Below are 115,343 nucleotides of genomic sequence, written 5' to 3'. Positions count from 1 at the left end.
GAACCGGCCCGACCTGGCCTCGCTGGTGTCACGCTGGAACGAGAAAAGCGCCAACGGCAAACACCTCATCAGTTTACTGCGTGGTTTCCGGATGAAATCTATCCTGAAATACATGCTTGATGAAAAAGAGTTTCTGAGCGATTATGGTATCCGCTCGCTTTCCAAATATCACCTGGATAATCCATTTCATGTAGCCGTAAATGGTGTTGATTTTGGAATTGGGTATATCCCCGCCGAAAGCGACAGTGGTTTATTTGGTGGCAACAGCAATTGGCGTGGCCCTATCTGGATACCCATCAACTATCTAATCATTGACAGCCTGCACCGTTTTTACGAATATTATGGCGATGATTTTAAAGTGGAATGCCCAACTGGTTCAGGTAATTATATGAGTCTTAAAGAAGTGGCTAACGAACTTTACCGCAGGGTATCCAAATTGTTTTTACGCGATGAGAACGGTAACCGTCCGGTATTTGGCCAGTATCATAAAATGCAAACCGATCCAAATTTTAAAGACTACATTCTCTTTTACGAATATTTTGATGGCGACAATGGCCGCGGAGCAGGAGCATCCCACCAAACCGGCTGGACGGGATTGATCGCTAATTGTCTGTATATGTAATCGTGGAGATTGATAGTCCGGCAAATTTTTCGTATATTTATATCAATAGCAGCCCGGTTCTCTTTTTAACAGAGAACCGGGCTGTTTAGTTAAGAGAAAAACAAGGCCCAAAACCGACCATTTAGTATGTGGTTATTTAATAATCAATGATTTAATACTTTTTAAACCTTTCAAAACCCATCAAAAATTTGTTAAAAAGTGTTAAAATGGCGTTAAAGTCTTGTTAAAATGGGTAATAACTAAGGCTTTTTATGCTGTTTTCGACTAAAAAAATGTTAAAATTTCAGGTTTAAAAAGTTTTTTGACCGGGCTAACGGATCAAAAATATCCCGTTTTTTGCCACAATCAATTTGCGATACCTGGTAGAAAAATGATCGTCCAATAATTATTGTGTTAAAAAGACACAATAAAGTTTAATTCGATATAAAATTTATTTAGTTTTACTGTACCACTTATTAAAAACTAAAAATTATCAGCATGAATTACAACAGGCGAAAGTTTATCCAAGGCGCTGGGGCACTGGCTCTTGGCACCATGGCGTTATCCAGCAAAGCAGGTTCACTATTCAATAATGTAAAAGGTGAACACGCTATTGGTTTACAGTTATTTACATTCTTTGGAGTTATTGACGAAGATGTAAAAGGAACGCTCACCAAGATAGCCGGTTTGGGCTATAAGGAGCTGGAATCGGCCTTTAGCAAAAAAGGTGGCTACTATGGCATGAGTCCAAAAGAGTTCAAAGCTATGGCTAAAGACCTGGGTATGGCCTGGACATCCCACCATGTGCTTGGAGCGCCGTTTAAGCTTCCTCCGGGAGCAAAAATGCCGGTAGGGGCTGATGGAAAGCCTTTGGTGATACCACCTATGAAAAACCTGCGCGACGACATGCAGCAACTGGTTGACGATGCTGCCGAAGGAGGAATCAAATACCTGGTTTGTGCCAATTCGCCTACAGGTACACCGGAGGAGATCAAATCGACCATCGAGGTGCTGAACAAAACAGGGGAGGCTGCTAAAAAAGTAGGTATACAATTTGCCTATCATAACCACGATATGGAATTCCATCCCGTTGACGGCAAAGTTCCTTATGATCTGCTACTTAGTGAAACCGACGTCAAAAACGTAAAAATGGAACTCGACCTGGCCTGGGCCATAAAGGGCGGTAAAAATCCGGTTGAAATGTTTAAACAGCATCCCGGCCGTTTCCCGCTATGGCATGTTAAGGATCTGGATGCCACCCGTCAAATCATATTGCCCGTAGGTAGCGGCACTATTGATTTTAAGCCCATTTTCGCCGCGGCATCGTCCGCCGGAATGAAACACTTCTTTGTAGAGCATGATATGCCCAAAGATCCGCTGGCAAGTATTACCAGCAGTATTGGCTATCTGAAAAATACCTTGAAGGTGTAATCGTTCATTAAGTCATTTGCTTCGCGTCATTAGGTCATTTAATAGATACAATGACCTAATGACTTCTATGACACGTTTGTCTTAACAATTCCATAATATGTCATCGTTTTGATTTAACAGCGGCTTTAAGTATCTTAAAGCCGCATTAAAACAAAAACATGGCAGCACCCCAGGCAGAACAGTTAAAGCGCGTATTAAAACCTGTTCATTTGTGGGCAATAGCCGTTGGCCTGGTTATATCCGGTGAGTATTTTGGCTGGAACTTGGGTTGGGCAGTATCCGGGACTATTGGTTTTTTGATAGCCACGCTGGTGGTTACTATAATGTATATCACCTTCATTTTTAGCTATACAGAGCTTACCACCTCTATTCCGCATGCAGGTGGGGCGTTTGCTTATGCTTATAGGGCTATGGGACCTATCGGGGGACTCGTAGCTGGTTATGCTACATTGATTGATTTTTTACTGGCATCGCCTGCTATAGCCATTTCATTGGGGAGTTATCTGCATTTTTTGTATCCGGCTATACCCATTATGCAGTCGGCTATGCTATTCAACGTAGCCTTTATTATATTGAATATATCAGGTGTAAAGGAATCGGCTACGTTCTCGGTCGTTATTACCATTCTTGCTGTGGCTGAGTTACTGCTATATATGGGAGTTGTATCGCCCCATTTTAAAATGGATAATTACTTGAGCAACCCAATGCCCTTTGGTTGGGCTGGTGTATTTGCTGCTTTGCCTTTCGCGGTTTGGTTTTACCTGGCTATCGAAGGAGTGGCCATGGTGGCTGAAGAGGTTAAGGAGCCTAAAAAAAATATCCCAAGAGGGTATATATCAGCATTGGCTACCTTAGTCGCATTAGCCTTGGGAGTCATGGTATTAACCGGTGGAATAACCGACTGGCGCAAACTCAGCAATCTGGATTACCCGCTACCGGAGGCAATAGGAATTGTTTTAGGCAAAGCGAGCGGCCTCACTAAAGTATTCGCCAGTATTGGCTTGTTTGGACTTATTGCTTCATTGCACGGCACTATACTGGCCTCATCAAGGCAGGTATTTGCCATGGCACGTAGCGGTTATCTTCCGCGGGGGCTGGCAGGTATCAATCATAAGTTTAAAACACCGCACTGGGCGCTTGTTGCTGGAGGTATGGTTAGCTTTATAGCCATTTATAGTGGCACTACAGCGCAAATCATCGTACTATCGGTACTTGGGGCCATTGTGATGTATTTGATGAGCATGCTGAGCTTATTTATTCTGCGAAAAAAGGAGCCAAAATTAGAAAGACCTTTTGCATCGCCCTTTTACCCGATATTCCCGGCTACAGCCCTCATTATATCAACAGTGTGCCTATTCGCCATCATCTGGTTTAATTTGCAGGTAAGCGGTATATTCTTTGCTGGTTTGGCTGTTGTAATTGCGATTTTTGTATGGATGGGAAAGCATAAAATAGCATTGACTGATGAAATGATGGCCGCACCAGAATATAATCATTAAGGCATTCGGTCATTCAGTCATTAAATTAAATGGCGAAACCAATGACCTAATGATAATTTAAAAAATAAATGTCCTACAAGCACACCATACGCAATAAAGTTTATAAGTTTCCAGATCTGAAAACTTTACTGGGCAAGGCTTCACCGTACCGATCTGGCGATGAACTGGCCGGTGTAGTTGCCGAAAGCTATGAGGAGCGCGTGGCTGCCCAGATAACCCTGGCTGATGTACCATTAAAAACCTTCCTAAACGAGGCCATAATACCTTATGAGCAGGATGAAATAACCAGACTGATTATTGACAGTCATGATATTACGAGCTTTAGCCTTATAAGTCATTTAACCGTTGGCGAGCTGCGCGACTGGCTGCTGAGTGATGAAACTGATACAGCTACTTTAACCCGGATTGCTGCTGGTATTACACCCGAAATGGCTGCGGCGGTATCTAAACTAATGGGTAATCAGGATTTGATAGCTATAGGTAAAAAATGCGAGGTGATCACCCGTTTTCGCAATACCATTGGTTTAAAAGGGCATTTTAGTACTCGTTTACAGCCCAATCATCCAACCGATGATCCCAAAGGCGTAGCAGCCAGTATTATTGATGGTTTATTGCACTGTAGCGGCGACGCTTGTATTGGAATTAACCCTGCTACAGACAGTCCATCTGCCGTAAATAACCTACTCAAACTGATGGATAATATTCGTTATCAGTTTGACATACCTACACAAACCTGTGTGTTAAGCCATATTACCACTACTTTAGAGCTCATTAACCAAGGTGCCCCCATTGATCTTTGTTTTCAATCTATAGCAGGAACAGAGCAAGCTAATAGTAGTTTTGGTGTTAACCTGAGTTTAATTGATGAGGCCTACCAAGCTACTTTGTCCTTAAATCGGGGAACTATAGGTCATAATGTGATGTATTTTGAAACAGGGCAGGGTAGTGCGTTATCAGCCAATGCCAATTTTGGGGTGGATCAGCAAACCTGCGAGGTGCGGGCATACGCTGTTGCCCGAAAATTTAAACCTCTACTGGTAAATACCGTAGTTGGCTTTATCGGACCTGAATATTTATATGATGGCAAGCAAATTATTCGGGCAGCTTTAGAGGATCATTTTTGCGGAAAGCTGCTTGGTTTACCAATGGGTGTTGATGTTTGCTATACCAATCATACCCAGGCAGACCAGGATGATATGGACAACCTACTTACTTTATTAGGGGTAGCGGGCTGCAATTTTATAATGGGTATCCCCGGAGCCGATGATATTATGCTTAATTATCAGTCAACCTCGTTTCATGATGCTTTGTACCTGCGCAAAGTATTGAACTTAAAGCCCGCTTCCGAGTTTGAAAAATGGCTCATTAAACAAGGAATAGTTGATAGCAGTGGAAATATGTTGCCAGTGAGTCAATCACATGGTTTATTGGATGCCATGATCAAATAGCATGAAAAGGAATATCCCCCAGGAAATATTGCCCTTAAAAGCGCTGCAGGAGTTTACACCCGCCCGGATAGGTTTGGGACGGGTAGGCACCAGCATCCCTTTAAAACAATCACTGGAGTTTAAACTGGCCCATGCACATGCTCGAGACGCGGTATATTCTGAATTGGATATCAATAGTTTAACTGATTTACTTAAATTATTCGGTTTGCCAGTTTTGCATCTGCAAAGCAGGGTTGGTTATCGCGAACAATACCTGCAAAGACCAGATATGGGCCGCAGATTAAACAAGGAGTCTATTGATCTTCTTCAGCAGGGATATTATGTCGAAACAGATATAGCGGTTATTATAGTCGATGGTTTATCGGCAACTGCCGTCAATAAAAACTCTCTGGAATTATTACAGGTACTTATCCCGCAATTAACTGCAGCAGGTTTTAAATTAACCCCCATCAGCCTGGTTGAACAGGGGCGTGTAGCTATCGGTGACGACATTGGGCACGGACTAAAGGCGAAACTTTCCCTGATATTGATAGGAGAGCGGCCAGGGCTAAGCTCGGCGGATAGCCTGGGCGTTTATCTTACTTATGGCCCTAAACCTGGTCTTACCGATGAGGCTCGTAATTGCGTATCCAACATCAGACCAGGCGGTTTATCGTACGCTGAAGCAACTAAGAAAATATTCTATCTTATCAGCGAGGCCTTTAAACGGAAATCATCCGGCGTCATGCTTAAGGATAACGCCGGATTACTGGAAAGTTGAGAAAACCAAAAGAAGACCCTAGGAGACAAAAAGTGGGTTTACATGGTTTACACTTTTTATGGTTTACATTTAATTATATAATTGATAATCTAATAGTTAAATTTATTTCTTGGTCATTTAGTGGATTTATGTGTAAACCCACTTTATACCTTAGAGTCGTCTGCGAAAAATTCAAAATTTATTACATTGTCTCTTCAGAGAAGACCCGGAGAAGACGGAAAAGTTTATTTCCCGCGCTTTTCGATAGTTCCATTAAAAGAGATCGGATCGCGGTTACTGCTGGTTACTTGCAATGACGCATAGCCATCTGCAGAAATATCAAGCCTTAAGGTTTGTACATCCCGCCAGTCGCTGATATTTTTGTCCTTACCGGTTGGCTTTATGGTAATGCTCCAACCACCCTTTTTACCAGCTTTTGAAGTATAAGTAAAGTGGGTATTGGTAAACTTAATACCGCCTTCGGTAGGGTTATAAGGAGCAGTATAGGCCCTGCCAAAATAAGGTAAAAACGCGGCAACGGTATCCTTAGATACGGTCAGATCATACTCAGAAGTTAACGACCGGCCTACGCCTCGCATTGGCATCACATAATTGGCATTAAATACATAGTTTTGAGCCTCTACCATGTTTTTTACAGCCAGGGCACGGGCTGCTTTTTTGTCATTACCAGCGCTTTGTGCATTAGCTATATTAATGCTGATAAAAATCAGGAAAAACAATGCTGATATATTCTTTAATAATTTCATAATTAAGTATTTATTGGTTAGACGATAAAGTGATACTTAGGTTTAATTACTACTAAAGTTAAGCATTATTTAAACAACAAAATCACTCGTTTTTTGCGAGTGATTGTATACAAATTCAATGAATTAAGCCGAATTAATTTTTCATCAAATTGACTTACTTTTCATATTGCCAAAACCTGCCTTTTCCTTCGGCTATCCATTCCAGTGATTGCTCCATTCTTTTTTGTCTTGTGGCTTCTGTTTTTGCATCTGTTATCCAAACTAAATAGTCTTTTCGAAAAGATGAGGATTTACTTTCAAAAACTTCTTTCGCTAAGGAGTTGGTCGCGAGCTTTTCAGTAAAATAATCAGGCACTTCTATTACTTTTGGTTTTTCAGATAAAGGCTTTGCTTTTTTTATACCATTTTCATTTAAAATCATAGCTTCTTTGATATAAGCTATCAATGTTTCCTTTGCCGGCAGATCTGATAACGATTTTAGTTTATCCATATATCCCATCTTTTGTCCCGCCTTTACGCTCTCTACTATTTTGCTATCGATCATATTTTCTGCTTTGTAAAGGCTAAATGAGCAATGGTGTTTATAGCTTGCAAGGATACACATCATGTCGCCTTTGTAATCAAAATGCGGAATGCTCCATTTAATGATTTCTTCAACTTCAGGGCATGTTTCATGAATTATTTGGCGTAAATACTCCATAATTGGCTTTGCAAAATCTGCAGATTTTTCGATATACTCATCAAATTGGGGATTGAACTTTGACATTTTAAGCGTGTTTCTTTTTTGCTGATTTATAACTGTTTACACCAAATCTAAAATAATTAAAAATAAAAAGCCATCCGTTTTATACGAATGGCTTATGTTTTAGTTGATTGAGTGAATGGTTAAATTAAGTTTTAAAAGAACATAACCTAATCTAAATCAATCAACTACTTATAAATTATATCAAATTTACACTGCGATTTACGAACTCGGTAAGCTCAGCACCGGTCAATAAACCTTGAGAAAGCAGGGCTAAATCAAAAGCTTGTTTTGATAACTGTGCCTGGGTATCCTCACTTTCTTCCTGTAATATACGGTTGATCAATTTATGGTTACCATTCACAATCACTTTATAATTGTCGGGCATATTGCCGTAAAAACTCATACCGCCACCCATAGCTGCCATATCTTTCATACGGCGCATAAACTCGTCCATAGTAACGGTTACAGGCAACTCATCCGGGTTAAGGCTTTCTATTTGAACATTATACGCAGGTTTATTAATAGCTTTATTAAAGATATCTTTTACCTTGGTAGATTGTTCTTCGGTTAAAACAATTTCAGGTGCATCATCTTTTTTGATCAGCTTATCGGCAACATCAGCATCAACGCGTTTCAGTGATGTTTTATCCAGTTTCTGCTCCAGCTGACTGATGAAATGATTGTCGATAGGAGAGTTCATGACCAGTACATCATAACCTTTTTTACCGGCCGATTGGATAAAGGCATCCTGTTTAGCCGGGTCATTGGTGTAAATGTAAACCAGCTGACCGTCCTTGTCGGTTTGTACCGCTTCTACCTTATCTTTATATTCGGGCAGGGTGAAGTTCTCGCTCTTGGTATTGGTCACCAAAACAAAGTCTTTGGCTTTGTCATAAAACTTGTCTTCGCTCACCATACCATATTTTACGAACAAACCAATGTCTGTCCATTTTTCTTCGTAAGCTTTACGGTCGGTTTTAAACAGTTCTGACAACTTATCAGCTACTTTTTTAGTGATATAGCTGTTGATCTTTTTAACGTTGCTGTCGGCCTGTAAAAAGCTGCGTGATACGTTAAGTGGGATATCTGGTGAATCAATAACACCATGAAGCAGCATCAGGAACTCAGGTACAATATCTTTTACCTCATCGGTAATAAATACCTGGCGACTAAATAGTTTGATCTTGTTTTTCTGAACCTCAAAGTCATTTTTCAGTTTAGGGAAGTACAATACGCCGGTCAGGTTGAATGGATAATCTACATTGAGGTGTATCCAGAACAACGGGTCCTCACTGAAGGGGTAAAGCGTTTTGTAGAAGTTAAGATAATCCTCATCTTTTAATTCTGAAGGTGCTTTTGTCCAGATAGGATTAGTTTCATTGATGATGTTATCATGCTGAACCTCAATGTATTTTGGTTTGCCTTCTTCATCCACGCCATCTTCTTCACGGTCGGTTTTGGTACCGAATTTAATAGGTACAGGTAAAAACTTACAGTATTTGTCCAGTATCTCCTGAAGCTTGTGTTCATTCAAAAACTCTTCCGATTCGCTGTTGATATACAGGGTGATCTCGGTACCGCGTTCTTCCAGTAAGCCTTCACCAATTTCAAACTCGGTACTGCCATCGCAAACCCAGTAAGCAGGTTCGGCGCCGTCCTGGTAGGAAAGTGTCTGAATTTCAACCTTGTCAGCTACCATGAAGGCCGAGTAGAAGCCTAAACCAAAACGACCGATGATTTCATTGGCGTCTTTAGCTTCTTTGAATTTCTCCATGAACTCAGTAGCGCCCGAAAACGCGATCTGGTTAATGTATTTCTTGATCTCTTCGGCGGTCATACCCAGGCCGTTATCTGATATGGTGATGGTTTTTTTGTCTGCATCAAAAGCTACTTCAACGCGCAGATCGCCCAGTTCGCCGGTGTATTGGCCCAGGGAGGCCAGGCGTTTGATCTTTTGGGTAGCATCTACCGCATTTGATACCAGCTCGCGTAAAAATATCTCATTATCAGAGTAAAGGAATTTTTTAATGATCGGAAAAATGTTCTCGGTGTGAATCGAAATACTGCCTTTTTCTTGCATAATATTTTATATGATTGATTTAATATGATTTTCGATCTGTAACCATCAATGCCTGTTCCAAAGATGGTGATGTTGTCAAATTGTCAGTAAAGAATTTTGAAGATATGTCGCCCTACAAAATGTTAAAATTTTGAATCAGGAACTTTTTAAACCTTAAATTTTAACACTTTTTTGGTCAAAAAATGATCAAAATCACTTAAAAACACCCCGGAATTTGACCCCAAACCATCGATTTTAACACTTTTTAACAAATTTTTGAAGCGTTTTGAAAGGTTTAAAAAGTATTAAAATATTGACTATTAAATAACTACATACCAAATGATCGGTTTTTAAGCCCTTTTGCCCTTTAACTAAACAGCCCGGCTCTCTGAATAAAAGAGAGTCGGGCTGCTAATGATATAAAGATACGAAAATTCCGGGGCATCATCAAATGCCCATTTGTATCGGTTAAAAGTTTAATTTGTACCTGCTGGCTTTGATGCCGGGGCAGGTTGGTTTAGGGCAAAACGTTTGCCGATAACAGCCAAATCAGCATCACTTAGTTTAGAGGTTGATTTTAACAGCTGAACAAAATAAGTTACCTCACTTTCACTGGCCGGGCAGCCCACATTATCGCCATAGGTATCCAGCGAAGCACCTTTTGGTCTTACCTGGCTATCGCCCAAGACCTTTCCTTTGTCATCCAGTATCAACCAAAATGGTAATCCCGCTTTTTCACCATGAAACTTTGCTAAAGCTTCTGTCGATCCCGGGTTTTCCAGGTTCTTCTTGGCCGGTTGTTCCAGTACGTCCAACGTAGTAATCACATAGTTGTTATCGATCATTTGTTTGCACGATGGATCATTCAGTGAAGCCTCCATTTTCTTACACCAACTGCACCAGGAAGCATGAAATATCAACATTACCTTTTTATGCTCTTTGGCAGCCTGTGTGTAAGCCTGTTTTAATACTTCATCGGCAGATGGATTAGTTGTTTGTGCGCGACTGTTAAGTCCAATCGCCAGTGCAAAGAATAACAAAATGATCTTTTTCATGGGCCTAAATTATTGAGGTGAATCTGTCACTAAAGTTAAAAAATTATGTAGTACTATTTTTAAGCTCTCCTCGGTTCCTTGATGGATAATATGCCCCTCCGCGTTTATTTTAGAACGTATAAAAGAAATAACCAGCGTAGCGCCGTCAATAACACTACTGTTTAGTGCACCCAGTGTAAGCAGGAGCGAAGCATGAGCATGTTCGCCGCCTAAGGAGGCGGTGATGAGTGCTACGGGTTTTTTGACCAACGAACTGCTGGATACCAGCCAATCCAACATATTTTTGAGCTGACCGGGTACACCAAAGGCATATTCTGGCGTGCAAATAATCACGCCATCAACAGCTGCTAAAAGCTCACGCAGGTTTGCCACGGGTTCTGGCGGACTATCATTATCCAAACCCGGATCAAAAGGTGGTATGAGAGCCAGTTCATCGTATATAGTAAAGTTAACATCGGCAGGAACCTGGGTGGCCAGGTATTTTAAAATGTGATGGTTTGATGAACCAAAGCGCAGACTACCAGAAATGGCAAGTATCCGTGTTCCTTTTAAAATGGGCGTATCATCTGTTTTAAATGGTTTGTTCATTATAATATTCTATATGTGCTCGACTCAAAGATAGTCGTTCTTTTTATAGCGGTCACTTGACCGGAACCCATATGTGTTTAGAAGAAATAAAAGATGGTCATTTACCTTCCGCTTCCTTAAAATCTTACTCTCTTATTTTTCCTCTTTAAAATTGCTTATAGCAATACCGGCAACAACAACGGCAACTATTCCAAATAACCTAAAGGTTTGATTCAGCCCGATATTTACAATCAGGCTAAAAACCAGGCTTCCCAAGCCATATCCCATGAAAAGGAAAAAGGCGAATAAACCAGTGGCTGCTCCCTTTTTGGGTGAAAGTGTGGTAATAATGGCAGCATATAAAGGTTGGGTTAAATCAAAGCCTAAGGATAAAGTCGCGATAGAAATACAGGATATAACCAGTGAATAGTTAATACTCAATGATAGTGCAGACAGAGCCCCCACTAAAATTCCGATGGGGATAATTTTATTGCGTCCAAATTTGTCGGCAAGCTTGCCCAGCACAGGCCCGAATAACAATCCGGGTATCCCATATCCCATTAACGCGAGGCCAATTTCCCGCTCATTAAGATGATAATTTTTGTAAAAGAAATAGCCAGTCCAGGCGAAAACCCCACTATGAAACATGCCGTTGAACAGTACAAAAAGATAAGTTCTCCAGCCTCGGGGCAGAAAAAAGATCTCTTTAAGCGATTGGTACATAACACGGAAGCCGCCGGCGTGTTTAGCATCTCTATATAAGAAATATTTTCCGTTAATAATCAACACTAATAAAACGCAAGCGCCTACAGCTGCTGCAACCCAAAACATCATTTGCCAGCCTAACTGAGCGGTAAGCAACGCGCCTGCGCTGGAGCCAAATGCCATTCCCCCAGCCATAAACCCGAAAAAAACACCTAAAGCGTGGCCACGCTTTTCATACGGGAAATTATCGCCAATCCATCCAATGGTAATTGGAGCCACACCTCCCGCACCAAAACCGGTCAATAATCGAAGTATAATCATCTGTGTGATGGAGTGGCAAAAGCCCGTGCAGGCAGTCAACACGATAAAACAACTCAATGAAAATAGTATAATTGGAAACCTGCCGTATTTATCAGATAATGGCGCGTAAACTAAGGTTACTAAACCATACCCCAATAAGTAAGCAGGTTCAATAAAACTTACGTGACGCACAGACACGTGAAACAACATGGCCAGACCAGGCAAAATGGGTGCGACCATAAATCCCTGAAAGAAAATAATGAAAGTTCCCAATGATAAAATAACTACCAGGAACATTGGTGGTGCAATAATATTTGTAATTGATGGGGGATTAGCGGTTAGCTGTTGATCTGATTTCATTTTTGATATATTTTGAGAAGGAGGTAGGCAAAAGCTTTCCATAAATATGGTTTTTCATTCCATAGGGATAAAAATCGCTTTGCTTTTACCGGTATAAAAGGCATGACGAAAGCTGCTGATCGTTTTTTAGGAGAGGAATTTTATCAGACAAACGGACTGTAGCGGGAGTTTGTCCAGTTTGGATTTTCCATCCTGTTTGGTAAAACCTTCCGATTCAAAAAGACTAATGAAGGGATTTTCTACATATTCATTGATCCAAATGGCTTCGTATGGTTTACAAACGGATAAACATTTATCAAATAATGATTGCCTGATAGCAGGATCGGTATATTCTTTAATGATACCAAAATCAGCAATCCGGATAACGCGCTTTTGCGCTATAACTTTTGGTCTTTCTCCTTTAGAAGTAATCCGGGCAAAACCTGCTGGTTTATCGTTTGCATAAACAACCAGCCACTGATTGGACATACTGTTAACTTCTACCATCAGCGCCTTTTCATTAAAGTTTCCAGAAAGATAATTTTCAACCTGTTCTTGTGGGAGCAGGGGCAAAAAAATTTCCCTGGCAATAGTTTGGGTGAGGTACAATAATGCATCCATGCCCTGCTGTGTAGCAATGGTAAATTTGGTTATGATTTTTGAATTCATTTTGACATTTTATGGTGCCAAAAGTAAACCCTATTACATAGTCGGTACAGATACAGATTATGTAAAAATAATCGGTACAGTTACTATGATACAGCTTCGCCCATGAGCTCGAGTGCTTTGATTTTTAACGAAGAATATTTATCTGCGAATACAATTCTGAAATTACTGGCAAACATGGCCGAAAAAGAAAAAATATAGCCAGGCGTAAATTTAACACCAATTCTTTCGCACTGATTGTAAAAATTATTCATATCTACATGACCGGGCATTTTTACCCATATGTTATAACCACCTGCAGGCGGTACAATGAAAGTACCTTGAGGAAAATGCGTTGATAAAAGATTGATGGTAAAATGCGCGTTTTTTGCCAGCTGCATCCTGAAAGCCCGGATATGCCGGTCATAACTATTGGTATCTAATAAACGATTAACCGTTTCCTGGTAAATGGGTGAAACTGTACTACCCATGGAAAATTTAATTTGTTCTGCCTGCTTCAGGAATTTGCCCGCAGCTAGCCAGCCCAAACGGATGCCTGGGGCAAGAGTTTTGGCGTATGATGAGTAGGTCATCACTAAACCACTATCGTCATAGCTTCGCAGCGTAGACGGGCGATTTCCGCTAAAGTTTAAATCGCCATAGATGTCATTTTCAATAACAGCGACATTGTGTTGCTGTATTACTTTAACCAACTCCCTTTTAACTTCATCAGAAAGTAATATGCCCGTAGGGTTATGAAAGTTTGGCGTAATGATAACCGCTTTTATTTTGTTTTTCTGACAGGCTTTTTTAAAAAAGTCAGCATCAAAGCCGTTCATCAAATCTACCGGGACTTCTATCACTTTGAGATGAAGTACCCTGATAACCTCCAATATAGAAAAAACACAAGGACTTTCTACAGCAACTACATCGCCTGCATCACATACCGCAGAGAGCGCGATATAAAGCGCCTGTAATGCGCCGTCGGTAATCAGTAATTCCTGTGGGTTGATCCGGGTCTGATACCCGGCAGCATGTTTTATAATATTGGTTTTTAAATCTTCGGATCCATTGGTAGGGTAGTATCTTAACAAACCTGCTCCTTTTTCTCTTATAATTTGCTGCATGGTTCTCAATAATAGCTTCTGAGAAATAATAAGATCGCCTGGCGTGGCCACATTAAACTCTATCAACTTTTTTCTGCCCCGGGACGAGGTTATTAGTTCAACATTCTTTTCAAAAATGGCATCCCTGACTACAGGCGTGTTTTGTAAAATGTTTTCTTTCTTTGGGTTTGATAGCGTTGCTACATAATAGCCTGATTTAGGAATACTAATGACTAGGCCCAATATAATTAAATGCTCATAGCCACTTTGAATAGTACTAATGCTGGTATGATATTGCTTTTTCAGATCCCGAACAGAGGGCAATTTATGACCAGGCTTATAAACTCCGTCGCGAATATTTTTCACAATGTCGGAAGTGAACGCCTCAAATTTATATACTCTCATATACTTACTGTACTACCTTTATTTACAAATAGCAACACTGTACCAAAGGTAATAATTGCTCTTTAAACAAGGTAGATTAAGACAGAATGGCTAATTTAACGTGAGTTTGATATAATAAAGCTCCATGTTATTTCGACAAACAACGATGGGCAAAATGGCGAGGTGAGGAGAAATCTTCTGCGAGATACAAGGCTCTGATTGCAAATCGTAGAAGATTTCTCCTCGTACCTTGTTCGAAATTACATTGCTTTTCCAAAGCTTTTATAACCTTGTAAATTACTGTCATGCTAATCAAAAATTCTCCCTTTGGGGGCACTACGGTATAAACTGCAAAATAAATGATGACCCCTTGCCTTCGGTTGATTGTACCTGTATGTTGCCCTTATGCAGCAACATGATTTGTTTACACAAGCTAAGACCTATACCGCTGCCTGTTTTACGGGTGCTGAAGAAAGGGATAAAAATTTTATCGAGCAATTCGGGTGGCATGCCTAATCCGTTATCAGTCACCTTTACCAGTGTTTTACTGTTGTTCTGCAATTCCCCAGATAATATTAGGCGGGGCTCTTCGCGGTCTTTTACAGCTTCTATGGCATTCACCAGCAGGTTGATCATCACCTGTTCAATGAGGTTAATATCGGCCTGTATAGCCAACGTAGGATCGCGCAGAATGATCTCCAGCTCGATGTGTTTTTTCTCCAGTGTTGGCCTCATCAGGCTGGCCAGGTTCTCGAACAGGTCGCGCACCAATATCTTATTCAGATCGAGCTTGGTAATCTTGTTAAGACTGCGGTAGCTTTCGGTAAACTTGAGTAAACCTTCACTTCGTCTTTTAATGGTATCGATGCCTAGTTCCAGGTCTTCCAGTTCGCTGCTTTGAATGGCTCCGGTTATTTCGGGGCTTTGCAGCCTGTTCTTCAAAGTGTCTGCCAATGACGATATAGGGGCAACCGAGTTCATGATCTCATGCGTCATTACATTGAGTAGTTTCGACCATGCTTTTGATTCTGTTTCATCCAGGGCTTCGCTTACGTTCTGGAAAGCTACCAATTTGTATAATACATTGTCGCTGCGCATCACACTTGCGGTGATCAGCATTTTAACCAGCTGCTGGTTGCGTGTAATGGTGATAATCTTGCTGTCGCCAGGTTTTACAATGGTTAACTCATGATACAGAGCCGGATCGCGTTTCTCGAGGGAATGTAAAGATTTAAGATAAGGTATGCCGATGAGATTTTTAAAGGCCTCATTGATCCAACTGATGTTACCGGTTTCTTCCTCGAACGACAGGATGCCGGTATCAACCAGTTCCAATATTTTCTGCAGGTAATGGTACTGCGTTTCGCGCTCGCGACTAATGAGTTTAAAGGTGGTATTGATATCGTTAAACCCTTTGCGTAACGGTTTTAGCTCATTGGGTGCACGGCGAACATCAAAATGCCGTGAAAAATCACGGTAATGTATCGACTCCACAAACTGGTTTACCTCGTCCTGCGCTTTTTTCTGAAAACGAATCATTTCAATAACCGCGTATACGATGAGCGGGATAAAAATAACCAGGTACAGCGGTTTACCGCTAACAATAACAAAAGCGGCGGCAACCAGGGCCAGGAACATCAGAAATACGCGCAGCAACAGCCGCCATTCATATCGGTTAAATATCATATTTGCTTAATCTGCGGTATAGGGCGGTGCGGGTTAATCCCAGTTCTTTGGCGGCCCGTGTTATGTTGCCATTGTGCTTTTCAATAACCCTAAGTATGGCATTCTTTTCCAGCGTACTCAGCTGAATGTTATCATCATCTGCAATGGTTTCGGGCGCTGTTTCCAGGATCGAGAAGATAAGGTCGTCTGGTCGCAGTATATTTTCGTCGGCCATAATCACGGCCCGTTCAATGGTATATTGCAGTTCGCGTACGTTACCGGGATAATTGTATGATTTTAATTTCTGTAAAGCCGCGGCATCAAAATCCATCGAAGGTTTAAGGTATTTGCTGGCATACAGCTTGGCAAAGTGCCGGGCCAGTATGGCAATATCTTCATTACGCCTGCGCAATGGGGGCATATTGATCTCGACCGTATTAATCCGGTATATTAAATCCTTACGGAACCGGTTTTCATTGGCCAGTTCATGCATGGGCACGTTGGTGGCGCAAATCAGCCTGATGTCGATATCAACGGCTTTGTTGGTGCCCAAACGGGTTACCTGCCGGTTTTGGAGTATGGTAAGAAGCTTAGCTTGCTGCTGCAGACTAATGTTGCCAATTTCATCGAGGAACAAAGTACCGCCCTGTGCATCTTCAAACCGGCCCGTACGATCTTCCCGGGCATCAGTAAATGCGCCTTTTTTGTGACCAAAAAGCTCACTTTCAAACAAAGTATCGGTAAGGGCACCCACATCCACTTTTATAAAAGGTTTATCGGCACGCAGGGAACGTTCATGTATAGCCTTGGCCATCAAGTCCTTGCCTGTGCCATTTTCGCCCAGAAGCAGGATATTAGCATCAGTAGGGGCAATTTTGTTCACCTTGTAAAAAATATCCTGCATCACTTCTGATTCACCCAGGATAGAAGTATCACCAGCCGTACTTTTAACAGCTGTTTTGGTAGTTTTTACACCCTCTTTTTTATCAAGGAGCTCTTTTATAGTGGCTATCAGCTTTTCATTATGCCATGGCTTTACTATAAAGTCATTAGCGCCTTCTTTTAAGGAACGTACGGCTAAATCAATATCGCCATAAGCGGTTATCATGATCACGCAAACGTTTGGTTTCCAGTCTTTTACCTTTCGTAACCAGTATAAACCCTCGTTACCGGTATTAATAGCGCTATTAAAATTCATATCCAGCAAAACCAGATCGACTTCATTGCGCTGCAATAACCAATTTAAATTCTCCGGGTTTTTCTCGGTGATCACTTCCTGAGCTTCTGTTTTCAGTAAAAGCTTAACGGCGGTTAGCACATCCGGGTCATCATCAACAATTAAAATAGTAGCTTTTTTTAATATCATGTTTTTATATGTAGTTCATTAGTTCAATTGTTCATCAGACCAATTGTTCATTGAGCCTCGTTTACTTGTATCGACAAATATAACAGACTATTGCTACCAATGAACTAATGAACTAATGAACAATTGAACTAAATTGCTTAAATTTCATACCAGTTATAATAATACAAGTATTAAACTGTAAATCAATAATGAACGGATATAACAAAATTACATCACTGTATCATAACCGAACACTTGCTGTAACAGAAGCGTACGCTTTAATTGCTTATTTGCTATTTAATGCATTGAAATACAGTAATTTAATTTGTGGCATGTCTTTTTGTTATGACTATTCAAAATATAATAAACTACAGTGGACAGAAAAATTGAAAAGAAGACCTGGAATAATAAACGGATACTAACAATTGCGGGCATAACAGGCATTATTTTATTAGTTGGCGGCAGTATTTATTTTACATCTGGTAAAAGCAAATTGGATGTTGACACCGAACGTATAACCATCAGCACTATCACTAAAGGCCCTTTCCAGGAGTTTATCCCGGTTAATGGTGTGGTAATGCCGCTGACCACTATTTATCTTGACGCATCAGAAGGTGGTGTGGTTGAAGATAAGTATGTAGAAGATGGGGCCAACCTGAAAAAAGGCGATCCGATTTTAAAACTGTCCAATACCGATCTGGAACTGAGCCTGGCCAATCAGGAAACTGCCGTATATGCCGAGCAAACCCAGATGCAGATATCGCATAACAACGCGCAGCAAAATACTATTACTAAGTTAAACACCATGGCCGATGTTGAGAACGCTTATAAGGAAGCCGAAAGGGTTTATAAACTGGATAAACATCTTTACGACCAAAAAGCTATTGGTTTACAACAATATCAATCTGATAAAAATATGTATGACTATCAGGTTAACCGTTATAAATTAGCCAAACAAATATTAGTGCAGGACACCTCACTGGTTAAACAACAGGCTTCGCAATCACAGGAACAATATGCACACATGAAAACTACACTGGAACTGATGCGTAAAAAGGTGGCCAGTTTGATCTTAAGAGCCCCTATTGATGGCCAGTTAACATCAATGGATGCAGAAGTTGGTCAAAACAAAAAACAAGGTGAGCATTTGGGCCAGATTGATGTTCAATCGGGTTATAAAGTACGGGTTGATATTGACGAGCATTATCTTTCACGTATATACACAGGCTTAAAAGGCGATTTTCAGTTTGCCGATAAAACTTATAATCTGGTGATCAAAAAGGTTTTCACCCAGGTAACTGCTGGTAGGTTCCAGGTTGATATGCAATTTGTAGGTGAAGTGCCTAAAGGTATCAGGAAAGGACAAACACTACAGGTGAGATTGGCTTTGAGCGACGAGACCACGGCTATATTGGTTCCTAAAGGTGGCTTTTACCAGCAAACCGGCGGCAACTGGATATTTAAAGTAAGCGAAGATGGTACCAAGGCTTATAAAGTAGATATACAATTGGGCAGACAAAGTCCGGATTACTTTGTGATAACCGATGGTTTGAAGCCGGGCGACAAGGTAATTACCTCAAGTTATGAAACTTATGGCGATATACAGGAACTGGTATTGAAAAAATAAATGAACAAAACTGCAACGAAAAGCAGCTGTAAAACATCATATATAAAACTAATTAACTTAACGAAACTTAAAAAAACAAATCTATCCGCCACATGGCGGGGATGATGCAGGAGGCACCAATGATAAAAATTACTAATCTCGAAAAATTCTACCGTACCGAAGAGGTAGAGACCATAGCTTTAAATAAGCTATCGATTGAAATTGCTACCGGCGAATTTGTGGCTATCATGGGTCCGTCAGGTTGCGGTAAATCAACATTGCTTAATATATTGGGGATGTTGGATGATCCGGATGCGGGCAGCTATGTTTTTAATGATATTGAGGTAGCCCATTTTACCGAGCGTAAACGTGCCGATCTGCGCAAGCATAATATTGGTTTTGTATTCCAGAGCTTTAACCTGATTGATGAGCTTACCGTGTTTGAAAATGTGGAGCTTCCATTGATATACACCGGTGTAGCATCAGCCGAAAGAGTAAAAAGGGTAGAAGAGGTTTTAGATAAAATGCAGATCATGCACCGTCGTAACCACTATCCGCAACAGTTATCAGGTGGTCAGCAGCAGCGTGTGGCTATTGCCCGTGCCGTAGTTAACAAACCCAAACTGATACTGGCGGATGAGCCCACTGGTAACCTGGACAGCAGTAACGGTAATGACGTAATGGAACTGCTGACCGATTTGAATGAGCAGGGAACTACCATTATTATGGTTACACACTCTGAGCATGATGCCCGTTATAGCCACCGTATTATCCGCTTGTTGGATGGTCAGAGCGTAATGGAAAATATTATGGTTTAAACCAAAACCTCTTCCCAAAAAGAAAATAGTTTATATAAGTTAGTAAGTGCCTCGCTATCCTCTCCGTATCTGGAGGGGTTAGCTTGAGTTTTATGCTTTAATTTCTATCAGGATAGTTCAAAACATCCTTTAACTTTTAAAATAGCATGTGATAGACCTTCGGTTTTAAAGAAGAGGAAGAATTGATGTTTTATAATAGTTAAATATTTAACGCTTACGTAAATGATTAAGAATTATATAAAAACAGCTTTCCGCGGTCTTCAAAAAAACAAAGGGTTTACCGCCATCAATATCCTGGGTCTGGCCTTAGGTCTGGCCACCTGCCTGCTCATCATTTTATATGTAGTTGATGAGTTAAGCTATGACCACTATAATACCAAGGCCAGCAGAATTTATAGGGTAAATGAAGATCTTAAACTTGGTGACAATAGCGTAAAATATGCAGTATGCATGCCCCCTCTCGCTAAAACCCTAAAAACAGAGTATCCTTACGTTGAAAATGCTGTCCGCTTAAAAAATGCCGGCAGCTGGCATGTTAAAAAAGGAAATTCCAACATACTGGAGAACAAATTGGTTTATGCCGATCCTTCGCTGTTTGATGTTTTCACCTTGCCGATGATAGAAGGAAGCCCGTCATCGGCCCTTGTAGAACCTAACAGTATTGTAATCACCGAAACTACAGCAAAAAAATATTTCAACAGCCTTAATGTTGTGGGTAAAACATTGGTGTTAAATGATAATACCCCAGTTAAAGTTACCGGCGTAATTCGTGATATACCCAGGCAGTCACATTTCAATTTTGATTTCTTCTTGTCAATGTCTACCTGGGCAGATAGCCGCTCCAATGAGTGGTTACGCAGTGATTATAATACCTATGTTTTATTAAAGGATCCGTCGGATGCTAAGAAACTCGCGGCCAGCTTTCCTGAATTATTAAGAAAATTCAGCGGGGCACAAATGCAGGCGGATATGAACATGAGCATTGAGGCCTTTGAAAAAAGCGGCAGCTTTTTCAGGATGAACCTGATCCCACTAACTGACATTCACCTAAAATCGAGCCTGAGTGGTGAGCTGGGCCCAAATGGTACCACGCAGTACATCTATATATTTTCGGCAATAGCTATTTTTATACTTTTAATAGCTTGCGTAAACTTCATGAACCTTTCTACAGCGCGTTCTTCAAACCGGGCACGTGAGGTTGGGGTACGCAAGGTTTTGGGTTCTGACCGTAAACATCTTATTGCCCAATTTTTAACCGAATCAATTCTGGTCACTTTTGTAGCTACCATATTAGCGTTTATAGCAGCCTTATTTTTATTACCGCTGTTTAATCAATTATCTGGTAAGGAATTAGCGATTAACAGCCAGTCGTTAGTATGGATAATTCCATCATTATTATTCATATCCCTATTTGTTGGTGCCATCGCGGGGGCATATCCGGCCTTTTACCTATCGGCATTTCAACCGGTTGATGTTTTGAAAGGTAAATTAGCTGCTGGGTTTAAAGGCGGCAGGCTTAGGAGTTTTCTGGTGATATTTCAATTCTCCATATCTATTTTCCTGATCATCGGTACTTTGGTGATATATAACCAGTTAAATTACATCCAGACAAAAAATTTAGGTTACAACCGCAACCAGGTACTTATCGTCCAAAACGTTTTTGAGCTTAACAAGCAAGCCAAGGTATTTAAACAAGAAGTAAAAGAAATTCCCGGAGTTATGAATGCTACCATGACGGGTTTCCTGCCTACTTCCAACTGGAAAAGTACCGCTATCTATTATAAAGATGCTACGCTTGACCAAAAAAAATCCCTATTTCCACAAAGCTGGGAAGTTGATGAAGATTATGTAAAAACGCTTGATATGAGGATGGTAGCAGGGCGTAGTTTCTCCAAGGATATGCCTACCGATTCTGCAGGTATTATACTAAATGAATCGGCAGCAAAATTCCTGGGCTTTAATGATGTTAATAAAATCTTGTACAGAGGCCTGGGAGGTAAAAATACGCTGGATAACGTAAAGCAATATCATGTAGTGGGCATAGTAAAAGACTTTAATTTTAATTCCCTGCGTGAAAGCATAGGTCCGGTGGTGATGACACTGGCAGAAAATACAGGTGCCCTAAGTATTAAGGTAGATACCAAAAACCTGCCGGCGTTACTATCTCAAATAAAAGATAGATGGAAAGAATTATCGCCAAATGTACAGATCAACTACTCGTTTATGGATCAGGAGTTTGATGCTTCCTACCGTACAGAACAACGTACCGGTCAAATATTTATAGTATTTACTTCACTGGCCATTGTAATTGCCTGTTTGGGTTTATTTGGTTTAGCTGCCTATGCTGCAGAACAACGCACTAAAGAAATAGGCATACGGAAGGTATTGGGGGCAAGTGTATCGGCCATTGCGGGTATGCTTTCTAAAGATTTTATTAAGCTGGTATTCATTTCTATTTTGATAGCCACGCCAGCGGCCTGGTACCTGATGAATAAATGGTTACAGGATTTTGCCTACCGGATCAATATCCAATGGTGGGTTTTGGTACTGGCTGGCGTGGCCGCGTTATTTATCGCGGTTATTACAGTAAGTTTTCAGGCTATTAAAGCTGCAATTGCTAATCCGGTTGATAGCCTCAAAAACGAATAGAATAGTAGACTTCAATTAAAGCTCATGTTCAGAAATCATTTAAAAACCGCCTGGCGAAACCTTATTAACAAGAAGTTTTATAGCGCCATTAACATTATTGGGCTTACCATTGGTTTGGCCGTTGGGATACTTATTTTATTATGGGTGCAAGACGAGCTGAGCTTTGATCGATTTAACTCTAAGGTTAGTCAGATATACAAAGTTAATGCCTCTATTGGCAGCGGGGTAAGTAAGCAGGTATGGGGTGGGGTACCGGCTCCTGTGGCCGTTTATGCCTTGAAAGAAGTTCCCGGTATTGTTAACGCTGTAAGGGTGATAACTTCTTATGATTACTCTGTTTTTAAATATAATGATAAAATACTAAAGGAAGATTATGGAAAACTATCCTATGTAGATGACTCTTTTTTTAAAGTATTTGATTATAAACTATTAAAGGGGAATATAAATATCCCTTTCCCGAATGATCAGTCGGTCATAATTACAGAAAGTACCGCAAAGAGATATTTTGGCGATGCCAACCCTATTGGCAAAACTATTACAGGCGATAGTAAAGATCCCTTCGTAGTTTCAGGTGTACTGGCCGATTTTCCGGCAAATTCAAGCATCAGCGGGAATATGCTATTTTCCATCAACCAAAAGAAAAAACAATATAACGGTAAAGGATACTGGAAAGCAATGGATGAAGATTGGGGGAATTATTATACCTCTACTTTTTTACAAGTACGTAACGATGCATCAACGCGGGCTATTGGTGATAAACTCACCAAAATTCATTTTGAACACCAAAAAGGTATAAAACCAACAGACGGAATATTCCAGTTACAACCATTAAAGGATATTCACCTCTATAATCCGGATGGATCATCAGCCGGTGTGCAGATAGTGAAGGTATTTTCAATTGTAGCCATATTGATCTTGTTGATTGCCTGTATCAATTATATCAACCTATCAACCGCACGTGCTATGTTACGCTCAAAAGAAGTAAGCGTACGTAAAATAATAGGCGCCGAACGAAAGCACTTGTTTATGCAGTTCATCATTGAAACGCTGCTTTGTTTTGCAGTAGCTCTGTTATTAGCCTTTGGACTTATATATGCCGTAATGCCATTTTATAATGGTATTGCCGGCAAGCAGATGCAATTTAATTTATTTGATGTAAAAGTTTGGCAGGTTATTGCTCTTACAGTAATAACTACACTCATAGCATCAAGTATATACCCTGCATTATTACTATCATCTTTTAAACCCATCAATGCACTAAAAGGAAAAATATCCGGTACGGGTAATGCCACTTTCAGAAAAGTATTGGTTGTTTGCCAGTTTGCATTTTCTATCGGTCTTATTGTAGGTACCATCATCATTAACCGGCAATTGAATTATATACAGCAAAAGCAGTTAGGATACGATCGGTCGTATGTTTTCAGTTTGCAGTTGCATGGGATGCAGGATCATTATGAGGCGATAAAAGCCGATCTGCTTAATCATCCGGAAATAACCGGAGTTACCACCGGCGATGGTAATATAGTAAGCAGCGGTAGCACCACCAGTGATACGGATTGGGATGGCAAGGACCCGAACATGAGTTTCCTTATTCACCCATATGGTGTTGATAAAGATTTTATTAATATGTTCAAAATAAAATTCACTAGTGGTAATAACTTTACCGGTTCAAAATCAGATACAGCTCACTGGATATTGAATGAAACCGCTGTAAGACTTGCAGGAATTAAAAATCCTGTCGGCAAGCGATTTAAGTTTCATGATACCAATGGCATCATCATTGGCGTAGTGAAAGACTTTCATTTTGCATCGCTAAAACAAGCTATTGAACCGGCTATTTTTAATTTCAGACCAACCACCTGGCAAATGTTTATTAAAACTACGGGTAAAGATTCTCCAATGGCCATTAAAACCGTTGAGAAATTATGGAAACAATACAACGCTACCTATCCCTTCGAATACAAATTTCTGGATGATGATTATAATGAGCTCTATCATTCTGAGCAAAATACAGCATCTCTTTTTGATGTTTTTGCGGGGATAGCCATTTTTATCTCCTGCCTGGGATTATTTGGGCTGGCCACTTATACTGCACAGGTTAAAATTAAAGAAATAGGTATCCGCAAAGTATTGGGCGCAAGCGTAGCTAATATCACGGCTATGCTTTCAAAAGATTTCCTGGTGCTGGTATTCATAGCCATATTGATCGCATCCCCAATAGCCTGGTACGCAATGAATAAATGGTTGCAAAATTACGTTTACCGCACAGAGCTAAGTTGGTGGACACTGGCTATTGCCGGGTTGGCGGCTGTACTTATCGCTTTTATAACTATCAGTTTTCAGGCTATTAAAGCTGCGATAGCAAACCCTGTGAAAAGTTTAAAGAATGAATAATCTCACCCCAGACCTCTCCAAGGGAGAGGGAGATATATTGGGAGGTAAATAAATTAACAGTAATTACAATTTCTCCCCTTGGGGAGGTTAGGAGGAGTTTATGATCAAAAACTTTATAAAAATAGCCTGGCGAAATTTATTACGCCACAAATCATTTTCGCTGATAAACATAGCCGGACTGGCTATTGGGATGGCCAGCGCTGCTCTTATTTTATTCTGGATACAGAATGAGGTGAGCTACGACCAGTTCCACAGCAATAAATCACGATTGTACCTGGCTTATAACCGGGCTGTTTTTGATGGTAAGCTATGGTGTTGGCCAACTACACCTAAAGTAATGGCTAAAACTTTAAAGCAGGAATATCCGGGTGTAGAAGAAACTGCACGTACTACATCGGCCAATTTCCTGTTTACTGTTGGCGAAAAACACCTGAACATTCCGGGTAATTTTACCGATCCGGGGTTCCTGACCATGTTTAGTTTTCCATTGATCAAAGGAAATTCTAAAACAGCATTAAATACCATCAGTTCCATAGTTATAACCGAACAACTTTCCAAAAAGCTGTTTGGTAATGATGACGCTATGGGCAAGGTTATTAGGATAGATAGCGTTGATAATTTTACTGTTACCGGGGTGTTAAAGGCATTGCCCAACAATACCCGGTTTGATTTTGAATACCTGGTGCCTTGGAGTTATTTAATAAAAACAGAAAAAGTTGACGAAAAATATTGGGGCAACAATTCGGTACAAACCTGGGTGTTGGCCAAACCCAATGTGTCTGAAGCTACCTTAAATAAACAGGTATTAAATATAACCAAATCACACTCCGACCAGAAGGATGAGGAAGTATTTATGCACCCTGCGAGTAAATGGCGGTTATACTCAAATTTCGAAAATGGTAAAATAATGGGCGGTCGCATCAACACCGTAAAGTTGTTTGGAATAATTGCCATGTTTATTTTACTCATTGCATGCATTAATTTCATGAACCTGAGCACTGCCCGTAGTGAACGACGCGCGCGGGAAGTAGGTATCCGTAAAGTAGTAGGGGCTCAAAGAGGTTCACTCATAAGCCAATTCCTGGGTGAATCTATACTACTGGCCCTTATTGCCGGGATATTAGCCCTCGTTATTGTACAAATCAGCCTTTCTGGTTTTAATCAATTAACCGATAAGCAGTTATTTATACCCTTTGGTAGTGTTGTTTTTTGGTTTGTATGCCTCTTGTTTGTGTTGTTAACCGGCGCTATAGCCGGTAGTTATCCTGCATTTTATTTATCCTCCTTTAAGCCGGTAAGCGTGTTAAAGGGAACGTTTAAGGCAGCAAATGCTTTAGTTACTCCGCGTAAGTTGCTGGTAGTTATACAGTTTACCTTTGCCATAGTACTCATCATTTGTACCATTATTGTTCGCAACCAGATGCAATATGCACAGGATCGCGAGCTGGGTTATAAAAAAGATAACCTGGTTTATACCATGATGATGGGAAACATTGAAAAGAATTATAAAATGATCAGGAGTGAGCTGATCAGCAGCGGGGCAGCAACGTCGGTAACTAAAACGAGCTCGCCCATTACGCAACGGTGGAGTGATAGCTGGGGCTTTGATTGGAAAGGGAAAGATCAAAGCCAGAAAATTGACTTTATTGTTTACAATACAGATGGGGATTTTGTAAGAACAATAGGATTGAAAGTTTTAGCCGGTCGGGATATCGACGTTGCCACTTATCCAACCGACTCAACAGCTATGCTACTGAACGAGGCCGCCGCCAAAGTTATGGGTTTTAAAAACCCAATAGGTCAGATCGTAAAAACTGGCGATAACCATGATTGGCATATTATAGGCCTGATCAAGGATTTTATTATCGAATCGCCTTATGAACCGGTTCGTCCGATGATTGTCCAAGGTCCAAAATCATGGTTTAGTGTAATACATTATAAACTGAACCCGGCTAACAGTACCACCGAGAACCTAAAACGGGCCGAAGATGTATTTAAAAAGTACAACCAGGAATATCCATTTGAATATCATTTCGCCGATGAAGAATATGCGCGGAAGTTTAATGATGAAAAACGGACAGGTACATTAGCAAGCTTGTTTGCGGGCTTAACCATATTTATATCATGCCTTGGCTTGTTTGGTTTGGCGGCTTATATGGCCCAAAATCGTCAAAAAGAGATCAGTGTACGTAAAGTATTAGGTGCATCGGTTTCCCATCTTACTACTTTATTATCTAAGGACTTTTTAATGTTGGTATTGATATCATTTTTGATAGCATCGCCCATAGCCTGGTATGGTATGCACGTTTGGTTGCAAAACTATACCTATCGTATCAATATCCAGGTGTGGGTATTTATAGCAGCCGGTTTGTTAACTATCATCATTGCTTTAGCAACGGTTAGTTTTCAATCTATAAAGGCCGCGCTTACCAACCCGATAAAAAGTTTAAAGAACGAGTAAGGGAGTAGTGAGCAAAAGGATAAATAATTTAAAGTTCGACAATTAGATTTTAGAATTTAAAATATCATGCTTAAAAACTTCATCAAAATAGCCTGGCGAAATCTTTATAAGAATAAAACATTTTCGCTTATACATATCCTCGGGCTCACCATGGGCATTACCGTTTGCCTGATGATATTCCTGTACATTACCAATGAGTTTAGTGTAGACAGTTTCCATAAACAAGGTAAAAATATTTATAGGGTGATGCGGGGCTTCGATCCGGCGAAACCTCGTACGGCTTATCTTTCAGGGCCTTACGCGCCTGCTTTATTGAATGATTATCCGCAGGATATCAAAATGGCAGTACGGGTAAGGCCACAAAACAATTTGGTTTCATTTGGTGAAAAAGCATTTAACGAACAGAAGGTATACGCAACAGACCCAGGCTTTTTTAAATTATTCTCGTTTCCGCTTATCAAGGGAGATGCAACTACAGCATTGGAAAACCCCAATAGTGTAGTACTTACCGAAACTACAGCCAAAAAATATTTTGGCAGCACAGAAAACGCCATGGGCAAGGTAATTCAAATAGATAAAACCCTGCAATTGAAGGTTACCGGCATTGCAAAAGACGTACCTTCAAATTCGCATCTTGACTTTGATATTGTTTTTCCTATAGCTAATTATACCAAAGACGCAGGCTTTAATGTCTGGATCAATAACGGATTGTTTGTTTATCTTTTGCTAAACGAGCATAGTACACAATCGGCGCTCGAAAGTCATTTCACCCAGTTTATGGATAAGTACATGAGCAAGGATATGCAGCGTTTTGGCGCTAAGTTCGATTTGAAACTCACCCCTTTAAAAGGTATTTATTTTGAAGATGCCTCATCATTTGATAATGTAAGACACGGTGATAAAACTGTGGTATTCATATTTATATCTATTGCCGTACTCATCATGCTTATTGCTTGCATCAATTTCATGAACCTATCAACTATACGCGCGGTGGAACGCTCAAAAGAAGTTGGTATGCGCAAAGTAATGGGTGCATTACGTAACCATTTAATTATACAGTTTATTGGAGAATCACTTTTATTGGCACTAATTTCATGCGCTATTTCTGTTGGTTTACTGCTCATGTTAATGCCATGGTATAATCAGTTATTAGGTTATAAACTGTCTGTTGCATGGAATGAGCCGCCTATTTATTTATTCCTGGTAGGGGTGATATTGATAGTCGGTCTTTTAGCAGGCAGTTATCCGGCGTTTTTTCTCTCTGCATTCTCACCAATCGAGGCGTTAAAAGGAAAATTAAGATTGGGCAAAGGGGGGACCTTGCTGAGGCAATCATTAGTGGTGTTACAGTTTAGCATCTCTGTTTTACTCATCATCGGTACCATTGTTATCATGAACCAGATGCATTATATCAAAAGTAAATCATTGGGTTATGATAAAGCACAAACCGTTATTGTAAGCATTGACAATAATGATATTTATGACCATCGGCGCCAGTTTAAAGACGAGCTTCAAAACTCAGGTGTTGTATCATCAGTATCTCTCATGTCAGGTCAGCCGGGAGGCTTTTTTGATACGCATACTTTCACTGCCGAAGGTCAGCATGATGTATTTAGGTCGAGAACTGAGTTTGCCGATTTTGAATATGTAAAAACCCTGGGCTTAAAGATCATAGCCGGTCGGGATTTTTCGACACAATTTGCTACGGATACCACTAATGCCGTGCTGCTTAACCGCACCGCGGCTAAAGAGTTGGGTTACACACCACAACAAGCTTTGGGCAAATGGATAAGGAATAATGGGCGCGACGATAAACCCCGTACCATAGTTGGTGTTGTAGAGGATTTTAACTTTTTATCACTTAAAGAAAATATGGATGCGTTGGTGATTGCACCCAACGATGATCGCAGGGTGGCAGTGATCAAATTAAAACCCGGAAATATACCAGCCGCACTGGCCAGCATTAAAGAAATATATGCCAAAGTAGCGCCGGTTTATCCTTTTGAATATAGCTTCCTGGATCAGCAATTTAATACCACTTATAAAAATGATATCAGGCAACAAGCCATGTTGAGTATATTCTCTGGCTTAGCCATTTTTATTGCCTGCCTGGGGTTATTTGGTTTAGCTTCATTTACGGCAGCCAAACGTACTAAAGAAATAGGTGTGCGCAAGGTGCTTGGATCATCTGTAACCAATATTTTGCTGCTGTTGTCAAAAGATATGTTGAAGCCTGTTTTGCTGGCCACGGTTATTGCTATGCCAATTGGATACTATTGTATGAATAAATGGCTGCAAAATTTTGCTTACCGTACCACATTACACTGGTGGATATTTGTTTTAGCGGCAGTTTTAACCTTTTTGATAGCCCTGTTTACTATCAGCTTTAAGTCTTTAAAAGCTGCTTTGGCAAATCCGGTAAAAAGTTTAAGAAGCGAATAGGGGTAGATGAATTCTGAGTTGTATGTGGTGTAGATGGTGAGTTTTAGAAGCGTGGGGTGAATTTTAGTATAGAGTATTCAAAAATTAAAAATCATGTTAAAAAATTACATCAAAACCGCTCTTCGCGGTCTGCGAAAAAACATAGGCTTCACGGCTATTAATATCCTGGGCCTGTCTGTTGGTTTAGCCACTTGCCTGCTGATTGTTTTTTATGTGATCGACGAACTGAGTTACGATCAGTTCAACAAAAAAGCCGACCGCATAGTACGTGTGAATTTTGAACTGAAATTTGGCGGCAATAATTCCATATATGCCCAAACCATGGCTCCTTTAGCACAGGTTTTAAAAGCTGAATTTCCGGATGTAGAGAATACGGTACGCATGCAAGCAAGAGGAGGGGTGCGCGTAAAAAAAGATAATGAAAACATCCAGGAAAATATGATGATCTATAGCGATCCTGGTTTGTTTGACATTTTTACCCTGCCTATGATTAACGGGAACCCGGCAACGGCCCTGGTAGAGCCCAATAGTGTGGTAATTACAGAGAGCACAGCTAAAAAATATTTTAACAGCACCAATGTAGTAGGTAAAACACTGTTATTTAACGATAAAGACAACTATAAAATTACCGGGGTTATTAAGGATATTCCTAAACAATCGCACTTCAATTATGATTTTTTCCTTTCCATGTCTTCATTTCCCGAAAGCAGGCAAACAACCTGGTTAAGCAATAATTTTAACACCTATGTATTATTAAAACCAGGTGCCGATTATAAAAAATTGAATGCTCAGCTTCCGGCTTTACTACGCAGGCATGTCAATACCGAGTTACAAAGCATGGTACATTTAACCATGGATGAATTTGAGAAAGCAGGTAATTATTTCAGACTGAATTTAACGCCGCTTAGCGATATTCATTTACACTCCGACCGGATAGGTGAGCTGGGGCGGAATGGCAGTATTCAGTATGTATATATACTTTCAGCAATTGCGCTATTTATCCTGCTTATAGCTTGTGTCAATTTTATGAACCTTTCTACAGCACGCTCCTCAAACCGGGCGCGTGAGGTTGGGGTGCGTAAAGTGTTAGGTTCTGCACGTAGCTCATTAGTGGCCCAGTTTTTAACCGAATCTGTTTTAGTAACATTTTTATCTACTCTTATAGCCGTGGTGTTAGCATGGCTTATGCTGCCTTTCTTTAATCAAATGGCTAATAAGGAGTTGGCTATAACTTCACAATCATTTATTTGGTTATTGCCGGTCATCGTCACCATATCGTTAGGTATAGGCTGTTTAGCTGGTTTCTATCCGGCATTTTTCCTATCGGCATTTCAACCTGTTGATGTTCTTAAAGGGAAGCTGGCAACGGGTTTTAAAGGAGGCAGGCTCCGTAGCTTCCTGGTAGTTTTCCAATTCTCCATATCTATTATCCTGATCATTGGCACCTTGGTTATTTATAATCAGCTTAACTATATTCAGCATAAAAACCTGGGGTATGATCGAAATCAGGTGCTCATTGTAAAAAACACGGGTGCGTTGGGTAATCAAGCAAAAATTTTCAAGCAGGAGATTAAACAACTTCCAGGAGTAGTTAACGCCACTATGAGCGGATATTTGCCAACTGCTGATGACCGGAATACCTCTGCCTTGTTCCAGGATCCCACCCTCGACCAAAAGAGAGGTATTTTACCACAAATATGGTCGGTCGATGAGGATTATATCAATACACTGGGTATCAAACTGATCAGCGGTCGCAATTTTTCAGAACAGCTGCTTACCGATTCTTCATCCATGATTATCAATGAAACCGCTGCCCGTTTATTGGGACTTACTTCACCCTTAAATAAGTCGATTTACCGTCCAATGGATAGTTCGGGTAAAAACATCAGGAAATTCAATATCATAGGCGTTATTAAGGACTTTAATTTCAGCTCGTTACGGGATAATATTTCACCTGTTACTTTGTTTCTTGAAGAAGACCGCGGAGCTTTAAGCATACGGGTGCATGCGCAAAATGTATCAACATTGCTGGCGCAGATAGAAAACAAATGGAAATCGCTGGTACCTAATCAACATTTCGTCTACTCCTTTATGGATCAGGACTTTGAAGCTACCTATCGTTCCGAAGAGCGTGTTGGAAAAATATTTGTGGTTTTTACTTCGCTCGCTATAGCCATTGCTTGCTTAGGCCTGTTTGGTTTAGCCGCTTATGCCGCCGAGCAACGTACTAAAGAGATTGGTATACGTAAAGTGTTGGGAGCTGATGTTGCCGTTATTGTAACCATGCTCACCAAAGATTTTATTAAACTGGTATTCATATCTATAATAATCTCATCTCCATTGGCCTGGTTCTTTATGCATAAATGGTTACAGGGTTTTGCTTACCGAGTTAACTTTCAATGGTGGATAGTATTATTGGCCGGTGCAGGAGCTATTTTGATAGCCTTTTTAACCATCAGTTTTCAATCTATCAAATCGGCATTGGCCAACCCGGTAAAAAGTTTAAAGAGCGAATAAGGTTAACAGGTTTTGAATTGTACTAAATTTGAAACCGGTTATTGAATTTGATATATTTTAGACTGGGTGCAACCAAAATCTATAAAAGTTGGTCTTATAGCTGAACTAAACAAAAAACCATGAAAAAATATTTACTGTTGTTATTTGTAGCCGGTCAAAGTTGTGTAGCCTTTGCTCAGCGTAGTGGGCAAACCCCTTATATGACTAAATCATTATCAGGCTCCGCAATCAGATCGGTTGTTGTCAAAACATCGGGTGGTAGCATTGCTGTTACCGGCGGAAGTGGCGAAGAGCCCCGGGTTGAGGTTTATATCAGCGGAACTAATGGTTATCATGATATCTCGAACGATGAAATAAAAAAGCTTTTAGAGAATTATACATTAGATGTATCCGTTAATAATGGCGAAGTACAAGCTATAGCAAAAGCTAAGAGTAAAGGCTTGTTTAACTGGAATAACTCTCTTAATATATCATTTAAAGTATTTGTGCCTAAACAGGTAACTACGGATTTGAATACCAGCGGCGGTAGTATTAATCTGGATAATTTAACCGGTAAACAAGATTTTCAGACCAGTGGAGGAAGCCTGCATATGGACAGATTAACCGGTACCATACATGGCAGAACTTCAGGTGGCAGTGTTCATGTAAGCAATTCTGGTCAGGATATTGATCTGTCAACAAGTGGCGGAAGCATCGCTGCGATTAATTGCATTGGACACATCAGGTTAGAAACATCCGGAGGTTCGTTACAATTAGAAGGATTACAGGGTAATATTGATGCAACAACAAGTGGCGGCAGCATTCATGGTAATAGTATTAATGGCGAGCTGATCACCGGTACCAGCGGTGGCAGTATCAACCTTACTCAATTGTCATGCGCACTCGAGGCCTCAACCAGCGCGGGTAGTTTTCATGCGCAGTTTAACAGCGTGGGTAAGTATGTTAAGATAGATGTAAGTTCCGGTCATATTGATTTGGATCTGCCATCAAAACAAGGTGTTGACTTGGACCTTCGGGGTGAAAAGGTAGAAACCAATTTTACGGGAAATTTTGATGGAACTAAAGAAAAAGATAGAGTAAGGGGCAAACTCAATGGCGGCGGTTCATTGGTGGAAGTAAGAGGGAATGGCCGGGTTAATCTGAATGTTAACTGATTAACTATTAATCATATGAAAAAGCCTGTTGGAAAATTAATCCAACAGGCTTTTTTGTTTTTCTTTACTGTATCATAACCGGACACCTACTGTTACGCCTGCGAACAGTTTAAATATTAAATTCTGCATAATCGCCTCTTTATTAGTAATTTATATAATTGGTACATGTTTTAATCACTTAAGCAGAGGGAGGTTGAGATGAGGACATCAAGTTTTATAATTTAAGATTTACAGGCATGTTAAAGAATTATTTAAGAAGCGCAGTACGCAATATCACACGACATAAATTTATTTCGTTCATCAATATTTTTGGCTTAACCATCGGCTTAACCTGTTGTATGCTTATCCTCATATATATTGTAAATGAACTGAGCTACGATAAATATAATACCAATGCCAGGGATGTTTACCGGGTAACCAGGAGCTTTAACACCGTAGATGGTGTTCAAACGCTTTTCCTGGGGTCAATAGCACCACCATTCGCCCCGTTATTAAAAAATGAATTTCCCGACATCAAGAAAATAACCCGGTTACGGGGGAACGGTGTCATTTCCATGCGTTATAAGGATAAATTACTTAATGAAAATGGATCTTACTTTGCTGATGAAAATTTTGTTGATGTTTTCACCGTAAAAACCATTGAGGGTGATCATAAAACCGCTCTTTCTGATCCTTTCACGGTAATGATGACCGAAGACATGGCCCGTAAATATTTTGGCAACGAGGACCCTATGAATAAGGAGATCAGACTGGGTAACCGGTTTAACTTTAAGGTAACTGGTATTTATAAGCCTTTCCCGGCTAATGCGCACCTTCACCCGGAAATGCTTTTATCGTTCATTACTTTAAAGGATAGTACGTTGTATGGCGATAAACAACTACATACCAATTGGGGCAACAATGATTTTTATACGTATATGCTTTTACCACCCAATTACAATGTAGAGCATATGGAATCATTATTTCCGGCCTTTTTAGATAAATATGTTCATTTCCCCGGACAACCAGGAAATTTTCGGGAGTCACAAAACAGTAAGTTGCATATTCAAAAGTTATTGGATATACATCTGCATTCGCACCTGGATTCTGAAATAGAAGCCAATGGCGATATTAAGCGGGTTTATATATTTTCGGCAATAGCCTTATTTATCCTGCTGATAGCCTGTATCAATTATATGAACCTGTCGACCGCGCGTTCGGCATTAAGGGCGCGAGAGATCGGTATCCGTAAAGTTATAGGGGCCCAGCGGAAAGAAATAATTACGCAGTTTTTAAGTGAGTCGGTATTGATCACTTTCTTTTCATTGATATTAGCATTAGTACTTACCTGGTTATTAATACCGTTTATTAATGGATTATCAAACCTGGGATTGAACTTCAGCAGTTTGTATCAGCCAGGTTTATTACTGACCATATTAATATTGCCATTCTTTATAGGTATCCTAAGTGGAATTTATCCTGCCCTGTTCATGTCGTCATTTAAACCTGTTAAAGTATTGAAAGGGATATTAAAAATAGGTACAGGTAGTATATCATTTCGTAAGGTTTTAGTGGTGGTGCAGTTTTCTGTTTCTATCGTGCTTATAGTTGCTACTACTATTGTATTTCAACAATTGAGTTATATCCAACAAAAGTCGCTGGGCTTTGATAAGGAGCATGTTATCACAATGAGTAACCCATTCAGCAATAGCCAATTCGAAACGTTTAAAAATGAAGTAACTAAAAATGCGGGTGTTAAAGAGATGGGCCGTTCATCACGCATTCCGTCTGGCAGATTATTGGATGATCGGGATATATCAGTTTTTGAAGGGAGTAAATCACAACCGGTTAAGGCAGATGTCAAATATGTAAATACAGATTATGGCTTTATTCCTACTTTTGGTATGAAGATGGCTGCTGGGCGCAATTTTTCGCGTGATTTTGGTACCGATAGCAATAACTATGTTATCAACACTGCTGCTGCAAAAGTTCTTGGCTGGAAAACCTCTGAAAATGCCGTAGGAAAAGATCTAGCATATGGCGGAGTAAGGGGTAAAGTGATTGGGGTAGTTAGCGATTTTCATTTTGAGTCGATGCATCAAAGTATAATTCCTTTGTTATTCCGTATGCCAGGCCACAATAATTCAGGCGGCGAAAATTATGACAGATTATCCATAAAAATTGCAGGCAATAATATAAACTCATCTATAAATACAATTCAGCAAGCCTGGCAGAAATTACAGCCAGAAACGCCATTTGAATATACGTTTCTGGACGAAAGGTTTCAAAAGCTATATGACAGCGAACAGCAACAAGGCCACTTGTTCACCATATTTTCTTTCATTGCCATATTTATAGCATGTCTCGGACTTTTTGGTCTTTCGGCGTTTACCATTAGCCAGCGCATTAAAGAGATAGGGGTACGTAAGGTGCTTGGAGCAAGTATCCCTCAGATTGTAACAGAACTATCTAAAGACTTTTTAAAACTGGTACTCATAGCTTCGGTGATTGCTTTACCAATCGCCTGGTATACCATGAGTAAATGGCTGCTCGATTTTGCTTTCCGTATCAGTATACAATGGTGGGTATTTGTAATGGCCGGTGTTATTGCGATAGTAATCGCTTTTGTAACTATTAGTTTTCAATCTATCAAAGCAGCTACAGCCAACCCGGTAAAGAGTTTACGCAGCGAATAAGAAGCTAAATACAGAAAGCTTAAGGCTGTTTAGAAATTAGATTTTTAAATATATATCATTATGATCAAAAATTATTTTAAGATTGCCTTGCGCAACTTTAGTAAGCATAAACTGTTTACGCTGATCAATATCATCGGGTTATCCATTGGTATAAGTTCGGCATTGGTCATTTATTTGATCGTACATTTTGATTTCACCTTTAATCAATCTTTTACAGATGGGGACAGGATATATCGTATAGTTTCTAATTACACATTTTCTGGCCAGGAGGCCCATAACAGGGGCGTTACCGGAGCTTTGCCCGAAGCAATGAAATCTGTAAGTGGAGTAGCTATTTCGGCACCTTTTTTCACCCTCAATCAACCCAATGTACTTATTCCCTCAAAATCGGGTGTCCCGGTTAAATTTAAGATTCAGGACAATGTAGTTCTTGCTGATAGCCATTATTTTAACTTGTTTAATTATAGTTGGAGAGCTGGTTCTGCTAAAACCGCATTAAATGAGCCTAACCAGGTTGTATTGACTACAGATCAAGCTAAAAAATACTTTCCCTCACTTTCTTATAATCAAATGTTGGGACGTACGGTTACTTATGATACTTTAACCACAACAGTTAGTGGTATTGTAGAACCCTTAAAAGGCAATAACGATTTTACTTTTCATGATTTTATATCTCATGCTTCCATAAATTCCAATAAGGCCCTTCTGAATGAAATAAGACCAAAAAACTGGGGAGGGACAACATCTGCTTCTCAACTTTTTATCAAGTTATCACCTAACATTACTGTTGCCCACATCGAAAAACAATTAAATGAGTTGTTAAAGAAAAACAATCCACCCAAACCATCAGATAAAGGCAATACCCGAAATTTCACACTACAGCCACTAAGCGATTTACACTTTAACGGAATATACGGAACTTTTGATACCGGTGCCAGTCGTAGTGCGAACAAAACTACATTGTATGGTTTACTGGTGATTGCCTTGTTCCTGTTGTTATTAGGCTGCATCAACTTTGTCAATTTAACCACCGCTCAGGCTACACAAAGAGCTAAAGAAATAGGTATCCGTAAAACAATGGGTAGTAGTCGCGTACAACTTATTATCCAGTTTTTAAGTGAAACATTTTTAATAACCTTAATTGCTGTAATTGTTTCCGTAGCTATGGCTCCTGTTATACTAAAGTTGTTTGCTGATTTTATTCCGGAAGGTATTAAGGTAGATATATTAGGACATCCGGATTTGATAATTTTTCTATTCTTATTAACAATTATGGTGAGCCTTTTATCTGGGTTTTATCCGGCTGTCTTATTATCAGGATATAAACCTGCATTGGTACTTAAAAATCAAACAGCTGCTAATAGTAATAAAACACGTAATGCGATGTTGCGTAAATCATTAACAGTTTTACAGTTTGTTATAGCCCAGTTTTTCATCATGGCGACGATACTGGTCAGCAAACAAATATATTACGCACTACATAAGGATCTGGGTTTTAAAAAAGATGCTATTATAGTAATTAACTCCCCCTGGAAAAACCGTACAGCTAGTCGTAACCAGGTATTTATGAACAAACTAAAAGCGATACCTCAGATTGAGATGATAGCCGTGGGTAAGGATGCCCCATCTTCTAGTTCAAGTAATTCAACAGAAGCTACTTATAAAGACGGGAAAAAGGATATCAAAATAAATCTGGAAGAAAAATATGGCGACGAAAATTACATTAATGTATATAAGATCAAACTACTTGCTGGCCGTAATCTACGATTAGCGGATACCTCCCGAGGTTTCTTAATTAATACTACTTGTGCAAAAATATTTGGATTTAAAAATCCTAAAGATGCAGTAGGTAAACTAATAGATAATTTCAATGGCGATACCAAAATGGAAATCATTGGAGTGGTTGCAGATTTTTATCATGAATCCCTGCATTCGCCGATTAGGCCTTTGGCTATTTTAACCAGTAAAGAGCGTTATAATAACGGCACATTTCATATCGCATTAAAACCACAATCGGCTGGTGGTAATGATTGGAAAAAAGCAATTTCGGCAATGGAATCGGCATGGAAAGAGATTTATCCTGAAGATGATTTTGAATATCATTTTTTTGATGAAAATATTGCCAAATTCTATGATGCGGAGCAACACACGTCAACTTTATTGACCTGGGCCACCGGATTGTCGGTATTCATCAGTTGCCTCGGTTTGCTTGGTTTAGCCATGTACACCACTAATTTGCGTACCAAAGAAATAGGGGTACGTAAAGTTCTGGGTGCCTCGGTAACTCAAATTGTTACTCTGCTATCAACTGAGCTGATCATACTTATTGTACTGGCTTTTGCTTTGGTTACGCCCCTGGCCTGGTATGCCATGCATAAATGGATGGAAAGCTTTGCCGATCGCACAACCATCAGTTGGTGGATATTTGTATTGAGCGGCGCCGGTATGCTGCTGGCTGCTTTGTGCACTTTGAGCTTCCAAACGGTTAAGGCAGCAATTACCAACCCGGTTAAAAGTTTGAGGAGCGAATAATGTGGCTTGAGTAGTTACGGACTAGGGCTGTTTTAAACTTTAACACTATTTAACTACTTAGTTAAGGCATTTTAGTTATCATCGTATAAACAATTTGGTATGATACGTAATTACTTTAAAATTGCCTGGCGTAACCTTCAGAAACATAAGTTTTATACCCTGATCAATATATTCGGCTTATCATTAGGGATAGGTTGTAGCCTTATTTTATTTCAGTTTATAACGTACCACCTGAGTTTTGATACTTATCATCACGATGCCAAACAGCTTTATAAGGTAGTTACAGAATTACATTTAGACGATGGCAGTGTTTTGTTTGAACAAGGTTCGCCTTTAGCTATGCTCAAGGCGAAGACAAACATCGCTCAAATTAAAGAGGCTGCTGCGGTTTTACGGATTCACAATACAACAGTCGCCCTAACCCAGCCGGGAAATACAATTGTCAAATTATTTGCCGAACATGAAAATGTGGCCATAACGGATAATCACTTTTTTGACCTATTTGATTATGAATGGGAACAGGGTAATAAAAATATAGCACTGAGTGAACCCAATACCGTTGTATTAAGTCATACCCTGGCTCAGAAATATTTTAACAATCAAGATGTCATCGGCAGGGTTATTAGGATCGATAATAAAAATAATTTTAAAGTAACCGGTGTAATAAAAGACCATCCGGCGAATACGGATATAAAAGCCGATATGTTTTTGTCGCTATCGACTTTGAAAAACATTTATCCGGATGTTGCCGAACCTTTACAGAATGATTGGGGATGGGTTAATACTACCACGGCCATGTATTTTCTATTACCTGATCATGTTTCGCCCAAAAGTGTGGAAACCATGATCAGAAAAATGACTGTGAATGACTTGGGCGACAGAGCCAAAGCTTTTCATTTTAAATTGCAGCCCTTAAGCGAGGTTCATTTTGATGGCCGTTACAGTGGAGTTATTGAACGGTCATTATTGGTTACACTTGCGCTGATAGGTTTGTTATTAATTGTAATTGCCTGCGTTAACTTTATAAATATGGCTACTGCCCAAAGTTTTAAACGGGCAAAAGAAATAGGCACACGCAAAGTTTTAGGTAGTACCCCATCGGCTATATTTTTCCAGTTTATGGCCGAAACTGCCAGTATTACCTTCTTTGGGGCCTTATTATCAGTGCTCTGGGTATGGGTAACATTGCCTGTAATTAATAACTGGTTAGCAACCTGTTTAACACTTAACCTTATTAATGACTTTAAGCTGGCTGTATTTGTGCTTGTGTTGTTGGTGTTTATTATCATGGCTGCTGGTTTTTATCCGGCTATGTTGTTAAGCCGTTTTAAACCGGTAAATGCCCTTAAAAACCAGCTTGGTCAAAATGCCAAATCAGCCGGGTTAGCACGTAAAGGTTTGATCGTGGTTCAAAATGTTATTGCACAGGTATTGATCATTAGTACCATACTGATCACTTTGCAGGTAAGATATTTAAAAACTGCAGATATTGGATTTAACAAAAGCGCGGTATTGATGTTGCCTGTTCCTGATAACGCCAAAAGTAAGACTGATTTTTTGCGTAACAGGTTATTAGCTTACCCAGGCATAAATAATGTAACGTTTTGCTATCAGGCACCTGCATCAACTGCCGATAAGGGCGGAAGTATAAAATATGATAGCCGGCCTTGGGAAAAGTTTGTAGGCAGAACAATTATGGGAGATGCAGGGTATGTGGAAACATTTGGATTACGATTAGTTGCCGGGCGAAATCTGGCGGAAGGTGATACCGCTAAAGAATACCTGGTAAATGAAAAACTTATTCAAAAATTAGGTATTAAGGATCTGCAACAAATTATCGGACATCGGTTGGCGGCTGGCGATCTTTCTGATAATCCAGGTATCATTGTTGGAGTGGTTAAGGATTTCAATTCTAAATCTTTGTACACGGCTGTTGAACCCGAATATATTACCACGTTCAGAAGTTCTTATCAAAACATAGGGGTTAAAATCAGCTCAAATGATCCGTCGGCAATTTTAGCCCATATAAAAAAAGAATGGCAGGCAGTTTACCCTGACAATGTTTTTGAATATCATTTTCTGGATGAACAGATAACAGATTTTTATAAAAAGGAAGACCTGCTCAATAAACTAATCAAATCGAGTGCGGCCATAGCCATTTTTATAAGCTGTTTAGGACTTTTGGGACTTATCTCTCTTTTAACCTTGCAACGTACCAAAGAGATAGGTATCCGTAAGGTTCTTGGCGCATCAGTTACACATGTCACAGCTTTACTTTCGGTTGATTTTTTGAAATTGGTATTTATTGCGGTGGTCATAGCTTCACCAGTAGCATGGCTCATGATGAGCAAATACCTGGAGAACTTTGCCTATCGCATTGATATGCAATGGTGGGTATTTGTAGTTACTGCCATACTTACCTTATTTATAGCATTTATCACAGTAAGTTTCCAATCCATAAAAGCAGCTATAGCAAATCCGATAAATAGTTTACGGGATGAGTAGGATATATTGAAAAGTGTTATGATAACTTACCTAAGTAACACTGTATCATAACCGTACACGTGTTGTTACACTTACGTACACTTTGTTCTTAAATCAATATTTAACTTACTAACAATCAGATATTTAGTATTTTGGTATATGTTTTAATCATTAATATAGATTAAACTACAAAAAATGCTGAAAAACTATTTTAAAATAGCCTGGAGAAACATAATTCGTCATAAAGGGTACTCGGCTATTAATATAGCGGGGTTAACTTTAGGCGTTTCTGCCTGTTTGCTGATATTCATTATCATCCGCTATGAGATGAGTTTTGATACGAGCCAACCCAATTTTAAAAACATTTACCATATTGTAATTAAACAAATTCACGAAGATGGATTTAGATACACTCCGGGATTGCCCGCTCCAGCCACAGATGCTTTACGGGTTGATTTTCCGCAGGCAAAGGTAGCTGCATTAAACACCAGCTATGGTAGCCAGATTACTGTACCAGATATAAGCTCAGGTAAACGTAGTGGAGATAAAAAATTCACAGAAAGCATTGGGGTAACGTTTATCGAGCCTCAGTTTTTTGATATTTTCAGTTTTAAATGGATTGCCGGCGCCCCCTCTGTTTTAACCGAACCCAATACGGTAGTTATCAGCAAAAGTACGGCTGTTAAATATTTTGGCAATTGGACTAACATCATAGGTAAAACCCTGAAATTGGACAATCTGATTGACCTTAAAATAGCAGGTGTTACCGAAGATCAACCGGATAATACAGATTTCCCATTTAAAATAATGGTGTCTTACATCACCTGGAAACAATATCCAAAAGATTATGGCTATGATAATGACTGGGGTTCTATCAGCAGTAACCACCAGGTATTTATGTTATTTCCTAATACCTCCCTAAATAACATAGACAACCAGCTCATATCTTTTACCAAAAAGCATTATGAAACTGGTACCAAACACAAGCTTATTTTCGCACAACCATTATCGATGTTACATTTTGATACGCGTTTTGGTAATACTACTGGCGATCATATCATGAGTATAGCCACCTTACGTACATTATCATTTATTGCAGTATTGATTATCATTATGGCCTCCATTAACTTTATAAATCTATCTACTGCACAATCAGTAGGTCGATCAAAAGAAGTAGGTATCCGTAAGGTATTGGGAAGCACCAGGAAACAACTAATTATACAAATTATAGGAGAAACCACTTTAATTGTAATTGGATCGGTCTTGTTGGCGCTCATTGTAGCAAAACTGGCTATGCCTTATCTAAAGCATATAGCCAGCGTACCTGAGAGTGTTGGATTGTTTACCATCGATAACATTGTATTTTCGGTAATAGTAATGATTGGTGTGATCCTGCTGTCAGGTATATACCCGGCTTTAATCGTATCAGGCTTTAAACCGGTGTTGGCTTTGAAAAACAAGATCACTGCGGCATCCATCGGTGGTATTCCTTTACGCAGGGCCCTGGTAGTAGGGCAGTTTGCCATTTCTCAATTGCTTATTATAGGCACCATTGTAGCGGTAAGCCAGATGGATTTTGTAAACAAAGCCGATCTTGGTTTTAATAAAAACGCTGTATTGGTTATACCAGGCTATACAGATAGTCTGAGCCTACGCAGGATGGATTCCTTTAAACAACAGTTATTGCAAAATGCACAAGTACAATCGGTAAGTTTTTCATCAGATGCTCCATCATCTGAAAATAATTCGGCCACTAATTTTTATTTTAATCATTCCATTAAAGACCCAGGCTTTAGCACATTTTTAAAATATGGCGATGCCGACTATTTCAAAACTTATGAATTACGTTTTGCTGCGGGTAAGGAATATGACGTAAGTGATACCGCAAGGCAGGTAGTAGTTAATGAAACCTTTATTCACAAGCTTGGTATTCAAAACGCCATGGAAGCTATAGGTAAAACTGTACGCTTAGGAAAAGGGCCTCTTTTGCCCATTAGCGGTGTGGTTAAAGATTTTAAAACTAATTCTCTTCGCGAAACCGTAAAACCTATTGTTATATCGGCCCAGAAAACTTATGAATCGCAGGTAGCCATTAAGATCAAAACAACAAATCTGAATAGAACAGTTGCGCAATTACAAAAAACGTGGGAGACAACTTATCCCGAATACGCATATAACGGATATTTCCTGGATCAAAATATTGCTGACTTTTATAAGCAGGAAAATCAGATGGCGCTGGTTTACAAAATATTTGCCGGTATAGCCATTTTTATATCTTGTCTGGGTTTATATGGCCTGGTATCATTTATGGCGGTACAGCGTACCAAAGAGGTTGGTATCCGTAAAGTATTGGGGGCATCGGTAAGCAGTATTATTTATTTGTTTTCCAAGGAATTTATGGTGCTGATAGCCATTTCATTTGTTATTGCTATGCCAACAGCCTGGTACCTGATGACCGGCTGGTTGCAAAACTTTGCTTACCGGATATCATTAAGTGTCTGGGTATTTGCACTGGCTATTATATCTTCGGTTCTTATCGCATGGATCACCGTAGGATACAAGGCATTAAAGGCGGCGTTGGTAAATCCTGTTAAAAGTTTAAGGAACGAATAATCATAAAACTTAAAACTATTACAATGATAGGTAACTATTTTAAAACCACCCTTCGTAGCCTGCTCAAAAACCGCGCTTACAGCTTTTTAAATATTGCCGGTTTAGCTACAGGTATAGCCTGCGCTTCGCTCATATTTTTATGGGTACAAGACGAATTGACCTTCAATCATAATTTTGAGAAGCGGGATAACCTGTATACCATTTATGAAAACCAAACATACGAAGGTAAAATGTCCACCTTTCATGCAACACCAGGCCCGATGGCCAAAGCAATCAAAGCCGAAATACCCGAGATAAAGAATATTGCCCGTACAGGTGGCACCAATAATTTATTGTTTTCATTGGGCGAAAAGACGATTAATGAAGAGGGGAGCTACGCGGATCCCGAAATATTTTCAATGCTGAAAATGCCATTTGTTCATGGAGATATCACCAACGCATTTACTGAATTACATTCGGTTGTTATTAATGCTACCATGGCCAGAAAGTTTTTTGGTGATTCAGATCCGGTAGGCAAAACGTTAAAAATAAATAACGAACAAGACTATACAGTAACCGGGGTTTTTACTGATCTGCCTAAGAATTCAACATTTAAGTTTCAGTGGCTGGCTCCATTAGCCAATATTGACCACAAAATGCCCTGGATGATGGAATGGAGTGCCAATTGGACACTTACCTATGTTGAATTGGTATCATCAGCTAATGTTAACGGGGTTAATAAAAAATTACAACATTATTTAGCCAGCAAAAATAACGGCACCAAAACAGAATGCTTTCTTTTTGGCATGAACGACTGGAACCTGCATGATAATTTTGTTAATGGAAAAATGGACGGCGGGCGCATTGAGTATGTACGTTTATTCTCCATCATCGCTTTTATAATTCTTATTATAGCCTGCATTAACTTCATGAACCTTTCAACCGCCCGGTCAGAGAAACGGGCCAAGGAGGTTGGTGTACGTAAAGTGATGGGTGCGGGTAAAGGCAAGTTGATAGCTCAATTTATTGGTGAGGCCATTGTGATGTCTTTTATAGCAGTATTTATAGCTATTGGGTTTATGTATATTATACTGCCATCATTTAATAATCTGGTTCAAAAAGAGTTGTCTATTAATATTTCTGAGCCACTTCATCTTACTTATTTAGTATCTATTGGCGTTGTTACTGGTCTACTGGCAGGCAGTTACCCTGCGTTTTATCTTTCATCGTTTAACCCTATCGCGGTACTAAAGAGTATGAAATTACCAACTGGTGCAGGTTTTATCAGAGAAGGATTGGTGGTTATTCAGTTTTCTATTTCTATCATACTCATTGTTGGTACCATCATTATTTACCAGCAAATACAGCACGTAAAAAACAGGGACTTGGGTTACAATAAGAATGACCTGATTTATGTAAGCACACAAGGTAAACTTTCAGCACATTTTGAAAGCATTTATCAGCAACTTAAACAAAGTGGTGTGGTTGAGGATGCCTCATTAAGCGATTTTCCGGTCTTGCAGATATGGAAAAATACCGATAATTACTCATGGGAGGGGAAACAGCCAGCACAAAATCCGCTGATTTCCTTTGAAAATGTAAGTTCTCAATTTGTACGGACTATGGGGATGAAACTGGCATCCGGCAGAGATTTTTATCCTAATTCATCTTTGGATAGCAATAGCGTGATTATTAATGAGGCGCTTGCCAAACAAATGGGCAAACAAGGGCATGTAGGAGCAATTATCAGAAATGTTGGTAACAAAAGCTATGAGATAGCTGGTATAGTTAAAGATTTCCTTTACAACGATATGTACGCAGTAAGCGCTCCGCTTGTACTATATAACAATCCAACCGGAACAGATGTGTTAAGTATTCATATCAAAAGAAATGTGAATTTGCAGGATGCACTGGTAAAAATTGGCGCTATCGTTAAAGCCAATAATCCTGGTTATCCTTTTGAATATAAATTCATGGATGATGATTTTGACCAAATATTTAAAACGGAAGCTTTAACAGGTAAACTGGCAGGCGTATTTGCGTCACTGGCTATCCTTATCTCGTGCCTTGGTTTATTTGGATTGGCGGCATACACAGCTGAGCGGCGGATCAAAGAAATTGGCATCAGAAAAGTACTTGGGGCTTCTGTTGCCGGTTTAACAGGTCTGCTGTCAAAAGATTTCTTAAAACTTGTAGGAATTTCCTGCCTTATCGCTTTCCCGGTTGCCTGGTGGGCGTTGAACAACTGGTTACAGAATTATCAATACCGGATAACTATAAACTGGATGGTTTTTGCGGCTGCCGGCATACTGGCCATGTTGATAGCGCTGGCAACAGTCAGTTTTCAGGCTGTAAAAGCTGCTTTATCTAATCCAGTGAACAGTTTAAGGAACGAATAAACGGATTTCGAATGTTCAATTTCGGATTTAAAGTTTTAAAATATCATGATCAAGAACTATTTGAAAATTGCATGGCGTAATATCGTCAACAATAAAGTTTACAGCGCCATTAACATATTGGGATTAGCAGCCGGTATGGCTGTTGCGCTCATCATTGGGTTGTGGGTAGTGAATGAATACTCGTTTGATAAATTTTTGCCCAATTATAAACAGTTATACCAGGTTGAATTAAACTTTACTACTCAGCACGATGGCGAACATACGCAAACCGCTATGGCTATTCCATTGGTTGATGTTATGCGAAAAGAGATACCCGGAATAAAGTACGCTGCCGAAACAGACTGGGTAGGATGGCAGTGGCATTCATTAGTGGTTGGTGATAAAAAGCTTTATTTAAACGGGGGTGCAGCGGCTCCTGATTTTTTAAAGATATTTCAATATCCTTTTGTTAAAGGTAGTGCTAAAGATGCTTTAACCGATCCTTATTCTATTGTTTTAAATGAGTCGACCGCTAAAGCCTTATTCGGTAATGCCGATCCGATAAATAAATTCATCCGTATTGATAATCAGCAGAACTTAAAAGTAACAGGTGTAATAAAGGATATTCCTAAAAACGCTACCAAACAGTTCACTTTTCTAACTCCATTTAGCTTTAAAGAACAAACAGAAAGCTGGATGAAAAGCGCCCGTACCACATGGACAAATAATTCATTCAATGCTTTCGTAGAGTTACAGCCAGGTGTAACTGTTGAACAAATTGCGCCTAAAATTAAGAATCTGGTATATGAACATAGTCCGCAAATGAGACCGGGAAAACCAGAAGTGATTTTACATCCTTTAAAAGATTGGCATCTTTATTCTGATTTTAAAAATGGCAAGGCGGTTGGCGGTTTTATTGATTACGTTCGGATGTTTAGCATCATTGGTATATTGGTATTACTTATTGCCTGCATCAATTTCATGAACCTTTCAACCGCTCGTTCTGAACGCAGAGCCAGAGAGGTTGGGGTACGAAAAGCGATCGGCTCTCAGCGCAGTGACCTGATCACTCAGTTCTTGGCCGAATCTATGCTAATTACTTTTATCGCCTTTTTATTTTCGATATTATTTGTACAGCTTGCTTTGCCATATTTCAATTCGCTGGTTGACAGCGCCATCAGTATACCATACACCAATTCAATATTTTGGGGCATCATGTTAATTTATGTGCTGCTAACTGGTTTATTGGCTGGGAGTCGGCCCGCATTTTACCTATCATCATTTAACCCGGTGAAGGTTTTAAAAGGCTCCATTAAAGAAGGTAAATCGGCATCTTTACCTCGTAAAATATTGGTAGTAACACAGTTTAGTTGTTCTATTGCTTTAATCATTAGTACAATCATTGTATACCAACAGATACAACATGCCAAAGACAGGCCAACGGGTTATAATGCAGCCAGGTTAATGATGACCGATATGAGCGGGGATCTGAATACGAAATATGATGCTTTAAAAAACGATTTGCTAGCTAGTGGGTATATAGAAAGCGTTGCTGCGGCTTCCAGCCCGGTTACCAATATATACAGCCATATGTCTCTTGATAAATGGCCGGGCAAAAGCGCCAGTGATGAAGCGGTGAACATTGCTGCCGTTTTTGTATCTGACGATTATTTTAAAACCCTGGGAATGACACTTAAAGAAGGCCGTGATTTTACCCACAGCTGGACAGCCGACTCCACCAGTGTTATACTTAATGAAGCCGCCGTAAAAAGAATTGGTTTGAAAAATCCAATAAATCAGCTAGTAACCTGGAATGGTAACACTGTACCTGTGCGCGTTATTGGAGTAGTAAAAGATGCCCTGATGGACTCGCCGTTTACACCGGTTGAACCAGCTATTTTTAGTCATGGTCACGTGGCCAATAATATTATGTACCGTTTATTGCCTAATGCCAATACGCAGGATGCAATAAAAAACCTTACTAAAATATTTGACTCCTATAACCCAGCCTATCCGTACATATACCAGTTTGTTGATGAAGAATATAATCATAAATTTAATCTGGAAATATTGGTTGGTAAACTGGCAGGAATATTTGCGGGCCTCGCCATTTTAATATCATGCCTTGGTTTATTTGGATTAGCCGCATACGTTGCCGAACAACGAACAAAGGAAATAGGCATACGTAAGGTATTGGGCGCATCAGTAAGCCAGGTATGGTTGTTGCTGTCAAAAGACTTTATTTTATTGGTAGGCATAAGCTGTATTATCGCATCGCCGGTAGCATTTTATTTTCCACAACACTGGTTGCAAAAATATGATTATCGTATAACTATTGGCCCGGTTGTATTCGTATTATCGGCAATAGCAGCTATTGTAATTACATTAATAACTATCAGTTTCCAGGCCATAAAAGCGGCATTAACAAATCCGGTAAAAAGTTTGCGTAGCGAGTAACCACAGTTTATTGTTTAGTATTTTAAAATTGGTATTTAGAATTTAATTATGATCAAAAACTATATCAAAATAGCCTGGCGAAATTTAAAACGCAACAAGGCTTACGCATTTATCAGTGTTGCAGGATTAGCACTGGGCATTACCTGCGGTATTTTGATTTTTACACTCATTACTTATCATCTCAGCTTTGATAATTTTCATAAAAACTCAGATAGGGTTTACCGGCTATATACTGAATGGCATGATGATGGTATTGGCAGATCGCATGGGGTACCCCAACCTTTAGGAAAAACCTTTCGTAATGATTTTACGCTGGCAGAGAAGACAGCCCGTGTGATCAGCTTTCACGATAATCTGATTACTATCACTCAAGGAAATCAGGTGAAAAAATTTAAGGAAGATAATGGCGTGGCCTTTACGGAGCCGGAATATTTCGATATTTTAAATTTCCCGCTATTAAAAGGTGATAAAAAAACGGTACTGGTAAAGCCTGGTGAGGCTATAGTAACCGAAAAAATTGCTAGAAAATATTTTGGTGATGATAATCCGATAGGTAAAGTTATCCGCGTGGATAATAAGGTTAATTTTACCGTTACCGGTGTGCTGAAAGATTTACCCGCCAATACAGATCGTAAACAACAAGTATATGTTTCTTATGGTAACATGGACGAATATACTGGTAGTAAAAAGCGCGAGGACAATTGGGGAGGCGTTTTTAGTGGGAGTGAAGTATTTACTTTGTTAAAGCCATCAACCACAATGGAAAGTGCTAATAGTGCTATGGCGCTTATTGTTAAAAAACACTACACAGGTCGCGATTTACAGGTATGGAAATTTAAATTACAACCACTTTCAGATATCCACTTTAATTCGGATCTGGATGGTTATGCCGATAAAAAATACTTATGGGCTTTATTTTTTATAGGCTTGTTCCTGATTATTACAGCCTGCGTTAACTTTGTTAACCTGGCTACCGCTCAAGCCTTAAACCGGGCCAAAGAGATAGGGGTGCGAAAGGTTTTGGGTAGCCTTCCTCACCAGTTATTCTGGCAGTTTATTGCCGAAACTGCTTTAATTACCTTTGTTGCAGTTATTCTAGCAATAGGTTTGTCATTTATTGCATTACCAGCAATCAATAATTTGTTTGAATCACAAATGACTTTTAAGCTTTTTCAGCTCTCGGTATTTATTATGCTGATAAGTGTGTTGGTTGTGTTTTTATCCGGATCATATCCGGGTTTGGTACTGGCCCGTTTTCAACCTATACTGGCACTTAAGAGCAAGCTTTCACAAAAGCACGTAGGCGGGTTTTCGCTACGTCGTATACTGGTAGTTACCCAATTTTCCATTTCACAGGTATTAATTATAGGGGCAATAATTATTGTATCACAATTACATTATTCCCAAACTACCGACCTGGGTTTTAACAAAGATGCCGTTGTATTGCTGCCCATACCGCAGCAGGATAAAGCTAAGCTGAGTACTTTACGTAATCGGATCAATGAAGTACAGGGTGTTGAAAAATCATCTTATTGCTATAAGGCACCTGCTGCTCAATCAAATAACAGCACCGACGTTAATTTCAATCATCGGGGCGAAGATGAGCACTGGGGTATCAATACCAAACAAGGTGATGAAAACTTTCTATCAACCTTTGGGATGAAGTTGGTTGCCGGGCGAAACTTTTTTCCAGCTGATACAACCCATGAGTTTTTGGTAAATGAAACCTTTGTGAAAAAACTTAATCTTAAACCTCAGGACGTGATCGGTAAAATGCTAGCCATAGATGGTAAAACAATTAAGGCCCCCATTGTAGGTGTAGTAAAGGATTTTTATAACTATTCCTTTCATACCGAAATATCAGCCATTTGTATCATGCCCGATTACCGGTCATATTCTACATTGGCAGTTAAAATAAACATGCGTAACGCTAAAACTTCATTAGCTGCATTTGAAAAAATATGGAACGAAACCTTCCCCGAAGAACTTTATTCCTACCAGTTTCTTGACGATAGCGTTGGCAAGTTTTACGAAATGGATAATATACAGCTAAAACTAGTTGAGGCATTTGCCGGTATAGCCATATTGATAGGTTGCCTAGGTTTATATGGCCTGGTATCGTTTATGGCTGTACGCAAAACCAAAGAAATAGGGGTACGTAAGGTATTAGGAGCGGATACCATGCACATATTATGGTTGTTTGGTAAAGAGTTTACTTATTTATTACTCATCGCTTTTGTAGTTGCCGCACCATTAGCCTGGTGGGCTATGCACAATTATTTACAGGATTTTAAATATCGTATAACCATTGGGCCGGGTATCTTTCTGACATCTATCCTGTCTACATTTATTATTGCCTCTATTACAGTAGGCTATCGCTCCGTTATGGCGGCAACTGCTAATCCTGTAAAGAGTTTACGGAGTGAATAGTAGAGAATAAAGAGTTTTATAGCTTAAGATTTAACATTTAGAGTTTCGAATTTATAAAATATGATCAAAAATTATTTAAAAATAGCCTGGCGCAATATGGTAGGTAATAAAGTTTACAGCGCCATAAATATACTTGGACTGGCTGCCGGGATGGCGGTTGCATTGCTCATTGCCCTTTGGGTAAATAATGAGTATTCATATGATAAATTTTTACCAGACTCGAATAGATCATACCAGGTAAGACGCAATTTTAATAGTAATGGTGAAACACTTACATTCAGTTCTACATCGCTCAAATTAGCTGATGCATTGCGTACCACTATTCCTGAAATTGAATATGTTGCTGAATCGGACGGGGGGAGCTCACATGGTTTGATGGTAGGCGACAAAAAGATTTACCTTAATGGTATACTATCGGGAAGTGATTTTTTCAATGTATTCAAATATCCCATGCTACAGGGAAATGCCGGTTTGGCATTAAAAGACACTTACTCCATTGTGCTTTCACGCGCCACAGCTATAGCCTTGTTTGGTACTGATGATGTAATCAATAAAATAGTTAAAGTTGATAATGCATATAACTTCAAAGTAACTGGAGTTATTAAGGATGTGCCTTCTAATTCGATATTACAATTTAAGTATGTTATTCCATTCAGTTTCATGGAACAGACCCAGGCATGGGTAAAAGGATCACACGGAAGTTTTGGATGGAATAGTTTTGTAATATATACCAAACTAAAAGCGGGTACCTCTTATGCCCAGGTAGCTCCTAAAATTAAAAACATGGAGAAGAGTGAGGATAACGTCAATGCTAAAAACTCTGAAGTGATCATGCAACCCATGCAGGATTCGCATTTATATTCGGAATATAAAAACGGAATAGCCAGCGGTGGGTTTATTGAATATATACGCATATTTAGCGTTGTTGGTATTTTAGTGCTGTTGATAGCCTGTGTTAACTTTATCAATTTAACTACAGCACGATCAGAGAAACGTGCACGAGAGGTAGGTATTCGTAAAGCTATAGGTTCTCAGCGTAAGCACCTTATATTTCAGTTTTTAACAGAATCGGCATTAACTACTTTTGTATCTTTTCTATTTGCTTTGCTTTTTGTGCAAATAGCATTGGGCCCATTCAATGCGCTCACCGGAACCATGATCCGCATTCCATTCGGCAGCATTGTTTTTTGGCTGGTGATGATGGGTTGTGTACTGATAACGGCCCTTGTTGCGGGTAGCAGGCCGGCATTCTATTTATCATCATTTAATCCGGTTAAGGTATTAAAGGGAACTATACAAGTAGGACGTTCCGCAACATTCTCCCGAAAAATTTTAGTAGTTACGCAGTTTAGCTGTTCCATAGCACTTATCATCAGTACAGTCGTTATTTACAGGCAGATACAGTATGCTAAAAACCGGCCAACAGGATATAGTATCAACCATCTGTTAACCTCCAATATGAGTAGTGACTTGGTTAAAAATTATGCTGCGTTAAAAAATGATCTTCTGCAAAGTGGGGTGGTAGAAAGTATGACTAATTCATCAAGCCCGGCAACAGACGTTTACTCGCATTTCAATATTGATCAATGGCCAGGGAAGCTGGCTGGTGAAACTGTGGAAATGGGGAATATAGATGTTGCTGATGATTATTTCAAGACCTTAGGAATGAACCTGTTGATAGGTAGGAATTTTATCTCGGCAGCATCAGACACCTCAAATATAATTTTCAACGAAACTGCCATCAAACGATTACGGTTAAAAGATCCTATCAATCAGTTAATTACACGCGAGAAAAAAACATACAGAATAATTGGTGTGGTAAAGGACGCGCTGATGGTTTCGCCGTTTGCCAAACCTGATCCAACCATGTTTTTGTACAACACTTATCCGCAGGACAATATTATTTATCGTCTTTCACCAAACGTAAATCCGCATAATGCTGTTGAAAAAATTGGCCAGATATTTTCTAAATATAACCCAGCGTATCCTTTCACCTATCGATTTGTTGATGACGATTACAATCGCAAATTTAGTCAGGAGGTATTGATCGGAAAATTATCAGGCATATTTGCTGGCCTGGCCATTTTTATATCATGTCTAGGTTTATTTGGACTAGCCGCTTACATCGCGGAGCAACGTACTAAAGAAATAGGTGTACGTAAGGTTTTAGGTGCAACGGTGAGTCAATTATGGTTTCTGTTGTCTAAAGATTTTGTACTACTGGTTATCATCAGTTGTGTTATTGCATCGCCGCTGGCTTTATACTTTTTGCAAAACTGGCTACAAAAATATGATTACCGTATAAGCATAGGGCCAGGAGTTTTTCTCATTTCGGCTGTGGCGGCAATAGCCATTACCCTTTTAACCATCAGCTTCCAGGCTATTAAAGCCGCGGTAACTAATCCCGTAAAAAGTTTACGCAGCGAATAAGCAAAAGGCCGAAAGCTTAGGACAAGAAAGATTTTAACTTTCTGCCTTAAGCTTTCGGCTTTTTCATTGTATCATAACCGTACGCTCCGTGTTACGTAAGCGAACAGTATTCATGATAATGATTGATATAATTGATTGATTTTTAGATAATTAATACTTTGGTATGTTATTGATACTTAATTGCATGAAATGAATTGATATTTTTAAACAAAAACTTATACGTACTAACCAAAACAATTATTTAAAATGCTATCACTCCAACATATTTCGAAATATTACCAGGTAAGCGGGCTTAAAAATTTTGTTCTTAATGATCTTAGTCTTGAAATTGACCAAGGCGAGTTTGTGTCTATCATGGGCCCATCGGGTTCGGGTAAATCATCCTTACTTAATATCATCGGTATGCTTGACGAACCATCTGAAGGATACCACTATTTTGCCGGTCATGCGGTACATCAATTGAAAGAAAAACAGCGTTCTGCTTTGTACAAGCAATATATCGGCTTTGTTTTCCAGGCTTACCATTTAATTGATGAACTTACTGTTTATGAAAACATAGAAACACCCTTAATTTATCAGGATTTTAAGGGGGCTGAGCGTAAAGCTATGGTAGCTGATATATTAGATCGTTTTAATATTGTAGGTAAAAAAGATCTTTTCCCTGCACAACTATCCGGAGGGCAGCAACAATTGGTTGGTATAGCCCGTGCGCTGATAGCCAAACCTAAATTATTACTGGCCGATGAGCCTACAGGTAACCTGAATTCTAAGCAAGGGGAGGAGATCATGGAACTATTCCGTAAGCTTAATAAAGAAGATGGGGTTACTATTATTCAGGTAACTCACTCTGAAAAAAATGCGGAATACGGTTCGCGTATCATTAATCTTTTAGATGGTAAAATCGAATCTTCAAAACAACTCTGATTATACAATAATGCGATACTTTAAATTTATATTTTTTGGTTTGATAGTACTATCGGCTTTCAAAACCCAGGCACAAACAGATACCTTAACAACCATAAGGCAATGTATAGATGTTGCTATAAAAAACAACCTGGTAGTACAACAAAATGCTCTTCAAATGCAGCGCCTGCAGGTAGGTTATACTCAGGCTAAAGAGAATCTTTTGCCATCATTAAACGGTCAGGTTGATCATAGTCTTAACAGTGGTCGTAGTATCAATCCTTTTACGAATAGTTATGTGACTCAGTCATATACAGCTGGCAATTACAGCCTAAATGCTAGTTTAACCCTGTTTAGCGGTCTGCAAAACTTAAATGCTATTAAACAAACGTCATTAGCCTATCAGGCTGGTAAAATGGATTTTCAACAGGCAAAAGACCAGGTAACTATTAATGTGATAACCGCTTATCTTTTAGTATTAGATAATACAGAGCTATTAGATCAGGCGTACAATCAGCTTGATGTATCAAAGAAGCAAGTTGAACGGCTGGAGATATTAGAAAAGGATGGTGCTAACAAATTGCCTTCGGACTTATATGATCTAAAAGGCACCTATGGAGATAACGAACTTAACTTAGTAAATACCAAGAATAATCTGGAGGCATCAAAATTAAGCCTGGTTCAAATACTGAATATTCCTTACAACAGAAACATAAAACTGGAACCTATAAGTGTGCAGGATGTTGCTAAACAAACCGGTGAAAATGCTGACCAGGTATTTGATACTGCGTTAAAGCAGCTGGCTTATGTAAAGGCTGCTGAATTGAGACGGCAAAGCGCCGAAAAGGGCGTAAAGGTAGCCAAAGGGGCTTTGTCACCTACAATTTCTTTATTCGGCGGAATAACAACTAACTACTCCAGTGCCGCACAAAATGCTACAGTTAGCGATTCATCTATTGTGCCAACTAAGCAATTTATTAATACGCCTACAGGCAAAAGCACAGTTTATACAACACAGTATGATAATACCTACAAAAACATAGGTTATTATGACCAGTTTAAAAACAACTATGGCACGCAGTTCGGTATAAGATTGACCATACCTATTTTGAACTATTTTCAAAACCAGAATAAGGTGAAGCTTGCTAAAATTAATCTACAGGAATCAAAATACATAGAAGAAAACACCAAGAATGTTTTACGCCAGAATGTAGAGCAAGCTTATGTGAATATGACGCTGGCTTATAATAGGTATAATGTATTGGTAGAACAGGTTAAAGCATACAAAGAATCATTCAGAACAGCCGAGATTCGTTTCAATGCGGGCGTACTAACTTCAGTTGATTTTGTAGTAGCCAAAAATAACTTTGACAAGGCCAACATCAATCTTATTAACTCCCGGTACGATTGTTATATTTATAATAAAGTACTTGATTATTATATGGGACGACTATCCTGGTAAATAGAATTACATTGATTCTGTAAAAAATTTATATTTTTATTCCCAGATTTTAAATCCTGATATCCGGCTCATAGCGTTTTATATAAAATTATAAAACATTATGAGCCGGATATTGCTAATTATAAAACGTTTAGTTTACAACAGCATTAACGCATGCGCATCAATCACCTTAAAAACAACTCTAAAACATGAAAAAAACAATTATTTTAACTTTAAGTATCTGTTTATTTACTATTGGTATGGCTTCTGCCCAGGTAATACCCAATTTTTCGTTTGGTGTAAAAGGAGGTTTAAACTATGCCTCTTTTCCTTCAAACGGAGTATTTAACAATAATAACCGTGCCGGTTATTTAGCGGGTTTTTGGGCCAGAGTAGGTGGTTTGGGCTTTAATTTCCAACCAGAACTTTATCTCACCAGCAAGAATATTAATGTGAATGCTCCTAATGAGCCTGAGAACAAAGCTAAATTTACCAGTATTGATGTACCACTATTATTAGGTGGTAAAATAGGTGCATTTGGCTTAGGTGGTCGCTTTTATGGTGGGCCTGTGCTATCGTTTGCTGTAGATAAAAATCAAAGTTTTGCAGAATCTGCTGGTGAGGCTACCCATTTAAATTATAAAAGTGCCAATTATGGTTTTCAGGTTGGTGCCGGTGTTGATATCAGAAGCTTTTCTGTTGATTTACGTTATGAAGGCGGTTTAAATAAAATTGCTTACGGTGATGGTAATTCACATACACGAGTAAACGTTTTTAGCCTTGCCCTGGCTTATAAATTATTTTCGCTATAAATAGAAAACGACCTTTGAATTAAAAAGACCCGCTAAATGGCCGGGTCTTTTTTTTGAATAAATAATGTTCAATAAACATTAATGCGACTTATTTTACTTTACTACATCAACCCACTGTCCTTTGATTAAGCTGTTGATTGAGTTGTTGTACATAGCCTCACAATATACTGCAGGTAAGTAGTAATGGCCGGCATAGGCAGCATTCAGCATCACATAATAGGTAACTTCTTTATCTTCTACTAAACTAAAGTAAGTGTTCACCCGATCGTCCCGCACATCCCTGTAATCAGATGGCGAAGATTTGAATGCTTCGTCGTTGTTCAGCATCCTGCTGTTTAGTATCTCCCAGCCAGATGGAAATACCTGTGTAAGCGCTAAATTATCATACCGGCCGCGTCTACCCGGATTTTTAATATTCACCTGGGCAACAAAATCTGTGCCTTGTTTTAAGGTCGTTGGATCAATCGACTTACCACTCATCGTAAAATAACCAACCCTCATTTCCATCACCTGCGGATCAATAAAGGTTTTTACATCAAGCCCGGATGAAGGCTGTCCTTTTTGTATGAGTCTTAAATATAGCTTGTTGGTGCCATTGTTCTTAACCATCGCTTTTCCGCCGTTTGCTGCCAAACCAGATTGCCATATATAAGAAGAGGAATTGATATTACCCTTTGATACTCCGCCATCAAAGCTAAAAGTAAGCTTACTGGCAGCTTTGTTTTGTCCACAATATTGTGCTATGGAAATAAGTGAGTAAGCTGTGGTCTGGGTACTGTACCAATCGTCTTGAGATAATCTAGCGGCTACTACACGTAGTAATCCAGCTGCTTTTTGTTGCTGGCCGAGTAGCGTAAGTGTTTCCAGGATCATCGCCTCATCGCGCAAGTCGGAGCCATAAGTGCCATACATGGTGTAGTATGGTTTTATGGTAGTGGGCAAGCCTGTAATCATTCTTAAGCCGGCTTCGGGTTGTCCAGCAAGTTTGTAAGCTGCTGCTAGGCGCCATTTAGCCTCAATGCTTAAATACTTAAACTCTCTGAGCCGGTTCATTGCTCCCAATTCAGGTGCACCGGCCAGGGCCAGGAGGTATAAGCGATAAGCCTGGTTCAAGTCATCTCCATAAAATTTATGCGGATCCGGTGCCCAGGTTTGCGCTTTTTGTTTTTGATATTTTTTCCATTGCTCCATAAAACCAATGGGCATACTGTAACCTTTGGCCTGGGCGGCTAACATAAAATGTCCGGCGTAATTGGTTCCCCATTCATCTGCATCACCATAACCTGGCCAATAGCTCAAGCCACCACCTTGTACCTGAAAGCCATTAAGCCTGCTGATAGTGGCTTTGATATTACGCTCAGCCTCGGCTTTTTGGATAGGTGAGAGGTCGAGCAGTTGCCCCAGATACAATTGCGGGAACGCCGAAGATGTAGTTTGTTCTACGCAACCATGCGGATAGGCTATCAGATAATCGAGCCGTTTGCTTAGGTTTAAAGGAGGTATCGAAGCAATTTCGAGCGTATTTTTATTAGTTCCGTTAATACCTACAGCCTGATAAGCCGTATTCCAAACCTCACCCGGATTGAGTTCCTTTTCCAGTACACGGGTAACCGGTGGATTAGGGTTACGCACATTCAGCTCCACATCATAAGCGGCAATTTCTGAACCACTTTTGGCTACAATCTTTACTTTACCTACACCTACAAAATCCTTAACGTCAAGATCAAATGTAACCAGCTGGTCACCAGTTTTAACGAAGGTTACCGTTTTGGTGTTATTACCTGCCAGGTTACTGAACGCGTTTGATTGTACCGATACCGTAACCGTTTTTATATTAGGCTCCATAGCAAATACGGTTACGGGTAACTGCACTTTTTCTGTTGGGCCAAGCACACGGGGTAGTGTTGCCAATATCATGAGTGGTTTTTTAACGGCCACAGCTTTATCGGCAAAACCATAGCTGCCATCGTGCCCGGCAATTACCATAGCTTTAACAGAACCTACGTACTGAGGCAGTTTAAAGGGCGTGGTTTGCTTTTCGCCTTTGCCCAGATGGAATGGCCCCAGGAATTTTACAACGGGTTTAAAACGGTTTACAGACACATTTTTGTTATTGCCCAGGTTACCATCACCGCCTATGCTTAAAATACGTTCTAAACCACCCCCAAAAGCACCTATTACATAATCAAACAAATCCCAGGTTTTTACCCCCAGCGCCTCCCGGGCGTAAAAAGCCTCATGCGGGTTGGGTGTTTTATAATTGGTGATATCCAGTAAACCTTCGTCAACTATGGCAATGGTATAAGTCATTTCCTTACCCGATGCTTCTGATACGGTAACGGCCGACTGTGTTTCGGGTCGTATTTTATCCGGCATACTGATCACCGGTTTCAGAATGGTTTCAGGATTATCTACCTGTAACGGGATAGCGCCGTACATACGGATAGGCAGGTCGTTAACCGTTTGCGAATGTCTTTGCAATAGGGTAACGTTCACAAACACATTAGGAGCCATAGTCTCATCAACCGTAAAGCGGTACTGGGTTTGGCCTTTTTTGGTATCAATCCAGGTGGTTTTTAAAACCTTGCTGCCATTTTCAAAGCTGATCAACGCGCGACCATCAGCAGCAGTTGGTATAGTTAATGTGGCCTGTTCACCTACTTTGTAGGTAGGTTTATCGGAAGTGAACGACAACATGGCCGCTTCGGTAGGATTAGTTTGCTGTAACCTTTCCGACCAGTTTGGCCAATCCACATAAATGAATTTTCCTGTAGAGTGCCCTGTTTGTTCGTCTTTCACCTTGATCAGGTATCGTCCCCAATCGGCTTTAGGTACGCGTAATGTCCATTTACCATGCCCGTTAGTAACTTGTACGGTAGCCGCTTTAATAAGCTTATTGTACTTATCCTGCGTAAAATTGCTTGTTTCATTGCTGGTTTGATCCCACCACCAGCGCCATTGTACTTTGTAAAGCTCCAACTGAACGGTACGGGTGCCAATCAGCGTATTACCATGTACATCTACATCGGCGATATCAACCTGATGATCCTGATCGGTAACTAACATGCCCGAAAGCTCGCTGCCTTGCGGCGTTTTAATACCGACATAGCCTGGATACACATTATAAGGCAATGTAGTTTGTTGTATGCTAAAATTACCACCGGGTTCAAATACCTTAACCAGGAAATTAGCCCGTAACTGTCCAGGCGCTTGTTTTTCTACATTGATGTTGGCATCCACATCCGCCACGCCATTGGCACTGAGCTTACCATCAAACACGGTTTGAGTTTGTGTATTAAAGGCCAATGTAGGATCGTCAAAGACATAATCCTCATATTTTTTGAAGCTTGTAGTTTGGGGGGTTAAAAACGCATCGACCTTAGCTTTGAGGTTTTGCGCGGCACCTCCAAATAACCATTGCGCGCTCAGCTTGCCATTGGCGTTATTGCCTTTAGTTAACTCCGCAGCACCGCCAAACGAAAGGTTCAGCTTCATGCGGTTAGGCATAATGGTCTCTACCTTGATCTTTTTTTCAAACGAAGCTCCGCCAACTTTTACTTTAGCTGTCCAGTTACCGGTAGGTGATGAGGTTTCCGTAGCAGTATGGAAGCTATAAAAGCCATCCAAAGCCGTTGTTTTGCTTATACGCCTGTATAACTTACCATTCGGGTCATATAACTCAAACTGAACGGGATGATCTGCCGGAAGTGTTTTTAATTTATCTTCTAATATGAAGGATACGTATATGGAATCGCCCGGGCGCCATACGCCACGTTCGCCATAAATAAAACCTTTAAGACCGCTCTGCACTTCTTCGCCGCCTACATTAAAACGGGTAAGGGGCAGAGAGCTTCCATCATCCAATTTCAAGTAACCACGCTGAGCTCCTTTTTTGGCAACCAGTAGATAAGGTTTGCGTTTAAGATCAAACTTCACGATACCATCTTCACCGGATGTGGTTTTGTAAATTACCTGTTTCTGATAATCTAATAACTCCAGATCGACACCATCCATGGGTTGAGCGCTTAAAATATCAGTAACGGCCACCAACATGCTATTGTTGGTACCACGCTTAGCAATAAGACCAATGTTGGAAGCTATAATGTTGCGTGTTGCCCAGCGCTGTTTGGTAAAGTAGGATGGGGTACAGGCGTTATTTCTGTCCTGCCAATTATAGCCTTCAGGGTAAAAATTATCATAACGCGACCAAAAATCATCATCCTCATCATTTACCTTGCTGTTATCGTTATAATATTCCCCTCCATCATATCCTTCATCATCTCCATTGCTATTACTGCTTTTTACACCAGCTCCGGCAACACTACAATTATACAGGGAGTATTCTTTCCGGAAACCAATCACGACACGGTATATCGCCCCAGGTTCTGTGCGGATCATCTGATCCAGATCGAGCATAAAACGATTCTTTTTGTTCAGGTTTAGGCTTTTATCATTATCAAGCCTAATGGTTTTTTGAACTACTGGTTTACCAACCTGGCGTAATTCCTGCCCACCATCAAAACCGTTGCTCTGAAAATACTGTGGTACATTGCTTTCATATATCTTAATGATACTTACATCAACAGCATTCAAATTCACTGCTTCAAAAGGCATCATCAATTTACCGGAGTCGGGGAGGATAACGCCTTTGCCAGGTATGGTTACAGCTGGCAGCCGGTTCTCAAAAAAGACACTGGCGGTATAAGTTTTGGTGATTTTTTTGTGCGATATATTTTCAACCCCCTCATTTACAAATACGCTGTAATTGCCTTGAAGGCTCTCGGGCGAATAAACTTTCACCGTACTACCATCAATGGTGTAGGCAGGGTCGGTAATGTTATTGATGCCTATAAGGCCATTCAGTTCCTGTCCAACCAGTATATTATCAGAAAACTGAACTAATACATATTGATCATTATCCTGCACGGCACGTATATTCAATACCCTAAAATCGCCTATAGCAGGTACATCAAAATGTTGGCTGCCTTTTTTATCAACGTTCAGGCTATTACCATCCCAGTTAATAGTAACCGGGGTTACCTTGTTCGATTGTCTTTTTAGCCCCGTTATTTTAAAATGATGTGCCTTGGTTCCGGTATTATGCTCCCAGCTAATTTTCACGGGGAACTCGTAATTAACAGTTAATAGTTTTTCAACAAGTGATGGATCTTCCGTATCGGCAGTCTGGATAGTTCCACCCAATTTCATTTCATCAACGGATGTATTTGTAGCGGTTGTTAAACCATCAAAGTTTACATTAAAATCGGGCTTTACTACCTGGAAGCCGAACTTAAAATGATCAAATTTATGCGGCACCTCAATCAGTTTACTCAAGTCAAAATCTACCGTGTAGTTTTTTTCGGGATCAAGTTTGCCTGTGGGCTTAAATTCAATGGTCCGCGTGTCAACCCAATAGGCTTTACCTTTTACTAATGGAGAAAAATCAAAAAGGTCATCACTAAGCTGTTCGTTTTGCTGGTGAGTAACCTGTACCTGCCCGGCCAGACGTATGCGAATGGTACTTTCTTTGGAGATAACCCCAGTGGTATAGGATTCAATATACTTACTAAAGGCCGGATCGACTACCGCTTTTTTACGGCCATTGGCAATAATGTAAACAACTAATAAGATGAGCGCAAGTGACGCGCCTATAGTAATAATGCTTTTGCGTCTGCGGAATCTGGTATATCCGTTCTCCATAGAATAGGTTTATTTATAATCATGTAAATTATAAAATTTATGAGAATAAATAATTTAAACGGAAACTTATTTTATGAAATTATAGTATCATAACGCCTGGTTTATTCAAAACAGGCAGCTTGATAAAATTCATTTCAACGATGCTTTCAGGCAAAAAAATGAACTTTTTATCGTAGATGTTCTTGCCAATATAATAACTAAGCCAATATTCGTTATTAAGGCCGAATGTTTGCTCATCAATAGGCTCAATAAGCTTAAATGCCTGCCCGGAAACTTCGGGAAACATATGTCTAAGCGTTGAGGTTTTTACCTGTACACCGTCTTTTTCACCATAACCTTTGGAGGTAACCAGTACATTTTCTATAGGTTCATTTTTTAGGTTGATGAGGTATACATACCAAATCTTGGTTTCTATATTTTCACCCTCTAATGCAACTGCTATTGCAATATCCTGTACGTTATTTTCGGGAAGGTCTTTTATCATGTTTTAGTTGATTAGGTGAGTGGTCTATTAGGAGAAAAGTTAAATAAATGATAGAACAACTATTCACTTAATCAACCTAATAAACCATTCACTAAAAATCATTTCTTCTTTGCTGCAGCTTTTTTCTTTGCCGGCGCTTTAGCTGCAGGTTTTGCTGAGGCAGCTTTACCAAAACGCCCTTTTTTAGCATCCTTTGGCATAGCGTCAGCCAGTGCCTTGCACTCTTGGTAAGTAAGGGTCAAAGGATCTTTATCTTTAGGGATCTTCACATTTAGCTTACCAAATTCAATATAGGGCCCCCAACGACCGTTCAGCACTTTAACCTCAGGGTCTTCGTCAAAAGATTTGATTAATTTCTCGGCGTCTTTTTTACGTTTAGCATTGATCAGCTCGATTGCCTGTTCTTCAGTTACATCCAGTGGATCAATTTCTTTTGGTAAGGAAACAAACGCGCTGTTATGACTGATATAAGGTCCGAAACGGCCAATAGCCACCTTCATTACTTTGCCTTCGTACTCACCAACAACCTTTGGTAATTTAAAAAGCTCTAAAGCTTCTTCCAAACTGATGGTTTCTATGCTCTGGCCATTTCTTAAACTCGCGTAAAGTGGCTTTTCGTCGTTTTCTTCTGTAGCGCTATCACCTACCTGTACAAATGGGCCATAACGACCAATACGTACCGATATTTTTTTACCATTTTCCGGATGCGCTCCTAATTCGCGCTCACCTGTAGCTTTATCAGCCGTTTCTATAGTGCTTTGAACTTCTTTATGGAAAGGGTTGTAAAAATCATGAAGCATCGCTGTCCATTCTTTTAAACCCTGTGCTATTTCGTCAAATTGCTTTTCTACGCTTGCTGTAAAATGAAAATCAACGATATCATTAAAATATTGTACCAGGAAATCATTAACTACCGCGCCAATATCCGTAGGGAATAGTTTTCCCCGTTCAGCACCAGTATTTTCGGTCTTGTTTTCCTTAACAATAGCATCTCCTTTTAAAGTCAATACCCTGAAGTTACGTATTTTCCCTTCACGCTCTTCCTTAACCACATAACCACGGTTTTGTATGGTTGAAATGGTAGGGGCGTAAGTCGATGGTCGGCCAATACCTAACTCTTCTAGTTTTTTAACCAAACTGGCCTCCGTATAACGTGCAGGCGGGCGTGAGAAGCGTTCGGTTGCCGACATTTCCTGCAATGCCAGGCGTTGACCTTTTGTTAAAGGAGGCAACATAGCGTTTTCACCATCCTGTTGCGTATCTTCTTCCTCATCGTCGGCAGATTCCAGGTACACCTTCAGGAAACCGTCAAACTTCATTACTTCACCATTAGCAGTCAGCTCCTCTCTACGGCTGGAGATGCTGATCTTCGCAGTTGTTTTTTCAAACTGAGCTTCACTCATCTGCGAAGCGATAGCGCGTTTCCAGATTAGTTCGTACAAGCGTTTTTCTGAAGAATCGCCATCAATGGTATGATTATTAAAATAAGTTGGCCTTATTGCCTCGTGTGCTTCCTGGGCACTGGCATTTTTGGTTTTATATTTACGGTGCTGGTGATATTTTTCGCCGTAGGCTGAAACAATCTCTTGCTGCGCGGCATTCAACGCAGTTTCTGACAAGTTAACCGAGTCTGTACGCATATAGGTAATATTACCAGATTCATATAGCTTTTGCGCAACCTGCATGGTGCGGGCCACCGAATAACCCAATTTTCTGCTGGCCTCCTGTTGTAATGTAGATGTTGTAAAGGGAGCTGCAGGAGAGCGTTTTGCAGGTTTTGTTTCTAATGATCGGATATCGAAATCGGCCCCGATACAATCGCTCAGGAACTTTTCGGCATCTTCCTGTTTGCTAAAACGCTCAGCGAGCTCGGCTTTGAATGCCTCTTTACCTTTACCAAATATGGCTACTATTTTAAAAGCCGCTTCCGATTTAAATTTGTTGATCTCTCTTTCGCGATCAACAATCAGCCTTACAGCTACTGATTGAACCCGACCGGCAGATAAAGATGGCTTTACTTTTTTCCATAGAACAGGAGAGAGTTCAAAACCCACCAATCTATCCAATACACGACGGGCCTGTTGTGCATTAACCAGGTTATAGTCAATTTTACGAGGTGTATCAATCGCCTTTAGAATAGCAGGCTTGGTTATCTCATGAAAAACAATGCGTTTGGTAGTGGCATCTTTTAAACCCAGTGTTTCAAATAAATGCCAGGATATGGCTTCTCCTTCGCGGTCCTCGTCCGATGCGAGCCAAACCATTTCGGCTTCTTTTGCTAATTTCTTTAATTCACTAACAACTTGCTTTTTATCGGCTGGCACTTCATATTTCTGTGTGAAATTATTAGCTGTATCTATTGCATCTTCAGATTTCACCAGATCACGGATATGACCGTAACTTGATTTAACCGTAAAGTCTTTCCCAAGATATCCTTCGATGGTTTTGGCTTTCGCCGGAGATTCAACTATGAGTAAGTTTTTGGCCATTTAAGCAGTTATTTTTTTGCAAATAAAACATAAAGAAAGTGAAACGCAAATTTGTTTTCGGAAAAGCCCCGAAGCTTTTACGGCTAAACTGATAAATAGTTGGAATGCAGGATTATTATTAAAGCAACGTCTTACGATGCTTTGATAATGAAAATCACAGAGTAACAGCTTATCGTTGGCACATAACAGGAGAGAGGCTACATTAAGAAACCGCCACCCAGTAGGTCATTCCCTTCATAAAATACAGCCGACTGGCCGGGTGCTATACCTGAAACATTGTGATGAAAATCAACTTTCATATGTTCGCCCATTTGTACAATGCTGCTTTGCGTACCGGCATCTTTGTAGCGTATTTTAGTAATAGCTTCTATAGGCTCGTTAATATTGGCATATTTAACCAGGTTAAGGTTTTTAACCCAGGCTTGTTTACGTTCCAGCTCATCAGCTGTCCCCAAAACAACGGTATTGGTGTGCGGATCTATAGCCGTAACAAACATAGGATGACCCAACGCTATACCCAATCCCTTACGCTGCCCTATGGTGTAAAACGGATACCCTTGGTGTTTGCCCACTATACTACCGTTGGTAAGCGTAAAGTTACCCGGGCCTATACGATCGTCCAGGTCTTCAACTTTGTGCCTTAAAAAGGCTCTATAGTCGTTATCAGGCACAAAGCATATTTCATAGCTTTCGCTTTTACTGGCAAGTTCCATCTGCCCCATATCCATAGCCATTTGCCTGATCTCGGGTTTAGAGAAACTACCTAAAGGAAATTTTGTGCGGGCAAGATTTTGCTGAGATACCCCCCATAATACATACGATTGATCTTTGTTTTCGTCTTTACCCTTTGATATCACATAACGCCCGTTATCCTGTAAGCGAATATTAGCGTAATGTCCTGTAGCAATAAATTCACAGTCGAGTTTATCAGCACGCTTTAAAAGAGCATCCCATTTAATATGCGTGTTGCATAACACACATGGATTAGGGGTACGGCCTGCCAGGTATTCATCCACAAAATTATCGATCACAAAATCGCCAAATTCGTTCCTGATATCTAATATATAATGTGGAAAACCGTAGCCTACCGCTAAAGCACGGGCGTCATTGATACTATCCAGACTACAGCATCCTGTTTCTTTTGAACTACCACCAGATGAGGCATAGTCCCAGGTTTTCATGGTAAGACCAATAACTTCATAGCCCTGCTCATGCAACATTACTGCTGCTACCGAACTATCAACACCACCACTCATTGCCACTAAGATCCTACCGTGCTTACTCATAATCTGGCAAAGATACCTTTTTGATTTTGATGTTGATATGTTATTAGGTCAGCCGAGGGTAAAATGGAAAGGTAGTACAAAATCCAGAAATTAATCATTGGTTAATTAATATTAATAATCAAATACTTAAATCAATCACATAAAGCTTCACTTTATTTAAGATTATTATATTAATCAAGTTAAAAACTTGTTATTTAAAGAATATTTACAGCTAATTTACTCTTTAATATTCCTGTACGTTATAAACGTAAAAAAATACATAGTTCGAAAACTAGCTAAAAAATGCAGATAAATTAATCATGAGGCATAAAATTTAACATTCTAGCGATGTTTAGTCCCTAAACGAATTTTAATAGGGCAAGCATTTTTTTGCAATTATTTTAATGAATAAATGTACGGCTGACCATTGTAAAAAACATGTAAGTTTTTTGTTAAAAAAAATGCAAAAGTGCGTTGCACTATTGTAACATCATGTTTACATTTTAAATTTGCTATACCCTAATTAATTTAAAATGATAAGCCAGCTAACATTAGAGCAAAAACTGCAAGGAGTAATTTTAGTGATTATTTGTTTTGTTGCTATAGCAAACTACCTGATTAAATAACTACACAGACCGAACAGTGAGGAAAAATTTAAGGTGCTCTTTCGAGCACCTTTTTTTTGCAACAAAGTATAGGTATAGGTTTATAATTATGGATTTCGGGTTTGACCATCGCCTTTGACTAACCATTTATAACTGGTTAATTCATCAAGCCCCATTGGCCCACGGGCGTGGAGTTTTTGTGTACTGATACCAATTTCGGCACCGAGACCGAACTGGGCACCATCAGTAAATGCAGTTGAAACATTAGCGTAAACCGCAGCAGCATCTACATTATTTAAAAATGTAGCTATATGTTCTGCATCCTCGCTAATAATGGCCTCACTATGTTTTGAACCGTTTAACGCAATATGTTCAAGTGCCTGTTTAAAATCGACTACAGTTTTAATAGCCATTTTCATAGATAAAAATTCGGTACCGAAATGCTCCGGAGTTGCTTTATTTAGCAGATCATCAGGGTAGTTGCCTTTTAATGCCACGTAGGCAGTTTCGTCGGCAAATAGCTCTACCCGCTTTTGTTTTAAAATATGGGTAAGCCTCGGTAGATCAGCAATACGCGATGTGTGGACAATTAAACAATCGAGCGCGTTACATACGCTTACACGGCGTGTTTTAGCATTGGCTATAATTTCTGCACCTTTCTCCAGGTCGCCCGATTCATCAAAATAAGTATGAACAATGCCAGCCCCGGTCTCAATTACAGGTACTTTACTATTGTCCCTTACAAAATTAATTAACGACTGGCTTCCTCTTGGTATCAGCACATCTACAAAACCAACTGCATTTAGTAAGGCTGCGGTAGCTTCACGATCAGCTGGCAATAAGGTCACAATATCAGTATCCAACTGATGTTTACTCAATACTTTATATATAACAGAGATAATTGCCTGGTTAGAAAACTTGGCATCGCTGCCTCCTTTTAATATGCTGATGTTTCCTGTTTTAAAGCAAAGCGCAAATACATCAAACGTAACATTAGGCCGGGCTTCATAAATAACCCCAACAACTCCTAATGGAACTCTAATCTTTGTGATGGACAAACCATTAGGCATATTAGTTTTGGAAAGCTGCTTACCCAGCGGGCTATCCAGCAGTGCTACATTAACCATATCGCCGGCTATAGCTTCAATTCGGGCGGTGGTAAGTTTCAACCGGTCATATTTAGGATCGGTGCTTTCCATACGGTCCAGATCTTTCTGGTTTTCTGCTAATAGGTACTCCGTTTGGGCAATAGTTTCGGATGCCACATCTTGCAGTACCTGGTTAATCAGGGCAGGAGCAAGGGTAGGCTTTCTGCCTGCAATAAGCGCCTTTTTAAAATAGCTATCGTATTCCATTGCTGTTAACCCTGTAAATAAAGATAATCATAATGAACCAAAGGCTTTTGATTTTTCTGCCCAACACGTTCCCGCGCTCTATCAGCCCCGTATTCGGCTATACCTAAGCCCACTTGCTTGTTTTTTTCGTCAACCAGTTTAATAATATCGCCCTTTTTAAAGTCGGTTAGTATTTTGATAATGCCTACCGGCAATAAACTGGTGGCTTTACTGGATGTAAGAGCAACCCTGGCGCCATCGTTAACCTGCACAATGCCGGTAGCCGCTTTTTCGGAATGAGCTATCCATTTCTTTTTGCCTGATGCTTTTTTTGTAGGGATAAAGCGGGTATGTATCACTTTATTTTCCAACACATCAGTTAAAATATTTTCACGGGTACCATTAGCAATATGCACCGCAATGCCCAGTTGTGCTGTTTTTTGCGACATAGTTGATTTGGTGATCATTCCACCACGGCCAAATTGCGATCGGCCTGAGGAAACAAACTCTGCAAAATCAACCACAGAACCGTTAACTTCTTCAATTACTGCCGATCCCGGTGCACTTGGATTGCCATTGTATATACCATCAACATTGGTTAGCACAATAAGTGCCTCTGCGTTCAGCATAGAGGCAATAAGGCCTGCAAGCTCATCATTATCGGTGAACATAAGTTCCGTTACAGATACCACGTCATTTTCATTTACAACGGGTATTACCTGGTGTTGTAATAACAATTCCAGACAATTTTTCATATTCAGGTAGTGCATCCTATCCCTGAAATCTTCTTTAGTGACCAATACCTGCGAGCAAAGAATGTCAAAACGTTCAAAAAGACTGGAGTAGGTATTGATCAGCTTTACCTGCCCAATGGAAGCCAGTAACTGCCTCGCGGCGATGGCGTCATATTTTTCGGAAATAGTGATCAGGCTGCGACCGGAAGCTACCGCTCCTGATGATACCAGAATCACTTCTTTGCCCTGTTTTTTGATCGCCGCTATCTGTTCAACCAAGTGCTCTATACGCTGCAGGTTAGGCAAGCCATTTTCCTGGGTAAAAACGTTAGAGCCTATTTTGATAATGATGCGTTGATAGTTGAAGGCCATTTCCTACTGGTGATATTTCGATTCAAAAATAGTTAATTTTTACTAATTTAAGTGTAGTTTTAAGTTAAAAAAGATGGAAATAAAGAAAAATTAGCCTATTTAAATAAAAACAGGCCATAATGATGGGTTTAATATTGTTTTATACCTAATTACTAATAAAAAATAGGTAGTTTTAATTTAAATCAAATGATTTTAATCATAAATTAGGCCAAAATCATTATTTAGTCTCTCATTTTAATTCGAGGCTTATCCCTATGAATAATGTCAAAGGATAGGAGGGATATCCGCCCTGTTGCTGATTAGATAATTTAACAAATCGCCGGGAAAAAACTTTTTAAACCTTAAATTTTAACACTTTTTTAGTCAAAAACAACATAAAAAGACTTAGTTATTACCCATTTTAACAAACCTTTAACGTCATTTTAACACTTTTTAACAAATTTTTGATGGGTTTTGAAGAGTTTAAAAAGTATTAATTCACTGATATACAAATACTTGACTTTAAATTGGTGTATTTTTGGCCTTATTTATCCTTAACTGAAACGGCCCGGTTCTCCTTTTTAACAGAAAAACCGGGCCGTTGTATGTACAAAGATACGGAAATAATAAGTCCTGATAAAGTGTCTCAAAAATTAAACTCAAAAAAAATTTGGGAAACACTTTTTTTTTCTATTTTTGTCGACTAATTCTATAGACAATGTATCATTATTATAAAATTACTATAATGTCCCTTACAAGTATGCAGTGCTCTACTGCGTGTTGTTGGTGCTTTTGACCCTACATCTATCAAAACATTAATCAACCCTAATTCAATTTCCACCACCAACCTTACTACATGAAAATTTTTACAAATTCTTTAAAACTTATTATACTTTTTCTTTTGGTTGCACCAGCCATCAGCCATGCGCAACTCAATGGTTCGTATATCCTAAGCGGGCAAGTAGGCGATGAGCATGGTCAGCCTTTAGTGGGCACCACCGTTAGCATAAAAGGCACTACCAATAAAACGGCTACGGATAGTGCCGGTAAGTTTTCTTTAACCACGAGCGCTAAACTGCCGTATACGCTCATTTTTACCGCCGTAGGTTTTCAACCACAGGAGTTTTATATTAAAAACGCCAACAGCCCTTTAAACATCCAGTTAACCTCACAATCATTACTGATCAATGAAGTGGTGGTTACAGCGTCGCGCAAGGAAGAAAAATTACTGCGTTCGCCGGTGGCCATCGAAAAACTGAGCATTAACGCCCTAAAACAATCGCCTGGCCCGAGCTTTTATGACGCGCTGGAGAACGTAAAAGGCGTGCAGATGACCACCACCAGTATCACCCTTAAAGTGCCTAATACCCGCGGCTTTAACAGCCCCAACAACTTCCGGTTTATGCAACTGGTAGATGGAGTTGATATGCAATCGGCTACTTTGGGTGTACCACTGGGTAATGCTATCGGCCCAACCGAACTGGATATTGCCAGCATTGAAATTACGCCTGGTGCTGCTGCCGCTTTGTATGGTACCAACGCTATCAACGGTTTATCAAACTTATTCACCAAAGATCCTTTTAAATACCAAGGGCTGAGCTTTTACCATCGCCAGGCTTTAAACCATGTGGGTAATGATGCTTTGGGTGCAAGTTCCTTAACCGAAGATGCTTTAAGATATGCCAAGGCTTTTAACGATAAATTCGCTTTTAAAGTAAACTTTAGCTATTTACAGGGCACCGACTGGCAATCAAACACCCAGAAAGATCAGAACCCCGGTAACTTGAAAACCGCCAATCCGGCCTATCCAGAATTGACAGGTACCAGCAACGCGGCTTATGACGGCTGGAATAAATATGGCGACGACGCCCTTGCCGGTAGCAATACCGTGGTTATTAAAGGCATCAGCGTTAATGGTGTTGCGCGTCCAAACCTTACTGTGGCCCGTACCGGCTATAACGAGGTTGACCTGGTTGATCCGCATGTGACCAACTTGAAATTGGATGGTACTTTATCCTACAAAATAACCCCAAACACTATATTGTCATACACTTACCGTTATGGCCGTATGGATGGTGTTTTTCAACGCGGTAACAAAATATCATTGGATGGCGCTACCGTACAAAATCATAAAGTAGAGTTAAAAGGCAAGGAGTTTTTGGTTCGTGCTTACGAATCGATAGAAAATACCGGTAATTCATTCAACGTAAAGCCATTAGCAGATAACCTTGATTTGAACCACGCCAGTAACTCGGCCTGGGCCACTTTATATGGCAATGCCCTTAAATCATACGCTGGAGGTGTTTTAACATCAGCTAATTTGGCTGCTGCAGAGCAGTTTGCGAGAGCCGCTGCTGATAAAGGCAGGGTAGAACCCGGTACTCAGGCATTTAACGATCTGCGTAAAACCATCATCGGCATCAACAACTGGGACATCAAATCGAGTCTGATCCCAAATGCACCGGTAACTGGTGGTGCCGCGTTGATACAAAAAAGCCATATGTATAATGCCGAGGCACAATGGGACCTGAGTAGCCGTGTAAAAGTGGTTGACCTGCTGGCTGGCGCTGATGTGCGTGTATATTCTATCATTCCGGATGGAAACAACTTTGTTGATTTTAGTCGCCCGATTGCTGACCGTAACACACCACTGGCCAACGGAAGTTTTGGTAAAGATGTGATCTACAAAAAATATGGCGCCTTTACACAAGTAACCAAAACATTTTTTGACGAAAAGCTAAAATTATTCGGATCCATCCGTTGGGATTACAACCCTTATTTTGATCCAAAGTTTACCCCTCGTTTAGCCGCTGTTTATACCGTGAATGAGAACCATAATTTCAGGTTCACTTTCCAGAACGGTTACCGGTTCCCGTCATTGTTTGAAGCGCTGTCGTACGTAAACAATGGTCGCGTGAAACGTGTGGGTAGCTTGCCATTTATAAACGATGGCCTGGGTTATTTAGGCAACAGCTATACTCAAACATCGGTAACCAACTTTAACGCAGCGGTAAACGCAGCGCCGGGCGGTAGTACAGATGCCAATGCCCTGGCCAACAAGAACCTGCTGAAAGTGGCCGACCTGCCGCCTGCTCGTCCGGAACAGATCACCTCGTATGAAGTAGGTTATAAAGGCATTGTAGCGGATAACAAAATATTTATCGACATAGATGCCTATACCAACCGCTACAATGGCTTTTTGGGCCAGGTACAGGTGTTTGTACCCAATGGCGCTACCGTGGGCACAAACGCGGCCGTATTATCAATGCTGGACATTAACCGCGACCCAACTACCGCAACTTCAACCAATGCAGCCAGTCAGGGTCAGGCCAGATACCGCGTGTACACCAATGCCAAGAACATCTACAATAACTACGGTTCATCTGCTGGTATCACTTATAACTTTTATAAAAGATACACCATATCTGGTAACGTGAGTTTTAACAAGTTGAAATCGCAATCGGCTTCTGATATTTTTGTGACTGGCTTTAACACACCAGAATGGTCGGGCAACGTATCATTCGGTAACCGTGAAGTAGTTAAAAACTTTGGGTTCAATGTAGTTTACAAATGGCAGGAATCATTCCTGTGGGAGAGCCCACTGGTTACCGGAAACGTACCTGCTATTGGTACTTTTGACGCGCAGGTTACCTACCGCGTACCGGAGTACTATGCTACCTTTAAATTAGGCGCCACCGATATTTTTAACAAACGATATTATCAGTACGCTGGCGGTCCAACTTTGGGTGGCCTGTACTATGTGTCTGTTACCCTGGATGGCCTCCTGAGCGGACAGCAACCTAAATAAGCTTTTTTTAATACGTTTTATATAGTTTTTAAGGCGGATGGGCAGCGATGCTCATCCGCTTTTTTGTGGGGGATGGATTCTCCCCCCTGTCATTTCGAACGATAGTGAGAAATCTTCTGCTGCATACAAAGCCCCAATTGTATGGCGAAGAAGATTTCTCCTCGTTCCTCGTTCGAAATGACATGATGGAATTTTGGAAAGCAGACTAAAAACACAAAAAGCCGGAAGATTATTTGGTTGTCCGGCTTTAGTGTATTATTAAAAATGTCTTTATCAATGTTGTTTTACCTCATGCAAACCGCATTCTTTTTTGGACTGATCTTCCCACCACCAGCGGCCGGCTCGGAAATCTTCGCCTTCGGCAACAGCACGTGTACAAGGCATACAGCCAATGCTGGGAAAGCCTTTGTCATGCAGTGAATTATAGGGAATGTTGTATTGTTTGATATAAGCCTTTACATCCTCCAGTGTCCAGTCGAAAATAGGGTGGAACTTAACCAACAGGTTTTGTTCGTCCCATTCTACATTTTCCATGTCATGACGATTGGCCGACTGATCGGAACGGATACCGGTAATCCACAATTTATTGCCTTTCAGCGCACGTTTTAAGGGTTCTATCTTACGGATACCACAGCACTCTTTACGGTTCTCTACCGATTCATAAAAGCTGTTAGGACCTTTTTTATTCACCATTTCTTCCAGTAGGTCGCGGTCGGGGTAATAGGCATGGATAGGCTGTTTATACCTGTCCATGGTACTGTTCCAAACGGAGTATGTTTCACGGAAGAGTCTTCCTGTTTCTAATGTAAAAACCTTGATAGGAAGCTTATTGGCAAATATCATGTGGCTGATAGCCTGATCTTCCCAGCCAAAACTGGTAGAGAATACGATTTCGCCGGGAAACAGCTCTGCCAATTTAGCCAAAGCTTCAGCAGGTTCCAGACCTGCAGTAATGTGTTTTATATGTTTTATTACTTCACTCATGTTACAAAACCTTTGTAATAAAGGAAATTATCGATTTGATACTAACCAGTATCACGATAATGCCCACAGAAACCATGATGGTTTTTGTTGATATTTTATTAGAGATACGAGCCGCGATAGGTGATGCCAGCGCGCTGCCCAATATTAAACCAGCCACAGCAGGCCAATGGTCGCTGCTTACCATGCTGATGAAGGTTAAGGAGCCCATGATAGCTACAAAAAACCTGGATAATTTTACCGTGCCCAATGAAAAACGCGGACTACGGCCACCGGCGATCAAAGTTGACAGCACAATAGATCCCCAGCCGCCGCCGCCAACAGCGTCAATAAAGCCGCCGCCTAAACCTAATAATGAAATACGTTTAACTTTATCGGCCGATCTTTTACGTTTAACATTGAATGCTTTGGACAGGATTACCAGTCCAAGTATTAATGTATATAAAGACACTACAGGCTTGGTATACTGACTGTAATGCTCTAATGAGGATAGGAGATAAGCACCTGTAACAGCGCCAATAATGCCCGGTATCACCAGGAGTTTAAACAATTTCCAGTTGATGTTACCCATGCGGTAATGCATCCAGCCGGCAATACCACAACTCATAATTTCTGACAAATGGACACCCATACTGGCCGAGGCCGGCGGGATACCCATTGACAGGGAGAAAGTGGTAGAAGTAACGCCGTATGACATGCCTATAGCGCCATCGATAAGCGCAAACAAAAAGCCAGCTCCCAAAAAGTAATAGAACTGTGGTGGTACACCTTCTACAAATGACTTAAACTGAGGCTCCCTGTAATATAAGGCAGCGATAACAACGGCTATAGAAATGATAATGGTTGACCAAATGAGCCAGATAAAATTCTTATTGACGGTTACTTTAGGCTCAACCAGTATTGAGGTTACTTTATTCAGGGTTTTAACCTTGTCGGCAAAATCGCCGGTGAGGGTATTGCGCAACTCGCTCATTTGCTGCAGCGTGGTATCCAATTCATCGGGGATACTTTCGTTGAGCACTTCTTTTAGGCGTTTGGCTATAGTTGGCGATTTACCATTGGTAGATATAGCCAGCTTCAGATTACCTTTTTGAACGATTGATGCCAGGTAAAAATCACAAAGCTCGGGTTTGTCGGCCACGTTGATCAGCAGTTTACGGTCATGAGCTGCCTGGCGGATGTATTTATTCAGATCGCTGTCGTTAGTGGCAGCAATTACCACTTCCGCATCGTTCAGGTCATCATCGGCAAATGATTTTTGCACAATGGTTAAGCCTTCATATTGTGAAGCCAGTTCGTGTACCTCCGGTAAAAACTCGCGGGATATTACGGTTACTTTAGCCTGTGTACTGTTATTTAAAATAGCGGTCAGTTTTTCTAAACCCACATGACCACCACCCACCAGCACGGTATGCAGATCGTTCAGCTTTAAAAACACAGGAAACAATTGATTGCCCCCGGTATCCTGGTTCTGAACCTTGGCTATGTTGCTATCTTTGGGCAATAATGTCATGCTTTACTATACTTTTTAACGGTCTTTATTATTGTACCAAAGCCTCTCTTTTTGCTTTACTTTTTTCTAAGAACTCGGTGGCTTGCGCTAAATAAGCAGTCGCAAATTCTTCTGAAGGTTCATGCTGATTGATCTGCAATACCAGGTCGTTAAAGCTGCCTTCTATATCAAATTCACCTTTTTCTACATAATTGGCATCAAACTCACGAATAACCGCTGCCTGTGTACTGGTATTAACGCTTTTATCCAGCAATAACGCTTTTGCTGAGCTTAACAGCGTATTGTAGGAATGATAGATAGCATCAGACCATGCGCCAGCCTGGAACGATTGATTAGCCCAGCCCAGCTTTTCTTCCGACTCATACAGCAGGGTAGCTACCAGGTCGATGATCACACCGGCACACTCGCCAACGCCAATAGCGGTAACAAAGGTTTCCTGGTGACCCCAGTCAACAAACTCATCATCGGTAAGGCTGGTGAGATCGGCGAGGGGTTTGAGCAGGCGGTAAAAATAATCTTTACCTCCCTGACGGTCATAATAATCGTTGTACAGTTCGCCTTCTGTTGAAAGTTCTTTATAATCATCAAGCAAAGTTCTTAAAACATCAGTAGCTCTTTTCGATGGCACTTTGATCACCCTGTCAGCCGCACGACCAATGCCGTCACCAACAGTACCGCCGCCCAGCATCACCTGTACAGAAGGCAATACCTTGGTGCCGGCTTTAAGCGAACTGCCATGAAAACCAATATGCGCCAAACCATGCTGACCGCAGGAATTCATACAACCGCTTATTTTTATCTTGATATCGCGGTTATAAATAAAATCTTCGTATTCGTTATAGATCAGGTCTTCCAGTACACGGGCCATGGTCATGCTGTTGGAGATACCCAGGTTGCAGGTATCGGTACCAGGGCAGGTAGTCACATCAGCCACACTGTCAAAACCGGGAGCAGCCAACTCCAGTTTAGCCAAACCTTCATATAAAGCAGGCAATGCTTCTTTACGCACGAATTTTAATAATAAGCCCTGGTTCTGGGTGACACGGATTTCATCGGCAACCAATGGCTGTAAAACCTTCACCAACTCACGGGCAGTATCTGAAGAGATATCGCCAACCGGAACTTTGATGTACACACCATAAAAACCCGTTTGCTTTTGTTCAAATACGTTGGTAGCGAGCCATTGTTCATAACGGAACGGATTGCTGATACTTACTTCGGCAAAAGTGGTTTGCTCCGGAAGCACAGGTTGAGGAACCGCATCGCGGTTAATAGGGTAGCTTTTTACTTTGATGGCTGTTCTTTCAATCTCGGCCAGACGCAGCACTTCTTCCAATCCAATTTTCTGGATCAGGTATTTCATGCGGGCCTTGTTACGGTTATTGCGTTCGCCGTAACGGTCGAATACCCGGATAATAGCTTCGATATAGGGGATCAGTTGATCCTCTGGTAAAAACTCTTCTACAATGCTGGCCAACAAGGGCTGTGCGCCCAAACCACCCCCTAAAAGCACTTTAAAACCACGCTCGCCGTTGCTTTTCAGCTTGGGGATAACGCCGATATCATGGATGTAGGAAAAAGCCGTATCGGCATCGCTTGATGAAAAAGAGATTTTGAACTTACGACCCATTTCCTGGCATACCGGGTTACGCAAAAAGTACTCAAAAGTAGCATGCGCATACGGCGATACATCAAATGGCTCCTGCGGATCGATACCCGAAGCAGGGGAGGCGGTAACGTTTCTTACGGTATTACCACAAGCTTCGCGCAGGGTAATATCATCCTGCTCCAGCTTGGCCCAAAGCTCAGGCGTACGTTCCAGACTCACATAATGGATCTGGATATCCTGGCGGGTAGTCAGGTGCAGGTTACGGCTTCCATACTCATCGGATATATCTGCAATACGCACTAACTGTTTGAAAGTAATTTTGCCAAATGGTAGTTTAATACGTATCATTTGAACACCCGGCTGCCTTTGCCCGTAAATACCACGGGCCAGGCGCAAACTTCTGAACTTTTCATCGTGAATTTTGCCTTCACGAAAGGCCCTGATCTTTTTTTCAAGATCAATAATATCTTTCTCAACTATCGGGTTCTCCAGTTCCGTTCTGAAGCTTTGCATATCTTATCGTTTAATCAATTATAAAAAAGCCTCTTTGGCTTAGGCTAAAGAGGCGTATATGGTTAATACAAAAATTATAGCCAAGTCCTATTGTCTCTCACGCAATAACACATCAGATTTTTGTAGTAAATATTCTTATTGAGGGTATTCATTCCCCAAATATATACATACTATAGAGAATTGGTAGAATTTAATTGAAAAAAGTTACCTTTTTACAGTTTGGTGAGATTTTTTAAGTGTGGATAAGCGTCTGTTCCCGGGAGATGATATCAGCTATGCTGGTTTCGCTAAGTATTTTTAACGTAGCATCGCGCACATCAACAAATACATCACGGATGCCGCAAGTAGTTTCCTGGTGACACTCATCGCATTTATGATAAAAGTTAAGACTGGCGCAGGGTACCATAGCAATAGGGCCATCAGTTATACGCATAATGCTTACCAGATAAATATCTTTTGGATCGCGGTTTAGGCTGTAGCCACCACCTGCACCTTTTTTACTGTACAGGAAACCCGCGTTGCGCAAATCCAGCAGTATTTGCTCCAGGAACTTTTTGGGGATACGTTCGGCCTCTGCGATCTTTGAAATCTGCATTGGCGGTTGATCTCTGTTCTTGCCCAGGATCACCAATGCTTTAATTGCGTACTTTGTTTTTTTGGATAGCATTTTCTAAAATAAAACTAACAAAGGTAAATAACAATTTTGTTAATTATAAATAAAAATATCGAGTAATACTATAGGATACAAGTATATTGATACAGAATCAAGAAATAAGAGCCAAGAATCAGGACAAGGGGAAAGTTAATCCATCACCATTACTCATCTTGACTCTTTATTCTTGCCTCTCTTTTTCAGAATGTCCCAAACTTTTATCCGGGTTTACTTTATCGCGTACCAATTGTTTCAATTCTTTGATCTCCGGGAAGCGTCCCTGTTCTTTTCTGTCGAACAATACCATGTCATTAACGCTGATGGTAAATTTTCCGCTTGTATCACTTGGGTGCAGGGTTACACCATACACATCATCGGTAAAAGTGGTGAGCAGTTCCTGTGCCATGTAAGCTGCACGCATCATCCAGTTACATTTGGGGCAATATTCAATGGTGACGGTTGGTTTCATGTGGTTTGTTGTTTCTCAGCTGGTTGTATCAAGTCCCATAAATTACCATAAAGATCCTCAAAAACGGCAACTATGCCATAATCCTCGGCAAGGGGTGGCCGCACAAAGTTGATGCCTTTGGCTGTCATCGCCTCATGATCGCGCCAGAAATCGTCGGTATATAAAAACAAGAATACCCGTTTCCCCGATTGGTTGCCTATGGCCAGCTTTTGTTTATCATTGGCAGCCTTTGCGAGCAAAATTGTACACTGCGCATTTTCGGCGGGAGCAATCAATACCCATCTTTTTGCTTCACTTAAAATAGTATCCTCTACGAGTACAAAACCAAGTTTTTGGGTATAAAAGGCAATAGCTTCGTCATAATCGGCGACTACTAAAGCAATATGTCCAATATGTCTCTTCATTTTTGGGGTACCATGAATCTTTCTTCGGTATGGGTACTTAGCACGTTTAAAGTGTCGCCAACAGTAATCACGCCTGTTCCTTCATGAACTAAATTTTGTCCAAACAATATCTTGTTGTTCATCAAACGGTATTTAGCTAATGTTTTTAATGGTTCTTTAGCCTTAACAGCTGTTTGCTGATTAATGGTGGTGAGTACGCAGCGCGCACAAAGTTTAGCCCCATAAAAATCAATACCGGCTATTTGTATATGGTTCATCAGATCCTCATCAAATGCATCCCCGCCTGTAAAAACAATATTGGGTCTGAACCTGTCCATCGGCAAAGGCTCAGTCATGCGGCTGTTCAAATCATCAAGCGAGGCCTGGCCTATCATTAAAAAGGGGTAGGCATCGGCAAAAGAAGTGATCATGCCTGCGCGTGCGTACCGTTGGTCTACCTCACGGCGGGTATCTTCGGGCATGTGCACCAATCTGCATTTTATCCCAAGGGCAGCACTAAACCAATTATCCAGTTCAATATCTACAAATACGCCGGCACAGGTATCGTCCCAAATCACTACTTCCTGTTTATTAGACTCGTGCTGTTCAAGTGGTATCACAACCGAGCCGTTCAGATGATGGGTAACCAATAGCCCACTGCTTTCAACCTGTACTTTTAGTAATGCCATTTGTGGATATTCCCGCTGGGTAAGGAAACGATTTTGCTCATCAACCAGCATCCAGCGGCGATCGTATTTTAAACCGCGATCGGTAACCTCTGCATATGGTAATGATATGCCTCCTAATGATTTTATCGGGTAAATATATAGTTCACTTACAGTAAGCATAGGCAGGAATTAAAGGAACGTAAAAATAGAAAAACTGCCGTTGTTTTGCGAGGCAACCCGGCCAGAATATGATTATATGTGATCTGTATGATATTTTGCCAGGAGGCGATTGTAACTCCTTAATTACAATCGATTGTTTTTTATTGACACTTCATTGTTTTGTTTAGTTTTAATTGATATAATTGTTTATCCAATTGCAAAACCAACCTTTAATTTTATTGAAATTATGCCATTAAACAATGTAAACGGCAAGGCTAAAGCCGATAATACCTATGATGCCATAGTTATTGGCTCTGGCATTAGCGGCGGCTGGGCGGCTAAAGAATTAACCGAAAAAGGCCTGAAAACCATTATGCTGGAACGCGGTCGTAATTTTGAGCATATCAAGGATTATAAAAGCGCCAGCAACAATCCCTGGGATATGCCGCATCGTGGCAGCCCCACACAGGCCCAACGCAAGGTTAGACCGGTAATATCACGTGGCTGGGGTGCTTACGAACCCATTATGGATTATTGGGCCAATGAGCAGGATGCACCTTATACCGAGGTTAAACCCTTTAATTGGTGGCGATCATACCAGTTAGGCGGTCGCTCCATTTTGTGGGGCAGACAAAGCTACCGCTGGAGCGATCATGACTTTGAAGCCAATGCCAAAGATGGCTGGGCAATTGACTGGCCCATCCGTTATAAAGATCTTGCACCCTGGTATGATCATGTAGAGAAATTTGCCGGCATAAGCGGTTCATCAGAGGGTTTGGAGCAATTGCCCGACGGGCATTACCTTCCGCCCATGGATATGAACTGGATAGAAAGGGATGTTGCCGCTCGCCTTAAAAAGAATTATAATAATACAAGACACATGATCATCGGTCGTGTGGCCAATCTTACCGCGGCTATACCAGGTCGTACCAAATGCCAGTTCCGTAACAGGTGTTGGGAAGGTTGTCCTTTTGGCGGATACTTTAGCACGCAATCGTCTACCTTACCGGCGGCTTTGGCTACCGGTAACCTAACCGTTAGGCCATACTCTATAGTTACCAAAATATTGTATGATAAGGATACGCAAAAGGCAACAGGCGTTGAAGTGCTTGATGCTGAAACTAATCAAACCTATGAGTATTACGCCAAGATTGTATTTCTGAACGCCTCGGCCTTAAACAGTGCCTGGGTGTTGATGAATTCCGCAACCGATGTTTGGCACGATGGATTGGGCAGCAGCAGCGGCGAACTGGGGCACAACATTATGGATCATCATTATAACCTGGGTGCATCTGGCCAAGTAGAAGGTTTTGAGGACAAATATTATTATGGCCGCAGGGCTAATGGTATATACGTGGTACGGTTTGCCAATTTATTTGGCGATAAACGTGATTACCTGCGTGGTTTTGGCTACCAGGGCGGAGCGAGCCGTACAGGCTGGAGCCGGGAGATAGCGGAACTAAACATAGGTGCGCAATACAAGGACGCAATAACCGAACCCGGAGACTGGGAAATAGGCATTGGTGGTTTTGGTGAATTGCTGCCTTATCACGATAATAAGATCACCCTGGATAAAAGCCGGAAGGATAAATGGGGGCTGCCTATTTTAGCCATGGATGCTATCATCAGGGATAACGAGCATAAAATGCGGGTTGATATTGTAAAAGAGGCTAAGGAAATGCTGGAAAGCGCGGGTGTTAAAAATGTAAAAACGCATGACCGTGGTCATAACGTGGGTGATGGTATCCATGAAATGGGCACGGCCCGTATGGGTCTTGATCCTAAAACATCTGTTTTGAATGCTCATAACCAGGTTTGGGATGCTAAGAATGTATTCTGTACCGATGGAGCAGCCATGGTTTCATCAGCCTGCCAGAACCCATCATTAACTTATATGGCGCTAACCGCCCGCGCAGCAAATTTTGCTGTTGGAGAATTGAAAAAGGGGAATATTTAGACGTATTTATAGAGACACATCACATGTGTCTCCTGATAGTTTGAATTTCAAATCTATAACCGAGAGACACATGTGATGTGTCTCTACATATAAAAAACATCCATGAAAAAGTTACTTATTATTTGTTTGTTATTAAGTCCGATATTTCTTTATGCAAAGGCAAAACCCAAAGTGCTCATTTTTTGCAAAACCGCTGGTTTTCATCATAACTCGATAGCTGTTGGTGTACCAGCGATTATGAAACTGGGGCAGGAGAATAACTTTGATGTGGACAGCACCACTGATGCCCAAAAGTTTACCACGGCTAATTTAAAACAATATGCCGCGGTAATATTTTTAAGCACCACTGGAAATGTACTGGATGATACTCAGCAAACAGCTTTTGAGCAATACATTAAAGCAGGCGGTGGCTTTGTCGGCGTACATGCGGCTACCGATACCGAGTATGATTGGCCTTGGTATGGTAAACTGGTAGGTGCTTATTTTAAAAGCCATCCCAAACAGCAGGAGGCTACGCTGAATGTGGTCGACCGTAATTTTATAGCTACCAAACATTTGCCCGAAACCTGGAAACGCTGGGACGAATGGTACAACTATAAATGGATAGCTGACGATTTGCACGTCCTAATCAAAATAGACGAGAAAAGCTATACAGGCGGAGAAAACGGCGATAACCATCCTATGGCCTGGTATCACAGCTTTGATGGCGGCAGAGCTTTTTATACCGAGTTGGGCCACACCGATGAATCATACGCTGATCCTTTGTATCTGAAACATCTGTTGGGTGGAATACAATACGCGATTGGAAAGAAATAGTATTATCAACCTAAATTTTTATACAGACAGAAAAGCCGGCTTAAAAACCGGCTTTTTATTTTTATGATTGTTTTGTTTTACGCGTGTGCAATGGCATGTTTTAATGCCGCGTTATGCTTATACCTGAATATGAATGGGAAAATAACCGCTATAACCAGGGCATAAGCTGCAAATGTAAGCCAGATGCCATGCCAGTTTTTACTATGATCGGCATGGGTGAAAAATTTGTCAATAATAAATCCGCTCCCAATACTTCCAAAAAAGGCGCCAAATCCGTTCACCATCATCATAAAAAGCCCCTGGGCGCTGGCCCTTATTTCGGGAGAGGCTTGCGTTTCCACAAATAATGAACCCGAAATATTAAAGAAATCAAAGGCCATTCCGTATACGATACAAGAACCAATGATCATCCATAAGCCACTTGCCGGATCGCCAAAGGCAAAAAGCCCAAACCGTAATACCCAGGCCAACATACTAAACAGCATCACATACTTGATACCGAATCTACGCAGGAAAAAAGGAATAGCCAGGATGAACAGCGTTTCGGAGATCTGGGATATCGACATGATAATGGCGGGGTATTTTACTGCTATAGTATCTTTATATGCAGACACATTAGCAAAATCATGAATATAAGTATCGCCGTAGGCATTTGTAAGCTGTAAGGCCGCGCCTAATAATAACGAGAAAGCAAAAAATATAGTAAACTTTGGTACTTTGAATAAAGTGAAGGCTTTTAAACCTAATGATTCTACAAACGATTTATTGGCAACCTTAGCTAAAAGAGGAGGAGCTTTTGGTAATGTAAACGAATAGATACCCAGTGTAAGCGCCATAGCCGAAGCAATATAAAATTGATTGGCCGAGGTTTCGTTATGGGTGAGGCTGACCGTCCACAACGCGGCAATAAAGCCGATAGTTCCCCATATCCGGATAGGCGGGTAATCTTTTACGATATCCGTATCACTATTTTTTAACGCTGAAAAAGCCACAGTTATGGATAATGACAAGGTTGGCATATAAAAGACCATATTAAGCAGCATTACCCAGAAAAAAGTGAATGGGTTATTTACCAACGGGATACAAAATAAGGTAATTGCCCCTAAAATATGCATCAGTCCGTATAGCTTTTCGGCATTTACAAAGCGGTCGGCAATGATACCGGTGAGAGCAGGCATAAAAATAGCCGAAATACCCATGGTTGAAAAAATGGCGCCAAAGTGTTCGCCCGACCAGTGCTTATTTTGAAACCAGTATACTCCTATAGTAAGCAGCCATGAACCCCATATAAAATACTGCATAAAATTCATCACTATTAAGCGAAACTTAATACTCATAGGGTGCCTGGTTTAAATAATAATAGTCTGTGTTAAATTAAAAACGGAAAGTAGTGAAATTAATGTAAATCAAAAAACTATAAAACACGGTTTTTCTAAAATTACATTTGCCTAATAATTGATTTTCAAAATAAAACGATTGCCAGATAACTATTGACATCGCATTTATCTGTTTTTGCTTATGAAGCTTTTCGCTTGTTCAACTCGTCACGGATTTTCGCGGCTTTTTCGTATGATTCTTCGGCGAGTGCTTCCTGTAATTTGGTTTTAAGCTCGTCGATACTTAACGAAGCAAATCCGCTGCCGACGGTTGCACCTACAGATTTTTCTTCCTGCGTTTCGTTGATATTTTCGAGATAAACAAAATCATTACCTTCAATTACAATACCCGCGGTAGAAAGAATAAACTCGTAGGTAAAAATCGGGCAATCAAACCTTACAGCTACCGCGATGGCATCAGATGTGCGGGCGTCGATCTCGACAGAGCGCTTACCGTCATTGCAGATCAATTTAGAGTAGAATATCCCATCCACCAGGTTATAAATAATGATCTCCTGAACCTCTATTTGGTAAGCCTGCGCGAAACTCTTGAACAGATCGTGCGTAAGCGGGCGGCTTGGGGTCATTTTCTCTATCTCGATAGCTATGGCCTGTGCTTCGAAGCTGCCGATAATGATAGGGAGCCGGCGGCGACCGCTTACCTCGCCTAAAACTAAAGCGTAAGCGCCCGATTGTGTTTGACTATATGATAACCCGACAATATCCAGCTTAATTTTTTTCATGTTATTACCCATCGCACTTAATAATTTATGCTGAAGCTTTATATTCTTTAACGGCTGCTATTAATTGAGGTACAACTTCAAATGCGTCGCCAACAATACCGTAATCTGCCACTTTGAAAAATGGAGCTTCCGGATCTTTATTGATCACCACAATAACTTTTGAAGAACTGATACCTGCCAGGTGTTGAATAGCACCTGAAATTCCTATCGCAATATACAAATTTGGACTGACAGCTATCCCCGTTTGACCAACGTGTTCGCTGTGCGGGCGCCACCCGGCATCTGACACTGGTTTAGAGCACGCTGTGGCAGCGCCAAGTAGTTCGGCGAGTTCTTCTACCATGCCCCAGTTTTCAGGTCCTTTAAGGCCACGTCCGGCAGAAACAACAATTTCCGCATCCGGTAAGGATATTTTATCTGTTGAACGCACGATCTCTTTGATCATCGCTTTAAAATCAGAATCCTTGGTTTCAGCAGCAAAATCTTCAACCTGGGCAGTTCCGCCGGTTTCCACCACTTTATAAGAATTGGGTACCAAAGCGATAACCTTATTGGCAGATGTTAACTCCACAATAGCGAATGCCTTGCCCGAGAACGCTGTTTTTTTGATAGTGAATTTACCACCATTTTGCTCCGGTAGTGCTACTGCGCCATCGGCAACACCAGCCTGCAACTTTACGCCCAACCTTGGCGCTAAACCACGACCAGAAAAGGTATTGGATAATACTACAATATCGGATCCTTGCTTTTTAGCAGCTTCGGCAATGATAGAAGCATAAGCCTGGTTCACAAAGTTCTTGAGTTTATCGCTAGATACGTTCAGCACTTTTTCGGCGCCGTATTTACCTAAAGCAGACAACTCTGCAGCATCTACATCGCCAATGGAAATGGCAACCAGGTTGGTGTTATTTTGATCGGCAATGGCACGGGCATAGGTAACTGCTTCAAAAATTGACTTTTTGAATTTACCGCTGGCATTTTCCGCATATATTAAAACTGACATATACTTATGTGTTTCTTGGAATAGATTTGAATTAATTAAATAACACGCGCTTCGGTATGCAAAAGCTCTACCAGTTTGGCGGTCTCATCAGCAGGTACCAGTTTCACTTGTCCACGAGGGGTGGGAGTTTCATAACTGAGCACTTCCGAATTCGTTTTTACGTCCACCGGTTCAATAACAGCTAATGGTTTGGTACGGGCCGACATGATGCCTCGCATATTGGGAATTTTTGGCTCCGCAACACCTTCGGCTGTACCGGCCACAAAAGGGTAGGGAATAGTCAGGATTTCTTTACCGCCTTCAATTTCACGCTCAACAGTAGCTTCCTTATCGGAAGCATCCAGTTTTTTAATGATAGATACCGAGGGCAGATCGAGCAGTTCGCCCAGCATACCAGCTACTTTCGATCCATTGTAATCAATAGATTCGCGGCCGGTTAAAATAAGGTCGAACGAATTGGCTTTCACATACTCCGCTATCTGGTACGCCACGTACCAGGCATCATGAGGTTTGGCGTTAATACGCACCGCGTCTGTAGCACCGATAGCAAGTGCTTTGCGGATAGTGGCCTCTGTATTTACTTCACCAACATTAATAACCGTTACCGAACCTTTACCACCATCGGTTAACTCAATAGCACGCGAAAGCGCTATCTCATCATAAGGGTTTAGTATAAATTGAACACCATTTGTATTAAATTGGGTGTTATTATCTGTAAAGGTTATTTTTGTGGTGGTATCAGGAACATTACTTACACATACCAGGATCTTCATATCAATAGGTTTTTGCAAATTTAATTAAAAAAGATAGAGTTTAAAATGGAGTTGAGCAGATTGGATAAGCTATTAGAATTTATAAAGAATGAACCGGGGGACGAATTTTTAAAATACGCCCTCGCTACCGAATATTTACGTCTGAATCAGGCAGATAAGGCTTTGACTTATTATGAGGATCTGGTGACAAATCACCCTGCTTATGTGGGCACTTATTATCATTTAGGTAAGTTATACGAGGCCCTGAACCGTAAACCGGATGCCATAACCACCTACGAAAACGGCATGACCATTGCCAAACAGAAGCGCGATAACCACGCGTTTTCGGAATTACAGGCTGTTTATCGGCAAGCGAAAGGCATAGAAGAAGACGACGATGATTATTAAATAGCTCATAGATCATAGTTGATGGATTATAGTAGTAGTACTATATCATTCACTTATCACTATGAACAATGAACCATCAACTATGAACTAAACAATTAATGAAAAACCGGCACCTTCTATTTCTTCGCGATGTATTGATCTATACGTTTACGGCTTTTGGCGGCCCACAAGCGCACATAGCTGTATTACTACGGGAATTTGTTGAAAAGAGACACTATATTACGGAGGATGAGCTAATGGAGCTTAATGCTCTGTCGCAAGTGTTACCCGGGCCATCATCAACCCAAACCCTGGTGGGCATAGCCTGGAAAGTAGGAGGACTGAAATTAGCCCTTATTACCTTCCTGATATGGATATTACCTTCGGCCGCCATTATGGCGATGGCTGCTATCAGTTATAAAATGTTTGCCAACCATGCTCAATTTGCTCACATCATTAGCTATATACAGCCTATGGCGGTGGGAATTGTGGCCTATGCTACTTACAGCTTTGCGCACAGATTCCTGAAAACGAGGGTAAGCACTATGCTGGCTATCGCATCGTTCATAGCAACGCTTATTCTACAAAATGCCTATGCTTTTCCGTTATTGGTTTTACTGGGTGGTATCATATCATCCGCAATGGAAACGCAGCCCCAGGAGAATGAATTACGTGTTAAACTGTACTCCAATGTAAACCCCAATAAAGTGGCCTATTTTATTGGGATTTTGTTATTCTTTGCTGCTTTGGGTGCTATCATCAATCAAACCTCCCCATTTAGTTTACCCATTCGCTTATTTGAGAACTTTTATCGTAACGGTATCTTGATATTTGGCGGCGGGCAGGTAATGGTCCCCCTCATGTATACCGAGTTTGTAGAGGTTAAGCACTATCTCAGCAATTCGGAGTTCCTCTCTGGTTATGCCTTGCAGCAGGCGCTCCCAGGGCCAACGTTTTCCTTTACCTCTTTTTTGGGAGGTATTACTTTAGGCAATAAAGGATATGGCATTGGCGGACAAATCATTGGCAGTATTGTAGCGGTTATCGGCGTAAATACGCCCGGCTTGATTCTCATCCTATTTATTGTACCCTTTTGGGAGGACCTAAAAAAAATAACCCGTATTAAAAACTCATTAAGCGGTATCAGCGCAGTAGCGGTAGGTTTTATGGCCACAGCTTTTATTTTATTAGTACGGCCGTTTGGCGGTAACTGGATAGCCTACGGGCTTATGGCAGGCACTTTTTTACTACTACATTTTACCAAAATAAAAACCCCGGTAATTATCATCATCGGGGTTTTGCTAGGAATATTTTTTTGATTTCGGAGTTGCCTATCTTTTTAAGTAGATCTAAAATAAAAAAATCCGAAATCGAACATCCTAAATCCGATATTAAAACGGTGGTTCGTCATCAATATCATCCATTCGTGATGGACGGATAATGAAGTTGCTTTGCTTTTCAAAATCCTGCGATGGTGCCAGACCCGAGAATGCGCTGCCGGCAGCAGGAGGGAAGCCGTCCATGCTCTCTTCCAGGTTGGCAAATTTTACATATTTACCCACAAACTTCAATCGTACCGTACCGGTTTCACCGTTACGGTGTTTAGCTATAATTACTTCACCCACGTTGTTGGTTGGGTTACCATCTTCGTCTTCCGTTAAACCGTAGTATTCTGGGCGGTATAAGAATAATACCATATCCGCATCCTGCTCAATAGAACCAGATTCACGTAAATCCGAAAGCATTGGTCTTTTGGAGTTACCCGGCCTGGTTTCAACCGCACGACTCAATTGCGACAGGGCGATCACGGGTACATTCAATTCTTTTGCTACAGATTTCAGGGCTCTTGAGATACTACCAATTTCCTGTTCACGGTTACCACCTCCGGCTTTACCTTCGCCTTTACCATGCATCAACTGCAAGTAGTCAATAATGATAAGCTGAATGTCGTGCTGCGATTTTAAACGGCGGCATTTGGCTCTGAATTCAAATATATTAAGCGCTGGAGTATCATCGATGATCAAGGTAGCTTGCTCCAGGCGACCAATCTTAGAGTGAATCTGTTGCCACTCCCATTCTTCCAAAGTTCCTTTACGGATCTTTTCCTGCTCAATTTCAGTTTCGCCGGATATTAAACGGTTAACCAACTGAACAGAGGACATCTCGAGTGAGAATACAACAACCGGTTTATCAAAATCAACTGCGGCATTACGGGCACAACTCAATACGAAAGCCGTTTTACCCATCGCAGGACGGGCAGCTATAATAACCAAATCGGATTTTTGCCAGCCTGAGGTCATCCGGTCGAGAGCAGTAAAGCCTGAAGCAACACCGGTAAGGCCATCTTTTTTATCTTTGAGTGCTTCTATATCCCTTAAAGCCTCATGAACCAGGTCGTCCATTTTACGGGCATCACGCCTTAGGTTATTCTGTGCAATTTCGAAAAGATTTTTCTCGGCCCTGTCTAACAAGTCCAATACGTCAGACGTATCTTCGTAAGCGCTTTGAATAACATCTGTAGATATACGGATCAGTTCGCGCTGAATGTACTTTTGAATGATGATACGGGCGTGGAATTCAATATTTGCAGCGGAGGCAACACGACTGGTTAGTTCAGTAATGTAATAAGCGCCACCAATCATTTCCAGTTCGCCCAGTTTACGTAGTTCGGCAGTAACGGTAAGAATATCGACCGGAGAAGATTTTTCAAACAATTGTTTTATAGCCGAAAATATTTTCTGATGATTGTCCCGATAAAAAACCTCGGGATTTAAAATATCGATAACCGATGACAGGGCGTCTTTTTCTAACATCAGCGCTCCTAAAACAGCCTCTTCCAGATCGGTTGCCTGGGGCGGAAGTTTCCCCAGTCCGCTATACGGTGTTGGGGTAGTGATTCGGCTCCGACGATCGTTAGTGTTCGGCTTGTTCTGTAGGTTATCGTTCTCAAAATTCATAAGGCGACAAAAATATACAAAAAATACTTTTGCGGAGCTACATTTCAATCAACATAGTGTATTGAGATTTTAAAACAATCATATCCAGCGTTATAATTTAAAGCTTTTTAATAAACACGCCTATGTTGATAACTTACTAATAGAATACTATTTATACTGATTTACAAACATTTAAACCTATGTTCATAAAGTTTTATAATGTTAACTATTATCGGCCTATGTTTTGAAAAAACCGAAAAGGGTTATCAGTTCAATAAGTGCTTAATCAATTAATATAGCTACTTTTGCAGAAAAACAGATCATTACAAATGGCATTTAATTCAAGACCTCAGCGGGAAAGCAACCAAATGGTTTTTGGTATCAGGGCGATCATGGAGGCTATCACTTCGGGTAAAGAAATTGAAGCATTATATATCCAGAGAGGGGCTGGTGGTGGCCTGTCGCACGAGCTAAAGGCTTTGCTTACAGAATATAACATTTCCGCGCAACAGGTACCGGTTGAAAAGCTAAACCGCCTTACCGCAAAAAACCACCAGGGTGCTGTGGCTTTTATTTCGCCTATAACTTACCAAAAGATCGAAAATATTATCCCCGAAGTATTTGAAAAAGGGGAAGTTCCGTTGGTACTGGTTTTAGATTCCATTACCGATGTGCGCAATATGGGCGCTATTGCCCGTACCGCCGAATGCGCGGGTGTACATGCTATTGTTATCCCTGCAAAAGGTTCAGCGCAAATAAACCCTGATGCTATTAAAACATCAGCCGGGGCCTTGTATAAAATACCCGTTTGCCGCCATGATAATTTTATGCAAACGATACGTTTTTTACAGGAATCAGGTTTGCAACTGGTTTGTTGTACCGAAAAAACGCAAGACGATATTTATAAACCCGATTATACCGCCCCAACGGCCGTTATTATGGGATCTGAAGAAGATGGTATTCGCAACGAGATCATACGTATAGCAGATCATCTGGCCAAGATTCCCATGTTTGGCGAAATTGAATCACTTAACGTATCGGTATCAACCGGGGTGATATTGTATGAGGCGATAAGACAGCGCGTTGCGGTTAAGTAGTTGATTAGGTGCGTGGTTGATTGGTTTTTCCTAAGTGAAAGCCTGTCTAACTTAATAAACTGCTCACTCAATCAACCACTCACTTTGCACTAAATATACTTAGTACCAAATTTAGCTTTTACATCAGCCACCACTTGTTTCACATTCTGTTCCTGATCCCGCGGACAGATCAGCAGCGTGTTGTTGGATTCTACCACGATAAAATCATGAAGGCCCTGTAATATCACCAGTTTCTCGCCCGGTACATTCACCATACAGTTGGAAGAATCATACATGATCACCTTTTCTGATGGAATCACCGCATTGCCTACATAATCCTTCTCCGCCAGGTCATAGATGGAGGCCCAGGTACCCAGATCACTCCAGCCAAAGGCCGAGGGCAGTACATATACATTATCCGCCTTTTCCATAATCCCGTAGTCGATCGAGATATTAATACATTGCTGGTAGGCTTTATGTATATAGCTCTTTTCCTCTTCGGTATTATACACTGGTTTGGCTTCCGCAAAGATCTCATGCATCTCGGGCAGATGACGACCAAAAGCTTTGACAATAGCCCGTGCCGACCATACAAAGATGCCTGCGTTCCATAAAAAATCACCGCTCTGGATAAATGTTTTGGCTATTTCAAGCGTGGGCTTCTCGGTAAATGTTTTTACTTTATGAAAATCCTGGTTAATGGCCAGATCGGTATACTGGATATACCCATAACCTGTATCCGGACGCGATGGTTTGATACCCAGGGTGATTAAACTATCTGTTGATGCTGCCGTTTGCAATGATTTCTCAATAGCATTTACAAATGCCTCCTCGTCCAAAATCTGCTGATCTGAGGGGGCTACCACGATAACCGCTTCCGGGTTCAGGCTTTCAATCTTGAAGCAGCCATAAGCCACACAAGGTGCGGTATTACGCATCACCGGCTCAGTTAGTATCTGGCCATCGGCCATATCCGGTAGCTGCTGTTTTACCAGTTTGGTATAATTCTCGTTGGTTACTACATAAATGTTTTCTTGGGGGCATACTTTCAGAAAACGTTCATAGGTGTTTTGGATCAGGGTTTTACCCGTTCCCAGGATATCTATAAATTGTTTAGGATGCGATGAACGGCTTATCGGCCAAAATCGGCTCCCGATGCCGCCTGCCATGATGATCGCATAATTGTTTTTATTCATGTGGTAAAAAGAGTTTTTATTTGGCGTAGCCAGCGCAAAAGTGTACAATAATCTGTTAAATATGTGTGAAATAAAACTAAATAATTGGATAGCTAAATTGTCCGCAATTTAAATGCGCTAAATGAACAAATTGTTTTTCATTTAATAATCATATTTGTATAAAATTTAAAAGTAAATCCATCGTTTATTCATTAAATTTTGTTACTTTAAACTTTTAAATACAATTCAAGAGCACGTTAAACAATGATAGAAACTAAGAAGTCGCTATTTGATAATCTCCAGAATTTTTTCGGATTCGACAACTTTAAGGGGGAGCAGGAAGCGATTATAACTAACATACTGGCGGGTAATGATACTTTTGTGATCATGCCTACCGGTGGTGGTAAATCCATGTGTTACCAGTTGCCGGCATTAATGAGCGAAGGCACTGCCATAGTAATTTCACCACTGATAGCCTTGATGAAAAATCAGGTAGATCAGTTAAGGGCTTTTGGAGGCTCAGACAGTATAGCTCACTTTTTAAACTCATCACTTACCAAATCAGATATAGGCCGAGTTAAGGAAGATGTTTTGGCCGGAAAAACCAAACTTTTATATGTTGCACCCGAATCACTGACCAAACAGGAGAATATTGATTTCTTAAAACTTAATCAAGTGTCATTTGTAGCGGTTGACGAAGCGCACTGTATATCTGAATGGGGGCATGATTTCAGACCCGAGTACCGCAAAATACGCCAGGTGATAAGCAATATCGGCGAAAATATTCCTATCATCGCTTTAACAGCTACAGCTACCCCAAAAGTTCAGCAGGATATACAGAAAAACCTGCAAATGAACAATTCTACGGTATATAAGTCATCTTTTAATCGTTCCAACCTATTTTATGAGGTTCGTGCCAAACGCAATGTGATTAAGGAGATCGTGAAGTTTGTAAAGCAGAACCAGGGCAAATCGGGCATTATCTATTGCCTTAGCCGCAAAAAAGTTGAGGAAGTTGCAGAAGCGCTTAACCTGAATGGTGTTAGAGCCTTGCCATATCATGCTGGCCTTGATCCAAAAGTACGTGCCGATACACAAGACAAATTCCTGATGGAAGATGTGGAGGTAATTGTAGCTACGATTGCCTTTGGTATGGGTATCGACAAACCGGATGTTCGTTACGTGATACACCACGATGTGCCTAAAAGCATGGAAGGTTATTACCAGGAAACCGGCAGAGCGGGTCGCGATGGCGGTGAAGGTGTATGTGTTGCCTTTTATTCTGAAAAAGATATTGATAAGCTTCAGAAATTCATGAAGGATAAACCGGTTGCTGAACGGGAAATCGGTACCCAGATATTAAAAGAAGTGATTGACTATTGCGAGTCCTCCGTGTGTCGCCGTAAACAATTACTCCATTATTTTGGCGAGAATTTCAATGAAGCAGGCTGTAATAATATGTGCGATAACTGCTGCGGTCATAAAGAACACTTCGATGGCGAGGAGCATTTACACAAGGCCCTCAGCCTGATCAGGCATATTGGCGAAAAGTTTGATGATCAGCATATCATCAGCATATTGATGGGGGTGGAGAACGCTCAGATCAAAAATTATGAGCATGACGCGCTTGATTATTATGGATCGGGCAAGGAACAGGGCGAAAATCTTTGGAACTCGCTGTTAAGGCAAGCTTTGCTCAATAACTATCTTTCTAAAGATATTGATCAGTATGGTTTACTTCGTTTAACCAAAACCGGTAACAGCTTTATTGATAACCCGCACAGCATCCGCTTTATACTCAACAAGCCTATGGAAGCAACGGATGATGATGATGACGCAGACGGCCCTAAACAAGGTGGCGGTGCATTAGATACGCAGTTGCTGCAAATGCTTAAAGATTTGCGTAAAAAGCTGGCTAAGCAAAAGGGTTTGCCTCCATTTGTGATATTCCAGGATCCATCATTAGAGGAGATGTGTACGCACTACCCGATCACTACCGAGGAGTTAAAACAAATTTCGGGAGTGGGTGCAGGCAAAGCTTTAAAGTTTGGTAAACCTTTTACCGATCTGATACAAAAGTATGTGGAGGATAATGATATCGACCGTCCGGTTGATATGGTGATCAAGAGCGCTGCCAATAAATCGGCTCTTAAGGTTTTTATTATTCAAAATATTGATCGCCATTTAAATCTGGACGACATTGCAGCCTCCAAAGGGCTCACCTACGAAGAGATATTGAAAGAGGTGGAAACTATAGTTAACTCAGGCACAAAACTTAACCTGAATTACTATATCGATGAAGTTATAGATGAGGATAAACAGGAAGAAGTATTTGATTACTTCCGCACGGCCGAAGTTGACTCTATTGATGACGCCTTAGCCGAATTAGGAGGCGATGATTATACCCGTGAAGAGGTACAATTAATGCGCATCAAGTTCATATCAGAAATGGGCAACTAAAAACAACCAAAATAAAAAAAGTTTTTAGCGGATTGCTAAAAGCTTTTTTATGTCTGATTGCATTTATTATTCACCATAAATCTGGGTATAATCGGTCGAACTTTGCGTTCTTAAAACCAAAAGCTTTACCAGAGCGCAGCACTTTTCTTATTTAGAAATGATCTTAAATTCGGTACGGCGGTTTTTTGCCCTGTTTTCGTCGGTATCATTAGGCGCTATTGGCTGTGTTTTACCATAACCTTTATAAACCAAACGGGTGGCAGTAATACCATTGGTAATTAAATATTGATATACAGATTTAGCCCGGCTCTCGGACAATGTCTGATTGATCTGATCGGGCCCAACATCATCGGTATGACCTGATATTTCAATATGTACAGACGGATTTACGGTTAAAAATTCAATCAGTTTCATCAACTCCGCTTTTGATTCGGACTCCAGGTCGAATTTATTGGTATCGAAGAATATATTCTTCAGGATCACCTTATTGCCCACATCAATAGGGGATAATGAAACGGAAATGTTAAACGGATTTTTAGCTTTATACCCGATCAGCGAAAAGTTTTCTGAATAAAACATATAACCACTTTTGGAGATATTCAAACCATAATTTTTACCCGAAGTAATGGTCGCCAGAAAGCTGCCTTCATCATCACTGCTATAATCCTGATAAACTGGTTGATTACTTTGCAGATCTATGATCTCTACGGCTGCTTCCAGCGGATGATTGGTCTTAGCATCGTGCACATTTCCTTTTACATAAGTTACCACATGCGGTCTTACATTTAGGGGCAATTCAAAGGTATAAACATCATAACCGCCATAGCCATTGAGGTTATCTGATGCAAAAAAAGCGATATTGCCGTTTGCGGTTAAGGTAAGTCCGTTTTCGTCACCATTAGAGTTAATGGGATAGCCTAAATTTTCGGGCTTTTGCCACTTACCATCTTTACCTAAACGACTTACAAAAAGATCCTTATTACCTAAGCCAGGCCACCCATTGGAGCTAAAATAAAGTGTACTATCATCAGCATGAATAAAGGGGGATTGCTCATTATAGGCTGTATTAATATTAGGCCCGAGATTTTCTACAGGTCCCCAGCCTTTATTACTCAAGGTCGATTTCCATATGTCATACCCCCCGTAGCCACCCGCCCGGTTACTTACAAAATAAAGTGTACGTCCATCAGCACTAATGGATGGCTGCGATTCCCATCCGGAGGTATTTACCGGTGGACTCAGATCAACCGGTTTACCCCAGTCGTCGCCTTTTTTCTGAGCAATGTAAATATCACATCTACCCAACCCATCTGGGCGGTTACAGCCTGTAAAAAACAAATACTTACCATCCTGCGAAATAGACTGCGCCCCTTCATTATATTGTGCTGTGTTGATCTGATCACTCAGATAAGTAGCGGTTTGCCACTTTCCGTTGATGTTGGCGCTTTTATAAAAATCTTCGTTATTATTAATCTTCCGGGTAAATATCAACAAAGATTGATCGGCTGTTGCAACCGGCAGATATTCATCATTAGCCGTATTGATTTCTGGCCCCATATTCACGGGTTTAAATGCTACCGGATGCTGTATTGCCTGGATACTGAATTTAGCATCAGCAATAAGTTTTTGCCCATACAACTTATTGGCAGGGGTGATGTCGGGATAAGTTAAATATTTTTCCAGATGCTGCTGCGCCTGGGAATATTTAGCTTCCGTTATTTCGGCTTCACCAATTTTGAGATATACCGAACGGTTAAAATCTGGATTGAGCAAAATAACCTTTAAGTATTCCTCAATGGCCGGTTTATATAAATGTCTTAATCGAAATACATCAGCAAGCTGGGCATGAGCTTCCACAAATTTCGGATCTTCTTTAATAGCATTTTGAAGACTTGCAATGGCCTCATCATATAAATGATCATCAAGGTTTTGATTGGCCTTGGCAAAATACTTTATCGCTTCCTTTTTGCTGGTAGTATATTGGCTCTGCTGCGCCCGGGTAGCAACAGAAAGAAAAATTGATAAAATCAGGATGGTTACAATTTTCATCAATAGTTTGTAGTTAAACAGAGATGAGGCTATCATGAGTAATTACTCATTAAGGTTACATCTGTTTTGATACGATAAATGTTACCGTAAGTTACAAATATTAAGGAATATTCAAATATTTATGCGTTTGCAATGATATTTCCCACTGCGGGTTGTTCATCACATAATCAACAATAAGCGGTGTCATTTCTTTTGATTTTGACCATTCGGGCTGTAGATATAACTTACAATCTGGCGATACCATTTTGGCATGATACTCGGCCCATTCAAAATCTGATTTATTAAATACGATCACCTTTAGCTCATGGGCGTTTTCGGCTACGTGAGGCATAGGCGCCTTGAATTTTTTGGGTGAAAGACAAATCCAATCCCAATCGCCCGAAAGCGGATAGGCCCCTGATGTTTCTATAAAAGTTTTGATACCCTTTTCATGTAATTGACTGGTTAGATAATCCAAATTGTAGATCAACGGCTCGCCGCCAGTAACCACAACAGCTTTTGAGGGATGAACAGAGGCATTAACCACTATTTGATCTGTCGCGGTAAGTGGATGCAGTTCGGCATCCCAGCTCTCTTTAACATCGCACCAATGGCAGCCTACATCACAACCACCGAGGCGTATAAAATAAGCCGCTTTGCCTGTATTGTATCCTTCGCCCTGTATCGTATAAAACTCCTCCATTAAAGGGAGCAGCGTGCCATCGTCTGGAATCTGGTGTGCCATAATTTTTGCGAAGTTACCTATTAAAGCTGAAAGCGTAAAGGCGAATGGTAAGCGTAAGGTAAAACGTTTACGTGATTTGTTCTTTTTAATACGATTAATAATATTTATTATTACTTCAATTTTAATAGCGGGTACCGAATTAATACCGGCTTAACTTAACTGATATGAAAACCTCATAAACCTAAAACCACTAGCCGATGAAAAAAATCTACTTACCCCTAATTTTTCTGGCCATTTTATGTTTGAGCTCATGTGTCGATATTGAAGAACAATACGATTTTAAAGCCGATGGCAGCTGTAATGTTGTTTATGGTTTTGATATGAGCAAGGCAGTATCCGTATTGGTAAACCTGATGTCTGACTCGGTAAAGGAAACACCTCAATTTAGTTTGGTTAAGGATACCACACTTAATTTTTATAGCGCGATGCCCGATAGTACTCAGCAAAAAATGAGTATCGAAGAAACCAATATGGCCAAAACCAGTGATCTTTCTATTAGCATGAACCTTAAAAAAAGTATCATGAAAGTAAATATCACCCATGTAGCTAAAAATGCCGCTGATTTACAATACTATCTTCAAAACCTTTCAAAAATAGCCCTCAACAGTCGTATCAATGCATTTGCCAGTGCCGATAAAGCTAGTAAAAGCTTTGATGCCCGGCAAATGGTAGCCGGTCAGGATTACTATTCGTATGATATCACACCGCATAAGTTTTATCGTATAATTGATAAGGTAAAATTCAATGCTTTCTTAAAGAAAACCCAATCAACCTTTATGATGGCCAAAGCTATGCTGATAGATATGCCTTATAAAGTGATCCTAAAGTTTGCCAAACCGGTTAAAAAGTTAAATAACCCTAAAGCCATACTTTCTGCCGACAGACGCAGCGTAACACTGCTTACCAGTATGGACGAGGTGATTAAAAACCCGGCGGTAATGAATTTAAAGATTGATTTTTAGGGTCAATCATTACTTTTACAGTTCAACACGTATATTTCATGAAGTGGTATAAGATACCTGGGGTTCCATATACCAATGAACCATTTATTACCAAAGTAAAGATTGGGGGCAAGAGTATTTGCCTGGTTGGTTTTGAAGGGCAGATTTACGCCCTTTTGGCCATTTGTCCACATGCCGGAGCCGATTTGAGCGAAGGCTTGTGTGTAAAAGGTAAAATCGTATGCCCATATCACCGGTATACCTACAATCTGGAAACGGGTAAAGGAGGAGAGGGGCAAAACGATTTTGTTACAACCTATTTGGTTGATATCCGGGATGATGGTATCTATGTAGGTATAAAGTCTTTTTGGGATCGGCTAAGTGGAAAGTAAAACCCGGTCAAATTTTTCATAAAGTTTTATTGATCTTTAGCTATGCATTATTCCCTGTTGCAATTCCTGGTATTATTATTTGCCGCTTTTATGCTCATTATGCTGGCAAAAAAGCTCAATATAGCCTATCCTATATTTTTAGTTTTGGCCGGCCTGGTTATCAGCTATATACCCAAAATACCTGTCATAACCATTGACCCCGACCTGATATTCCTGATATTTTTACCCCCATTGCTATATGAGGCCGCCTGGTATACGTCGTGGAACGATTTCTGGAAATGGAGGCGCCCAATAAGCTTGCTGGCATTTGGATTGGTTATTTTTACTTCAACCATCATTGCCTTTCTGGCTACCGTCATTATACCGGGTTTTACCCTTCCAATGGGCTTTTTATTAGGGGGAATCATATCACCACCAGATGCTGTTGCTGCCACTTCGGTTTTAAAGAACATTAAGATACCCAAAAGAATAACAACTATATTGGAAGGCGAGAGCCTGGTTAATGATGCTTCCAGCTTAATTGTGCTACGGTTTGCCTTGGCGGCAGTGCTAACTGGGCACTTTTCTTTGAATCAGGCAGTCTCGGAGTTTTTTGTGGTTACGTTTATGGGGATAGTGATTGGTCTGGCTGTAGCCCATGTAATGTATGTTGTTCACCGTTTTTTGCCAACAACTGCGGGTATAGATGCTGCGCTTACGCTGTTATCGCCATACTTTATGTACCTGGCAGCCGAACAGTTTCACTATTCCGGCATCATGGCGGTGGTAAGCGGAGGTTTATTTCTATCTTACCGGTCGCATGAAATATTTACCGACGGGCAAAGTCGTATGCAAACCATCAATGTATGGTCAACCCTGGTTATTATTCTTAACGGATTGGTTTTTATACTCATCGGACTGGAACTGCCCACTATTATGAAAGGACTGGACGGCTATTCACAAGCTGAAGCCTGGCGATACGGATTGATCATCAGCGCAGTGGTTATTTTGATCAGATTGATCTGGATCTATCCCGGTACTTACGTGCCCCGCTGGCTATTCAAAAGTATCCGCACAACGGAACCTGATCCGGGTTGGAAGAACCCTTTTATTGTAGGATGGGCCGGAATGCGTGGCGTGGTTTCGCTGGCAGCAGCGCTTTCATTGCCACTAATAACTCATGCAGGGCAAGCGTTCCCACATCGTAACCTCATCATATTTATCACATTCGTGGTGATATTGGTAACGCTGGTATTTCAAGGATTTACATTGCCGGTGCTGGTTAAATGGATGAATATAAAAGATATGGATTCGACGGTACCCGAAGATCAGCAGGAAATGACCATCAAGATCAGGCTGACAGAGGTGGCGCTAAAAAGACTCGATGAGCATTATTTTGATGAAATAGAGAATAACCATTTACTACAGGTATTAAAAACCGAATTGCAAAATAATGTTATACACGCCACCGCACGCCTGGACTCGCTAGAGCATGGAGATGCCCACCAAACACAAAGGGCTATCTATCGAAAAGCGCTAAAAGATATTTATCAGCATCAGCGAAAGGAACTTTATCAAATCCGAAAAGAGAAAAAATTCAGTGACGAAGCTATTCGGAGACAAGCTATGCAGGTTGATCTTGCCGAAATGAAGATATTGAAGTAAATAAGGGTTAGGTTAAGTGAATAGTTGATTGAGCTGAATTAAGTTAGAACTATTTAACTCAATCAACTATTCACTTAATTTAATCCGCTTATTGATAAATCTCTTTATTAGCCGAAGCCAATGTATTTTTAAGCAAACCTATAATGGTCATTAAGCCAACGCCGCCCGGTACCGGGGTTATCCATGACGACTTTGGAGCTACGTTTTCAAAGTCAACGTCGCCATATAGTTTGTAGCCCGATTTGGTTAGGGCAGAGGTTTCGCGGTTCATACCCACATCAACTACCACTACACCATCTTTTACCATATCTGCCGTGATAAAATTCTTTTTGCCAATAGCTACGATCAAAATATCAGCCTGTAAAGTAATGCTTTTAATATCAGGAGTACGACTGTGGCATATAGTAACCGTACAATTACCAGGCGTAGTATTGCGGGCCATTAAAATGCTCATCGGCGAGCCTACAATATTGCTGCGACCAACAACCACACAATGTTTACCCACCGTATCGATACCATATTCTTTCAGCATCAGGGTGATGCCATAAGGCGTAGCTGGTATAAATGAAGGTAAATTACGTTGCATGCGACCCAGGTTTACCGGGTGAAATCCATCCACATCTTTACGATGATCAATGCGTTCGGTTACTTTTTCCGGATCGATATGTTTAGGTAGGGGAAGCTGCACGATGATGCCATCGATATCCGCATCAGCGTTTAGCTCCTCTACTTTCTTTAACAGTTCTTCTTCAGTTACATTGTCCTCATAACGTACCAGGGTTGATTTAAAACCAACCTTTTCACAGTTTTTCATTTTGCTGGCCACATAGGTCTCGCTGCCACCATCATGACCAACCAATACGGCCACCAAGTGCGGTTGCCTGCCGGTTCGTTGTAATATTTTAGCCGCTTCTTCGGCTACTTCAACCTTAAGTTTTTCTGATACGTACTTTCCGTCAAGTAATTGCATACAAGTATTAATAATGCTTTTATATACTATATTAAAGAATCAAATAACAGTAAACAGCGTAAAACGTTGGTATATGTTAATTTGATTAATTTACTTCGATTGTGATTTATAAGTAGCTATCTTAAAATTACTAACAACCACCTTGCTTTTATTGTCTGATTTAATAGGAGCACTAAGGAAAAAATATTTTACCCTGTTTTTATTAAACAGCAAAGCATTAGCCACTTTGGCTTTATCAAGATAAACACGCATCCTGTCGCCATCAACAGCAATGGAAACGTGCATAATTTGATTAGCATAGCTAACCAGATCGAGCTTGGTAGAAGCATCAAAATTTGTAGCGCTGCTGGCAATATTAACTTCATCGCCATTAGAATATCTTATACTGACAGCATTTATACCACCAGCATTATAAGCATCCGGTACATATTGGCTTACACTATTATCTTTTGCAAAACCAAATATTACGGGCGATAGGTCCTCCGTTTTATCAGCAGAAGCAACAATATCAAATTCAATAGTAAATTTTGCTGGCAGCGAATGTGGATTGGTTAACTTATAAGAGCAAAAATTTTGTAATGTCAGCCACTTACCATCAATACCCGGCAATGTTATTACCTTACCAAGCCCATTTGATTTCCAATTTTTAGACATATTGCCGGTAAAATTGTCTGAAAATATGACTGAATCTGCAGGGATAAAGTCAAAAGCCGAATCAATAATAGGTTTTTGAGCTATTGTAAAAGCAGAATTTTTTTTAGTTTTAGTCAATAAATCATCATATTGTGTTTTAGCTTCAATATGATGTACAGTAATTAATAATAATACGATTGAAGGAAATATCTTCAAAAATTGTTTTTTCATTAGGATGATAAATTATAGGTTTAGTAGATGGTAGATTTAATCCAGTTTTAAAACCGCCATGAATGCCGATTGAGGTATCTCTACGTTACCTACCTGGCGCATGCGTTTTTTACCTTTTTTCTGTTTTTCCAATAGCTTACGTTTACGGGAAATATCACCACCATAACATTTAGCGGTAACATCTTTACGTAAAGCCTTTACCGTTTCGCGGGCGATGATCTTAGCACCGATAGAGGCTTGTATAATGATCTCAAATTGTTGGCGCGGTAAAAGTTCTTTCAGTTTTTCGCAGATCTTTTTACCAAAGTCATAAGAGTTACCCCTGAATATTAAGGACGATAAAGCATCAACCGGTTCGGCATTTAACTTGATATCTAAACGTACTAAATCACTGGTGCGATAGCCAATCTGGTGATAATCAAATGAAGCATAGCCTTTAGAAATTGTTTTCAACTTATCGTAAAAGTCAAATACAATTTCGCCCATTGGCATTTCAAATACAAGCTCTACCCGGTCAGACGTTAAGTAAGATTGGTTCTTTATAAATCCCCTTTTCTGGATACAAAGTGACATTACCGACCCAACAAATTCAGATTTGGTAATGATAGTTGCTTTAATATACGGCTCTTCAACGCGGTCAATTTTACTTGGATCCGGAAGGTCAGACGGGTTATTTACTATAATTTCTTCTCCTTTGGTGGAGTAGGCGAGGTAAGATACGTTAGGTACTGTAGTGATTACCGTCATATCAAACTCACGCTCCAAACGTTCCTGGATGATTTCCATGTGCAGCATGCCCAGGAAACCGCAACGGAAACCAAAGCCTAATGCCGCTGATGATTCCGGTTCAAAAACCAGAGATGCATCATTCAGCTGCAGTTTAGCCATCGATTCGCGCAATTCTTCGTAATCCTCTGTATCAACCGGGTAAATACCGGCAAATACCATTGGCTTTACTTCTTCAAAACCTTGTATGCCACTTTCACAAGGGCGGTTAATAGTGGTAATGGTATCACCAACCTTTACCTCACGCGATTCTTTTATACCCGATATGATATAACCAACATCGCCAGTTTTAATAACATCTTTTGGTAGTTGTTTGAGTTTTAAAGTACCAACTTCCTCAGCAATATATTGTTTTTCGGTAGCAAAGAATTTTACTTTATCGCCCTTGCGAATCTCGCCGTTAACTACCTTAAAGTAAGCTACAATACCACGGAAGGAGTTATAAACTGAATCAAATATCAATGCTTGTAAAGGTGCTTCAGGATCACCTACCGGGGCAGGCACACGCTCAACAATGGCACGCAATATATCATGAACACCCATGCCGGTTTTACCCGATGCAGCTAATATTTCTTCGCGTTTACAACCTATCAGCTCTACGATCTGATCTTTCACTTCCTCTGGCATAGCGCCGGGAAGATCCATTTTATTCAGAACAGGGATGATCTCCAGGTCGTTTTCTAACGCCAGGTAAAGATTGGATATGGTTTGGGCCTGTATGCCCTGAGCCGCATCAACAATAAGCAGGGCGCCTTCACAAGCTGCTATAGAACGGGAAACCTCGTAAGAGAAATCCACATGGCCCGGGGTGTCTATTAGGTTCAGTGTATATTTCTGACCATCAAGCACATAATCCATTTGTATGGCATGGCTTTTTATGGTGATACCCCGTTCGCGTTCCAAATCCATATCGTCAAGCAATTGTGCCTGCGATTCGCGTTGGGTAATAGTATTGGTGTATTCTAATAACCTATCGGCAAGTGTACTCTTACCGTGGTCAATATGTGCTATGATACAAAAATTACGAATATGCTCCATTGAACCGCAAAAATAGCTTTTTAGGATGATATTTTGATATACTGTTTTAATTAGCAGCTTCTACAAACACCGGAGTTTCTGAAACCTTTACAGTTACCTTACCCAATGTTGTGGAAACCTGGGTTTTGACAACTGCATTTGCACCTGCTTTTAAACTATAAATATTAGCTTTCAAAGCCAGTAAACCTAAGTTAAGGGTGTAATCAGCCGTACGTCCTTTTTGATCTGGGATCATTAAAACGTACATTACTTTACCGCCGGAAACATATTTATCAACCACAGGATCAGCGTTTATAGTACTTTGATAGGCATAATTTCCCATCAGTGTATTGGTTTGTAGTATGTAGTCTGTCGCTGGTCTTGACTTAGCGTCTGTGGCAAGACCAGATGTAGCGTACTGGACATCAACATCGGGGGTATCATCCAGCAACTGGTAATAGAACGTTTTTTTGATACCATGCCTGATATACAAAAGGGATGTTCTTAGTATCCAATCGGCCTGAGTTAAAAGGACTGATTTATCGCCAATAGCGATAGCTTTTTGATAACTGCCCTGGTTAATATCATAACCTGTTTCTGTTACCCAAACCTCGGGCTTTTGAGCAAGTGTGTTGGCATACTTTACAAATGAATCGGCAATTTGGCCAGCCATAGAGAGCTCTGGCGCCACCCCGGTAGTTGCCCTGGCATGGGTAAGTATATTGCCATCATTATTATAAAAATGAAAGTTGATCACATCAAAGCACAGGTTGACAGTTCCATCGGCTTTGTAGCCCCTGTTTTTGCGGCACCACTCTACCATTCTTTTAACCCAATTTACATCGCAGGTGGCCAAACCTCCCATCACTACCTGCATACTGGGGTCGGCGGTTTTTACACCAGCGTTATTGCCTAATCTACCTTTGTCTCCATCATAAAATGCCGACATATTTGCTGCGTATTCCTCCGGGGTTTGCTGTGTAGCAGCGCTTTTCCACCATTTATCGCGCTCGTTATCGCATTCAATATATTTTACGAGCCCCATGCCAATCTTAACCTCGTTTGGAGTATCGTTTGTCCATCGCGGGCGGCTGTCAACCTTAACCAGGGTCTTATTTACATTACCGTTATAGCCGTACCTTGCGGCAAATTGAAAAGCGGTACGAGCCTGATCGGCATAGGTTGACGGGTCACTTTTATCCAGTCCATAAGGAGCTGGTACATTTTCATTATCCTGTAAATTGGGAGGATAGGTATTTTCCAACCAGGTAGGGCAATTTTTCAGATCGGCCAAAACCAAAATACCCTCTTGTTTGCAACGGGTGTATATGAGGTCATAATCCCAGCTGCCGTTATTGGTTGGGTTATAGGTGTAATCGCCTTTGGTGTTTTCGAGCTTATTCCAGTTCATGTAATGCCTTACCGAACTAAAGGACTTGATAACCGCCATATTAGCCTCATAAATATGGCTTTTCAAATTAGGATTAGCGGGATCCTGCAAAAAATTCCATTCATAAGCATTAATACCGAACATGTTTTTTAAAGCTACACTGTGCGGAAGGAGCGAACTATCGGTTGTTGTGTCTTTTGAAATAACGGTACCATCCGGAGTTTTCGGGCCATCATTTGTGGGTTTAAGTTTTTCTGTCCGGCAGTTATTGAAAAATAATAGAGTAAGGGATAAAACGACAGTAAATTTACAGGACACAAGCATTTTAGCTGTTTTTGACAATAGTGCGTTCATATAGGGCTATTGCAAAGATAATCAGTTTCTGATCAAATTCGCTATTTAGCTTTTTTACCAGGAGGCTAAGACTATTAACGGTCTCACCATATCGGGGAAAACTTTTTAAACCTTAAATTTTAACACTTTTCGATTCAAAAATGGGGTAAAACTGCTCAAAACTTGTTTAAAACCTCTCATTTTAACACTTTTTAACAAATTACAGTCCCGTTTTGATACGTTTTAAAAACTTTAAAAAGTCTTAATTTATTGACTGTCAAATAACTAGTTACCAAACGGTCAGTTTTTGGGATGCATTTCTCCTTAACAAAACAGCCCGGTTTCCCTTTTGATCAGGAAACCGGGCTGTAGCATATACAAAAATACGAAATTTTTTAAACAGATCCTAAGCCTTAGCGAAGCTTAACGTAGGTTTCAATGATCTCGTGATCAATTTTTAAACTGTCTATTTTTTCAATACCTTTTTGTATTAGGGTGTCGTGTTTAAACTCCACAGTAAATTTAAAATCGCGGTTTTCCCAATCGCGGGCATTGCAATAAGCCAGGTGTTCTGCGTAGTTGTTACCAAGCAAGGTATAGGTGCCGCTGCCTGCGCTAAAAACGGGTTGATCAACTTTTCCTTTTTTTAAGTCATGGGTAAAGAAGGCGAAATCGGAGCCATTAAATATCTTAACCATTTCCTGATCTTTTGGTGGAGTAGTTACCGTGGTATCACCTTTTATAATGCTCTTGCTTGATACTAAATGCCAGGTGCCAATTAGAGATTGTGGTGCGCCTTTTTCTGTTTCAGCAGGTTTCTGTGTACAGCCGGCAATGGCAAAAATGCAAAACGATAGTAAAAATGTGGCTCTCATAATGTGTTAGGGTTTATTACAATTGTAGATATTTTAGCCCAATAAAAAAAGTGATTGAGCCTTAAGTTCAATCACTTTTTTAAATTATTTCAAAAGTTTATTATTCGCCTCTTTTCAAACCGAATTTTTCTATCTTACTATATAGATGACTGCGTTGTATATCAATGTCATCGGCTGTTTTAGATACGTTCCAGTTGTTTTTTTCCAGTTTGAATTTGATGTACTCCCGCTCTGCAAAATCTTTATATTCCTGGAAGTTATTAAACTGATCAAAATCCGTTTGTGCCCCACCGCCACTCTCGCCGCCCGCCGCCGCAGGCGCCGAAGGATTGGCAAATGCCTTCACATCGTTATCTGTAATGGTTTTATCGCTCAGGATAATCAGGCGTTCCACCATGTTCCTAAGTTCGCGGATGTTGCCTGTCCATGGTAAAGCTTTCAGAGCATCAAGGGCTGCATCAGATATTTTTTTAATGGGCATACCATACTCATTACAAATCTCATCCAGAAAGCTCTGTGTAAGCAGAGTGATATCGTCCTTACGTTCAACCAATGGCGGTACGTGTATCAGTATCACACTCAGGCGGTGGTAAAGGTCCATCCTGAAATTACCGGCTTCAATCTCTTTAAGCAGATCTTTATTGGTAGCAGCAACTACACGTACATCAACATCTATTTCTTTTTCGCCGCCTACACGGGTGATTTTACTTTCCTGTAAAGCGCGTAAAACTTTGGCTTGTGCCGATTGACTCATATCGCCAATCTCATCCAGGAAAAGTGTACCGCCGCTGGCAGATTCGAACTTACCAATGCGTTGTTTGATTGCTGATGTAAAGGAACCTTTTTCGTGACCGAAAAGCTCACTCTCAATTAATTCTGACGGAATGGCCGCGCAGTTAACCTCAATAATAGGAGCGGATGAGCGGTTTGATTTTTCGTGTAACCAGCGAGCCACTAATTCTTTACCGCTACCATTTGCTCCGGTGATTAAAACTCGGGCATCGGTAGGGGCCACCCGGTCGATAGTTTCCTTTATTTTAAGAATAGCCTGGGAGTTACCCAAAATTTCACGAACTTTTGAAACCTTACGTTTTAAAACCTTGGCTTCTACAACCAGGCTTCCGCGATCAAGGGCGTTGCGTACAGTAATCAGCAGACGGTTTAAATCAGGTGGTTTTGATATAAAATCAAATGCGCCCTTTTTGCTGGCTTCTATGGCGGTTTCAACGGTGCCATGACCAGATATCATGATAAAAGGCAGATCAGGTTTTATGGCCAAACCCTCGGTAAGCACCTCCATGCCATCCATGCGGTTCATTTTTATATCGCACAGTACCAGGTCGTAATCATTTTTTTCTATCAGCTGCAATCCGTCAACCCCATTGTCAACATCTTCAACCTCATAGTCCTCATATTCCAATATTTCACGCAAAGTATTACGGATCGCCCGCTCATCATCAATGATTAAAATTTTAGCCATGTTTTTTTATTAAAGTAAATCAGGTAGTTTTTTTAAAGTCCGAAGTCTTTAGTCTTAGGTATGAAGTCATCAATTGAAGACTATTTAAGAATAGACTTCAGACTTAAAACTCGGGACTCAAGACTTCATTTCAGCTTGCTAATATATAAGATTTTGTATAGAAAAATAAACACTTGTGCTTGTAACAAAAATAACCCCTTCCTGTTTGCAGGAAAGGGTTATATAATTCAGCAGCAAATCTGTAAGCCGGGTTCTGTATTGCTTAAAAGCAATTTCTATCATTAATCTGGCCCTGCCATTGCTGACAGGTTTAAACAACCTACCCATCCCGGAGTAGTACCCGAAGGCATTGCGGGAGCGAGCAGCTCCACTTCCGGGACCTATTTGGTTTTTCAACTCCTGAGGTTTACCATCATTTCCGGTCGCCTGGAAACGTCGTGAGCTCTTACCTCACGGTTTCACCCTTACCCCGATAAATCGTGGCGGTTTATTTTCTGTTGCACTTGCTGTCGCCGGCTGCCGGCGCCTTCCCGTTAGGAAGCAGGATGCTCTGTGTTGCCCGGACTTTCCTCCGCTGTACAAGACAGCAGCGATAGAACGTTTTGCAGGAGCAAAGGTAGGGATTTTTTTTGTGGAAGGAGCCCCATATAAATCTCCCCCAAAAGGGGAGACTTCAAAAACGTGCTTTAAAGCCCTCTCCTTTGAAGAGTAATAGCCCATCATATGACAGGATTAAATTTAAAAGCATGGGGATATGTGCGATTCCCTCCCTTGGGAGGGTAGGGAGGGGTTTTATACTGCCTGCATCACGAATAAGCCCCTCCCTGCTACCGCGCAATCCATCGCACCCCTCCCGAGGGAGGGAATTTAAGCTGCTAATAATCAGGCTGTCTTTTCATGGGCTATTACTCTTTGAAGAGGGTTGGGTGAGGCTATTTATAATCATTAATTAAACAATATGCACAATAATTAAATTTTATTTTTATTATTTTTGATGCATACCAAAACCTTTTACACCTATGAAAAAGAATAGCCATCTCATGCTACCTGTGTTTTTTTGCCTGTCTTTGGCTTCTTGCGCTACTTATCAGCGAACAGATCTGTTTTTTGGAAGGGATATCCCCGATGGCGGGCAGGTTAGCGAACAACAATGGAAAAGTTTTAGCGACAGTGTGATCAGTCACTTTTTCCCCGAAGGATATACGGAATGGAATGCCGACGGCCGCTGGAAGGACACCAAAACAAAAGTAACCATAACAGAACCTACCAAAGTGGCTACCTTTTTTGGAAAACCAAGCAAACAACGGGAGGCAGCGTTGGATAGCATTGCTCAACTGTATATACATCGGTTCAGACAGCAAAGTGTGCTGAGATCTGACAGTAAAACCAATGTGCAGTTTATTAGTAAAAAGCAGTAATAATAAGTTGCTAAAAAAACGGGGGTCACCCTGAGTTCCGTCGAAGGGCGAGCGTAGAGGCCTGCCCACCATGCTTCGACGGCGCTCAGCATGACACCCTCTTTATGGTTATAGGACCGACATAAAGTCTCTGGCATGACCATCATAACACGAATAAGATACCTTACTTACCTGCAATTTTTCAGATCAGCCTGTACCTGTTGCAGGTCTATCAAACCCTGCTTATTCCCAAAGGAGTTGGTAACATAGGTTAATACTTTAGCTATTTCAATGGGCGACAGATCAGCCGCAGCCGGCATTTCACCCTCAAACTCGCGACCGACGATGCTCAATTTTCCTTTAAGTCCGTTTTTTATATAGCAAGCCAGCGATGGTCGGTTTTGTTTCATAAAAACAGAATCGGTAAGAGGAGGGATTAGCGCCTGCAAGCCTTCGCCTTTTTCGCCATGACAGTTTTGGCAATGTGCAAGGTACAAAACACTACCGCCAGAATAATAACGGTTAAACTCCACCTGCTCATCGCTTTGGCAAGACGCCACCAGGGCAACGATGAACAGTAAGCCTATGCCTGTAATAAACGCTAATTTCATTTAGCTGCAACCTGATCGGGTTCGGTTTTTAAAGTTTTAATATCAGCAATTAACTTGGTTACCTGTGCCGGGTCGGTACCATCGTAGGTGCCACGGAGCCTTTTTTGTTTATCAACCAAAATAAAATAGCCATCGTGTATATATTCTCCTTGAGGATTTTTTTCCTGTACCGACACCAGGTAATTTTTGGCTATCTGGTAGGTTTCTTCTTTGGTGCCATGTAAAAGCCACCAGGTATTACCGCTGATGCCCATTTTGTCGGCATATTTTTTTAATACCGGCACAGTATCATATTTAGGGTCGATGGTATGGGATATGATCCTGAAATTATCATCAGCCTTAAATTCCTTATACACGTTAAGCATATTACGGTGCATTACCGGACAAATAGAAGGACAGGTGGTGAAAAAGAAATCGGCCACGTATATTTTGCCATCCAAACTTTTATTGGTTATGGTATCAGCGTACTGATTCACAAATTTAAATGTCGGTATGGTTGAATAAACCGTGTCGGTAACTTGTTTACCATCAACTGTTTTGATAACTGGCTCCCTGTTGCCCAAAATAGGGAGCGTATTAGTGGTTCCGCTACCTGGTTTGCAGGCGCTATAAAATGCTATGACAATTAATGCACAGATGATGTTTTTCATTTTTTAGGGGTTGTATTGAGGTATTTATTAGAAATGGTTACTGCTTTGTTTATCTGCGAGTCAATAACCACTATCTTTTTTTTCTGATCGGTTAAATAATCAATGACTTCCTGGTGCGATTTGCCTCTATTTTCGGCATCAAACTTATGCATCCAATCGCTCATCGCATTATCAGCATCATCAACAATTTTCAGATAAACTTTAGCTGAGTCCTGGTTAACAGCGGCCGGAGCATTTTTGATAATGCTATCCAGGATCATTTTATTTTTCATTAATTGCTCATCGCTGCCCATTACCTTATCATGAATGGCAATAACACTGTCTAAAAGTAATTTTTCCTGCTTTTTATTATCTCCACAGCCGCATAAAGCAACAGCTGTTAAAATCACTAAACTAATTTTTTTCATGGGTCTCTTTCTCGATAGAAGTATGTACTGGCAAATATGGCAAATAAACAGGTTAAATGCCGCTTCTTAATAATCTTAAATAATAGCTATAGTCAGTAATAGGTAAACTTTCTGCACCGGCTAATCTTAACTGCTGGCCAACCTGTGCCCTGGTATGCGTACCATGATTAATTACATGGGTTAATATATCTGCCAGCGAGTCCTGGAAATAATCTCCTCTGAAATTCTGATACTTAATTATCTTATCAAAATCGGCCTCGGTTAAATCATTTAAATAGCTTATCCATTGATCGTGACATTCCGGAACAAGCTGCGTGCACTCTTCAATGGCATAGTCAAGCCAGGGGCTACTAAATTTGTTGGGCAAGCTATGACAGCGGCTATACCAAATCTGCTCGGCTGTTAGCAAATGTGCAAACAGCTGTAATGGCTTAGGAGGCACATGAGCATCTGTTATGGCGTTCAATAACAGATCATTGGCAAAACGGTTATAATTGAACAGTTTAATAAAGTGTGTTTTCATGAGATGAGAGATAACGGTAAACAAGTATCCGGCTTAAATTGCAAAACTCAAAATCAGAATTTTATCTGTTTTTATCCTGTTTACTTCAAAACATATAGTATTTAAAACTTATTCTTTAAATAAGTACTTGTTTCACAATAAATTACTAACTTTAAGTAAAACATACCGTTTAGTTAAACCGTACAACAGCCAGGGTTTAATAATATGATAATATAACTGTTACAATAAGGTTATACCAGTATGTTACCTTTAACTATATATTTAAAAACATAGTTATGAAATTCATCACGATTTTTTCAAGGTTGATCAGCAGTGTTCGCGAATGGATGATCCTGAAGAGTATGAGATCATCTTTCATACATTAAGTTGTCCGTTAAATTTTTCTTTTATAAATATAATCGCAATTTTGGGCTTTGCGTAGCTCAATTTAATGGAACTAACTGATCAAGATACATTACTCCGACAACAACTTTTTGGCCCCGACTTTACTTGGGGCGTTTCAACCGCTGCATTTCAGATAGAAGGATCTCCTGATGCCGATGGCAAAGGTGAATCCGTATGGGATACTTTTACTGCTAAGAAAGGTAAAATACTAAATGCAGCCCATGCCCGTACAGCCTGTGATTTTTATAACAGGTATGAGGAAGACATTGACCTGATTAAACAGCTTCATATCCCTAATTTCCGGTTTTCTATATCCTGGTCGCGCCTTTTACCAAATGGCACTGGCGAAGTAAACCAGGCTGGTATTGATTATTATAACCGGGTTATTGATTATTGTATCAAAAAAGGGGTAGAGCCCTGGGTTACCGTTTATCATTGGGACCTGCCCCAGATACTGGAGCAAAAAGGAGGGTGGACAAACCGCGAAGTTATTGATTGGTTCGGTGAATTTGCGACCCTGTGCGCCAAAAGTTTTGGCGATCGTGTAAAACACTGGATGGTGATGAACGAGCCGGTTGTTTTTACCGGTGCTGGCTATTTTTTTGGTATCCATGCTCCCGGCAAGAGTGGCATCCGGAATTTTATCCCAGCAATACATCATGTAGTGCTTAGTATAACCGCTGGGGCTAAAATATTACGGAAATTAGTGCCCGAAGCACAAATAGGCTCTACATTTTCATGCTCACAAATTGAACCCGCTACCGATAAACCACGTGATGTTGCCGCCGCTGTAAGAGCTGATGCGCTGATAAATCGTTTGTTTATTGAGCCTATTTTAGGCATGGGTTATCCTGTAAAAGAGTTACCTATACTGAAGACCATCCAAAAATACGTACTGCCGGGCGACGAAGACAACATGCACTTCGATTTTGACTTTATAGGCATCCAGAATTATACCCGGGAAATTGTAAAATATTCCTTTTTCACGCCTTATATCAATGCCAAAATGGTAAAGGCCGAAAACAGAAAGGTAGAAGAGCTTACCGCTATGCGCTGGGAGGTTTATCCGCCATCTATCTATCATATGATCAAAAAGTTTGATGCTTACCCGCAGATAAAAAGCATTATTATCACCGAAAATGGCGCTGCTTTCCCGGATGTACTGAATGAAGGCAAAGTTGATGATGCCAGGCGTCTGCGGTATCTTCAGAATTACATAAGCCAAGTTTTAAAGGCAAAAAACGAAGGCTGCAAGGTAAATGGCTATTTTGTTTGGACATTGACCGATAATTTTGAATGGGCCGAAGGTTACCATCCTCGTTTCGGGTTGATCTATGTTGACCATAGTACACAACAACGCATTATTAAGGAATCCGGCAAATGGTACGCTGAGTTTTTATCAGAAGGGTAAAATAGATGTGCAGATTACAAATGTGCAGATATGCAAATGAAAAGAATTTAGGCATTTTACCAATAATGTCTTCATCTGCACATCTAAAATTCGCACATCTGCACATCTATTTAAACGCGTCTTCCCCCGTAATATCCATACCGGTTATCAGCAGGTGAATATCATGTGTACCCTCGTAGGTGATCACCGACTCCAGGTTCATCATGTGCCTCATAATAGAGTACTCTCCGGTTATACCCATGCCACCCAGCATTTGGCGGGCCTCACGGGCTATGTTAATAGCAGTTTCTACACTGTTACGTTTAGCCATGGATATTTGAGCAGGTGTTGCCCTGTTTTCGTTTTTAAGTACCCCTAAACGCCAAACTAATAGCTGAGCTTTAGTGATCTCGGTGATCATTTCGGCTAGTTTCTTTTGTTGTAATTGAAAGCCGGCAATAGGTCGGCCAAACTGAACACGTTCTTTGGAATAGCGCAAGGCTGTATCGTAGCAATCCATAGCTGCACCAAGCGCTCCCCAGGCAATGCCGTAGCGGGCCTGGTTAAGGCAACCTAATGGCCCCTTTAAGCCTGCCACATTGGGTAATAGGTTTTCTTTGGGTATTTTTACATGATCAAAAACCAATTCGCCGGTGGCGGATGCTCTTAGTGACCATTTATTATGCGTAGTAGGGGTGCTGAAACCTTCCATTCCACGCTCCACAATTACTCCGCGTATTTTGCCACTCTCATCTTTAGCCCAAACAACGGCTATATCGGCAAATGGCGCATTGGATATCCACATTTTGGCACCGTTCAAAATATAGTGATCGCCGGCATCTTTAATATTGGTGGTCATTCCATTTGGATTTGAGCCATGATCAGGTTCGGTAAGGCCAAAGCAGCCTATCATTTCGCCAGATGCCAGCTTGGGCAGATATTTTTTACGCTGTTCTTCAGAACCATAGGCATAAATAGGATACATCACCAAGGAACCTTGAACAGATGAGGTGGAACGGATACCAGAATCGCCACGCTCAATTTCCTGCATGATGATACCATAAGCCATATAATCCAAACCGGCACCACCATATTCAACAGGTATAGTTGGGCCAAAGGCACCTATCTCGGCAAGACCTTTTATAAGTTGACTGGGGAATTCAGCCTTTTGCGCATAATCCTCAATAATGGGGCTTAATTCTTTCTTCACCCAGTCGCGCACGGATGAACGGATGAGCTTATGTTCTTCGGTTAGCAATTCATCTAATTGATAATAATCAGGCGCTTCGTATAGATCTGTTTTAGCCATAATGTTATAGTTGGTGGGCAAATATAGATGATTTAGGGTGGAGTTGATTAAACCCAAATCGCTGTTTTTGAATACCAGAAGCCACTTTATTCCAAAAACTAGGTTTAGATTGTTTAAACCTGCTTTTTGCAAATTATATTTTTTTAAGAAAAATCATTAACTGGTCATTCCTGATAAATTTTAATGATCACCAGGTGTAAACAGGCCTGCCAAATCAAAAAATCAATTACTTTT

At 40.6% G+C, this 115,343-nt stretch carries 78 protein-coding genes and 1 other RNA gene (1 of these 79 cut by a window edge); 36 read left to right on the top strand and 43 right to left on the bottom strand.

Annotation, left to right across the window (positions count from 1 at the left end):
- The 5 genes from BW976_RS10750 to eutC form a co-directional block, all read left to right on the top strand.
- A protein-coding gene (locus BW976_RS10750; RefSeq protein ID WP_076373274.1) for an MGH1-like glycoside hydrolase domain-containing protein crosses the window boundary here: on the top strand, positions 1-622 show its 3' end. Its footprint begins 1,976 nt before the window's first position; only the last 622 of its 2,598 coding nucleotides appear in the window; its start codon lies beyond the left edge, outside the window; it ends in the stop codon at positions 620-622.
- 477 nt (positions 623-1,099) lie between these two features.
- Positions 1,100-2,032, top strand: coding sequence for a sugar phosphate isomerase/epimerase family protein (locus tag BW976_RS10745; protein WP_076373272.1), 933 nt, complete (start codon positions 1,100-1,102; stop codon positions 2,030-2,032).
- A gap of 158 nt (positions 2,033-2,190) precedes the next feature.
- Complete coding sequence (eat, locus tag BW976_RS10740; RefSeq protein WP_076373270.1) at positions 2,191-3,531, top strand: ethanolamine permease; 1,341 nt, start codon at positions 2,191-2,193, stop codon at positions 3,529-3,531.
- Positions 3,532-3,599: 68 nt separating this feature from the next.
- Entirely contained in the window at positions 3,600-4,979 is a 1,380-nt protein-coding gene (locus BW976_RS10735) for an ethanolamine ammonia-lyase subunit EutB (protein WP_076373268.1), read from the top strand.
- A 1-nt stretch (position 4,980) separates the two neighbouring features.
- Positions 4,981-5,739 carry an ethanolamine ammonia-lyase subunit EutC gene (gene eutC / locus BW976_RS10730; RefSeq protein ID WP_076373266.1) on the top strand — a complete coding sequence of 253 codons (759 nt, stop codon included), beginning with the start codon at positions 4,981-4,983 and terminating at the stop codon, positions 5,737-5,739.
- A 224-nt stretch (positions 5,740-5,963) separates the two neighbouring features.
- On the opposite strand, the gene BW976_RS10725 is transcribed toward eutC, so the two are convergent.
- The 10 genes from BW976_RS10725 to BW976_RS10680 form a co-directional block, all read right to left on the bottom strand.
- Positions 5,964-6,485, bottom strand: coding sequence for a DUF4251 domain-containing protein (locus tag BW976_RS10725; protein WP_076373264.1), 522 nt, complete (start codon positions 6,483-6,485; stop codon positions 5,964-5,966).
- A gap of 154 nt (positions 6,486-6,639) precedes the next feature.
- A complete protein-coding gene (locus BW976_RS10720) occupies positions 6,640-7,251 on the bottom strand; it encodes a YdeI/OmpD-associated family protein (protein ID WP_076373262.1) in 612 nt (203 codons plus the stop codon).
- A gap of 175 nt (positions 7,252-7,426) precedes the next feature.
- On the bottom strand, positions 7,427-9,310 hold the full coding sequence (gene htpG, locus BW976_RS10715; protein ID WP_076373260.1) for a molecular chaperone HtpG: 1,884 nt from the start codon (positions 9,308-9,310) through the stop codon (positions 7,427-7,429).
- A gap of 455 nt (positions 9,311-9,765) precedes the next feature.
- On the bottom strand, positions 9,766-10,344 hold the full coding sequence (locus tag BW976_RS10710; protein ID WP_076373258.1) for a thioredoxin family protein: 579 nt from the start codon (positions 10,342-10,344) through the stop codon (positions 9,766-9,768).
- Between the two features lie 9 nt (positions 10,345-10,353).
- Entirely contained in the window at positions 10,354-10,932 is a 579-nt protein-coding gene (locus BW976_RS10705) for an NADPH-dependent FMN reductase (protein WP_076373256.1), read from the bottom strand.
- Between the two features lie 132 nt (positions 10,933-11,064).
- Positions 11,065-12,276, bottom strand: coding sequence for an MFS transporter (locus tag BW976_RS10700; protein WP_245834678.1), 1,212 nt, complete (start codon positions 12,274-12,276; stop codon positions 11,065-11,067).
- Between the two features lie 126 nt (positions 12,277-12,402).
- Positions 12,403-12,924: an N-acetyltransferase gene (locus BW976_RS10695; RefSeq protein WP_076373254.1), complete on the bottom strand. Its 522-nt coding sequence runs from the start codon at positions 12,922-12,924 to the stop codon at positions 12,403-12,405.
- An 83-nt stretch (positions 12,925-13,007) separates the two neighbouring features.
- Positions 13,008-14,411 carry an aminotransferase-like domain-containing protein gene (locus BW976_RS10690; protein WP_076373252.1) on the bottom strand — a complete coding sequence of 468 codons (1,404 nt, stop codon included), beginning with the start codon at positions 14,409-14,411 and terminating at the stop codon, positions 13,008-13,010.
- 315 nt (positions 14,412-14,726) lie between these two features.
- The gene (locus BW976_RS10685; RefSeq protein ID WP_076373250.1) at positions 14,727-16,076 is read right to left on the bottom strand and encodes a sensor histidine kinase; all 1,350 of its coding nucleotides are present in this window, start codon (positions 16,074-16,076) and stop codon (positions 14,727-14,729) included.
- A complete protein-coding gene (locus BW976_RS10680; protein ID WP_076373248.1) occupies positions 16,066-17,421 on the bottom strand; it encodes a sigma-54-dependent transcriptional regulator in 1,356 nt (451 codons plus the stop codon). The genes BW976_RS10685 and BW976_RS10680 overlap by 11 nt, the downstream gene beginning before the upstream one ends.
- 352 nt (positions 17,422-17,773) lie before the next feature.
- Between BW976_RS10680 and BW976_RS10675 the strand changes: the two genes are divergently transcribed.
- The 19 genes from BW976_RS10675 (at position 17,774) to BW976_RS10585 (ending at position 56,575) form a co-directional block, all read left to right on the top strand.
- Positions 17,774-19,027 carry an efflux RND transporter periplasmic adaptor subunit gene (locus BW976_RS10675; protein WP_076373246.1) on the top strand — a complete coding sequence of 418 codons (1,254 nt, stop codon included), beginning with the start codon at positions 17,774-17,776 and terminating at the stop codon, positions 19,025-19,027.
- Between the two features lie 119 nt (positions 19,028-19,146).
- Positions 19,147-19,824, top strand: coding sequence for an ABC transporter ATP-binding protein (locus tag BW976_RS10670; protein ID WP_076373372.1), 678 nt, complete (start codon positions 19,147-19,149; stop codon positions 19,822-19,824).
- 222 nt (positions 19,825-20,046) lie between these two features.
- Positions 20,047-22,473, top strand: a complete 2,427-nt coding sequence (locus tag BW976_RS10665; protein WP_076373244.1) for an ABC transporter permease — start codon at positions 20,047-20,049, stop codon at positions 22,471-22,473.
- Positions 22,474-22,497: 24 nt separating this feature from the next.
- Positions 22,498-24,867, top strand: a complete 2,370-nt coding sequence (locus BW976_RS10660) for an ABC transporter permease (protein ID WP_076373242.1) — start codon at positions 22,498-22,500, stop codon at positions 24,865-24,867.
- A 100-nt stretch (positions 24,868-24,967) separates the two neighbouring features.
- The gene (locus tag BW976_RS10655; RefSeq protein ID WP_076373240.1) at positions 24,968-27,328 is read left to right on the top strand and encodes an ABC transporter permease; all 2,361 of its coding nucleotides are present in this window, start codon (positions 24,968-24,970) and stop codon (positions 27,326-27,328) included.
- 66 nt (positions 27,329-27,394) lie between these two features.
- Positions 27,395-29,770, top strand: coding sequence for an ABC transporter permease (locus BW976_RS10650; protein ID WP_076373238.1), 2,376 nt, complete (start codon positions 27,395-27,397; stop codon positions 29,768-29,770).
- A gap of 93 nt (positions 29,771-29,863) precedes the next feature.
- Positions 29,864-32,287, top strand: a complete 2,424-nt coding sequence (locus BW976_RS10645; RefSeq protein WP_076373236.1) for an ABC transporter permease — start codon at positions 29,864-29,866, stop codon at positions 32,285-32,287.
- A gap of 119 nt (positions 32,288-32,406) precedes the next feature.
- Positions 32,407-33,441, top strand: coding sequence for a DUF4097 family beta strand repeat-containing protein (locus BW976_RS10640; protein ID WP_076373234.1), 1,035 nt, complete (start codon positions 32,407-32,409; stop codon positions 33,439-33,441).
- 236 nt (positions 33,442-33,677) lie between these two features.
- Positions 33,678-36,116 carry an ABC transporter permease gene (locus BW976_RS10635; RefSeq protein WP_076373232.1) on the top strand — a complete coding sequence of 813 codons (2,439 nt, stop codon included), beginning with the start codon at positions 33,678-33,680 and terminating at the stop codon, positions 36,114-36,116.
- A gap of 60 nt (positions 36,117-36,176) precedes the next feature.
- Positions 36,177-38,648, top strand: a complete 2,472-nt coding sequence (locus BW976_RS10630) for an ABC transporter permease (protein WP_076373230.1) — start codon at positions 36,177-36,179, stop codon at positions 38,646-38,648.
- Between the two features lie 99 nt (positions 38,649-38,747).
- The gene (locus BW976_RS10625) at positions 38,748-41,153 is read left to right on the top strand and encodes an ABC transporter permease (RefSeq protein ID WP_076373228.1); all 2,406 of its coding nucleotides are present in this window, start codon (positions 38,748-38,750) and stop codon (positions 41,151-41,153) included.
- Positions 41,154-41,327: 174 nt separating this feature from the next.
- A complete protein-coding gene (locus tag BW976_RS10620) occupies positions 41,328-43,745 on the top strand; it encodes an ABC transporter permease (RefSeq protein ID WP_076373226.1) in 2,418 nt (805 codons plus the stop codon).
- Positions 43,746-43,768: 23 nt separating this feature from the next.
- Positions 43,769-46,123, top strand: coding sequence for an ABC transporter permease (locus BW976_RS10615; protein ID WP_076373224.1), 2,355 nt, complete (start codon positions 43,769-43,771; stop codon positions 46,121-46,123).
- A 45-nt stretch (positions 46,124-46,168) separates the two neighbouring features.
- Positions 46,169-48,559, top strand: a complete 2,391-nt coding sequence (locus BW976_RS10610; RefSeq protein WP_076373222.1) for an ABC transporter permease — start codon at positions 46,169-46,171, stop codon at positions 48,557-48,559.
- Between the two features lie 48 nt (positions 48,560-48,607).
- The gene (locus BW976_RS10605) at positions 48,608-50,989 is read left to right on the top strand and encodes an ABC transporter permease (RefSeq protein ID WP_076373220.1); all 2,382 of its coding nucleotides are present in this window, start codon (positions 48,608-48,610) and stop codon (positions 50,987-50,989) included.
- A gap of 60 nt (positions 50,990-51,049) precedes the next feature.
- Positions 51,050-53,419 carry an ABC transporter permease gene (locus BW976_RS10600; protein WP_076373218.1) on the top strand — a complete coding sequence of 790 codons (2,370 nt, stop codon included), beginning with the start codon at positions 51,050-51,052 and terminating at the stop codon, positions 53,417-53,419.
- A 246-nt stretch (positions 53,420-53,665) separates the two neighbouring features.
- A complete protein-coding gene (locus BW976_RS10595; RefSeq protein ID WP_076373217.1) occupies positions 53,666-54,343 on the top strand; it encodes an ABC transporter ATP-binding protein in 678 nt (225 codons plus the stop codon).
- A 10-nt stretch (positions 54,344-54,353) separates the two neighbouring features.
- Positions 54,354-55,784, top strand: a complete 1,431-nt coding sequence (locus BW976_RS10590; RefSeq protein WP_076373215.1) for a TolC family protein — start codon at positions 54,354-54,356, stop codon at positions 55,782-55,784.
- Between the two features lie 188 nt (positions 55,785-55,972).
- Positions 55,973-56,575, top strand: a complete 603-nt coding sequence (locus BW976_RS10585; RefSeq protein WP_076373213.1) for a porin family protein — start codon at positions 55,973-55,975, stop codon at positions 56,573-56,575.
- Positions 56,576-56,668: 93 nt separating this feature from the next.
- Here the strand turns inward: BW976_RS10585 and BW976_RS10580 are convergent, their stop codons facing one another.
- From BW976_RS10580 to proB, 6 genes are all read right to left on the bottom strand, one after another.
- Positions 56,669-62,275 carry an alpha-2-macroglobulin family protein gene (locus BW976_RS10580; RefSeq protein WP_076373211.1) on the bottom strand — a complete coding sequence of 1,869 codons (5,607 nt, stop codon included), beginning with the start codon at positions 62,273-62,275 and terminating at the stop codon, positions 56,669-56,671.
- A 79-nt stretch (positions 62,276-62,354) separates the two neighbouring features.
- Positions 62,355-62,759, bottom strand: a complete 405-nt coding sequence (locus BW976_RS10575; protein ID WP_076373209.1) for a hypothetical protein — start codon at positions 62,757-62,759, stop codon at positions 62,355-62,357.
- 98 nt (positions 62,760-62,857) lie between these two features.
- Positions 62,858-65,248 carry a type I DNA topoisomerase gene (gene topA, locus BW976_RS10570; protein ID WP_076373207.1) on the bottom strand — a complete coding sequence of 797 codons (2,391 nt, stop codon included), beginning with the start codon at positions 65,246-65,248 and terminating at the stop codon, positions 62,858-62,860.
- 197 nt (positions 65,249-65,445) lie between these two features.
- Positions 65,446-66,534, bottom strand: a complete 1,089-nt coding sequence (gene mnmA, locus BW976_RS10565; RefSeq protein ID WP_076373205.1) for a tRNA 2-thiouridine(34) synthase MnmA — start codon at positions 66,532-66,534, stop codon at positions 65,446-65,448.
- Positions 66,535-67,225: 691 nt separating this feature from the next.
- Positions 67,226-68,473 carry a glutamate-5-semialdehyde dehydrogenase gene (locus BW976_RS10560; RefSeq protein ID WP_076373203.1) on the bottom strand — a complete coding sequence of 416 codons (1,248 nt, stop codon included), beginning with the start codon at positions 68,471-68,473 and terminating at the stop codon, positions 67,226-67,228.
- Positions 68,474-68,478: 5 nt separating this feature from the next.
- Complete coding sequence (gene proB / locus BW976_RS10555; protein WP_076373202.1) at positions 68,479-69,558, bottom strand: glutamate 5-kinase; 1,080 nt, start codon at positions 69,556-69,558, stop codon at positions 68,479-68,481.
- Between the two features lie 835 nt (positions 69,559-70,393).
- Between proB and BW976_RS10550 the strand changes: the two genes are divergently transcribed.
- On the top strand, positions 70,394-73,345 hold the full coding sequence (locus tag BW976_RS10550) for a TonB-dependent receptor (protein ID WP_084192151.1): 2,952 nt from the start codon (positions 70,394-70,396) through the stop codon (positions 73,343-73,345).
- A gap of 273 nt (positions 73,346-73,618) precedes the next feature.
- Here BW976_RS10550 and BW976_RS10545 read toward each other — a convergent pair whose 3' ends face one another.
- The 7 genes from BW976_RS10545 to BW976_RS10515 form a co-directional block, all read right to left on the bottom strand.
- The gene (locus tag BW976_RS10545) at positions 73,619-74,329 is read right to left on the bottom strand and encodes a phosphoadenylyl-sulfate reductase (protein ID WP_076373200.1); all 711 of its coding nucleotides are present in this window, start codon (positions 74,327-74,329) and stop codon (positions 73,619-73,621) included.
- A gap of 1 nt (position 74,330) precedes the next feature.
- The gene (locus BW976_RS10540) at positions 74,331-75,839 is read right to left on the bottom strand and encodes a TSUP family transporter (RefSeq protein ID WP_076373198.1); all 1,509 of its coding nucleotides are present in this window, start codon (positions 75,837-75,839) and stop codon (positions 74,331-74,333) included.
- A 28-nt stretch (positions 75,840-75,867) separates the two neighbouring features.
- Positions 75,868-77,961 (bottom strand): nitrite/sulfite reductase, encoded by a 2,094-nt coding sequence (locus BW976_RS10535; protein ID WP_076373196.1) that lies wholly within the window; start codon positions 77,959-77,961, stop codon positions 75,868-75,870.
- A gap of 232 nt (positions 77,962-78,193) precedes the next feature.
- Positions 78,194-78,628, bottom strand: a complete 435-nt coding sequence (locus BW976_RS10530; RefSeq protein WP_076373194.1) for an RrF2 family transcriptional regulator — start codon at positions 78,626-78,628, stop codon at positions 78,194-78,196.
- 166 nt (positions 78,629-78,794) lie between these two features.
- Positions 78,795-79,082: an Rdx family protein gene (locus tag BW976_RS10525; RefSeq protein WP_076373192.1), complete on the bottom strand. Its 288-nt coding sequence runs from the start codon at positions 79,080-79,082 to the stop codon at positions 78,795-78,797.
- The gene (locus tag BW976_RS10520; RefSeq protein WP_076373190.1) at positions 79,079-79,486 is read right to left on the bottom strand and encodes a VOC family protein; all 408 of its coding nucleotides are present in this window, start codon (positions 79,484-79,486) and stop codon (positions 79,079-79,081) included. Before BW976_RS10520 ends, BW976_RS10525 begins: the two co-directional genes overlap by 4 nt.
- Entirely contained in the window at positions 79,483-80,313 is an 831-nt protein-coding gene (locus BW976_RS10515) for an MOSC domain-containing protein (protein ID WP_076373188.1), read from the bottom strand. Before BW976_RS10515 ends, BW976_RS10520 begins: the two co-directional genes overlap by 4 nt.
- Positions 80,314-80,539: 226 nt before the next feature.
- Here BW976_RS10515 and BW976_RS10510 point away from each other — a divergent pair, with 226 nt between their 5' ends.
- Positions 80,540-82,249 (top strand): GMC oxidoreductase, encoded by a 1,710-nt coding sequence (locus BW976_RS10510; protein WP_076373370.1) that lies wholly within the window; start codon positions 80,540-80,542, stop codon positions 82,247-82,249.
- Positions 82,250-82,351: 102 nt separating this feature from the next.
- Positions 82,352-83,065: a ThuA domain-containing protein gene (locus BW976_RS10505; RefSeq protein WP_076373186.1), complete on the top strand. Its 714-nt coding sequence runs from the start codon at positions 82,352-82,354 to the stop codon at positions 83,063-83,065.
- A 77-nt stretch (positions 83,066-83,142) separates the two neighbouring features.
- Here the strand turns inward: BW976_RS10505 and BW976_RS10500 are convergent, their stop codons facing one another.
- The 4 genes from BW976_RS10500 to BW976_RS10485 form a co-directional block, all read right to left on the bottom strand.
- Complete coding sequence (locus tag BW976_RS10500) at positions 83,143-84,402, bottom strand: nucleoside permease (RefSeq protein WP_076373184.1); 1,260 nt, start codon at positions 84,400-84,402, stop codon at positions 83,143-83,145.
- 179 nt (positions 84,403-84,581) lie between these two features.
- Positions 84,582-85,184 (bottom strand): bifunctional nuclease family protein, encoded by a 603-nt coding sequence (locus BW976_RS10495; protein WP_076373369.1) that lies wholly within the window; start codon positions 85,182-85,184, stop codon positions 84,582-84,584.
- 25 nt (positions 85,185-85,209) lie between these two features.
- Positions 85,210-86,187, bottom strand: a complete 978-nt coding sequence (locus BW976_RS10490) for an electron transfer flavoprotein subunit alpha/FixB family protein (protein ID WP_076373182.1) — start codon at positions 86,185-86,187, stop codon at positions 85,210-85,212.
- 35 nt (positions 86,188-86,222) lie between these two features.
- Positions 86,223-86,960, bottom strand: a complete 738-nt coding sequence (locus tag BW976_RS10485; RefSeq protein ID WP_076373180.1) for an electron transfer flavoprotein subunit beta/FixA family protein — start codon at positions 86,958-86,960, stop codon at positions 86,223-86,225.
- A 45-nt stretch (positions 86,961-87,005) separates the two neighbouring features.
- Here BW976_RS10485 and BW976_RS10480 point away from each other — a divergent pair, with 45 nt between their 5' ends.
- Positions 87,006-87,347 carry a tetratricopeptide repeat protein gene (locus BW976_RS10480; protein WP_076373178.1) on the top strand — a complete coding sequence of 114 codons (342 nt, stop codon included), beginning with the start codon at positions 87,006-87,008 and terminating at the stop codon, positions 87,345-87,347.
- Positions 87,348-87,445: 98 nt separating this feature from the next.
- Positions 87,446-88,645 carry a chromate efflux transporter gene (gene chrA / locus BW976_RS10475; RefSeq protein WP_076373176.1) on the top strand — a complete coding sequence of 400 codons (1,200 nt, stop codon included), beginning with the start codon at positions 87,446-87,448 and terminating at the stop codon, positions 88,643-88,645.
- 72 nt (positions 88,646-88,717) lie between these two features.
- Here the strand turns inward: chrA and dnaB are convergent, their stop codons facing one another.
- Entirely contained in the window at positions 88,718-90,283 is a 1,566-nt protein-coding gene (gene dnaB, locus BW976_RS10470) for a replicative DNA helicase (RefSeq protein WP_076373174.1), read from the bottom strand.
- 308 nt (positions 90,284-90,591) lie between these two features.
- On the opposite strand from dnaB, the gene rlmB reads away from it, so the two are divergent.
- Positions 90,592-91,359 (top strand): 23S rRNA (guanosine(2251)-2'-O)-methyltransferase RlmB, encoded by a 768-nt coding sequence (gene rlmB, locus BW976_RS10465; protein WP_076373172.1) that lies wholly within the window; start codon positions 90,592-90,594, stop codon positions 91,357-91,359.
- 89 nt (positions 91,360-91,448) lie between these two features.
- On the opposite strand, the gene BW976_RS10460 is transcribed toward rlmB, so the two are convergent.
- Positions 91,449-92,534 (bottom strand): mannose-1-phosphate guanylyltransferase, encoded by a 1,086-nt coding sequence (locus BW976_RS10460; RefSeq protein ID WP_076373170.1) that lies wholly within the window; start codon positions 92,532-92,534, stop codon positions 91,449-91,451.
- 246 nt (positions 92,535-92,780) lie between these two features.
- Here BW976_RS10460 and recQ point away from each other — a divergent pair, with 246 nt between their 5' ends.
- Positions 92,781-94,973, top strand: a complete 2,193-nt coding sequence (gene recQ / locus BW976_RS10455; RefSeq protein ID WP_076373368.1) for a DNA helicase RecQ — start codon at positions 92,781-92,783, stop codon at positions 94,971-94,973.
- 147 nt (positions 94,974-95,120) lie between these two features.
- Here the strand turns inward: recQ and BW976_RS10450 are convergent, their stop codons facing one another.
- A complete protein-coding gene (locus tag BW976_RS10450; protein WP_245834677.1) occupies positions 95,121-97,058 on the bottom strand; it encodes an OmpA family protein in 1,938 nt (645 codons plus the stop codon).
- A 64-nt stretch (positions 97,059-97,122) separates the two neighbouring features.
- Entirely contained in the window at positions 97,123-97,746 is a 624-nt protein-coding gene (locus BW976_RS10445; RefSeq protein ID WP_076373166.1) for a 7-carboxy-7-deazaguanine synthase QueE, read from the bottom strand.
- A gap of 197 nt (positions 97,747-97,943) precedes the next feature.
- On the opposite strand from BW976_RS10445, the gene BW976_RS10440 reads away from it, so the two are divergent.
- Genes BW976_RS10440 through BW976_RS10430 form a run of 3 tightly spaced genes read left to right on the top strand, consistent with a single transcriptional unit; the run spans position 97,944 to position 100,723 of the window.
- Entirely contained in the window at positions 97,944-98,708 is a 765-nt protein-coding gene (locus BW976_RS10440) for a hypothetical protein (RefSeq protein ID WP_076373164.1), read from the top strand.
- A gap of 38 nt (positions 98,709-98,746) precedes the next feature.
- Positions 98,747-99,079, top strand: a complete 333-nt coding sequence (locus tag BW976_RS10435) for a Rieske (2Fe-2S) protein (RefSeq protein WP_076373162.1) — start codon at positions 98,747-98,749, stop codon at positions 99,077-99,079.
- 42 nt (positions 99,080-99,121) lie between these two features.
- Positions 99,122-100,723 (top strand): Na+/H+ antiporter, encoded by a 1,602-nt coding sequence (locus BW976_RS10430; RefSeq protein WP_076373160.1) that lies wholly within the window; start codon positions 99,122-99,124, stop codon positions 100,721-100,723.
- An 88-nt stretch (positions 100,724-100,811) separates the two neighbouring features.
- Here the strand turns inward: BW976_RS10430 and BW976_RS10425 are convergent, their stop codons facing one another.
- From BW976_RS10425 to rnpB, 7 genes are all read right to left on the bottom strand, one after another.
- Positions 100,812-101,693 (bottom strand): bifunctional 5,10-methylenetetrahydrofolate dehydrogenase/5,10-methenyltetrahydrofolate cyclohydrolase, encoded by an 882-nt coding sequence (locus BW976_RS10425; RefSeq protein ID WP_076373158.1) that lies wholly within the window; start codon positions 101,691-101,693, stop codon positions 100,812-100,814.
- Positions 101,694-101,783: 90 nt separating this feature from the next.
- The gene (locus BW976_RS10420; protein ID WP_076373157.1) at positions 101,784-102,557 is read right to left on the bottom strand and encodes a hypothetical protein; all 774 of its coding nucleotides are present in this window, start codon (positions 102,555-102,557) and stop codon (positions 101,784-101,786) included.
- A 36-nt stretch (positions 102,558-102,593) separates the two neighbouring features.
- The gene (gene lepA / locus BW976_RS10415) at positions 102,594-104,381 is read right to left on the bottom strand and encodes a translation elongation factor 4 (RefSeq protein WP_076373155.1); all 1,788 of its coding nucleotides are present in this window, start codon (positions 104,379-104,381) and stop codon (positions 102,594-102,596) included.
- Positions 104,382-104,427: 46 nt separating this feature from the next.
- On the bottom strand, positions 104,428-106,104 hold the full coding sequence (locus tag BW976_RS10410) for a hypothetical protein (RefSeq protein WP_076373153.1): 1,677 nt from the start codon (positions 106,102-106,104) through the stop codon (positions 104,428-104,430).
- A 392-nt stretch (positions 106,105-106,496) separates the two neighbouring features.
- Positions 106,497-106,958: a hypothetical protein gene (locus tag BW976_RS10405; RefSeq protein WP_076373151.1), complete on the bottom strand. Its 462-nt coding sequence runs from the start codon at positions 106,956-106,958 to the stop codon at positions 106,497-106,499.
- 100 nt (positions 106,959-107,058) lie between these two features.
- Positions 107,059-108,438: a sigma-54-dependent transcriptional regulator gene (locus BW976_RS10400; protein WP_076373149.1), complete on the bottom strand. Its 1,380-nt coding sequence runs from the start codon at positions 108,436-108,438 to the stop codon at positions 107,059-107,061.
- Positions 108,439-108,664: 226 nt separating this feature from the next.
- Positions 108,665-109,047, bottom strand: an RNA gene (gene rnpB, locus BW976_RS10395) — RNase P RNA component class A.
- A gap of 410 nt (positions 109,048-109,457) precedes the next feature.
- On the opposite strand from rnpB, the gene BW976_RS10390 reads away from it, so the two are divergent.
- Complete coding sequence (locus tag BW976_RS10390; protein WP_076373147.1) at positions 109,458-109,856, top strand: DUF3574 domain-containing protein; 399 nt, start codon at positions 109,458-109,460, stop codon at positions 109,854-109,856.
- A gap of 167 nt (positions 109,857-110,023) precedes the next feature.
- Here the strand turns inward: BW976_RS10390 and BW976_RS10385 are convergent, their stop codons facing one another.
- The 4 genes from BW976_RS10385 to BW976_RS10370 are packed head-to-tail and all read right to left on the bottom strand — an operon-like array spanning position 110,024 to position 112,026.
- Complete coding sequence (locus BW976_RS10385; RefSeq protein ID WP_076373145.1) at positions 110,024-110,446, bottom strand: c-type cytochrome; 423 nt, start codon at positions 110,444-110,446, stop codon at positions 110,024-110,026.
- Complete coding sequence (locus BW976_RS10380) at positions 110,443-111,096, bottom strand: SCO family protein (RefSeq protein ID WP_076373143.1); 654 nt, start codon at positions 111,094-111,096, stop codon at positions 110,443-110,445. Before BW976_RS10380 ends, BW976_RS10385 begins: the two co-directional genes overlap by 4 nt.
- Positions 111,093-111,503 (bottom strand): hypothetical protein, encoded by a 411-nt coding sequence (locus BW976_RS10375; RefSeq protein WP_076373141.1) that lies wholly within the window; start codon positions 111,501-111,503, stop codon positions 111,093-111,095. Before BW976_RS10375 ends, BW976_RS10380 begins: the two co-directional genes overlap by 4 nt.
- 52 nt (positions 111,504-111,555) lie before the next feature.
- Positions 111,556-112,026 (bottom strand): DinB family protein, encoded by a 471-nt coding sequence (locus BW976_RS10370; protein ID WP_076373139.1) that lies wholly within the window; start codon positions 112,024-112,026, stop codon positions 111,556-111,558.
- A 430-nt stretch (positions 112,027-112,456) separates the two neighbouring features.
- Between BW976_RS10370 and BW976_RS10365 the strand changes: the two genes are divergently transcribed.
- Positions 112,457-113,821: a GH1 family beta-glucosidase gene (locus tag BW976_RS10365; protein ID WP_076373137.1), complete on the top strand. Its 1,365-nt coding sequence runs from the start codon at positions 112,457-112,459 to the stop codon at positions 113,819-113,821.
- A 106-nt stretch (positions 113,822-113,927) separates the two neighbouring features.
- On the opposite strand, the gene BW976_RS10360 is transcribed toward BW976_RS10365, so the two are convergent.
- Positions 113,928-115,109 (bottom strand): acyl-CoA dehydrogenase family protein, encoded by a 1,182-nt coding sequence (locus BW976_RS10360; protein WP_076373367.1) that lies wholly within the window; start codon positions 115,107-115,109, stop codon positions 113,928-113,930.
- Positions 115,110-115,343 lie beyond the last annotated feature (234 nt).

Source organism: Mucilaginibacter lappiensis, from assembly GCF_900155965.1.
In the GTDB taxonomy this organism is placed as follows: domain Bacteria; phylum Bacteroidota; class Bacteroidia; order Sphingobacteriales; family Sphingobacteriaceae; genus Mucilaginibacter; species Mucilaginibacter lappiensis.
The sequence above is the reverse complement of the archived record's forward strand: the minus strand, read 5'-3'. Positions and strand labels throughout refer to the sequence as shown.

What these genes read in the sequence shown, in the direction of transcription:
- BW976_RS10405 (WP_076373151.1), bottom strand. Translation starts at nt 106,958, where the DNA reads ATGAGAGCCACATTTTTACTATCGTTTTGCATTTTTGCCATTGCCGGC.
- topA (WP_076373207.1), bottom strand. Translation starts at nt 65,248, where the DNA reads ATGGCCAAAAACTTACTCATAGTTGAATCTCCGGCGAAAGCCAAAACC.
- lepA (WP_076373155.1), bottom strand. Translation starts at nt 104,381, where the DNA reads ATGGAGCATATTCGTAATTTTTGTATCATAGCACATATTGACCACGGT.
- BW976_RS10365 (WP_076373137.1), top strand. Translation starts at nt 112,457, where the DNA reads ATGGAACTAACTGATCAAGATACATTACTCCGACAACAACTTTTTGGC.
- BW976_RS10360 (WP_076373367.1), bottom strand. Translation starts at nt 115,109, where the DNA reads ATGGCTAAAACAGATCTATACGAAGCGCCTGATTATTATCAATTAGAT.
- BW976_RS10630 (WP_076373230.1), top strand. Translation starts at nt 36,177, where the DNA reads ATGATCAAAAATTATTTTAAGATTGCCTTGCGCAACTTTAGTAAGCAT.
- BW976_RS10380 (WP_076373143.1), bottom strand. Translation starts at nt 111,096, where the DNA reads ATGAAAAACATCATCTGTGCATTAATTGTCATAGCATTTTATAGCGCC.
- BW976_RS10660 (WP_076373242.1), top strand. Translation starts at nt 22,498, where the DNA reads ATGTTCAGAAATCATTTAAAAACCGCCTGGCGAAACCTTATTAACAAG.
- BW976_RS10535 (WP_076373196.1), bottom strand. Translation starts at nt 77,961, where the DNA reads ATGCAAAGCTTCAGAACGGAACTGGAGAACCCGATAGTTGAGAAAGAT.
- BW976_RS10735 (WP_076373268.1), top strand. Translation starts at nt 3,600, where the DNA reads ATGTCCTACAAGCACACCATACGCAATAAAGTTTATAAGTTTCCAGAT.
- BW976_RS10490 (WP_076373182.1), bottom strand. Translation starts at nt 86,187, where the DNA reads ATGTCAGTTTTAATATATGCGGAAAATGCCAGCGGTAAATTCAAAAAG.
- BW976_RS10595 (WP_076373217.1), top strand. Translation starts at nt 53,666, where the DNA reads ATGCTATCACTCCAACATATTTCGAAATATTACCAGGTAAGCGGGCTT.
- BW976_RS10575 (WP_076373209.1), bottom strand. Translation starts at nt 62,759, where the DNA reads ATGATAAAAGACCTTCCCGAAAATAACGTACAGGATATTGCAATAGCA.
- BW976_RS10615 (WP_076373224.1), top strand. Translation starts at nt 43,769, where the DNA reads ATGATAGGTAACTATTTTAAAACCACCCTTCGTAGCCTGCTCAAAAAC.
- rlmB (WP_076373172.1), top strand. Translation starts at nt 90,592, where the DNA reads ATGGCATTTAATTCAAGACCTCAGCGGGAAAGCAACCAAATGGTTTTT.
- BW976_RS10710 (WP_076373258.1), bottom strand. Translation starts at nt 10,344, where the DNA reads ATGAAAAAGATCATTTTGTTATTCTTTGCACTGGCGATTGGACTTAAC.
- BW976_RS10480 (WP_076373178.1), top strand. Translation starts at nt 87,006, where the DNA reads ATGGAGTTGAGCAGATTGGATAAGCTATTAGAATTTATAAAGAATGAA.
- BW976_RS10430 (WP_076373160.1), top strand. Translation starts at nt 99,122, where the DNA reads ATGCATTATTCCCTGTTGCAATTCCTGGTATTATTATTTGCCGCTTTT.
- proB (WP_076373202.1), bottom strand. Translation starts at nt 69,558, where the DNA reads ATGGCCTTCAACTATCAACGCATCATTATCAAAATAGGCTCTAACGTT.
- BW976_RS10510 (WP_076373370.1), top strand. Translation starts at nt 80,540, where the DNA reads ATGCCATTAAACAATGTAAACGGCAAGGCTAAAGCCGATAATACCTAT.
- BW976_RS10425 (WP_076373158.1), bottom strand. Translation starts at nt 101,693, where the DNA reads ATGCAATTACTTGACGGAAAGTACGTATCAGAAAAACTTAAGGTTGAA.
- BW976_RS10410 (WP_076373153.1), bottom strand. Translation starts at nt 106,104, where the DNA reads ATGAACGCACTATTGTCAAAAACAGCTAAAATGCTTGTGTCCTGTAAA.
- BW976_RS10450 (WP_245834677.1), bottom strand. Translation starts at nt 97,058, where the DNA reads ATGATAGCCTCATCTCTGTTTAACTACAAACTATTGATGAAAATTGTA.
- BW976_RS10665 (WP_076373244.1), top strand. Translation starts at nt 20,047, where the DNA reads ATGATTAAGAATTATATAAAAACAGCTTTCCGCGGTCTTCAAAAAAAC.
- BW976_RS10515 (WP_076373188.1), bottom strand. Translation starts at nt 80,313, where the DNA reads ATGCTTACTGTAAGTGAACTATATATTTACCCGATAAAATCATTAGGA.
- BW976_RS10485 (WP_076373180.1), bottom strand. Translation starts at nt 86,960, where the DNA reads ATGAAGATCCTGGTATGTGTAAGTAATGTTCCTGATACCACCACAAAA.
- BW976_RS10460 (WP_076373170.1), bottom strand. Translation starts at nt 92,534, where the DNA reads ATGAATAAAAACAATTATGCGATCATCATGGCAGGCGGCATCGGGAGC.
- BW976_RS10725 (WP_076373264.1), bottom strand. Translation starts at nt 6,485, where the DNA reads ATGAAATTATTAAAGAATATATCAGCATTGTTTTTCCTGATTTTTATC.
- dnaB (WP_076373174.1), bottom strand. Translation starts at nt 90,283, where the DNA reads ATGAATTTTGAGAACGATAACCTACAGAACAAGCCGAACACTAACGAT.
- mnmA (WP_076373205.1), bottom strand. Translation starts at nt 66,534, where the DNA reads ATGAGTAAGCACGGTAGGATCTTAGTGGCAATGAGTGGTGGTGTTGAT.
- BW976_RS10745 (WP_076373272.1), top strand. Translation starts at nt 1,100, where the DNA reads ATGAATTACAACAGGCGAAAGTTTATCCAAGGCGCTGGGGCACTGGCT.
- BW976_RS10645 (WP_076373236.1), top strand. Translation starts at nt 29,864, where the DNA reads ATGTTAAAAAATTACATCAAAACCGCTCTTCGCGGTCTGCGAAAAAAC.
- BW976_RS10540 (WP_076373198.1), bottom strand. Translation starts at nt 75,839, where the DNA reads ATGACATTATTGCCCAAAGATAGCAACATAGCCAAGGTTCAGAACCAG.
- BW976_RS10685 (WP_076373250.1), bottom strand. Translation starts at nt 16,076, where the DNA reads ATGATATTTAACCGATATGAATGGCGGCTGTTGCTGCGCGTATTTCTG.
- BW976_RS10670 (WP_076373372.1), top strand. Translation starts at nt 19,147, where the DNA reads ATGATAAAAATTACTAATCTCGAAAAATTCTACCGTACCGAAGAGGTA.
- BW976_RS10640 (WP_076373234.1), top strand. Translation starts at nt 32,407, where the DNA reads ATGAAAAAATATTTACTGTTGTTATTTGTAGCCGGTCAAAGTTGTGTA.
- BW976_RS10390 (WP_076373147.1), top strand. Translation starts at nt 109,458, where the DNA reads ATGAAAAAGAATAGCCATCTCATGCTACCTGTGTTTTTTTGCCTGTCT.
- BW976_RS10705 (WP_076373256.1), bottom strand. Translation starts at nt 10,932, where the DNA reads ATGAACAAACCATTTAAAACAGATGATACGCCCATTTTAAAAGGAACA.
- BW976_RS10650 (WP_076373238.1), top strand. Translation starts at nt 27,395, where the DNA reads ATGCTTAAAAACTTCATCAAAATAGCCTGGCGAAATCTTTATAAGAAT.
- BW976_RS10400 (WP_076373149.1), bottom strand. Translation starts at nt 108,438, where the DNA reads ATGGCTAAAATTTTAATCATTGATGATGAGCGGGCGATCCGTAATACT.
- BW976_RS10695 (WP_076373254.1), bottom strand. Translation starts at nt 12,924, where the DNA reads ATGAATTCAAAAATCATAACCAAATTTACCATTGCTACACAGCAGGGC.
- chrA (WP_076373176.1), top strand. Translation starts at nt 87,446, where the DNA reads ATGAAAAACCGGCACCTTCTATTTCTTCGCGATGTATTGATCTATACG.
- BW976_RS10525 (WP_076373192.1), bottom strand. Translation starts at nt 79,082, where the DNA reads ATGAAACCAACCGTCACCATTGAATATTGCCCCAAATGTAACTGGATG.
- BW976_RS10690 (WP_076373252.1), bottom strand. Translation starts at nt 14,411, where the DNA reads ATGAGAGTATATAAATTTGAGGCGTTCACTTCCGACATTGTGAAAAAT.
- BW976_RS10545 (WP_076373200.1), bottom strand. Translation starts at nt 74,329, where the DNA reads ATGAGTGAAGTAATAAAACATATAAAACACATTACTGCAGGTCTGGAA.
- BW976_RS10370 (WP_076373139.1), bottom strand. Translation starts at nt 112,026, where the DNA reads ATGAAAACACACTTTATTAAACTGTTCAATTATAACCGTTTTGCCAAT.
- BW976_RS10655 (WP_076373240.1), top strand. Translation starts at nt 24,968, where the DNA reads ATGATCAAAAACTTTATAAAAATAGCCTGGCGAAATTTATTACGCCAC.
- BW976_RS10600 (WP_076373218.1), top strand. Translation starts at nt 51,050, where the DNA reads ATGATCAAAAATTATTTAAAAATAGCCTGGCGCAATATGGTAGGTAAT.
- BW976_RS10680 (WP_076373248.1), bottom strand. Translation starts at nt 17,421, where the DNA reads ATGATATTAAAAAAAGCTACTATTTTAATTGTTGATGATGACCCGGAT.
- BW976_RS10590 (WP_076373215.1), top strand. Translation starts at nt 54,354, where the DNA reads ATGCGATACTTTAAATTTATATTTTTTGGTTTGATAGTACTATCGGCT.
- BW976_RS10385 (WP_076373145.1), bottom strand. Translation starts at nt 110,446, where the DNA reads ATGAAATTAGCGTTTATTACAGGCATAGGCTTACTGTTCATCGTTGCC.
- BW976_RS10605 (WP_076373220.1), top strand. Translation starts at nt 48,608, where the DNA reads ATGATCAAAAACTATATCAAAATAGCCTGGCGAAATTTAAAACGCAAC.
- BW976_RS10500 (WP_076373184.1), bottom strand. Translation starts at nt 84,402, where the DNA reads ATGAGTATTAAGTTTCGCTTAATAGTGATGAATTTTATGCAGTATTTT.
- BW976_RS10495 (WP_076373369.1), bottom strand. Translation starts at nt 85,184, where the DNA reads ATGAAAAAAATTAAGCTGGATATTGTCGGGTTATCATATAGTCAAACA.
- BW976_RS10625 (WP_076373228.1), top strand. Translation starts at nt 38,748, where the DNA reads ATGATACGTAATTACTTTAAAATTGCCTGGCGTAACCTTCAGAAACAT.
- BW976_RS10435 (WP_076373162.1), top strand. Translation starts at nt 98,747, where the DNA reads ATGAAGTGGTATAAGATACCTGGGGTTCCATATACCAATGAACCATTT.
- BW976_RS10420 (WP_076373157.1), bottom strand. Translation starts at nt 102,557, where the DNA reads ATGAAAAAACAATTTTTGAAGATATTTCCTTCAATCGTATTATTATTA.
- BW976_RS10610 (WP_076373222.1), top strand. Translation starts at nt 46,169, where the DNA reads ATGATCAAGAACTATTTGAAAATTGCATGGCGTAATATCGTCAACAAT.
- BW976_RS10560 (WP_076373203.1), bottom strand. Translation starts at nt 68,473, where the DNA reads ATGGAATACGATAGCTATTTTAAAAAGGCGCTTATTGCAGGCAGAAAG.
- htpG (WP_076373260.1), bottom strand. Translation starts at nt 9,310, where the DNA reads ATGCAAGAAAAAGGCAGTATTTCGATTCACACCGAGAACATTTTTCCG.
- eat (WP_076373270.1), top strand. Translation starts at nt 2,191, where the DNA reads ATGGCAGCACCCCAGGCAGAACAGTTAAAGCGCGTATTAAAACCTGTT.
- BW976_RS10550 (WP_084192151.1), top strand. Translation starts at nt 70,394, where the DNA reads ATGAAAATTTTTACAAATTCTTTAAAACTTATTATACTTTTTCTTTTG.
- BW976_RS10635 (WP_076373232.1), top strand. Translation starts at nt 33,678, where the DNA reads ATGTTAAAGAATTATTTAAGAAGCGCAGTACGCAATATCACACGACAT.
- BW976_RS10375 (WP_076373141.1), bottom strand. Translation starts at nt 111,503, where the DNA reads ATGAAAAAAATTAGTTTAGTGATTTTAACAGCTGTTGCTTTATGCGGC.
- BW976_RS10580 (WP_076373211.1), bottom strand. Translation starts at nt 62,275, where the DNA reads ATGGAGAACGGATATACCAGATTCCGCAGACGCAAAAGCATTATTACT.
- BW976_RS10520 (WP_076373190.1), bottom strand. Translation starts at nt 79,486, where the DNA reads ATGAAGAGACATATTGGACATATTGCTTTAGTAGTCGCCGATTATGAC.
- BW976_RS10720 (WP_076373262.1), bottom strand. Translation starts at nt 7,251, where the DNA reads ATGTCAAAGTTCAATCCCCAATTTGATGAGTATATCGAAAAATCTGCA.
- BW976_RS10585 (WP_076373213.1), top strand. Translation starts at nt 55,973, where the DNA reads ATGAAAAAAACAATTATTTTAACTTTAAGTATCTGTTTATTTACTATT.
- BW976_RS10700 (WP_245834678.1), bottom strand. Translation starts at nt 12,276, where the DNA reads ATGAAATCAGATCAACAGCTAACCGCTAATCCCCCATCAATTACAAAT.
- BW976_RS10530 (WP_076373194.1), bottom strand. Translation starts at nt 78,628, where the DNA reads ATGCTATCCAAAAAAACAAAGTACGCAATTAAAGCATTGGTGATCCTG.
- eutC (WP_076373266.1), top strand. Translation starts at nt 4,981, where the DNA reads ATGAAAAGGAATATCCCCCAGGAAATATTGCCCTTAAAAGCGCTGCAG.
- BW976_RS10445 (WP_076373166.1), bottom strand. Translation starts at nt 97,746, where the DNA reads ATGGCACACCAGATTCCAGACGATGGCACGCTGCTCCCTTTAATGGAG.
- BW976_RS10440 (WP_076373164.1), top strand. Translation starts at nt 97,944, where the DNA reads ATGAAAAAAATCTACTTACCCCTAATTTTTCTGGCCATTTTATGTTTG.
- BW976_RS10620 (WP_076373226.1), top strand. Translation starts at nt 41,328, where the DNA reads ATGCTGAAAAACTATTTTAAAATAGCCTGGAGAAACATAATTCGTCAT.
- BW976_RS10505 (WP_076373186.1), top strand. Translation starts at nt 82,352, where the DNA reads ATGAAAAAGTTACTTATTATTTGTTTGTTATTAAGTCCGATATTTCTT.